This is a genomic window from Caballeronia sp. LjRoot31, from assembly GCF_964253885.1.
Classification (GTDB): domain Bacteria; phylum Pseudomonadota; class Gammaproteobacteria; order Burkholderiales; family Burkholderiaceae; genus Caballeronia.
The window spans coordinates 2,466,056-2,580,573 of the sequence record NZ_CAXURX020000001.1 but is presented as its reverse complement, the minus strand read 5'-3'; the positions used below and the strand labels follow the sequence as shown (position 1 = coordinate 2,580,573).

Below are 114,518 nucleotides of genomic sequence, written 5' to 3'. Positions count from 1 at the left end.
TCGTCAATGCGCCGAAAACCGGCGATGAAAACAGGGCGCGTACGGCCGCATTGCAGGAAAAATTTCAGGCATATCACGGCGCGCTGAGTGAACTGACCCAGTACCTCGATGCCAATAACCTGCAAGCGTTCCTTGACCAGCCCACCCAAGGCTTCCAGGACCGCTACCTCGCCGAGCAACAAAACTTCGCGCGCTTCGGCGACGCCGCGAGCCGGTCGTATCTTGATTCCATCGATGCCCGGCTTGATTGGTTCCGGGGAGTCGGATTAGCGATTTTCGTGGCGCTGGTCGCGGGCGTCGCGTTTGTGCATGTCGCGTTGCGTCGCGGTGTGGTCGCGCCGCTCGAGGAAGCGGGCCGTCACTTCGAACGGATTGCCGAGGGCAAGCTCGACGAGCACATTGCCGATCGCGGCACCAACGAAATTGGCCGCTTGTTCGCCGGTCTTGCGTCGATGCAGGCCAGCGTCGCCCACACGGTAAAGACGGTGCGCGAGTCGTCGGACTCGATCAATCTTGGCGCCGATGAAATCGCCACCGGTAACGCGGATCTGTCAGCGCGCACCGAGAACCAGGCGGCTTCGCTGGAAGAGACTGCATCGAGCATGGAGGAGCTGACCGCGACGGTGCGCCAGAATGCCGAGCATGCCCGCGATGCGAACAGTCTTGCCGGCGACGCGCTCACCGCGACATCGCGAGGCACGGGCGTGGTCGATCAGGTGGTCGAGAAGATGACCAGCATCGCGAAGAGTTCGGACAAGATCTCGGAGATCATCTCGGTGATCGACGGCATCGCTTTCCAGACCAACATCCTGGCGTTGAATGCGGCTGTCGAGGCGGCGCGGGCAGGCGAGCAGGGCCGCGGATTCGCGGTCGTGGCAAGCGAGGTGCGTGGGCTTGCGCAACGCAGCGCGCAATCGGCCAAGGAGATCAAGGAACTGATCGGCGAATCCGTCTCGCAAGTGAACGATGGTTCCGCGCTCGCGGGACGGGCGGGTGAAGCAATGCGCGAAGTATCGACGTCAATCTCGCGCCTTACGCAAATGATGGCGGAGATCAGCGCCTCATCGCTCGAGCAAAGCACGGGCATCGAGCAGGTCAATCAGGCTGTCGTGCAGATGGACGCGATGACGCAACAGAACGCGGCGCTGGTGGAGCAGGCTGCATCGGCGGCTGCATCGCTGCATGAGCAAACGCGTCACCTGAAGGCCGCAGTATCCGTGTTCAAGATCCCGGACGAGGGAAGGGTAACGCGGTTTTGAAGACCGAAGCAGGCACAAGGGCGTTTGGCCCTTGTTGCGTTCAAATCGGCGGCAGGTTTCGATTGGCCCAGAGTTTGCGAGCCGGGCAGAACACGATGACAGCCTCAGCGGTCATCGTGTCTCAGCGCTGTGCAATCGCGGTGTGCCCATCTTGAACCATGCTTTCGCTATTTTCCCGTTCTCGACTTCGTAGATGGCGATCACGTCAATCTCGCCGGGACCGTCCGGGAAGGTGCGAGTGACAAGCTCCTGGTCGACCACGAGGTTGCCAACCGATATACGCGTGATGAGCTTGCCGAAAAGATTGGCTTCGCTGAACCGGGCGATGTGCCGTTCGCGGATCTCGTTTGCGCCGCTAGCCAGCAAACGTGAAGGGAACTCGTAGTACTCACAGTCGTGTGCCCACCATTGCATAAACCCTTCTATATCCCGGGCGTTATAAGCCTCAAGTTGTTTTTGTACCGGGAATTCGACGTCACTCAATCCGCTTTCATTCATTTTGTTATTTTCCCTGTGAGTAGTAAACGATCCCGGCTGCGAGCGTCATCATGAGCGCGCACGCCGGGTTTTAGCGGGAAGTATTGCAGCGAAGTCTTGCAGCGGTCTATAGCTGGTGGTACGCACCTGCAGCGAGCATGAAGAGGATTCATGCCATTGCCTGCACGCGCTAATGGAAGGCGCGTGTAGAGCCTTCCTTAACAGGCGAAGGGAATAAGCCGCCGCCTTATTGTCCGGCGGTCTCGCTGGCGGGTCGATCGAAAGAGTCTTTGAAGGCTTTCCAGCCGAGATTAAAGCCCATTCGCGCAATCATGATGCCGATAACCGCAGCGGCCAGACGATCCGACATCGCCCAGCCGGCCATGCTACCCAGAATCCCAATTGCGGCTATCAGCGCCGAGATCGCGTCAGAGCGCGCATGCCAGGCGCTCGCAACGAGAATGGTGGAGCGGGTGCGTTTGGCCACGGACATGATGTACCGAAACAGCGCTTCCTTGGCGACGATCACGAACACCGCCACGACCAGCGCGCTTGCATGAACGTTGGAAGCATTCGCTGCATTGGCTACGTGTCCGAGACTGCTCCATAGGGTTTCCATTCCTGTCGCGATCAAGAGGAAGGAAATAAGTAGTGATCCTATGGTTTCGTATCGATCATATTGATCGTTGGCGCTCCGGTGCGCGGCCGTGGCGCTCAGGCGCAAGACCGCCAGCACCATTCCGTCCGCTGCCAGGTCAGCCAGCGTATGAACGCCGTCGGCGAGCAAACCGTCCGAGTAAGCCAGCCAGCCGATGACAATCTGCATGGTCATCAGGGCCGCGTTCAGCAGAACGCTTACCTGGGCTGCCTTGACGGCGGCGTCGTGCTTTTCGCGGCCGTGCTCGGACGTCGACGACATCGTGGAGAGGAATTATTAGTGTAGGTACAGCACCGTAACCGTCCTGCGTGGCGAACATATGACACGGATCGAGGTTGCGGGAAGATGGCGGGTTGGAGCGGTTGCGCGGGGGAGTGACCGGAATGTCGGCGGGAAGGCGAGCAACGCTCTGCCGGGCCGCAAACACCCGCCCGGATCGTCTTCAGGATGGCCATGTCCTCGGTACAGGGAGTTGCGGCAATGGCGGTTCTGGAAGCAGCGACCCATGCCGCGGCGAGCCGAAGGGCCGGTCTCGCTCAATAGCGCCGAGCGCTTGTGCTACGCAACCGAAGTCGCCCTTCCCGCGACCGCCCTCCTAATAAATCCTTCTGAGCAAGGCGCGCGAGTTGTATCGGAGCAGTCCAATCTATATCGATACGGCAAAGGTCTTCCCAATGGAAGCAGTTGCAATAGCTTCCCGCAGAATGAAGTCAGCCACGTCCGCCCGGGATATCCGTCCCAATGGTCCTATTTTCAGATCAGCTCCAAACCGATAGTCGCCGGTACGCTTGCCATTGGTCAGCGCCGGCGGTCGCACGAGCGTCCAGTCGAGGCCGCTCCTGCGGATTAGCGATTCCATCGTGTCCTTATCGCGCATCTTGTCCGCAATGACCGTGCGCACAAACTTGATGAACATGGATGCGTCTTTCGTTTCCGATGCGCCATAGGCGCTCAATGCGATGAAGCGACGCACGCCGGTAGCCTTCATGGCCTTCAGGATATTCCTGGCTCCATCCGCGCATACGGTGGACGGGCCACCTTTACGAGCTCCGAGCACACTGATGATCGCGTCTTGTTCCTTTACGACGCGCTCCAGTTCCGCTGGTCGATCGAGACCGGAGACAAAAATTTTAAGGCGAGGTGTTTCGCTCGTCAGCGTTCCTGCTGTTCTCACTACGGCGGTGACATCGTGTCCGGCTGCCAAAGCCTGTTCGATCAGATGGCGGCCCGTAGCGCCACTGGCGCCAAAAATTCCCAGCTTCATAGGTATCCTTCGAAATAGCGAGCAAACGCAGACGACGTTTGCAGGTCGGGGTGATTCATTTTCAAAATGGAGAGCGACGTAATGCCATGAAGGTTCGTCGAGGCATGCAAGCATGATAGGACCTACCCGTCATATTGGGTACTCGCAATCCAATGGCATACGAGTGGCAACAGAATCGCCTTCTGACGGTATTCGAAGAACAAAAACGGGCTGTTTCCGCGCTTCTCTTCGCACGCGGGCTCACATTTCAGATGCCAGGCGATCCGCTTACCGGTCCGCTACGTCGTCATTTTTGCCGGGGCGTCCGGCTCAGCGGAGCTGCCGGATCAGTTGGGCGCGGTTGTTCACGCTGAGCTTGTAGAACACGTGCTTAAGGTGGGTACGTACGGTCGAAAACGAAATATCCAGACGGCTCGCGATCTGCTTGTCTGTGAGACCCATTGCGACCATCCGCGAGATTTCGTGTTCTTTGCGCGTGAGCCCCAGTGCGAGTGCTTCGTCGGCACCCTGAGCGTCACCCGGTGCCCCCGTGGGGGTGTCTTTGCAGCGCCTCAGCGCCGCGCCAAAGGCGGGCGCGATGATTGCCAGCAACGCCAGATCCGTTGCGTCGAAGTTTCCCTTTTGCTGGCTCCGCCAGATTCGAATGTCGCCCGTGCTTTCGCCGTCGATTGGAACATGCACATTCATGCCCCAGTATAAAAAATCGCGTGCGAGGAAGTCATTGAAGAACTCCGTACGCACCAGTTCGGCCTGGGGCACGATTTCCGTTACGAGCGTGGGCTTGCTCCGTGCGCGCAGCCGGTGGGTGATTGGATCGTTGTACTGGAAGTAAGCCTCGTAATTGCGAAGGTTCGCATCCGACATGTCGATCGCCACGCGATCGTCAAAGCGTTTTCCAGCCGGATTCCATACGTAGGAGACAAACTGGTCCGCGTGCAGAAGGCGCGTCAGGAGGTTGCCCAGACGTAGGCGCAACGCGCAATCCGGTTGTGGTTCGGCGAGAACCTTGATGATTTGCGGTAACAGAATTGTCTGCTGAGTCGTAAGAAACATGGCCGAACTCCTTCGTCGCATGGGTTCGTAATAGTTCGCCACTGGTGCCTCCGGACTCGGGGGACATAGCCGGCGCTGTGGACCGTTTGTTGGTAATTGCTAATGCAATCCGTCGTCGACTTTTCAGCGATTGCTTTCTCAGCCGGTCGTCAGATGCATCTGATCTTCGCACAACGAAAATCCGTTTGCCCTTCGCGTTGACCCCAAGAGCGCTCAAAGAATCTAGCGGCAAAAAGGACCCCCGTCCCACGTTTGCTACGGCGTCCGACGTATCGCATCTCTTCCCGCGTATTTCTCCCAGCCATCGTCATTCCTGGGGATTCCATCGAATTTTCGGCCACTCAATCATGCGTCCATTGGAACGATCAGTCGGCAATGGAAATTAGAAAGGCAATGGCTAAGGAGATACGCTGATGAAGTTGAGTTCTTTTGTTTTGGCTGCCGCGTTTGGAGCGCTCGTTTCGGCGCATCAGGCGAATGCGCAGCCATCCGTGACCCTCTACGGCGAGATAGACACGGGTATTCAGTATTTAACTCACGCGGATGCAGCCGGCGATTCGCAGCTTTCGATGACAACCGGAAGCCGGCAGCCCACGTTCTTCGGCATCAGGGCGACGGAGGACCTTGGAGCCAGGACAAGTGCGGTGGTCAACCTCTCTCAGGTATTCAACTCCAACGACGGAAGCCAGTTCAATCCTGGCGTTGAATTCTCTAACGAGGCGTACGTGGGTCTTACCAACGAGACCTTCGGCACGTTGACGGCAGGCCGTCACTACAGCGTGCTTTTCGACAACACGATCATCTACGATGCGTCGTATTTTGCGAAGTATTCTGTCTTTTCGGACAATTTCATCCCGGCCCAGAATTTCTGGGTGGATAACTCGATCAAGTACAAGTCGCCGGAAATCGCAGGCTTAAGCACCGAGTTGCTCTACCGGTTTGGCGGGGTGGCGGGTGACAACAAGGCAGGGCGTGTTATCGAGGCATCGATCAAATACGCATCAGGAGGCTTCGCCGGCAGCGCTACCTATTCAGGGACCAATGGCAACGCCGGCATGTCGTCCGAGAAGGACATTCGAATAGCTGTGGCGGCGAAATACACCTTCAAATCGATCACCGTGTCCGCCGGCTATGAAAACATCTCGGGGTCTCTTCAGCTCTCGCCGGCTGGATGCACCTATTTCGGGAGCCTCGGTTACCAGGTCGCACCGGACTTGAATCTGAATGCGGAGATTTACCGGTACGACTTCAAGGGGTCCAGTTCATCCGTTACGGGATACGTCGGAACAGCCAGTTACAGCCTCTCGAAGCGCACAACGTTATATCTCCTCGCCGGCTTTGTGAACAACAAGGGCGCCGCAAATTTTGGCCTGAACCCATACACGACAACGGCGTTGGGACAGAGCCAGATGGGCGCGACCATCGGGATCATGCATCGCTTCTAGGGGATAGCGATCGTTGCTTCGGAACAGGCATCCATTCCCATTGCGGCAATAGGGCCGCGCTTTTAACTTCAGGCCGATATGAACTTGATCAATCTTTCCATCGTGGATGTCCGTCATGGTCTGCAAACGAAGCAGTTCTCGATCGCCGAGTATGTAAGCGCATTGCTCGAGGAAGCCGGCCGCCGTTCAGCATTGAACTGTTTCGTGAATCTGGATACCGCACGCCTGCTGCGAGAAGCCCGGCTTTTCGACGACCAACCGAAAGCGGGACCGCTCGCGGGTATTCCAATCGCCTTCAAGGACAACATCGACGTCCGCGGTGTCGCAACGACCGCAGGCACAAGGAAATTGCGCGCCAACTTCGCGGCGAAACATGCTCCGGTCGCCTCGAAACTGTTCGACGCCGGAGCGCTATTCTTCGGCAAGCTGAGCATGCACGAACTTGCCTTGGGAATTACCAGCAACAACGGTTGGCTAGGGCCTTGCCGCCATCCGTTCGATCTCGGGTTATCGCCGGGAGGCAGCAGCGGCGGGAACGGCGCAGCATTGGCCGCGGGACTGGTGCCGGGCGCGATCGGTACCGACACCGGAGGGTCCATTCGACTGCCGGCGGCGTTGTGCGGCGTGGTGGGTTTGAGACCGACGGCGGGCCGTTATCCGCAGGCCGGAATCGTGCCGATCTCGCATACCCGCGATACTGCCGGACCCATGGCGCGATGCGTCGAAGACGTCGCGCTTCTCGATGCGGTGGTCACGGGCGATCACGCCCACGAGGCAGTCGAATTGTCGGGCTTACGCTTGGGGCTACTGCGTCACGCTACGTGGGAAAGGCTGGAACGTGACGTTCAAAAGGTCTGCGAGGAAGCGCTCGACGTGCTTCGCAAGGCAGGTGTCATTCTGGTGGAAGTGACAGTCGAAAATCTGGAGCCCTTGAATGCGGCGATCGGTTTTCCGGTTGTGCTGTACGAGCTGATCAGGGATCTTCCGGCCTATTTACGTTCACGCGGAAGCGCTTTGACGATTCAGTCCGTCATCGATGAAATCAGGAGTCCGGACGTTGCACAGATCATGCGGCTTGCCATGGACAATCCCGTTCCGGAAACGGCCTATGCAGACGCCCTGACCGCCCGCCTCAAGCTGAAAGAGGCATACCGCCAATGCTTCCGCGCTCACCGCCTCGATGCGATTATTTTCCCCACTTCCCCAATGACGGCACGGCCGATCGGCGCTGACGAAACCGTGGAACTGGAAGGGGAGCAGGTGCCCACGTTCGCGACCTTCATCCGTCATACCGACTACGCCAGCAATGCAGGGCTTCCCGGCATCAGCCTGCCAGCGGGCCTTGTTGAAGCGGGACTACCCGTGGGTCTTGAGCTGGATGGACCGGAGGGCAGCGACCGCCGGCTGCTAGCCATAGCCGCGGCAATCGAACGGGTGATGCCTCCGGTTCGCCTCGCACCGTGACACGGTTCGCATGCGCTGCCGAAATTCCACATAGAAACGTTAGCGCGTGTGACGACCACCTTCACCTCCGGCTGATACCTTCACTTGATCCCGTCGCCTTCCAGGTATCCGAATGCAGCTCGCGAAATTCTGCGTCGAAGGCTTTCCATATCCGTATCCCCTCGTTCACTCGCCGCATCGCTCAGCGTTCGGGTGAGCGCCATCACATCCGATGCAGCGGCGGCAGGATCCTGACCATTCCTCTCGGCGGCGCCCGAGACGATTTGCGTAATCACGCCGTGGACCTCCCGGGCGATATGCCCGTCGCGCCCGGAAATAGACAGGCGGCTTTCCTCGTAGTCGAGCAGGCGGGCGAGTTGCGGCCGCGACAACTGATGCTCCGCGGCCACGCTTATCACGTGTTCCAGTGCACGTCGCCAATCGTCGCCGTGGTCGTACTCACTGATTGCGGAAAGAATCCGCTGATGTCCGCGCTCGATCAACGCCGCCGTGACGGCATCCTTGCTCGGGAAATACTGATATAGCGAGCCGATGCTGACCCCGGCCCGATCCGCAATATAGTTGGTGTTGTAGCCTTCAAGGCCTAAGCGGTCGAGGACGTCGGCCGCCGCGTCGAGGATCGTGTCGACTGTCTTTGCAGCCCGGCCCTGTGCGGGCAACTTTCTCGGGCTGAGGGGGTCGGATGGCTGGTCGTTTGACATGGGGATCCTCGTTGGCTCACGATGCGCAATTGATTTTATCGCACCTGTCGTGGGGAGGTTTGCAAGCGGCTGCCGGCTGCCATGGGGCGGCAAGCCGCGCGTCACACCGCGCGTCACACCGCGCGTCACACCGATGCGTCGCCGCCATTCGGCGTTGCGCTCATCCGTTGGGAAGCGTCGTCGGCGGCAGCACCGTCTCGACAGAACGGCCCAGCGACAGGAGTGCCCGGTCCTGTCCGGGGAGGGCAACAAGCTCGATGCCGACCGGAAGCGTTTGCGCAGACGAACTGCCTGCAGGCAGCACCAGTCCAGGAATCCCACCCGCCGCGCTCAACGCCGTGTTGCGGCCGAAAGCGTCGAAGAACGAAACCGTCTTGCCGTCGATTTCGACTTCGCTTTCTTGCCCGATGAACGGCGGCAATGCCGCGGTCGCTGGAAATGCCATAGCGACGATGCCATGTTGCTCGAAATGGCTGCGGATACTCGCCTTGATGCCTTCGCGTTGGCGCAGCATGTCAACGTAGGCGTCGTTCGTCGGCCGATTTGGCGGCAGGGCGACTTGCCTGATGAGGCTTTTAATCCCTTCGCCGACCTGCTCGAACAATTCATCGAACGTTAGCGAAATTTCGTTCGCGGTCAGGAGACGTTCGATGCCATGCGCGGTTTCGTAAAGCATGATGGTCGCTGCGATCTCGAACGCGCGGGTCATCATCGGAGGAATGTCTGACCGGACGATGATGACGCCAGCGTCGCTCAAGCGCGCCAGCGCATTGTAGTAGACACGCTCCACGTCTGGATCAAGGCCGCTTTCGTAGAACGAACATACGCCGATACGCGCGCCCGCAAGCGTCGTGGTGTTGATCGGCGTGTGGTCTCCCGTCAAGGCGGAATCGAACAACGCAAGGTCGTCGACGCAGCGGGCGAGTGCGCCGACCTGGTCCAGCTTCTGATCGGTTAGCGCGAATGCACCTTCATTCGGATAGCGTCCGAACGTCGGCCGTAGTCCCGCCAGCCCACAAAAGCTTGCGGGGACCCGTATGGATCCCAATGTATCCGCCGCGACCGCCAGCGGCGCTATTCTGGCCGCCACGGCCGCGGCAGAACCGCCGCTACTGCCACCGGGAACACGTCGAAGATCGTACGGGTTGCGCACGGCGCCGAAGGTTTCGTTATTACTGGTCCAGCCAAACGAGAGCTCCGTCAGGTTGGTCTTGCCCATCACAATCGCGCCCTCGTCCACCAGCCGTCGTACCAGTTCGGCGTCGGCCTCAGGCTGAAAGTCGCGTAGCGCACGGGTTCCATTCGTCGTCCTTAAGGTATGCGTATTGATGCTGTCCTTGACGGGTATCGGCAGTCCGTGGAGCAGGCCGAGCGCCTGGCCGCTCGCGCGCTTGAGATCCGCTGCACGTGCGGCCTGCATCACTTGAGCGGGAGGCAGGGTCACGAAGGCGTTGAGCGCGCTCTGTTCGCCTGCACGGTCCAATAGCGTGGTGGCATAGGCTTCCGCGGTAACGTCGCCTCGTTTCATCGCTGCTATGGCATCTGTCGCGCTCAAATTCACCAGGGCAGCGGATCGCTCGTCGACGGTTTTCACTTTTGAGTCTCCTCACATAAGAGTCCCGCGTATCTGGACCGGACTTCAAGCGTTCCGGGAATGCACATGCGTACCAACGCGGGTTTTATTCTTCCAGCTTGATCGACAACTCGACGTCCTCACGAATGCGCACGGAGCAATAGCGCGGGTCGTTGCGGATTTCGGCAAGGTAGTCAGGACTGCCTTCGGCGTTATCGGCAATGACCAGCCCTCCAACACGCAGTTGCGGTTCAAGGAGTGCGAAGACTTGTGGATAGAGCGGCTTGGCCCCGTCGAGAAAGAGCGCATCGATTGCAGGCGGCGCGTGCGATGACAGCGTCTCCAGCGCATCCCCTTCGAGGATGTCCGCCCATTGCGCCAAACCCGCGTTCGCGAGGTTCTCGCGTGCGCGGATTACCTTGGACGACTCCGCTTCGGTGCTGGTCACCTTGCCGCCGCCGTTGTCTTTCACGGCGGCGGCAAGGTGAATTGTCGATACGCCGAACGATGTCCCGAACTCCACGATCGTGCGGGCGTTCATCAGCCGGGCCAATACATACAGCAGTTTGCCGGTGCTGCGCGAAACCGCGAGATGTGCGTTCTTTGCATACGCATACAGTTCTCGGTGGCTGCTGTCGGCGACCAGCCTGTTTCTTTCGACGGCATTCAGATTCGAAAACTGGCGAGAAAATTCGGCCTTGGTGGTGTCCGACGCCACGAACAATTGGTCGAGTAACGTGGCTACTGCCGGATGATTGAGCGTGTTCACAGGATCTTCGACAGCACGTTAACCGATGCCTCGTGCAGCGCCGGCGCAGCGGCGAGAAAGTCGTCGCTTGCAAGATGCCACGGACGGCCGTGCGTATCGGTCACGGTGCCGCCGGCCTCGCTAACCAGCAACGCCCCGGCAACCAGGCCGGAACGTACCTGGCTGAACTGCCAGAAAACATCCATGCGTCCCGCGGCAACATGGATCAACTGCAGGGTGGCCGGAACCGAGACGCGTGCAACCAGTGCCGAGCTCAGCATCGCCGTGACGGATTCACCAATTCGACGGAAGGTGGCGGCGTCCTCGCCGGGTTTCGCCTGACCTGTCCCGACCAGCGCGGCGTTGAGTTCCTTTTTGCGCGACGGTTCGATCCGAACGCCGTCGAGGTAAGCGCCGCCGCCCCGCGTTGCGGTATAGGTGTTGCCGGTGAGAGGGAGATACACGACGGTCAGTTCGGGCTGGTTATCCTTCACCAGGGTTGCGGTCACGCACCAGTCGGTCATCCCGTGGATATGATTGATGTTGCCTTCCACAGGGTCGGTGACCCACCATTCCCCCGGCGGTAACTCGCCGCTTTCGAGCTCGTATTCAGACCAGCTCGCTTGCGGACGAGCAGTAAGCAGTGCTTCTTGCATGACGCCCAGAGATTCGGCGTCGTTTGCGTGGATTGCCTTGACCAGCTCTTGCAGGTCCGCAGGCCGGGCATCGGGAGAAAAAATGTCCTTCATGTGGTTGCCGGCGGCCTGGACCGCGTTAATCGTCGCGCGCATCAGCGCGTCGTTGCTGGCGATCGTGTCTTCATTCGATGATGTCAATTTACGCTCCATGCGTTGCGAGATAGCTGGCGTAATGGTAAGAGTCGCACCGTCCCCGGACAACTCGCTTTCGTTCTTGTGAGCGGCATCGCATTGCGCCTTGGTGGACGGGAGAAGCAGGGCCGCGGGAGTATCCGGGCGCGATGCGGTTGTGGGCAAAAGCTCACTTTGCGGCGCCTATATCGTCTTACGATTGGCTGCCGGCTAGCTGCTTCAGCGCTTTCAGTTCGACCACGCCGTCCTCGGACAATGGGGGAAGCGGGCTGCGAGGTGCCCCCGCCTCGAAGCCTTGCAACCGCAGCTCCGCATTGACCGGTGTCGGTAAGGTGCTATTGAGCAGCGGGAGTTGCTTATAGAAGAATTGCCGCACCGTATCGGCGTCTTGAGATATCGATGCGTTGTACAGATCGATATTCAATTAGGGAATCAGATCAACGGAGGGCGATTCGTGGCATTCGGTTGGTAATACGAAGTCCCCGGCACTACGGAAGTGCTCGGTTAGTGCGAGTACTCAAGGAACAGGGAGCGCGCCTTGTCCAGCGAAGCCGACAATTCTGCAGTGAGCCACTCGACGAATCGGTGAATCGGCGAACCGGGCGGTGGCACGATCGCGGCGAGGACGAAGTAGGACGAAGCTTCCAGTGCAGGCTGGTCATTCGCGAACACCAGTCGCCGCTCTCGCAGCAACCTGTCGACCAGTAAGGAGCGGCCGATTGCAACACCGCGGCTTTCGATCGCTGCCTGGTAGGCAAGCCACGCGAGATTGAAGTGCAGGTCGGTCGTCCGCCGGGAACTGACAGCGCCCCGCGCGTCGGTCCAATGCATCCATTCGACGTTAGGGGCCGCGTCGACACCCGGCGCCACGTCATGCAGAAGAACTACCGCCGCCGAAGAGGGTAGCGTCCCGTTCAGGTCGCCGTAGATATCTGGCGAGCAGACGGGCCTCACGAGTTCCGGTAGCGAGACCAGCAGTTGCCGGCCTTGAATCCCGGGGTCTCCGTATCCGACTGCTACATCGATTGCATCTCGTTCGAACTGCACGCGGTCCGTGTACGTCCAGTCTGCAAAGATCGAAACGGAGACGTCGGGGTGTTGACGCATGAAGTCGTGAAGCCGCGGCGTCAGCCACTCAAGCGCGAGCGATGGCGCGCACCGCACCTTCAGTACGGTCGTCGTCTGGTCGCGCGGCAGCCGGTCAAGCCCGGTTTGCAGACCGGCAAACCCTTCCCGTACCGCGCCGAGCAGCATCAGTCCACTCGCTGTGAGCTTCACTTCCCGTCCCGCCCGTTCAAACAGCTTCGTATCAAGCCGGTCTTCGAGCGCACGGACGCGCTGGCTCACGGCGCTTTGCGTGACGCACAGTTCCTCTGCCGCCCTCGCGAAGGTGCCCGATTCGGCCGCGACCTTGAAGAACCACAGGCCGGGCACGAGCGCGGTATCCAACTTTCGATTACCCATTGCCCACTACCCATTAGCCAGGCTAATTAGTCGATGTAGAAATGATGGATTGTGTCACGAAAATAGGCGTACAAAAATCTCGCCATGCGTTCGGGTACAGGTTGCCCTAGAAGGAGACCCGGGGGCGGGTCCGCATCCAGTTCAGTCTTTTGACGGGGTGGGATGACCATCCGGCTCGGCAATCTACCGATTAATGCAGGTTAAGAATAGGTGCAGGATTTGGCCAGATGCCACGCAAGGTGGCCAGCCAGAACTCGAATCGAGACAGCAAAAATCAGCTACATGGAGTTTTCGATGAATACCTGGAAGTTCAAGCCGTTGTTCTTTGCTTCGTTCGCATTCGTTTCATTGGTGGCCCTGAATGCGCCGCTGAGTCAGGCAGCGCAGTCTCCAGCAGGACTCCTTATCTATTGCTCGGAAGCTAGCCCCGCCGGTTTCGACCCGGGGCAATACACCTCGACCGTCGATAACGCTGCAGGCGCCTATCCCATTTACAACCGTCTTGTTGAGTTCGTTCGCGGCACCACGCAGGTGACACCGGCACTGGCAACGAGCTGGGACGTCTCGCCTGATGGCTTGCAGTACACGTTCCATCTCAGGCATGGAGTCAAGTTCCAGACGACCGACTGGTTCAAGCCCTCCCGGGACTTCAACGCCGACGACGTGCTTTTCACGTTCAACCGGATGCGGGATTCGAACCTGGCATTCGGCCGAGCCTATCCGGTCGAGTTCCCGTACTTCACTGACATGGCGCTGGACAAGACCATCGACCGAGTCGAAGCGCTTGACCCTTACACCGTGCGATTTACGCTGCACACCGCGTCTGCGCCGTTCGTCCAGAATATCGCCATGCCGTTCGCGTCTATCCTCTCGGCGCAATACGCTGAACAACTCCTCAAGGAGGGGAAGGCGGCCCAAATCAATCAGTTGCCGGTCGGAACTGGACCATTCGCGCTTCAGAGTTATACGAAGGATGCGACGATCCGGTACAAGGCCAACCTCGATTACTGGAATCCAGGCGTCGTCAAGCTCTCAAAGCTCGTCTTTTCCATCGTGACGGACCCGGCGGTGCGCTCGCAGAAACTCAAGGCCGGCGAGTGCCAGATTACGAGTTATCCACGACCGAGCGAGGTGCCGTCCCTTAAGGCAGACCCGAAGCTGGTTGTGCAGGAGGCGGCCGGCTTCAACGTGGGATACCTCTCCTACAACGTGACTCACAAGCCGCTGGACAACGCCGACGTGCGTCGGGCGCTGGACATGGCCATCAACAAGCCGGCCATCATCAAGTCGGTGTATCAGGGGGCAGGGCAACTGGCAGACAATGCGATGCCGCCTACGCAATGGCCGTTTGATAAATCGCTCAAGGGTGCAGCCTACGATCCGGACCAGGCTCGCGCGCTTCTGAAGAAAGCTGGCGTTCCCAACGGTTTTGAAATCTCGCTGTGGTCGATGCCGGTACAACGCCCGTACAACCCCGATTCGCGGCTGATGGCAGAAATGATTCAGGCCGACTGGGCCAAAATCGGCGTCAAGGCGAAGATTGTTACGTACGAATGGGGTGAGTACCTCAAGCGCGCGCATGCTGGCGAAGACGACAGCTTGCTCATCGGCAGCAATGGCGATAACGGGGACCCGGATAACTGGCTTGGCACATTGCTCGGTTGCGATTCGGTCAACGGGGGCAATTTTTCGAAATGGTGCTACGCGCCCTTCAACAAGTTGATTGAAGAAGGGCGAACGACCGCCGACCATCAGAAGCGCATCGACATCTACACAGCCGCACAGCGAATCTTTGCCGATCAACTGCCGTTCAGTCCTATCGGTAGCTCGACCATTTTTCAGCCGATGAGCAAGTCGGTCGTGGACTTCAAGATCAACCCGTTCGGACCACCTGATTTCACCGGTGTCAGCGTGAAACAGTAGTCATTCGCTGCAATTTCCCGATTCGCAGTATTGCTTACGCCGCGAATCGGGCTGAATGAATGGCTGCCGTCTATCGTGTCACGATGATAAGGATATCGAATGAATTCAAGCATCAGCTTCAGTCAGGATCCAGACCATGAGTAGCGTTCTGTTTCGAAACGGATGCCTGCTGGTGCCGGGTGAAACAGAGCTTGTCGGCGAGCGTGATGTGCTTGTCGAGGACGGCCTCATCAAGGAGGTATCCGACCGGCCGATCAAAGCCTCGTCCGCGCGTGAAATCGACGTGCGCGGAAAGACGCTGATGCCCGGTCTGATTGACCTGCACGTCCATGTCTTTGGACTGGGTCTGAACATCGATACGCTGGCACGCACGCCCAACGTCCTTGTCACGCTCCGAGCCGTGCCAGGCATCGCCGCCATGTTGCGCCGAGGATTCACGACGGTGCGCGACGCAGGAGGAGCCAATTTCGCCATCCGGGAGGCTATCGAGTCCGGCTTGATAACCGGGCCACGGATGTTCGTGTCCGGCCGCTCGATTAGCCAGACGGGCGGCCATGGTGACAAACGCAGTCGCTCAGACTTCCTGCTGCCGGACTTCCCCGAGTGTGGCTGTGTGCGCGTGGGTGGGCTTAACCGGGTCGCCGATGGGCTGGATGGCGTCCAGAAGGCCGTACGTGAGGAATTCCAGATGGGCGCGGACCAGATAAAGATCATGGCCTCCGGCGGTGTGTCCTCGCCGACCGATCCTATCGGGGCGCTGGGTTATTCCGAGGAAGAGACCCGCGCGATTGTCGCCGAGGCGCACAGTCGCCACACCTATGTGATGGCGCACGCATACACGGCGGAAGCCATCGGCCGGGCAGTGAGATGTGGCGTTCGAAGCATTGAGCATGGCAACCTGATAGACCTCGCGACAGCGGAGCTGATGAGTATGGCTGGCGCCTATGCTGTTCCCACGCTTGTCACGTATCGCGCGCTCGCATCGGAAGGGCAGTCGCACGGCCTGCCTCCCGAAAGCATGGGGAAGATATCGGAAGTCAAGGACGCGTCGATGCGCTCGCTGGAACTCTTCCGGCAGGCCGGCGTGAAGATGGGATTCGGCACGGATCTGCTGGGAGCCTCCCAGAGGCTGCAAAGCGAAGAGTTCAGGATTCGATGTGAAGTCCTGCCGCCCTCCGAGGTCATCCGAAATGCCACCACGATTGGCGCGGAAATCCTGAACATGCAGGGCAAGCTCGGAGAACTTGTTCCGAACGCGTTTGCCGATCTGCTGGTCGTGGACGGCAACCCTTTGCGCGACATCAACTGCCTGACCGGACAGGGTGAAAGCATTCCCCTCGTCATGAAGGGCGGAAAAATATGTTTTGACGAGCTGACGGCCTGACCGGGAGGCATAGCCTCTTGACTATGGGCCGGCAGAAATGAAGCGAACGACTGAACACCTTGAACATGAAAAACGCAAACGTCACGCGACCTAAGATTGGCATCATCACGGGCTCCGGTCCTGAGGCCGGTATGGATCTCTGGAAAAAAATACTCGATGCGCGCCGTGCGATCGAGGACGTACCGTACGGTGGAGACCTGGATGCGCCGAACGTGACTATCTTCTCCGAGCCCGCACTTGGACTCTCGATGGAGCTCGAAAAAAACGATTGTGTTGTTTGGGATAACCTTCGCCGTTCAGCCCAGTACATTGCCGGGCACGTGGACTATTACGCTATTGCGTGCAATACACTGAACTACTATCAGGGACACCTGGACGCGCTGAATCTGCCGGCGCGGCTCATCTCCTTCTCGGATACCGTACTGGCTTACCTGCGCGAGCATCGGGTCGAGCAAATCGCCTTGCTCGGTGCGCGCCCGGTGACCGACCTTGGGCCCTGGTCACATTACCGGCAACTGGTCGGGCATGTTGATATTGAACTACCCAATCCGGACGCCGCGCTTCGACTTCATCAGCTTATATACGACATCAAGGCTATCGGGCCGGATGCACCCTCAATTCGCGAGGGATTCCGCGCGGTCCTCGATGAACTGGAAGCCGAAACGGTGCTGCTTGCCTGCACGGAACTCCCTCTGATTCAGCTCGACCCACAGACCCTGGCGGAAACGGGTAAAGCGCTAGTCGATGTGACTGACCTGGTTGCAACCCGGCTTGCGCAACTGGCTTGCCAGTCGACCGTTGCCGATATCGCGTTGCCACGGGTTTCGCGCGTCACCGTGACGTAAAAACCGTAACGGATGTTAAAACGGCAAGTCGAGATCATGGCAATAAATTTAGGAATACAAATCATATTCATAAACGACCGCGCTGGAAATAGTCAGGTTGAGGAGCAAGAACGGGCGTCTCCAGAGCGTGAAATGTTATCGGTCATGGATCACAGGTGATGTTAATTCAGTTGTTTTATTCAGTGAGAAACTGGGGGTAAAAATGAACAAATCCATTCTGGTTGTCAGTGTGTTGGGTGCTTGCTGTAGCGTGGCGCATGCCCAAAGCAGTGTCACGCTGTTTGGTCTCATCGACGAAGGTTTGAACTACACGTCGAACGTTGGCGGCAAGTCGCTCTGGTCGATGTCAAGCGGTGACGTGCAGGGGAGTCGCTGGGGTTTGAAGGGTTCGGAGGATCTGGGCGGGGGGCTGAGTGCGGTCTTCAAGCTGGAGAATGGATTTAACATCAACAGTGGCAAGCTCGCGCAGGATGGGCAGGAGTTCGGCCGGCAAGCGTGGGTCGGTGTGTCCAGCACGAAGTTCGGGACGCTGACGCTCGGTCGCCAATATGACTCGCTCGTCGATTACCTTGGCCCGCTGACGGCCAACGGCAACTGGGGCGGCGGGATGTTTACGCACCCGTATGACAACGACAACACGGACGATACGTTCCGGCTGAACAACTCCGTCAAGTTCGCCAGTGTCAACTACTCGGGTCTCACGTTCGGCGGCGCGTACGCGTTCAGCAACTCGACGGGCTTCGCTACCAATCGCGCAGAAAGCCTTGGGGCGCAATACCTCAACGGCCCATTGACCGTCGGCGCTGCCTTCCTGAACGTTGATGAGCCCAACAATGGCAGTGCAGGCGCGGTCGCGAACCTGGGTTCCAGTGGTACGGACGGGAGCTGGACGGCCGCCCGGCAGCGGGTTTTTGGCGCGGGTATCAATTACGCGATCGGGGCGGCCACCCTTGGCTTTGTGTACACGAACGCGAACCTCTCGCAGCCGACGGGGACGGAGTACGCCAATTTCGCGGCCAGCCCCTCTCTCGGCGCGGCGTCGTCGATCAAGTTCAACAACTTCGAGGTGAATGCCCTCTACCAGTTCACCCCGGCGCTCTATGTTGGCGGCATGTACACCTACACCCAGGCCACGTACGACGGCACGTCCGGTGGAAGCGCGAAGGCCAAATATCACCAGCTTGGTCTGATGGCCGACTACAACATCTCGAAGCGTACTGACCTGTATGCACAGGCCGTATACGTGAAGGTAGTGAGCGATTCCGGTATTCAGGGCACCGGACTGGAGTTCGCCGCGAACCCGGATGCCGCAGCCCCCTCATCGAATGACCGGCAGGTTATTGCCCGGATCGCAATCCGTCACAAGTTCTAATGGTGTCGCGACGGAAAGATGCTCTTGGCTGAGAGCTCTCTTCGTCAAAGGTCATGATGGACGTCGGGGCGTATCGAGGATCGAAGCCGCCGCAATGTTTCTTGATTCGGTTTGGCATATCCGGGCCGGGGGGTTCCCGAAACGGGTATACGCAAGAACGCCGGATGTTATGGGAACGCCTCGGATCGACTAAAACAAAAAACCCCGCAGGCACAAGGCGTTACGGGGTTTTCTTTTACTACGCTGACTGCCTTGCTAACTACTTGTTGGTGCCCAAGAGAGGACTCGAACCTCCACACCTTGCGGCGCATGGACCTGAACCATGTGCGTCTACCAATTCCGCCACCTGGGCCAACCGATACAGCGAAGGATGCTATTTTAGCGAACGATTCGACGCTGTCAATGGTCGCGTAAGAAATGGATCGAAAGGAGAGACAAAACAGCGGAGGGGAGAAGCGGTTGCGGGCCGGCAGTCGATCGTAATGTTCCTCGACCCGGTCCGGGCGCGAGTATCGAGTAGCGACCTCTTCACTAAGTTTTCGATTAAAAATTCAGCGAGCCCGGTCCACTCAGCGACGATCAAGCCGCGTGATAGTGATGCCGCATGAAAAACCGGTCGAGTTCACGGTCCTCCGGCCGATGCCCCGTAAAGACCTCGACGTACTCCGCAATACGCATCATGCGGACAGATAGCGCCTCTTCGCTTTTCATCGAAATGTAGCCCATCTGCGTCAGGTAGATAGCTCTCGCGCGCACATCGGCGGAAATGGGTTCGTATTGGTAACGCTCGAACAATTGAGTGAGCGCGGCAATCCGAAGTTGATCCGCGACCTGGATCTCGGCAGCAATCTCAGGCGACTGCAGTGCCCAGCTCCGGATAGCGGCTTCAAACCGCGAGTCGAAGATCTGGTCATCGAGCCAGCAATCAAACACGTTCAGAACCGCCTCGCAGATTGTTTCGGCGTAGGCCTCGGTCTGCTTGATCCAGTTGCCCGTGTTTTTGGCGCGCCAGCGCTCCAGTAACGCGGCCAACAGCTCCTCGCGATCCTTGAAAAACCAGTAGAAACTGGTTCTCGACAGATTCAGCTTCTTCGCCAGCGGAAGGATGCGCACGGAATCGACACCGGCATCGCGCAGGCTTTCGTAAGCTACCTCGAGCCACGCTTCGGGCGACCCTCGTCCCGCGTCCGCAGTCGGTTGATCCATAGGTAAAAATTCCTTAAAGCAGCGGCGATCGCCAGTCCGCAGAGCGACGGTTCATCACGAAAGCGACGATATTCTGGCGTCTGGACTGGCATCGGTCAAAGCGCTTTCGCCCTGTATTCCGTCCTTTACCCCGCAACCTAACCCCGCAACCTAACCCCGCTCTGACGATCAACTCGGCATCTTAATGTTCATTGTAGTCGAGATACTTGACACAGGTGTACACAATGAATAATCTTCATTGCGTCCCCCAACAAAAATCGTCAAAGGCCACGCCATGTCGTCAAGCGACCCGCTCCTTCAGCCTTACACCATCAAACATCTGACGTTCCGCAACCGCATCATGACCACGTCGCACGAGCCGGCGTATGCGGAGGACGGCATGCCCAAGGAGCAGTACCGCGCGTATCACGTCGAGCGCGCGAAGGCGGGCATCGCGCTCACGATGACGGCGGGGTCGGCGGCGGTATCGAAGGACAGTCCGCCGGTGTTCAACAACGTTCTCGCTTACAAGGACGAGGTCGTGCACTGGATGAAGGATCTGGCGGACGAATGCCACGAGCACGGCGCAGCGGTCATGATCCAGTTGACACACCTTGGACGGCGTACGCGCTGGGACAAGGGCGATTGGCTTCCGGCGGTGTCCCCCTCGCACAATCGGGAGCCTGCGCACCGCTCCTTTCCGAAGAAGCTCGAGGATTGGGATATCGAGCGCATCATCAAGGACTATGCGGACGCAGCAGAGCGAATGAAGGCGGCCGGTCTTGATGGGCTCGAGCTCGAAGCCTACGGACACTTGATGGACCAGTTCTGGTCGCCACTCACGAACACACTGGATGCGCCCTACGGCGGCTCGCTGGACAACCGGATGAAGTTCACGTTCGATGTCCTGACGGCCATGCGCAAACGCGTCGGTCCGGACTTCCTGCTCGGTATCCGATACACCGCCGACGAGATTATTGAAGGCGGCCTCACGAAAGAGGACGGGCTGTATATATCGATGAAGCTGAAAGAAAGTGGTCTCGTCGATTTTCTCAACGTGATCCGCGGCCACCTGGAAACCGATGCCGGATTGACCGACATCATCCCGATCCAGGGCATGAAAAGCGCGCCTCATCTGGACTTCGCCGGGGAAATTAAGAAGGCGACCGAGTTTCCGACCTTTCACGCAGCGCGAATCCAGGACGTGCCGACAGCGCGGCATGCGATCGAGTCAGGCAAGATCGACATGGTCGGCATGACGCGCGCGCACATGACGGACCCGCACATTGTTCGCAAGATCATCGAGCGCCGGGAAGACGATATCCGACCCTGCGTTGGCGCGAACTATTGCCTCGATCGCATCTATCAGGGCGGTGCGGCGTACTGTATTCACAACGCCGCCACGGGCCGCGAAACCACCATGCCGCACGAGATTGCGCGTGCGGAAACCCGGCGCAAAGTGGTGATCGTCGGGGCAGGCCCGGCGGGACTGGAGGCAGCTCGCGTTGCCGGTGAACGGGGACATGAGGTCGTGGTCCTCGAAGCCACGAACCATCCCGGCGGCCAGATCCGCCTGACTGCGCAGAACGTGCGGCGCAAGGAGATGATCGGCATCATCGATTGGCGGATGTCTCAATGCGAGCGGCTTGGTGTGACGTTCAAGTTCAATACGTGGGCCGAGTCGGCGACAGTGCAAGCCGAAAACCCGGACGTGGTGATCGTGGCGACAGGCGGAATGCCCCGCACCGACGTTTTGCGCGAAGGAAACGAGCTGGTTGTATCGACCTGGGACATCATCTCCGGTGACGTGAAGCCGGGTTCGAACGTTCTGATCTTCGACGACGCAGGTGACCATGCCGCATTGCAGGCAGCCGAGGTCATTGCGCAAGCCGGCGGGAAGGTCGAGATCATGACGCCGGACCGCTCGTTCTCGCCCGAAGTGATGAGCATGAACCTCGTGCCCTATATGCGTTCGCTGCAGAAGCTGGACGTGAAGTTCACCGTGACCTATCGGCTCGTTTCGGTGCATCGTGATGAAAACGGGCTTGTTGCGGTGGTGGGCAGCGACTACGGCGGCATCCGCAACGAGCAGCGTCACGATCAGGTCGTGGTGAATCACGGAACCATTCCGATGGACGATCTGTATTTCGAACTGAAGCCATTGTCGAGCAACCTTGGCGCGCTTGACTACAACGATCTTATCGATGGGACGAAACAGTCACGCAAGTCCAACCCGGAAGGCGCGTTCCAGCTTTTCCGCATAGGCGATGCGGTGTCCGCGCGCAACACGCATGCGGCAATCTACGATGCGCTTCGTCTGGTCAAGGATCTGTAGGGACGGGGCCAGTAATAAATCACGAGCGTCGATCCTGCGAGCAAAGCCTGAATGGGATTTTTTAGTAGTTTGGATAGCTAATTATTACGTCCATTGTAGAAACCTACGGGCATGTCACACTTTATTATGTGAATGCTTCAGAATTCGGCCATCAACTTCGTGCGAAATTGACGTTTTTGATATCTTGACAGATGGTTCCACGTGGGACTAATCTGAAATCGACGGTAGCCAGACAGCAGGTCGCAAGGGGTTGTGGTCTCTTTGCGGGTCTCGAACCGTTCGACGAATTCATACAAGCCGCGGACCTTCGAAAATGGACGGACGTAATCATGGATCGTGACGCGCGCGTTTCCGGCTTGACCCTGCAACGTCCTCGTGACGGCCGCGAGTATCGAGAGGATCTGGCGGTCAAGGGGCACCAGATTGCGCCTGTCGACGGGGCGTTGATTCGCCAATACGAGAGCATCGACCGGCGCTCCTTGCGCGCTTATCGTCTCGAGAGAATTCGCGCGCAACTGCGTTCGCATGATTACGGTGGAATCCTGCTGGCGGATCCGCTGAATATTCGCTATGCCACTGACACGAACAATCTCGGGCTCTGGGTCATGCATTCGCCGAGTCGTTATGTCTATATCGCTACAGACGGGCCGGTCGTCCTGTTTGACTTTGTCAGTAGTCGACACAACAGCGAAGGCATTGAGACCATCGACGAAATACGTCCGGCCATTCCGTGGCTGTATTTTCTCGCCGGCCCGAGAGTCGAAGAAAAAGCCACGTTGTGGGCCAGCGAAGTTGCCGACCTGGTTTCCACCTACGGCGCGGGTAACCGCAGGCTTGCGGTTGATCGCTGCGACCCGTGGGGCGCAGAGCGTTTGAAGGCGCATGGCATCGAATTGTTCGACGCGCAGCCACTCACCGAGCAAGCGCGGCTGATCAAGTCGCCGGAGGAAATCGCGCAGCACGAGGTGTCCATGGCGGTGTGCGATCTGGGCATCTCGCGCATGGTTGAGTCGCTTCGTCCCGGCGTGACCGAGAACCAGTTATGGAGCATCCTGCACGAGACAAACATCGCGCATGGAGGGGAATGGGCCGAAAGCCGATTGCTGAATTCAGGTCCGCGGACCAACCCGTGGTTCCAGGACGCGACGAACCGGGTGATCGAGGCGGGAGACATGGTTTGCTTCGACACGGATATGGTCGGGCCGGGCGGCTACCTGTCCGATATCTCCCGAAGTTTTGTTTGTCCGGGCCGAGGCATGTCAGCAAGCCAGGGAAATCTCCTCGGCTATGCGCAAGACCAGATCATGCACAACGTAGGTCTGCTTCGCGCGGGACTTTCGTTTCGCGAATTCGCTGAACAATGCTGGCCGGTGCCAGAGCGTTACGTCCATAACCGGTACATGATGATGCTTCACGGTGTCGGACTGGTGGATGAATATCCGAGCGTCGCCTATGCCGTCGACTTCGACGCCTGGGGGTACGACGGAACCTTCCAGGAAAACATGGTCGTGTCGGTGGAGAGCTACATCGGCGAGCAGGGCGGTAAAGAGGGTGTCAAGCTTGAAGAGCAGGTGCTGATTACCGCGAACGGTTCGATCGTCCTTTCGGAAAGTCCGCTTATAGGCCGCCGATACTGATCATGACCGAAGCCCTTCCTCGCGTGATTGATTCCGACTCGGTGCTGGCTCGGGTTTCCCCTATTGCACTGATCGATGCAATGGAAAATAAACATCTGGAGGAATACGAAACGATTGGCCGGCTTCATACGCCGATCTCCAGGGACGACCGGCCCAGCGCCGAGTTGCTCATCTGGGCGGGCGCGCGGGCCGACGGATCAATGGGCGCAAAAATTGTTTCGATCTCTCCCGACAACGGCGAATTGAGCACGCCTTCACCGACGGTTCATTCCGCGTTTGCATTGGTCGACCGGGTGGATGGGCGCTTCAGGTCTTTTATAGTCGGAGAAAGTTTTACCCGATGCAAGACGGCGGCTGATTCTGCGCTGGCGGCGCGCTATCTCGCCCCGGTCAACCCGACCAAACTGGTCGTGCTCGGCGCCGGTGCTCAGGCCAGGACTCATCTGACCTACCTGCATGCCGTTTGCCCGACCATCGAACGGATTGACGTGTGGAACCGGAATCGAAGTCGCGCGGAGCAGTTGATAGAAGAGCGTTTTCTGCCCGTCAATTTTCAGGTGTCGAACGATCTGGAGGCGAGTGTCGCGGGCGCTGACATCGTGGTGTGCCTGACGTCGTCGCCCACGCCGGTGCTCGACGGGAGGTGGTTGAAGCTTGGGTGTCATGTCGATCTTGTCGGCGGCTTCACTCCGGACATGCGCGAGACAAACGACGCCGCCATCCTTCGATCGAGTGTTTTCGTAGACCATCTGGGACTCACGGCGGAGCATTGCGGCGACATCGTCCAACCGCTGAAGAACGGAACCCTCACCCTGTCGGACATCCGGGGAGATCTCTTTGACCTGTGCAGAAAGGAGGTTCCCGGGCGACGCGACCCGCAGGAAATTACCCTGTTCAAGAACGGTGGTGGCGGGCATCTGGATCTGATGATGGCGGAATGGTTGTCCGAGTCCTTTCGTTGAGGCAAGGGAGAGTGCGGTCTGCCGTCTGTCTATGACTTTTCCTGGTTGCTGCATTTAAGGACAAACAGATATGGTTAGTACAGTAGAGGATATTCAGGAAGCGGAACTGAAGGCGTCCGACAGCACCGTTAGTGCACAAGACGTCTTCGCTGCGGTCGTCACGAACGGACCGATCAGCGACGCATGGCGCTTCACGCTCTGGTCGAACTACTACACCGAGCCGTGCTTTTCAGCGATGAGTCGTGACTTCGATGTTGGCCGTGACGAGTTTAACGTGCTGAGCTGCCTGAGTTCCTATGGTCCGATGGCTGCCAAGACAATTTGCGATGTGACTGGCCGTCCGAAAAACAGCATCAGCCGTGCGGTAACGCGACTAAGCGAAAGGAAGATGATTCGGCGCAAGATCAACCCGCTTGATCGGCGTGAGAGCTCGCTCATCTTGAACGAAAGCGGGCGCAAGCTCTATGAACGTGTGGTGCCCGTTGCTATCGAGCGGCAATCGACCATGCTGAGTGGGCTGAGTTCATCGGAGCGCGCGTTGCTCGATCAGGTATTGAACAAGTTAATGCAGTTTCGTCATGAATGGTGAAGACGCTGATCGAAGGGGCGGCAAAGGGCGCTGCAAAGGGCCTACGAATGCAAGTCACGAATAGTTGATTCAACTTTTGCACTACATGGTGCGAAAGCATCACTTGAGGTCTGCTTTTTGGCTTAGTCCAATCAACCAGGCGAGTGGTGCTTGTGGTGCTATGAGGCGGCCATGGCATGCAGTGGTGGTCGCCCAATCGACCGAGACCGGCTTTGCACGAAGTTCACGGAGTGAGTTCCATGAATAGTATCGCTTCTCCTTTTCTAAAGTCCGAGCCGGTCACTTCACCGCGCACGGGGGCAACGGACGAGCCGATACTTTGCGTTGAATCGGTGAGCAAGACATACGGCACGCACAGGGTACTCGAGAACATTACCTTTCAGATGCGTGCCGGGGAGGTGATCGCGATCATTGGTCCCAGCGGTTCCGGAAAAAGCACGTTGCTTCGGTGTGTCAATCAACTCGAGCCGCCGAACGAAGGCAAGGTGACAATCGGAGGCGTAACAATCGACGCCGGACGCCCGCCCTCCCGGCGGGACCTCGTCGCGTTGCGCCGGAAGATCGGCATGGTGTTCCAGTCCTTCAACCTGTTTCCCCACCTCTCGGTGTTGCGCAACGTCAGTCTTGCGCAGGAGCGCACCATGGGGCGCTCCAGAAAGGAGGCGGACGTAAGATCGATGGATCTTCTTGCGCGCGTTGGCCTGGCGGACAAAGCGAGCCAGTATCCCGGGCGGTGTTCTGGCGGTCAGCAGCAACGGATCGCGATCGCCCGTGCATTGGCTCTCGAACCGGAGATCATGTTGTTCGATGAGCCGACTTCCGCGCTGGATCCGGAGTTGGGTTTGGAAGTGTTGGCGGTCATGAAGGAACTTGCGTTATCGGGCATGACGATGATCGTCGTCACCCATGAGATGCATTTTGCAGAGAACGTTTCGGACCGCGTGATCCTGATGGCGGAAGGTCACATACTCGAGGAAGGACCCAGCGCCGAGATCATGCGCGCACCGAAGACCGAACGCGCAGCCAAGTTCCTGAGCGCCGTGAGGGACCGCTAATGATCATGGATCTCACGGCGATCTTGAAAGGCGTTCCCTGGACAATCGCGCTCACCTTGGCGTCGTTCATTCTGGGCGCGGCGCTGGGGTTGCCGCTTTGTGCGATGCGCCTTTCGACCATCGGTGCGTTGCGATTTATGTCGACGGCGATCGTCGTGTCCTACCGGTCGATTCCACCGATCGTCTGGCTTTTCTTCGTGTTTTTTGGCATTGGTAACGGCCTCATAGCCATGAGCCCTTTTACCGCGGCCGTAGTGGGCCTCGGCCTGGTGACCGCCGCCAATATGTCCGAAATCTATCGAGGGGCGCTGACCGCTATTCACCCGGGTCAGTTCGAAGCGGCGAAGGTGTTGAACTTGACGAGGAGTCAGCAGTTCCGTGACGTCGTGCTCCCGCAGTTGACGAGGATCGCATTGCCGTCGGGCGCGACGTATCTTATTGGCTTGCTTAAGGACTCCGCTGTTGCATCGACGATTGGCGTGACTGATCTGGCCTATCAGTCGTATCACGTTTCTCAACAGACGTTTCGCGGGCTGAGCGTCTACGCGGCTGCGGCGCTTCTCTACATACTCCTGAGTTTGCCGATCGCGTGGCTGTCGCGCTGGACCGACGTTCAATTGCGTTCGAGGGTATCGAGATGATGGAGCTCCTGAATCTCTGGAAGGGCTGGCTTCCGGATCTTATCGACGGCTATGGCCTCTCGCTCGAGGTCACGGCGCTGAGCCTCGCGATAGGCATTCCGCTCGGGCTTGTGCTTGCGCTTGCGGTGCCGGCCAAGTCGAAGGCGATCAGGTTCACCGCGTTGGCGTTCGTTGAAATCGGACGAGGGGCGCCGGTTCTTATCCTGCTCCAGTTTGTTTATTTCGGCTTGCCGACGGCCGGTCTCACGTTGTCATCGTTTGCGTCCGCGGTGGTTGCGCTGGCGTGCTGCACCGGCGCCTATACGAGCGAGATCATCCGGGCCGGATTCGAGGCCGTCCCGTACGGACAAAAGGAAGCGGCGTTAGTGATCGGACTCAACGGCCTTGACGCACTGCGCTTTGTGATCGTTCCTCAAGGCCTGAGGGTTGCGCTGCCCGCGCTTCTCGGATTTTCGATAATGATGCTTCAGGCAACGTCTCTCTGCTTCACGATCGCGCTTCCTGAGCTGGTCAGCCGGGCATCGAATATTGGGTCCACGACCTTTGAATATATGCCAGTACTGATCCTTGCCGGCTTGATGTTCGCTGTCGTTTGCATTCCCGCAACGCTGTTTGTCTCCGTCCTGGAACGACGATTGGGACGCCATGCCGTTCGATAGATCCGCTCCCTCTTTACCGCTTAGCTGCCTGTGAATGTCCCTCCACTGAAGCCACGATAGGAAAACGACATGAAAACGTCCGCGACATTTTTGAGGAGGCTGTGCGCCGGCCTCCTTTTATCCTGCGTCACCTATTCTGCCTTCGCGGATCAGTGCAAGCCCGCTCACACGTTTCCGACCATTACGTCCGGCACTTTATCGGTTGCAGCATGGGTATTTCCTCCGTATTCGATACCGGCGAGCGGCACCGATATTGGCGGCGTTGATGGAGATATCGTCAAGCTCATCGCGGCGAAGGAATGCCTGAAGCTCTCCATCAGCACGGTGGATCCGGCGGCAGTCATCCAGTCGGTGGTGTCGGGGAAAGCGGACATCGGAATGGGTGACTGGTACAGGACCGCTGACCGCGCGAAGGTCCTGGGGCTTAGCGGCCCGATGTACCTTGATCAGATGGGCGTCATCTCCAAGGAGGGTATCGACACGATCGCTGGCTTACAGGGAAAACGCGTCGGATCGGTTCAGGGTTATCTCTGGACGGGCGACCTCCAGAAGGTACTCGGCAGTTCGCTGACGCTCTATCCCAATCCGGTGGCCATGGCTCAGGATCTGGCGGCTGGCCGGATTGACGTGGGAACTGACAGCTACGCCGTCGCGCAATACGACCAGAAAAAGGGCGGTTATTCGTCGATCAAGATCATGGCAGTGAAGCCGGACGCGAGGGTTCCGGCATCGGTTCAGCCGGGCCAGACCGCATTTCCGTACACGAAGTCGAATCAGGCCCTCGGCGATGCCTTGAGTGCCGACATTGCGGATCTGCACAAGTCCGGCGATATCGCGCGGATCCTGAAGGCGCACGGTCTGGAGCCTTCAGCCGCCGACGTTGGCCAACCGCGGCTGATTCAGTAACCCATGTCGGTCTCGCATCGAGGAGAAGAGAATGATCAGCTCAGCCACGGGAGTCGCGTTGGGTCCTGATGTGAAGGGCTCGCATTTTCTCGATGCGACAGCGCTTCAATGGCAGCCAACCGACACCCCGGGATTCGATCTAGTGACGTTGTTTGAGAACCCTTTTACCGGCGAGTCCACCGCCTTGATGAGAGTCGAGCCCGGTGCAAGGACGGGTTCGCACAGTCATGACTTATTCGAGGAGATCTATGTTCTCGATGGTGAATTCTCGGATGAAGAGCGTACTTACCTGCGTGGGCAGTACTGTGTGCGTTCGCCGGGAACGCTTCATACAGCGGCGTCCGAACAGGGATGCGTAGTTATGCTGATCTACCGGAATACAGCAGCGGCGTTGGCTTAGTCATGCAGATATCGAATGCATCCATGACCACTCTCGGCGTAATCGGAACGGGACAGTTCGCTTCATATTTTATTGCGGCGCTCCGTCGGGGAGGCTATGACGGCAAGGTCTTGCTCTCGCCACGCAACGCCGACACCGCCCGCACGCTGGCGCGAAATCACGACTGTGTGGTGGCTGCGTCTGCTGAAGAGGTGTTGGCTGAAGCCGAGGTAGTCCTCCTGAGCGTGAGGCCGGAGAATGCCGAAGCCGCGTTGGCGAATCTCCGTTGGGAGCGTCGCCACACCGTCCTTTCCGCGATGGCGGGTATTCGCCTCGACGTCCTTCGCGCGTTGCTGCCTGAAGTAGGGGGCGTCCATCTCATCATGCCGGGGAGCTACATCGAAATCGCGCCGGGGCCCATACCGCTTTATCCGCCCGCGCCGGGGCTCATGCCGTTGCTCTCTTGCGCCGGGGATGTCGTGGCATTGCCGAACGAGGCTGCGTTTAACGTGGCGATGGTCTCCCTCTGCGCGTCGACGTGGATATACGACCTTGCCCATGCGCTTGCGGCCGAGCTTGAGCGGCATGGTCTTGAACCGGACGCTGCCCGTGCGCTGACGCTTGGCAATATTGCGGGTCCGGCCAGCTTCGCCTTGAGCGTGCCGGCGACGAGCCTCCTTGATATCTCTGCAGGCATTGCGACCGAGCGGACATTTACCAAGGCGGGACTCGATCATTTGAAGGCGCGTCACTTCGATGCCCCATGGAGAGAGGCCATTGCACGGCTTGCGGAAATGCTAAAGCTATCCGCATGACGACTCTGGTGCTACGGTATCAATCTGCAGCAGGCGTGTTGGGATGCGAAGGCGGCTTAGAGAGAATATGCAAAGGAAACGTGCTCGCGAACGCGAGTCGTCGGGTTACATGTCGGGTTACAACCATTTGGAGTGAGTCGTGAGTTCTAAGGTCGTTATAGTTGGCGGCGGGGTCATTGGTAGTTCCATCGCCTATTTTCTGCGTGCGTCGGATCCGACGGTCGATGTGACCGTTATTGAGCGCGACCCGAGCTACGCGAAGTCATCGTCGGCACTTTCGGCCGCATCGATCCGGCAGCAGTTCTCTACACCGCTTTCCATTCAAATGTCGTTGTACGGTATCGAGTTTCTTCGCGGTATTGGGGACATTCTTGAAGTAGAGGGGTTCAAGCCGGCCATCGATCTTCACGAAGGCGGTTATCTTTTCCTCGCCACTCAGGCAGGGGACGCAACGCTTCGTGAAAACCACGCGCTGCAACGGACGCTTGGAGCGGACATCACGCTCATGGGGCAGGACGCGCTGCGCACGAAGTTCCCGTGGTTGAATGTCGAGGACCTCGTATCCGGCGCGTTCGGCGAGAGCGGAGAAGGGTGGTTCGACGGCTACGGTCTCGTGCAGGCGCTTCGCAAGAAGGCCCAGTCGCTGGGTGCGCGCTACATTGCGGCGGATGTGACGGGACTGGTGCGGGACGGGCGACGCGTCACGCATGTCGTCGCGAGCAATGGCGAGCGCTATGCATGCGACACCGTGGTCAATGCCTCGGGCGCCTGGGCGCGCAAGACAGCGGAAATGATGGGTATCGACATCCCTGTTTTCGCGCGGCGCCGGAGCATCTTCAACGTCTCATCTCCTGCGATATTGCAACACTGCCCTTTGCTGATCGATCCGACCGGGGTCTATTTTCGCCCTGAGGGGAAGACGTATATTTGCGGTACGTCGCCGAGCGCGGACAATGACCCGGATGACCTGCCGCTGGACGAAGTCGACCACGCCATCTTCGACGAAGTCATCTGGCCGACGCTTGCTCACCGTGTTCCGGAATTCGAGGCCCTGCGCGTTGAAAACTGCTGGTCCGGTTACTACGAGTACAACGTGCTCGACCAGAATGCAATTATCGGTTATCACCCGGACGTCGAGAATTGCGTGTTCGCAAATGGCTTCAGCGGTCATGGGCTGCAGCAAGGGCCGGCTACCGGACGCGGCGTGAGCGAGTTGATTCTCTCCGGGAAGTACACCTCACTCGACCTGTCGTCACTGAGCTGGGAGCGGGTGCTCGAGCGCCGTCCGATTGTGGAAAAGAACGTTGTCTAGCGCAATGCGGGCTCGCGATGCGGGCTTTTGATATTAAGGGATTGCTGCGATTCGACGGACCGCGCCACGGCTCACGCTTCATTGAGGACACACGCGCTGTACGACACGATGTTCGCCGATGAGCGACTCGGGAGACGATCGCCCGATACGCTCGCGAGGCTCGTCTCCTTGATAGCCGTTATCAACTCCGGACATAGAGGTTAATATTCGACAGGCAGGCGGCCCTTGGCTGCATCTACTCGACCCAATCAATTTCGGAAAATATGGAAACGGTAATGCCTGGTTTGAAGGAACTACTGGCGCAGCGCGAAGCGCTTCAACAGGAATTGGAGCAGGCACGTCAGCAGGAAGCAGATCGCGCGCTGCGCGAGATTGTCGCGAAAATGAGGGAATATAAAATCTCCCTGCAGGAGCTGATAGGCACCCGTGCTCATGCCCGTATGGTCCCGCCGGTCCCGAACGCGAAGTACCGCGACCCGGCCACCGGGGCGACGTGGAGCGGGCGGGGGCGGGCGCCACAGTGGATTGCAGACAAGAATCGCGACGATTTCCTGATTCAGCCGTCTTTGTTTCGCAATCAGTGACGCTTTTCAGGGAAAGGCCGGTCGTCCGGGAGGACGCCGGCCTTCGGCGTGCCCAGGGCGTTTTCTGTAGGCGCTCCGATCAAACCATATTAGTTGGCGAGGCTCCGTCATGCTGGCGCTGATAGGCCCGCTCTCCATCGGCACGAGCGTCCGCTGCTGAACGGAACACTTCCTCACTATACGCGACCACTTTCTTGCCCGTGCCATGCACTCGGTCGATCGTAAGCCCCCAGTGCCAGCCACCATCCTGTTCGAAGACGTGAAGCGTCAAATTGGGTAAACAGCGCGGACTCGTCATGTATGCCTCCCGTATAGGGAACCGGACTGGCACGAAGGCCATGCTCCTGCTCGAATCAGCATAGACGGTAAATGTTGCAAAGCAGCATTATATTTTATCGAGCGTGTTTGTGCGTTGCGGGGATACGCGTTGTAGATGGTCACACAACAATCACGCAAGCGCCGTACTTTGCAAAGTTCGTAAAGGAGACGGCCATGGCGAACAAGCTTGAAAAAATCGACCATATTGTGTATTTGATGCTGGAAAACCGGTCCTTCGACCAGATGCTCGGTCTCCTCTACCGCGACACCGGAAACCGTTCTCCGCTCGGCCACGCGTTCGACGGCCTCACCGGCAAGGAATCGAATCCCGACGACACGGGCCACGAGATCGAGGTCTACAGCATCCAGGCGAGCGATCCGCATCCGTACCTCATGCCGGGCGCCGATCCCGGCGAAGGTTTCTACAACACGAACTACCAGTTGTTCTCAACCGACGATCCCGCCCCGGGCGCCGTCCCGGACAACCGCGGTTTTGTGCTGAACTTCAAGTCGGCGATCGCCTCGGATCTCGCGAAGCACTACAAGGACTCGCTGTCCGGTACCGAGCCATCACAGATCATGGGCATGTACACGCCTGAACTGCTGCCGGTGCTCTCGGGGCTCGCGCGCGGTTACGCCGTGTGCGATGCATGGTTCGCGTCGGTGCCCACGATGACCATGCCGAACCGCGCGTTCGCGCTCGCGGGCACGTCGCAAGGCCATCTAGACGATCACGTCAAGATATTCACGTGCCCGAGCATCTTCGGCCGCCTGTCGGACCTCGACGACGCGAAGGTCGACTGGGCGATCTTCGGCTACAACCGGGATCCGCTCACGCGTCATGATTTCCCCGATGTGCAGCACGCCGACGAGTCGCACTTCGGCCACTTCCGCGATTTCCAGGCGCTCGCCGCGAGTGGAAAGCTGCCCGCGTTCACGTTTCTCGAGCCAAGCTGGGACGCGACCGGCAACAGCCAGCATCCGAACTATGACGTTGCGGCAGGCGAACAGCTTATCCACGACACCTATTACGCCCTGCGCAACGGTCGCGGCTGGCACTCGACGCTGCTCGTCATCACCTACGACGAGCACGGCGGCAACTATGATCATGTCGCGCCGCCGTCGAACGCGACGCCGCCCGGCGACGGCACGGTCGGCGAATACAGCTTCGACTTCACGCGCTTCGGCCTGCGCGTGCCAGCCGTGCTCGTCTCGCCGCTGATCGAGGCGGGCACTGTGTTCCGCGCACCGAAGGGACAAACGATCGATCACACGTCGGTGCTGAAGACGCTTCACGAGCGTTGGGGCACGAAACCACTGACGAAACGCGATGCGGCTGCGCCGTCGCTTGGTGACGTACTCAAGCTCGACAAGCCACGCGATGACGATCCGCTCGCGAACGTCGCCGTGCCTGTGTCGAGCCTGCATCACCAGGACGCCTCGACACCTTCGCGGCTCGACCGCCTGCAGGCGGCCCGCGTCGCCGCGCTGCCGGTCCGCAACGAGAAAGGCCATTACGAGGTGGAGCCGGACCCGCTGCCATCTTCGACCGCCGAACTCACGAACTTCATTCGCGACCGCTCGGCCGCGTGGAGTCAGCATATCCAGCGCCAGCGCAGCCGGCGCGGCGGCAAGCACTGAACGGAACGACATATTTTAAACATAAGCAAAACTAATTATATAGATCCTCGTTAATGCCGCGATCCTTCCCGCGACAAGACCATCACGCTCCCGGCGAGAATTTTTATGTATAAGTAAGCATTGCATATTATATTACCGTTGCTAAACCCAACATCCTTACTACGACAGAACCTTGTCCGCCCGACCCTGACTGAGGGCCGGTGTGCTTCCGTCGACAAAGCCGCATAGGCACCGATATCACGCCCAGTTATTTGTAGGGCTCTAGTAATAGCGCGAGGGCGCTTGCGCGGCCGGCCGGGCTTCGGCAAGCAGCCTCGCAAAGATCCCATTAGACTGACCACTCGCGCAACGACCGGACGCCGCCGTTCTCCTTCGAGGGGCCCGCGTCGCGCGATTTCGCATGGGAGTCATTCGATGAAAGTGTATCGCTTCGATCAAGCCGGCAGTCTCGACCATCTGACGCTTCATGAGGAACCCACGCCCGAGCCTCAGCGTGGCGAAGTGCTGATCCGGGTGCGCGCGTCGTCGCTCAATTATCGCGACATCGCAATGGTCCACGGCAGCTACCTGCGCGCGCAGCAGGCCGGCCTGATTCCGCTCAGCGACGCCGCCGGCGAGATCGTCGCCGTGGGTACGAACGTGATCGACTTCAAGGTCGGCGACCGGGTCATCAATACATTTCATCCGCGCTGGTACGGCGGCAATCCGCCGCCTACACTCGGCACGGAGAGCTACGGCTCGCATCGCGATGGCTGGCTGACCGAATACAAGGTCGTCAGCCAGGAAGCGGTCGTGGCGGCTCCGCCGGGCCTGTCGTTCGAAGAAGCGGCAACGCTGCCTTGCGCGGCGCTGACCGCATGGACATCGCTATCCGGATTGCGGCCGCTGCGCCCCGGACAAACGGTCTTGACGCAGGGCAGCGGCGGCGTTTCCGTATTCGCGGTCCAGCTTGCCAAACTGCTCGGCGCGCGCGTGATTGCTACGACTTCTTCCGCCCACAAGGCGGCGCGGCTCAAGGCGCTCGGCGCCGATGAAGTCATCAATTACATCGAGACGCCCGCATGGGGCGACCGGGTCCGCGAGCTCACCGATGGACGTGGCGTCGATCGGGTGCTTGAGGTGGGGGGCGAGGGCACGCTCCAACAGTCGATCAAGGCCGTGGCCAGCCGCGGCGAAGTCGCGCTGATCGGCTTTCTTGCCTCTGGCCATTCCGGCGTCGATTTCAACGACCTGTTTCGCAGTGGCGGCGTTTTCTACCGGATCTCGGTCGGCGACCGCTCGGGGCTGCTGGACCTGGTGCGTGCCGTTACGTCGTCCGGCCTGAAGCCGGTCATCGACAGCTTGTTCCCGTTCGAGCGTGCCCTTGATGCGTGGCGCCACTTCGATGACCGTGCCTTCTTCGGCAAGGTCGTCATCTCTCACTGACGACAGGAACCAGATACATGTCACATTCCGCTGTAGCGAGCATTGCGGTGCTCGACGACTATCAGCAGACGGCCCGCCCTCTCGCTGACTGGGCCAGTCTCGCGCCTCGGGCGCAGCCCGTTTTCTTTCATGACCATGTCGCCGATCCGGATTCGCTCGCCGCGCGCCTCGCGCCATTCGACGCAGTCGTGCTAATGCGCGAGCGCACCCGCCTGGACGCCGCACTGCTCGCGCGTCTCCCACGGCTCAAGCTGATCGTCACCGTCGGCATGTGGAACGCGGCGATCGACCTGCACGCCGCGCGCAGGCAGCAGATTGTCGTATCGGGTACTACCGGCGGCGACGCTGCGGCCACCCCGGCGCTTACGTGGGCGTTGATCCTTGCCATCACGCGCAACGTGCATGCAGAAGCCGCCTCGGTGCGCGCTGGCGGCTGGCAGGTTGGCCTCGGCGTGGACGTGAACGGCAAGACGCTCGGTTTGCTGGGACTTGGCCGTATCGGGCAGGCGGTGGCGCGCCTGGGTCAGGCATTCGGGATGCGCACAATTGCCTGGAGCCAGAACCTGACGGCCGAGCGGGCCGCCGAACATGGCGTTGAACGTGTCGACAAAGATCAGTTATTTCGCGACGCGGATGTGCTCTCCGTTCACCTGAAACTCGGCGAGCGCACCTGCGGGTTGGTCGGCGAGCGCGAACTGGCGTTGATGAAGGCGAGCGCGTATCTGGTCAACACTTCGCGTGGGCCGATCGTCTCCGAAGCGGCGCTGATTGAAGCATTGCAGGCACGGCGCATTGCCGGCGCGGCACTCGACGTGTTCGACGAAGAACCGCTGGCGCCTGGACATCCGTACCGGTTTCTGCCCAACGTGCTGGCGACGCCGCATATTGGGTACGTCACCGAAAACACTTACCGCACCGCCTATCCGCAGATTGTGGAAGCGATCCGGGCGTGGCTTGACGGTGCGCCGGTCCGTGAATTGCCGCTCTGAATCTTATGGATGTGATGTGGCCCCGCACCGAGCCGCGTGCAGGGCCGCATAGCCATCGAGCATGATGGTTTTCGGTGGTTGCCCGCGATGCATGATCGCCTTCTTGAAGGATGTTTTTTCTGCTGCGACGGTATGCGCAGGGAACGGCCCGGGCCATCCGGCAGGAAGGTAAGGCTTCGGCCCTGTTTTGGCGTTGCGAACGCCAATTCCGACTTCGGTTCGACGTATCCGGCATGACTTTGCCCATGAAACGGGTATACGCAAAAACGCTGGATATAACAGGAACATCTCGGACCGCAAAAGACAAAAAAACCCCGTAATCACAAGGATTTACGGGGTTTTCCGGACTTCTTCGGATTGCTCCGAACTTGAATCCTGGTGTCCAAGAGAGGACTCGAAATACGTCATTAACTGTTGAATGGCAGTTCGCACGGTAACGCCCTCCATGAACGAGGGGGTACAAACGTCGAGGCTTTGGTTCCCGCGTAGATTTCCTGGTTCGCCTCGTTGAAGTACCTTGCTTGGGTTTGAGCGCGCTCGCCGCAGGTACGGGTGAGCTCGAATGTGTCGACCGTGAGGCCTTCATCCTGACTTGCCAGGGCCTGCCCACACTACCCTCGGGAAATAAGGCGTGCCCAGCCGACGCAATGATGGCGATGCAAAGGAAGGAAAGTGTGAAAGAGCACCAACCGCCAGCGCGAGCAGCGCAATCGCTTCGCCCACCAGGCCTCGTTGACGTACGCGGCACGGTTCAGTCGGATCCATATTTCGATAATACTTGAAATATGGAATAGATCGATCTATGCTACGGCCATGGACTCGAACCTCGTCGTACGCGCCTTGAGCGCTCTTGCACACGAATCGCGACTCGCGATTTTCCGAACGCTCGTAGTCGCCGGCCCCGACGGGATACCGGCAGGCGAGATTGCGCAACAACTCAGCCTCGCGCCTTCAAGTCTGTCCTTTCATCTCAAGGATCTGTCACACGCAGACCTCGTGAAAGCTCGGCAGGAAGGGCGCTTTATCTACTATTCGGCCAATTTCGACGCAATGAACGGCCTCGTGGGTTTTCTCACCGAGAACTGCTGTGCCGGCGCGGCATGCGCAGCGAGCAGTCCTCCCGCTTGCTGCGGAGATGAATCATGAAACGGATGCACATCCACGTGTCTGTTCAAAGCCTTAGTGAGAGCATCCGCTTCTATAGCGCGATGTTTGGCAACGTTGAGCCGAGCGTACTCAAAGACGACTATTGCAAATGGGAGCTGAAGGACCCAGCGGTCAACTTCGCCATTTCGCAGCGCGGCGCAAAACCCGGTGTCGACCATGTCGGAATCCAGGTCGAGACCGATGAGGAACTGGCAGAGATGAACGCTCGCTTCGCCGCCGCGGACCTGCCCGTGCAAGAGCAGACGGGCGCGACCTGCTGCTACGCGAAGTCGAACAAGGCTTGGACCGTCGACCCACAAGGGGTGGCATGGGAAACCTTCAGGACACTCGCAGCCGCGCCCACCTACGGCGAGTCAAGAAATGAACCCCATCATTCGTCGGATGCCTGTTGCACCCCGACTGCGTCCACCATCGAATTCCGGAATCGCGGATGACCGACAGACAGTACTCAATTCTCGTCCTGTGCACAGGTAACAGCTCGCGCAGCATTATGGCTGAAGCTCTTTTCAACACACTGGGCAAGGGGCGTTTCCGGGCGTATAGCGCAGGGAGCGATCCCAGTGGAACGGTTAACCCTTTTGCCATAGAGCGCTGCGAGTCGCTCGGCTACGACGTGGCACAACTTCGCAGCAAGAGCTGGGACGAATTTGCCACGCCTGACGCGCCGCATATGGATTTCGTCATTACCGTGTGCGATCAGGCCGCCGGCGAAATCTGCCCAATCTGGCCAGGCAGACCGATGACCGCGCATTGGGGTTTTGAGGACCCGGCTGCGTTCGAGGGCACAGATGAAGAAAAGCGCCAGGTGTTCAGCAAGGTCTACCGGCAAATAGCTGGCCGGGTGAGCCAGTTCGTGAACTTGCCCCTGCACGTATTGGACAGCAACGCCATTCAGCGCGAGTTGCGCGCGATCGGTGAACGGCCCGCCGAGGGACCCAATGAGCAGCACTGAACATACCGGTGCTGCATTGAGACCCGCTATCGGATTTTTCGAGCGCTACCTGACGGTGTGGGTGGCGTTGTGTATCGTCAGCGGCATTGTGCTCGGCCAACTATTGCCGGGCGCGTTTCAAGCCATCGGCCGCATGGAGGTTGCCCACGTTAACCTGCCGGTGGCGGTGCTGATCTGGATCATGATTATCCCCATGCTCGTGAAAATCGACTTTGCGGCCATGACTCAGGTGAAAAGCCAATGGCGTGGCATCGGGGTGACGTTATTCGTCAACTGGTTCGTCAAACCGTTTTCGATGGCCCTTCTCGGTTGGATCTTCATCCGCCACGTGTTCGCGCCGTGGCTGCCGGCGAACCAGCTCGACAGTTATATCGCTGGCCTGATCCTGCTGGCAGCCGCGCCTTGTACCGCGATGGTGTTTGTCTGGTCGCAACTGTGCAAGGGCGACCCGTATTTCACGCTGTCACAAGTGGCCCTGAACGACTCCATCATGATCGTGGCTTTTGCACCGCTCGTCGCGCTTCTGCTGGGGCTATCGGCCATTACAGTGCCGTGGGATACGCTCATTGCCTCAGTCGGCCTCTATATCATCGTGCCGGTCATTCTCGCGCAGATGATCCGACGTTCGTTGCTTGCGAAGGGCTCGGCTCATTTCGGGCGTGTCGTGGCAAAGCTCGGTCCCTATTCAATTTCCGCACTGCTCGCCACGCTGGTGCTCCTGTTCGCTTTTCAGGGAGAGGCCATTGTTCACGAGCCACTGGTCATCGCCATGCTGGCCGTGCCTATCCTGATCCAGGTCTTCTTTAATTCGAGCTTGGCGTACCTGCTCAATCGCAGGCTGGGTGTCGCTCACTGCGTAGCCGGACCGTCAAGCCTGATTGGCGCAAGCAATTTCTTCGAGCTGGCCGTGGCCACCGCGATCAGCCTCTTCGGATTCCACTCGGGCGCGGCGCTGGCTACCGTGGTCGGCGTGCTCATCGAGGTGCCGGTCATGTTGCTGGTGGTCGGCGTCGTCAATCGCTCGCAACGCTGGTATGAAGGCAAGACAGCCTGATCAAGCGCTTCGCGAGCAAGAGGCATGACTGGGAGGTAGATCATGGCAAATGCCGAGAGCAATACCTGTTCGCTGTTGTCTGGTTCGGGCGAATTGCACCGCAACTCGATGCGAGCCTTCATTGCGCTGCGGTTGGGCGCCCCCCGGGTCTCCGACGACATGAGAAATCTGGACATCAGTGGACCGAATGCGCCGAGTCGTTTGCCAGCGTCCAGTGCCTCCGCCTCGACGTTGGCTGATGCGCTCTCTCGAGCGCTTGGCCGAGAGTCCGGGCAGCAAGCGGAATCTATGGTTTTGACTGCTACTCGGAGGGAACATCAGAGCATGATGCGCTTCGTCCTTGGCGGCACGACGGCCGCCGCAGTGTTGCTGCTGGACGTGCCAGTGCTATTTCGGATTCCGCGTTGCGACTGGGAAACACCGCTCCTACGAACCCGCAATCGCTTCTCTGACGACGGCATCAAGCTCTATGCAGTGTTGATGAACGACAGCAGTGAACGCAGTTTTTCAGGTGCATTGCGCCGCGTGCGCCATCTCTATCAGGGAAAACAGTTCACCCGGTTTTGTGACATGAACGGCATCGGGCTTCTAACCAATGACGAGACGCCGGACGCTCGAACGGTTGGCAAGACTCAAGATGGCTTGGCCTCGTCAATAGCGTCGGCGTTAATGTCCGCACGTCACTTCTGCTGCGGAGCTTTCCGCATCGGCCAAGCAGACTCCGCGACGGATATCCATCGCGCTCTATCCCTTTGAGGTCGCATGTCGAGCCTACCCGCTGACCACCGAAGCGAAAACGCAGACCCCGGCGGTCACCGCGCGACTTGGGCGCTCGCCATCGCGCAGCTCGTGTCATGGGGATCGGTCTATTACGCGTTTTCCCTCTTCGTGGTCCCAATGGAGCGGGCGATGGGATGGAGCCGCACGGACACCAATGCGGCCTTATCGCTCGGCCTCCTTGTCTCCGGATTCGCGGCTTATCCGATCGGCATATGGATCGACCACGGCCACGGCAGGAAAATCATGATGGCGGGTTCCATCCTGTCGACAGCCATGCTGCTGTTGTGGTCGCAAGCTCATGCGCTGCCTACGCTGTTTGTTGTTTGGGTCGGCCTGGGTGTGTCGATGGCGGCCACGCTGTACGATCCGGTGTTCGCCGTAGTGACGCGCGATTACCCCGGTAGCTTCCGTACAAAAATAACGCTCATCACGCTGGTCGCCGGGTTCGCCAGCACGGTCTTTATCCCACTGACGCAAGGCTTCGTAGACTGGTTCGGATGGCGAGCCGCACTGATTTTCCTCGCTGCGGTGAACATCGCGATCAGTCTGCCCATTCACGCGACCGCGATCAAACGGAACGACGCGACCGGTGTAACGGCCGGCCACAGGGCACGGTTGAAGACTGCGAACATGACTTCGACGCAACGCGCGCTGCGCACGCCGACGTTTTGGGCGTTGGCCGTGTGCTTCACTGCGTACTACGCCACGTTCGCGGCGCTGACGTTCCACCTGGTGCCGCTCATGGTCGCGCGCAAGGTCCCAGCGGGTTGGCTGTTGACCACCATGGCAATCATCGGTCCCGCTCAGGTGGCCGCGCGTGCGCTTTGGTTTTCTACCGGTCGCAACGTGCGGCCAGCGCTGATCGGCCTGATCGTCACAGCAGCGTTTCCGGTTTCCGTTCTCGTGCTGTTGTACGCGGGAACCTCACCTTACTTGTTGATGCTGTTCGGTCTCGTGTACGGAGGGGCGAATGGAATGATGACAATCCTGCGTGGAACGATTGTGCAGGATGTGATGTGGACCGAGGGCTATGGGGCCATCAGCGGTTTGCTCTCCGCTCCGTCGAACATCGCCAAAGGCATTGCGCCCATTTCGGCTGCCGCGCTTTGGACCATTCAGCGAGACTATGCGTTAGTCGAGTGGGTAATTCTAGGAGTTTCGCTTGTATCGACCGCCGCGTTTCTAGTCGCGATGCGATTCGCCCCCCGTCAGTGCGCCCTCGACCACCGTGCCGCGGCCGGCGTAATGCGGAAGTGACGTTTCAGAAGAATGACCAGCGACGATGACCTTCCGCGACCGTCACGAGAGCATGCGTCCGATGGATGTCTGCCACCCGGGTTTGTCACGAACTGCGTCGGTATTTTTGCACTCGGCTGGCGCAGATTTCACTTTCTTTGGTGTCCGATATCCATATTGTCGGCAATCACCGAAGGTAATAGCGCAGCGCCGCGACGAGTGACTGGCTTACCTCGAATATGTCTCAATGGCCAAGCCAGTACGATGCACAAGACCGGTAAGAGCGGGTGATTCGGCGAATGAAAGTTGTGCCTGAGCTTTCAATGCCTCGATGGATCATCTCGCCATCCGCCGAGCACGGCATCGGCGCTACTGACCTTGGACGTTCCCGCCGTAAACGCCGGCGTCCGGCTCAAACGTGGCGCCGGCGCCGGTTGCAGCCTATCGCCGTGGACGCTATAGGTTCGACGCGCGACCATGTGCTCGTGCATTGCGGCTTCGTGCAAGCCGAGCACCGGGCTCACGCACGCATCGGAATCCCGGAAATGCGCGGCCCACACGTCGCGAGTGCGGCTCGCGAAGCGCTCTGCGAGCGCAGTGCGAATCGCGGGCCAGCCCGCTTTGTCGGCGCGTGGCGGCAGACTGTCGGGTGCGACATCGAGCCCCACGAGCAACGCTTGCCAGAACGGCTCTTCGAGCGCGCCGACTGCGACGTAACGATCATCCATTGTCCGGTACGTGCTGTACCACGGGGCGCCGCCGTCGAGTGAATTGGTGCCGCGCGCGTCATTCCATTCGCCTTGCGCGTGCAGGCGGCAGAAGAGGGACATCAGCATGGCGGTACCGTCGACCATCGCCGAGTCGATGATCTGGCCCTGGCCGCTGTCGCGCGCTTCCCACAGCGCGCAGAGCGCGCCAAACGCGAGGAACATCGCGCCCCCGCCGTAATCGCCGATGAGGTTCAGCGGCGGCACCGGTGCGCCGTTCGTGGGGCCGATCGCATTGAGCGCGCCGGTGAGTGCGATGTAGTTGATGTCGTGCCCTGCTGTGCCCGAGAGCGGCCCCGTCTGGCCCCAGCCGGTCATGCGGCCGTACACCAGGCGCGGATTGTGCGCGAGGCAGACGTCCGGGCCGAGCCCGATCTTTTCCATGACGCCGGGACGACTGCCTTCCAGCACCATGTCCGCGTGTGCCACGAGTTCTAGCGCGGTGTCGCGATCGCCCGGATCTTTGAGGTCGAGCGGTACGACCCGGCGCCCGCGTTGCATGAAATTGCTGGGATCGACGTGGGCGCGCGCACGTGCGACTTGCACGACGTCGGCACCCATGTCGGCTAGCAGCATGGTGCAGAACGGCACGGGGCCAAGCGCGCTGAACTCGATGACACGCACGCCTGATAGTGGACCTTGTTTCATCGCGACTCCTGTCTCACGCATGAGCGGCCATACGCCGGCCCGCGAAGAATACGCAAACAGACGATATGACAAAGAAGGCCGCCACCACGATCATGCCCGCGGCAAGGCTGTGCGCCTGCTGCTGCACACGGCCTACCATCATCGGCACGAGCCAGCCGCCAAAGATCGCGCCGCAAGAACTGATGATCGCGATCACCGCGGGTTTGGCCTTCGCAGGAAGATAGGTTTGGGGAATCGACCAGAAGATCGCCAGCGACGCATATACGCCGATGTTGGCAAGCATGAAGCCCACGAGCGCGACGGCAAGCGTTGTCGATAATGCGACGATCGTATAGCCGGCCGCTGCGATCAGCATGCAGGCGACCGTGTGCAGCACCCGTTCCTTGCGGCGATCCGAGCGCCGCGACAGGAACGTCATGCCGACGATGCCCGCGAGCGGAGGCAACGCGGTAACGAAGCCGATGACGCCGAGCGGCACGCCAGTGTGATGCAGGATCTGAGGCAGCCACGCGCCGACTGTCGCGTTACCCGAAAAGATGCCGACATACCCGAGCGTCAGCACCCACATCTCGGGGCGGCGCAGCAGCGTCATGACGCCCGATGGCATGCCGTGGGCAGACGACGCGTCGCCGCTTTCGAGCTGTTCGGCGAGCCACTTCTTTTCATCGTTCGAGAGCCACTTTGCCTGATGCGGCCGGTCGGTCAGGTAGAAAGCGCCGAAAATCCCGAGCGCCACGGCGGGTAGACCTTCGAGCACAAACAGCCACTTCCAGCCCGGCACGCCCCATACGCCATCGAGCTGCATGATCGCGCCGGACACGAGCGACGAGACCACGTACGCGGCCGGAATCGAGTAGGAGAACATTGCGTTGTAGCGCGCGCGGTGTTGCTGCGGAATCCAGTAGCTCAGGAAGAGGAACACACCAGGAGTCAATCCCGCTTCGGCGATGCCGAGCAGCGCGCGCACCGTATAAAAGCTGCCGGGGCCAGTGACGAACGCCATCGACATCGTCACGATGCCGAACAGCATCGCGATCCGCGTAAGCGTGATGCGCGCGCCGTACCTGGCGAGCGCGAGATTGCTGGGTACTTCGAATATCGAGTAGCCGAGAAACAGAATGCCCACACCGATGCCGTACATCTGCGGCGTAAGTCCCAGTTCCTTGTTCATTGAGAACGACGCGAAGCTGAGGTTGCCGCGGTCCAGTACCGATACAACATAAAGCGCAATCAGATACCACATCAACCGTCGCCCGACGCGCGACACCACCTGGGTGCCGTCGACTTCGGCGTCCGCCACGGCAGCTGGCCTCGGCGCGGAGGCCACGGCGGGGGACTGGGACGACACGCTCATACTGATCTCCTTTTGTTATTTGCCAAATTTGGAGGGACCAATTTGGTGGGCTCAATATAGAACCGTCTCGCACAATGTCAAAGCCCGGGAAATCCCTTAAAGAGTGTCCGGCCGGAGGGAGATTCGGTCTCGGTCGCTGAGATTAGATCAAAGAAAAGTACATAAAAACAAACAATTAAGGCTTGATACAAGGCTTGGTAAAAATTTTTTCGTCCGCCGCGTATCCGTTTGGTTATCTGCCGGTAACGTGAAATAATCAGTTGACCGCTCCAGGATTCTTTATATAATTGGTCCCACCAATTTTGCAATCAACGGAGACGGCCATGCTTTCACATGAAGACAATGAGACCTTGGTGCGCGTCGGCGCCGGAACACCGGCTGGCCAGTACATGCGCCTCAACTGGCTGCCGTTCCTGCCCTCGTCGGATCTGACGCTCGACGGCCAGCCGCAGCGCGTACGTCTGCTAGGCGAAGACTTGATCGCGTTCCGCGACAGCGAAGGCCGCGTCGGCCTCGTCGATCATGTGTGCCCACATCGCGGTGCGCCGCTGATTTTCGGCCGTAACGAGAACTGCGGGTTGCGCTGCGTCTATCACGGCTGGCAATTCGGCGTGGACGGCCACGTGATCGATACGCCGGCCGAACCCGCCGAGAGCCGGCTCAAGGAGAAGGTGCGCATCAAGAGTTATCCGTGCCGCGAGCGCAACGGCATCGTCTGGACATACATGGGCGAGGCCGGTGCGGACGTTTTGCCGCCGCTGCCGAATCTGGAATGGAATCTGGTGCCGTTGGAAAACGTGCACTTCAGCTTTCGCGTGCAGGAATGCAATTGGCTGCAGGCGGTGGAAGGCGAGATCGACTCCGCGCATGCGCCGATCCTGCACGGCCGCATCGATTCGCAAGGCTCGATCAACGACTGGACTGCCAAGCGCGATCTGCGTCCGGTGTTCGAATGCCAGCGGCGCGATTTCGGCATCAGCATCGCGTCGCGCCGCGTGCTCGACGACACCCATCACTACTGGCGCGTCAACCAGTTCCTGTTTCCGTTCTATACGCTGGTGCCGCCGCAATCGAAGTATCCGGAACTGAGCGGCCATGCATGGGTGCCAATAGACGACGAGAACACGCTGTGCCTGATGTTCTCGTACACGCCGGCCGCGCCGCTCTACGAGAAGACGCGACAACTATTCGAAGACGGCCATGCGGGACGCGAAACAGGCCACGCGAGTGCGCATGCGTTCGCGCCCCGGCCTGTCACGCAGCCATATGCGAAGTACTGGACCAAGTACAACCTCGAATCAGCGTTCATGTTCAATTACGACGCACAGACCAAGACGTGGTTCTCGGGCCTGCCAGGATTGTGGGTGCAGGACGCTGCTTGCCAGTCGGGCGTTGCGCCAATCTACGACCGCCGCCGCGAAAACCTTGGCATCAGCGATACCGGCGTGGCGATGACGCGGCGCCTGTTGCTCGAAAACGTACGCAAGCTCGCGTCGGAAGGCGTGTCGCCGCTGCGTCTCGACGATCCGGACCTGTGGATGGTGCGCGCGGTGTCGCTGACGCTGCCCGCGGGTGCGCAGTGGCAGACCGACGGTGCCGAACACATGCGCGCACGCCTGGGCGCCGACTTCGGCTATACGCCCTGACCCACACCGACAGCTAGCGAAATATAAAACCTTCATGTCCCAACACAACGCTGAGCGCATCGACGTCCGTCTCACGCAGATCCGTCTTGAAGCGGACGACGTAGCGTCCTATGAATTCCAGCCCATCGACACACCGGTCCTGCCGCCGTTCGAAGCCGGCGCACACATCGACCTGTATCTGCCCGAGAGCCGGGTGCGCAGCTATTCGCTCGTCAACGATCCGCATGAGCGGCATCGTTATGTGATCGCTGTGCAGCACGAGGTCGCGGGTCGCGGCGGGTCCACGTGGATGCATCGCTCGCCCCGGGTTGGCGACCGTTTCACCATCAGCATGCCGATGAATGATTTTCCGCTGTCCGAAGACGCGCGCGAATCGGTGTTCATCTGCGGCGGTATCGGCATCACGCCAGTCGTATCGATGATCCGGCGCCTCGAACGTACCGGCGGGCCGTGGCAACTGCACTATGCCGCTCGCGAGCGTTCGCGTGCAGCCTATGCCCGCGATCTCGCGCAGATCGGCGCCGCGGACTCGCGCATCACGATGCATCTGCAAAGCGAAGGCGGGCGGCTCGACGTGCGCCGCGTGGTCGAACGTGCGGCCGCCGATGCGCATCTGTATTGCTGCGGGCCGCGCGGCATGGTCGATGAATTCATCGCAGCGTGCGCGTCGCGGCCGCACGAGAAAGTGCACTTCGAACGCTTTGCGGCGGCCAGTGAATCGGCGACGGGCGGGGGCTTCGATGTGGTGCTCAAGAGCGACGGCAGGCGCATTCAGGTGGCGCCCGGCAAGACGATTCTTGACACGCTGCTCGATCACGGAGTCGACGTGCAGTACGCATGCTCGGCAGGAGTGTGCGGCACCTGCCGCACTGGTGTGATTGACGGCGTGCCGGACCATCGCGACGACTTCCTGACAGACGAGGAGAAGGCCGCGAACCGCGCGGTAATGGTGTGCTGCTCGGGATCGCTGTCGCCGACGCTGGTGCTCGATCTCTGATCTTTCGATCGAACGCAAACCACTGATTTACGTGCGCCTCGTGCGCATCGACCAAGGAAACGCCATGCTGTCGAAACTGATCAACGATTTTCCCGAGCACGAACCGCGTCCGGCCAATGCACCCCAGGCGCTCGCCGGCATCCGCGTGGTCGACTTCACGCACTTCATCGCCGGACCGTTTGCGACGATGATGCTCGCCGACATGGGCGCCGAGGTCATCAAGGTCGAAGCGCCCGGCCGCGGTGACGAATTCCGCTATTACCCGCCGGCGCATCCGCAGGACGCCAGCATCGGCGGCCCGTATCTCTGGGCGAACCGCAACAAACGCAGCATTGCGCTTGATCTGAAGTCCGAAGAAGGGCGGCGCATTGCGCTCGAACTAGTCGCGACGGCGGACATCGTCGCGGAGAATTTTTCGACCGGTGTCATGGAGCGCCTCGGCCTAGGCTACGAAGCTTGCCGCGAACTGAATCCGGAACTCATTTACTGCTCGGTGTCTGCGTATGGCCGCGAAGGCGCGTTCGCGGACCGGCTCGGTTTCGACCCGATCGCGCAGGCCGAGAGCGGCTTCGTCTCGATGAACGGTTATCCGGACCGGCTCGGCGTGCGCGCGCTGTCGCCCGTGATGGATATCAGCACGGCGATGATGGCAAGCAACGCAATCCTTGGTGCGCTGGTCGCACGTGAACGCACGGGCAAGGGCCAGGCGGTCGAGGTCTCGCTGTTTGATAACGCGGTGCTGATGACCGGCTACGCGACGGTGCAGCATCTGTTCACCGGCGAGGAGCCCCGTCGCCACGGCAACACCAGTCCCGACACATGTCCGTCGGGCGTGTTCAAGGCGTCGGATACAGCGTTCTACATCAATTGCGGCAACAACAAGATCTTCCATCGTCTCGCCGTCCAGGTGCTGGAGATGCCGGAACTGGCTGCCGATCCGGTGCTCGCGGATCGCAACGGCCGCATCGCGCGGCGCGACGAACTGTTTCGCATCCTCGACGAGGCGTTCATTCTCCATCCGTGGGCATACTGGCAGCAGCGCATGCGCGCTGCGTCAATTCCGTGCGGCGAAGTGCGCACGGTCGGCGAGGCGCTGCGCTCGCCAGAAGCGCGTGAACGCAAGCTCGTGAGCCGTCTCGAGCATCCGGATCTCGGTTGGCTGCCGAACATCAACTTGCCGTTCCGCTTCAGCGAGACGCCGATCGCCGATCCGTCGCCTGCGCCGCGCGTCGGTGAGCACAGCCGTGCGATTCTTACCGGTGTGCTTGGGTATCCTGACGATCGCGTGAATGCGTTGCTGCAAAGCGGCGCCGTCTACAGCAGCCAGCAGCCGCTGGCTGCTGCCGAGGGGCATACAGAGGCGTCCTCGTTATGAGCGAACGGACGCTGCGCGGCACGGTCGCGGTGGTCGGCGTCGGCGAGAGCGAGTACTACCGCGTCGGCCGCGCGCCGGACCCGGAGTTCAAGCTGCTGCTCAAGGCGATCCTGGCGGCGTGCAGGGATGCCGGCATTGATCCGGCAGACATCGACGGCTTCGCGTCGTTCGCCGACGATCGTAACGACGCGGTGCGCGTGGCCACCGCGCTCGGGGTGAAGCGCTTGCGCTCGGCAACGATGCAATGGGGCGGCGGAGGCGGTGGATGCGCCGCCGCAGTCGCCAACGGTGCGGCCGCTATCGCGAGCGGCATGGCGCAGTGTGTGCTCGTCTATCGCGGGCTCGCACAGGGGCAGTTCGGCCGCTTCGGCCAAGCTGCGCCTCGCACGACGATCTCCGGCGATATGGCGTATCAGATGCCGTACGGCGTACTCGCGCCGCCGCAGAAATTCGCAATGAAAGTGCAGCGCTTCATGCACGAGCATGGCGTGGGCCGGGAGGCGTTGCGTGCGATCGCGCTCGCGTCTTACCAGCATGCACAGGCCAACCCGCGCGCGGTGATGGCCGGCAAGCCGCTCTCCGCGGACGCATACGATGCATCGCGCTGGATCGTCGAGCCGTTTCGTTTGTTCGATTGCTGTATGGAGAATGACGGCGCGGGCGCTGTGCTACTGGTGGCCGCCGAACGTGCGAAAGATTTTCCACATCGGCCAGTGTATCTGCTCGGCGCAGCGAGCGGCGCCGACTGGCGGGCAGCGGCCTCGCCGCACAATGCGCCCCACTATGCAAGCGCCAACTACAGCGGCGTCGCGAGCGACCTGTACCGGATGGCGCGCGTGAGCCCGGCAGACGTCGGCGTGGTGCAGAGTTATGAGAATTTCACCGGAGGCGTGGCGATGGCGCTAAGCGAGCATGGTTTCTTCCGTCCCGATGAAGCCAACGATTTCCTGACGCCGGAGAATCTCGTCGCGCCGTCGGGCAAGCTGCCGCTCAACACGAGTGGCGGCAATCTCGGCGAGTGTTATGTGCACGGCTTCGAGCTGGTGATCGAGGCGGCGCGCCAGGTGCGCGGCGAGTCGACCAGCCAGGCTGCGCGACACGACGTGGCGCTGGTGGTCGGTGGCCCGATGGTGGCGCCGGCAAGCAGTCTTCTGTTCGGATCGGAGGCCGTGTTATGAACTCGTTGTCGCCATCGCCGGGGTATCTGCCCGCCGGACTGCCTGCGCCGGAGCCTGAATCGGACGGCCTGTCTGCGCCTTATTGGGAAGGGCTGCGCGAAGAGAAGCTGCGCGTACAGCGTTGTACGCGCTGCGATACGTGGCAATTCGGCCCGGAGTGGCTGTGCCATGCATGTCACGCCTTTGATCCCGCGTGGCATGACGTAGCGCCGTACGGGCGCATATTCAGTTGGGAGCGCGTCTGGCATCCATCGCATCCGGCGCTCGCGCAGGCGGTGCCCTACCTGGTGATACTGGTTGAGCTGGAACATGCCGGTAACGTGCGGATGCTCGGCAATCTGCTTGGCGACCCGCATCAGCGCGTCGAAATTGGCGCGGCGGTGACCGGGGTGTTCGAACATCATGCCGATGCGACGACGCCTTACAGCCTGCTGCAATGGCGGCTTTCGGCATGAAAACTTCGGGGCTGACGGAAGGAGGCTGTCTGTATAATCTTTCGCTACCGTCATTGCGACTTTATCCTTTTTGGTGACATGGAACTAACGCCTCCCGTTGCACGCGAATCGACCTCACGTTCGGAGCTCGTCGGCAAGATGCTGGCGTTTTTCAAGGAGCGTGGCTACGAGAGCGGCGAGCGTCTGCCGTCCGAGCGCGCGCTTGCGGAGCGCTTCGGCGTGGGTCGCAACGCGTTGCGCGAAGCGCTTTCGACGCTAAGCGCCCTGCGGGTCGTCGAATCACGCCCGAATTCCGGCATCTACTTGCGCCGCATGTCCACCGACAGCAGCTTCGAAACCATTGTGCTGCTGACCGAGATGGGCTCCGAGCCGTCGATGAAAGAGGTCAAGGAGACGCTTGAAGTACGCTGGGCGCTCGAGATGCGCGCAGTGCAACTGGCGTGCGAGCGCCGCACTCCGCCGGATCTGGACATCCTCGCATCCGTGATAGACGCGACGCAGGCAGTACTGTCGAACAAGGGCAACATTTCGGTGCAGGACACGGCCTTCCACATGGCGCTTGCACGTTGTACGCACAACGAAGTGCTGGTGCACTTGCTCAGTTCGTTCTACCGTATTTCGGAAAGTCGCCGCTTTGCGCTGTTTGCCGATCCGGAGCGAGGTGCGATCTCGGCGATGCAGCATGTGAAGATTTACGAAGCGGTGAAGAAGCGCGACGTAAAAAAAGCCACCGTGCTGATGGAAACGCATTTCACGCGTGCTGTCGAATCGTGGAACGAGATTCTCGGTGACGAGCAGCCCGTCGAAGTCAAACGGGCACGCAAAACGAAGTAAGACATGCACGCAATACCGCTCGCATAACAGAAGAAAAGGTCGGCTTGAAACGAGCCGACCTTTTTTTCGTGCTTGCTAGGTCTGCGAATCAGAACGTATGCACGATGCCCAGACGCACGAGCAACTGATGGTCGTTTGAAGAGGGAGTCAGTTGCGTGATCGACGCGACGGCGCTCTGACCAAGCGAATCCGTCCCGCTCGCCTTCTGATAGATCGCGAGCGCGTACAACTCCGTACGCTTTGACAGGAAGTACGCACTCGACAACGTGCCCTGATGGTAGGTCGCACCACCATATGCGCCCACGCTCGCCTTGCGCGTATAGCTATACGCGGCGTTCACGCTGAAAGCCGGCGTGAACGCATAGGTCGCGTTGATTTCACCGTTGTTGAGGACGGCGCTGCCTGCATAGTGCAGCGAGTTGGGTCCTGCGCTGGTGTCGCCGAGGCCGTCGAAACCCGCATGAGAGTAGGTCGCACCGATACTCGCGGCGCCGAAGTGATACTTCGCGCCCGCGACCAGCAGTTGCAGGGTGGCGGCCGATGCAAAGCCTGCGTAGATCGGGTTCGACTGGGCAGCGGTGGCTGAACCGGAGGAGCCGAGGTTGTCGGTGGTGTTGTTGCCCGAATTGCCGTTCGTGCCGAAGTACGACAGGTTCGGGTCGCGCGCATTCAGGTAGCCCGCGGCCGCGGCGAATGGTCCCTGCGCGTACGAAGCGGCGAGTGCCCAAACCTGGTTGCGGCCCGTCGCACCCGCTACACCACCCACCGCATACATGCCGCCGAGCGTCACGCCGGCATACGGCGTACTCTTGAATTTGATCGCGTTGTTGATGCGTATCGAGTGACCGAGATCGTCGAAATCGTCGGGGTTTGCGCCCATGTGGCCGGGTATTTCGCCCGCTTCGGAGACCGGTGCGAGCATGTCGCTGACAATGCTGTATTGCCGGCCGACGGTCACTTGTCCAAAGGGATTCGCGAGGCCAACAAATGCCTGCCTGCCGAACTCGAGTCCTCCTTGAGCAAGCCCCCCGGTGTCGATGTTGAAGCCATTTTCCAACGTGAAGATCGCCCGCAGTCCGCTGCCCAGATCCTCGCTCCCGCGCAGTCCCCAGCGGCTGCCGCCAATCCCGGTCGCCCCGTCCGACATCGCATATTGCTGCTTGCCTGCAAGCTGACCGCCGGTGCGGCCCGTCTGAACGTTGCTGACGTAGTTGAACCCTTGGTCGATCAGGCCATACAGCGTGACAGAACTCTGCGCGTGCGCCGCCGAAGCGGCTGTGCCGGCGATCGCCATCGCCACCAGCATAGGTTTCTTCATTGTGTCTCCATATCTCCGAACCGAATTTGTATTTAGGCGTGGTACCCAATCGATGGCACGAAATTGAAATTGGTTCCATCAAATTGGACCACCATAATTGGTGGGACCAATCGTAGCGATGCACGATTCATGCTGTCAATCCTGAGGACAACCCCTACGACAAACCGGATGCGTTTTTCAACGATGTGCTGTAGCGCATCAATGTGCGCGATGTCGAACTCGCGTCATAGCCGTCAAATGACATGGCGTCCGCGTATGACTTACGAATAAGCAACGTCAATCTTTTCAACGGCTTGCCTGACGCGAACCGAACCGTTCGTTCCGCTGCGCTAATACCCACATCACCGTTCTAATAGGTCAACCAACGAACCTGCTCCTAGAATCGGTGCATTCACAAGGGGGGCGGGAATCTTCTCCAGTTCTTGTCCCGTATTACTGGACCAAGGAACATCTATTCATGAACAAGACAGACATTGGCGATCTCTTACGTGTAGGACCTGGAACCCCCATGGGGACATTCATGCGTCAATACTGGCTCCCGGCGGCGCTATCGACCGAGGTCAAGGCAGATGGCGATCCGGTCAGGCTGATGATCCTCGGCGAGAAGCTGATCGCCTTCCGGGATAGTTCAGGACGGGTCGGTGTATTGGATCATCGGTGTCCTCACCGTTGTGCGTCGTTATTCGTCGGTCGTAACGAAGAAAATGGAATTCGCTGTGTCTATCACGGATGGAAGTTCGACGTAGACGGCAATTGTGTCGACATGCCAAGCGTGCCGGATCGGCTCGATTTCAAGGAGAAGGTTCATGCTCGTGCCTACAAAGCCACTGAGCGAAATGGACTGGTTTGGGTTTATATGGGTGAAGATCAGAAGAACCCACCGCGTCTCCCGGAGATCGAGGCGAACCTGATTCCCGACAGCAAGATCTGGTGCCTGCAACGGCAATGCAACTGGTTGCAGGCACTCGAAGGAGACATCGATACCAGTCATGTAGGATTCCTGCATGTCGGTGCGTTGCAACCCGAAGATCTTCCGGAGGATTCGCCTTTGCGCCCCACCGTTCTCAACAGAGCGCCGGAATATCGCGTGCAAACCGCGGAGTGGGGCGCGATGTACGGCGCTTATCGTCCGGCTGAGGACGGCCGCATGTCATGGCGCGCAGCCCATTTCATGTTCCCTTTCTGGACGATGACGCCGAACGTCCTGTTTTCAACCCGCGCGATCGCACGGGCATGGGTGCCGATGGACGACACGCATGTCATGCTTTTCGACATAACCGGCGGTGTTGACGAGGGCAATCCATTCTTCACGACCAAACTGAAGAATGGAGAAGCGATGTACGAGAAGATCAGGCGCAAGCCGAATGGGACCGGCTGGTACGACCGCTGGCTACCTGTCGATGGATATCACAACGATTGGGGTATTGATCGCGAAGCTCAGCGCAACATGATCCATTTTACGGGCATCGACAATCCGTCAATGCAGGACCAGGCGATTACCGAAAGCATGGGTCCTATTACCGACCACTCTTTTGAGCATTTGGCTCCAACGGATCAGATGATCGCCTTTGTCCGGCGAAGTCTGACAAAGGCACTACACAATTTCCGTGAAAATCAGGCCGCGGCACCCGGCGTCTCATCACCGGACGTGTACTTCGGCGCTCGTTCGGGGGCCTTCTGGGCGGATGCTGCTACCGGGTTTGCGGACGCTTACAAAGCCGAACTCGAAAAAGCACATCGCTGGCCTTCCAGTAACGTGGAACTGACTGACTGATTTGCCAGGCATTACGTCTTTTCATTGAGAACGAAGCGCGATGTCGGAGCGATTCCACCTCGCGCTTCCATCCGATCTCAAGCACCAGGCTCAGGCGTGAAGTTTCGGGTGCTTTCAAGGCAACAAAAATTCCAGAGGCAAATAGCATGATCAAGCTTGAACATGACAGATCCGGTATTTCTTTTAACGGCCGGGTTGCACTGGTAACAGGCGCCGGGCGCGGAATTGGAGCAGCGATCGCGCGCGAACTCCACGATGGGGGCGCGATGATTGCCGTAACCGATCTGGATCCCGGCAATGCCCAAGCTGTGGCGAAAGAGCTTGATCCAAGCGGTGAAACGGCCATGGCGTTCAAGCTGGATGTCCGTGAAAAGCAGGACTTCGAGCATGCACTCGCTTTGGTGATCGAGCGTTGGAGCAAGCTGGATATTGTAGTGAACAATGCTGGCTATGCTAAACGGACGCCCGTCGAAGAGATAACGCCTGAGGAGTTCGATGAGATCGTAGCTATCAATATGCGTAGCGTGTTTCTCAGTTGCCAGATCTTCTCGAAGTATATGAAATCCCGGAATTACGGGCGAATCGTGAACATAACGTCGCTCGCCTCGCACAATGGCGGGACGGTCGCGTCGCCGCACTATGCAGCCGCCAAAGGCGGAGCGACAACATTGACACGGTACTTTGCGCGTCAACTCGCCGGGACGGGCGTAACCGTCAATGCCGTATCGCCGGGGCCCGTCGCCAGTGCAAAGGAGCGCCTGGCTCATTTGATCGATGAGATCAGCAAGCAGGTTCCGGTCGGGCGATTCGCGGAGCCATCAGAGATCGCGGCGGCAGTTTCGCTACTCGCTTCTGAGCGCGGCGGGTTCATTGTGGGGGCCACGATCGATGTCAACGGCGGTCTCCATATGCGCTGAGCAAAATCAGCGCCCGTGATTGCCAATCCGTTCGACCTTAACTTGCGTCATCTGCGCGCGCTCGTCACCGTGCAGGAGTGCGGCAGCATCAGTGCGGCAGCGCGTATTGCGTGCCTATCGCAGTCGGCCCTTACACAGGGTATCGCCAAGATCGAGCGTCAGCTCGAATGCGTGTTATTCGAACGCCAAAGTGATGGGGTAGATGTCACGCCAGAGGGTAAATTGGCGCTGCAGCGCATAGGCGCTGCGTTACGACATCTCGATGACGCGGTCAGCAAATCACAACGTAGCATCGAGCATCCCGCGCGGGCGGTCACGATGACGCATATTCGTGCGCTAATGGCGCTGGCGGAAACAGGAACTTTCGCTACGGCGGCTGAGGCGGCCAAACTCTCCCCGAGTTCGGTGCACCGCTCGGTCGGTGACCTTGAAAGAAAATTGGACAAGCATCTCCTTGATCGACGCGGCCGAGGGACGCTATTGAGTTTTTCCGGCAACCGGCTGGTTCGGGGCTTTCGCCTCGCAGCAGGTGAACTGCGTGCGATGGTGGGTGAAATGCGCGATGACGAACATCTCGCGACAATTTCTTTCGGGGCCCTCCCGGTCGCGCGCCCAACCATCGTACCGAGAGCTATCACGCGGATGATTGGAGAAAATCCACGGGCACGCTTCGTCGTCGCCGAAGGCGATTGGCAGGATCTTGTCGATCAGCTTCAGGATGGCCTGATCGATCTGATCATCGGTGAAATCCGGAATGACGATCTGGACGATCTGAAGCAGGAGGCATTGTCCGATGATCAAGTCGTCATTCTGTGTGGCAGCCATCATCCGCTTGCGATGGATCCTGCGCCGTCGCTCGATGTTCTGGCTGCTTATCCCTGGATTGTGGCGCCACCGCTGTCACCGCTGCGCCTCCATTGGGAGAATCTGTTCGCTCATAGAGCGCGCCCGGACTCTCCCGTGGAATGCGGATCAATCATGGTCATGATCAATCTGCTTGCACAGAGCGATTTCCTCACGCTCGCTTCGCCGAGGCAGGTCGAATTACCTCTGCAAACAAAGCGGCTTGCACAGATAGGTGGATTTATAAGGGACTCTACGCGCTCAATTGGCATCACTACTCGCAAAACCTGGCGGCCGATACCGATGGAACGTCGATTCATGCGCATGCTTGCTGAAGCAGCGGAGTGCTCCGGTGCTTCACCGATTGCATCGGCATAGGCGGCATTGACCGGATAAAAGTTAAAAAAAATCAATCAAGGAGACACCATGTCACAGACGAAGCATGTTGCCAGTCTTATCGATGAGCGCCCAATCGGTACCTTTCAGATCGTGATCGCCGCAATGGGCGCGTTAGCCCTTCTTTGCGAAGGTTTTGATCTACAAATCATCTCGTACCTGATGCCGCAGATCGTGAAGGAGTGGCACATCGATCCCGCGCGGCAAGGCGCTATATTGTCCGCGGGATATAGCGGCATGTTGATTGGCTTTCTTGCACTCGCACCCGTGGCGTCGAAAATAGGAGCCAAGCGCCTGGTGGTCGTGTGTTTGCTGGCAATGGGTGCACTGAATCTTGCAACGATTCTGGCTAAAGACGCGACGACTCTGTTGATCTTTCGAATCGCCGTCGGCCTCACTCTTGGAGGCGTGGTCCCGCCGGCGTTGGCGCTGGTTTCCGAATTCTTTCCGGCTCGTCGTCGTTCGACTCTGATTGCGATGATGTATCTCGGGACGACTAGCGGCTTTATGGTAGCGGGTGCGACCGCGTGGACTATCTTATCCAGTTACGGTTGGCGTGGCGGCATGATCATTGGAGGCATCGTGCCGGTCATCGTCGCTTTAGGGATATTGCTGGTGTGGCCAGAAGCGCCTATTTTCCTTCTTGGACGTGGCGGCAATGGGCCCGCGCGCGTTCAACACATTCTGTCGCGGTTATATCCGCACACCGCGTTGAAAGAGGTCGTGATCACAGGGGATCATGACGCGGTCAAGGCAGGCGGCGTCATGGATATTTTCCTCGACCGGCGTCTTTTGGGAACGTTAATACTCTGGGCGGCATTAAGCTTCAACGCCATCGTCTATTTCTTCGTATTAAGTTGGATGCCGCTTATATTGGTGAAAGTAGGTGCTTCACAGCAGGATGCCATTCTTGCCTCCACGCTCGGGAATCTGGGCGGGATCGCCGCGATTGCTACCGGAATCCTGATGGACCGTTTCGGAAACGCGCGCGTTGTCACGATCTACTTTGTAGCCGGGGCAGCGTTCGTTCTTCTCGTCGGTGCTCTGCTGTCACCGACCGTCGTGGTGATTGCGCCGGCTGCCTTCTGCTTGGGCTATTGCGTGAGCGGGCTCCAGAAAGGGGTATCTGCATTGACAATCGCATTCTATCCGCCCGCCTTGCGATCGACGGGACTTGGGTGGGTACTGGGAATTGGGCGCAGCGGAGCGATTCTTGGACCCATATTGCCGGGGCTGTTAATGCAGAATGGCTGGCAGCCACCGTATATCTTCTACTTTATGGCTATGCCGCTACTTTTCGGGGGCGGCGGCATTGCCATTATGCAAGCCTACTATCGACAGCGTCTGCCTTCGAACGTGGAAGGTACGTCGCCGGCCAGTCGGAAAACTCAGCACAGAACCTCGGGCGTAGGGTAGTGCTTCGTTTTTCCTGGAGTCAATGTGATCGTTGGCGCGAATTACCTTGTGCAAGATGTCATTGGCCTTGGCAGCCCGCACGAATTGGTTTGGAATCCTTCTTATACACGGCGACGTCCCGCTTGAGCGCGGGGACGAGTTGGGGAACTAACTGAACACGCCACGGCGCCGACGTTGGGCAGTGGTGTCGGGAGAGAAGCGCTCCACCATGTTCAGCCATGATGCGGAGGTCAGCATGAAATGGACGGTGCACCGGGCATGTTTCGCGAGCCACTCCCTGACGCTTCGAGTGTTTGCCTGTGGCTTAGTTGTCGCAGATCAAATGCAGCGCTTGCTGACAGCGGGTGAGGCAGCCAATCAGACCCAGTCGGCGACGAGCCGACCTCTGTGGGATGGGTTCCCATCTGCGTGATGCGACACGTCCTGCAGCAGGTCCATGAAGCGCTGCTGGACGCCGGTCGGCCGCCAACTGCGCCGCGCGGTGATACCGATCGTCGACGTGGCATGCGGCAGCGGCGCGCCGATCTGCGCGAGCAGGCCGCTGCGAATCTGCAATGCAGCCTGATCAGGGCTCAGCAACGTGAGGAAATTGCCATTCGTGAGCAGCCGGCCGATGATCATTACTGAGCCGCACTCGATCGGGCACGCTGGCGGCGTGCGGCCGTCGAAGAGTTCTTCCCACGCGCCGCGCAACGGTGAGCTCGGCAGGCCAACGATCCACGAATAGGCCGCGAGCATATCGAGCGTAATGGCGGCGCGGCCTGCTAGCGGGTGATGACTGCCGCCTACGACGATCAGCCGGTCTTCGTAGAGCGGCCGTTGCGCAAGATCGGAGATTTCGTAGCTGCGGACTTCGCCGATGATCAGATCGACCACGCCGTCGCGCAGCGGCTCGACGAGCTCGGCCCAACTGCCCTCGAAGACGCGGAATGTGGCGGGCGCCGCTTCGCCGATCATGCGTGCCATTGCTTCGGGAGCGACGAAGGCGCGCGCGACTGGCGTGACGCCGATGCCGATTAGCGTACCTTCCGGACGCAGGCCGAGTTCAACGAGCAGCGCGGCGAGTTCGGCGGCGGCGAGGCGCGTGCCGCGAGCAAGACGCCGACCGGCGGGATTGAGGCTCACGCCGCGCCCACGTCGCTCGACTAGCGCTTCACCTACGGCTTCTTCGAGATCACCGATGGCGCGATGCGCGGCCGTGCGCGACATGCCAGCCGCAGTAGCGGCGGCAACGAAGCTGCCCACGTCGGCGAGCGCAAGAAACGCCCGCAACTGGGTCATCGTCATGCGGCGTTCGGGCCGCACGTTGCCGCGCGTAAGTCCCTGCGCGCCGGCGGCCAAGTGAGCGAGCGCGCCATTCACACGCTCCGCAACCTGCTCGCCGACCGGCGTGGCGAGCATGCCGTCAGCACGCCGCTCGAAGAGCGGGTAGCCGAACTGCTGCTCAAGTTTCATCACGGCTTGCGTAAGCGCCGGTTGCGACAGCCCGACCCGGTGTGCTGCTGCGCTGACGCTGCCATGCTCGCGAACCGCCAGCATCGCCTGGAGGTGCCGTAGATTCAGATTGAAGGGATCGTTAAGCATTCGCGATTATAGGCAGCAACGCTTTCGCGCGATTGCTCTGCGCGCGAAAGCGTTGCTGATGGCCGTTGCGGCGGGAAGCGGCCTAAAATTATTCGCGTAGTGTATTGCGGCGCAGGATCTGGGAGAAAAGCGATGGTCGCACTGATCGCCCAAAACGGGGGCAATACAAGACAGGGTCGGTGCGGGAAATCGAAGATTTGTACGATACCGTATGCAAAGCGGCATCGCCAGACCGCCAGAACCCTGAGCATACGCCCGGTACGGTCGATGGCCACTATTCCATCACGCCCGTGCTGCTGATCGGTACGTCGTTTGACTACACGAAAGCACCCGACGCCAAGTATGAGCAAATCGATCTCGGCTAGCGGCTTGTCATTCAGACACAATACTCAAAGCAGCGGGTGAGCGTATCAGCGAGTGGCCTGTGCGAGCGTACTCTGGTTAGGTTGATCAACCGTCGGCATGCCGCCCGTTCAAGTAGCGCTTGCCGGGGAAGTGGAACGATGTGGTCATGCCGCATCTTCATGCGTTCACCGGGAATATGCCATTCGGCCGCGTCAAGATCAATTTCGCTCCGAGGGGCCGATGCGATGACGCCGGGTCGCAACCCGGTCAGCATCGCGAGCTTCAGCGCAGCGCCAGTGGTGATCCATCTTCGCGCAGGTCATTGTGGATGTCGTAACTGACGATACCGCCAATGTACTGACGCGCCTTCGATGCAAGGTCGGGCGCTTTCGCCGCGATCGTCTCGAGAATGGGTTTGACCTGCACGGTGGACAACGTCGAGATCGACTTGTTACGTAGCGTCGGCGTCAGATACTCGCGCAGGACAAATTCGGCCTTGCGGTAGGTTTCATCTGCCCACTCTTTGCGCTTGAATTCAAGCCATGCCTTGGCGACGAGATGGAAGGCCCCGTCGGCGGCGCGCTTTCGCGCGGAAACATCGGCACGTCGTTGGTCGACCGGATCGGTGCCCTCGCGCACGAGATCGCGAGCAGTGGCGGCGCGACGCCACGCTTCGATCAAACTAATGTCGGGGTAGGGGCCAAGGCACAGGAAGTTTTCTTTCCCAGTGCCAGGAGGGCGATATCGGAGTAACCAGGTCTTTGCGCCGTTGGGACGTATGCGCAGGGAAAGGCCCGGGCCATCCGGCAGGAAGGCAGGGCTTCGGCCCTGTTTTGGCATTGCGAACGCCAATTCCGACTTCGGTTCGACGTATCCGGGCATGACTTTGCCCATGAAACGGGTATACGCAAAAACGCTGGATATAACAGGAAAATCTCGGACCGCAAAAGACAAAAAACCCCGTAATCACAAGGATTTACGGGGTTTTCCGGACTTCTTCGGATTGCTCCGAACTTGAATCTTGGTGCCCAAGAGAGGACTCGAACCTCCACGCCTTGCGGCGCATGGACCTGAACCATGTGCGTCTACCAATTCCGCCACCTGGGCAGGGTGCGTGTGCAGCAAAGAACGCAATTATAGCCGGGCGTATCGCGCTGTCAAGCATTTTGAGACCGAAACTGAAACGCGGCTCCGAGCCATTGCCCATATGGCTTTTGCGCCGATGTGGCCCGGTTGGCGGGTGTTAGAATGGTTCGCAAACTATTCGTGAACGAACCGGAACAACGTTAAGTGCAACGTCCCGGCAACGCGCCGATCCAGTCCCGGGCGGGGCTGGAAAGTAAAGCTGGGATGGGATTGCCGACGGGTAATCCCCCATTAACCGCGACATTCAGTTAGACGAGAAGAGATCATCGATAAGCCCTTGAACAAATATCCGTATCCGATTCCGAGCCGCGAAGAAATTCTCGGCGTGTTGCGCACGAGCGAGGCTCCGCTCGCCGCGAACGACATCGCTGAAGCTCTGTCGATCAAGCGCCAGGAGCGCGAGGGATTTTTCAAGCGATTGGGAGCCATGGAGCGTGACGGCCAGGTCCGTCTCGACAAACGCGGCTATTACCAACTCACGCATCCCTCGAACTTCGTCGCCGGCCGCGTTCAAGGCCATCGCGACGGCTTCGGCTTCCTGATTCGCGACGATGGCCAAGACGACCTGTTCCTGCCCAACGGCGAAATGCAAAAGGTCATGCACAACGACCGCGTGCTCGCGCGGATCGTTGGTTATGACCGTCGCGGGCGGCCTGAAGGCCATATCGTGGAAGTCACGGACCGTGCGAACAAACGGATCATCGGCCGGCTGATCAGCGAGAACGGCGCGCTGATCCTCGTGCCCGAAGACAAGCGCATCGGCCACGACATCCTGATCACGCAGAATCCGAAGAAAGCGAAAGTGGGGCAGGTGGTGTCGGTGGATCTCACCGACTTCCCGAGCCGCCATTCGCAGCCGCTCGGACGCGTGGCGGAAGTGATCGGCGACATTGACGATCCGGGCATGGAGATCGAGATCGCGGTGCGCAAATACGGCGTGCCGCACGAGTTCAGCGACCGCGCGCTCGAGCAGGCCTCGAAGCTGCCGGACGAAGTGCGCCCCGTCGATATCCGGCATCGCGTGGATTTGCGCGATGTGCCGCTGGTCACCATCGACGGCGAAGATGCCCGCGACTTCGACGACGCCGTGTATTGCGAGCCCATGACGGTCGGCCGCGGCACGGGCTTTCGTTTATTGGTCGCGATTGCCGACGTCTCGCATTACGTGCGCCCGAACGAGGCGCTGGATGTCGATGCGCTGGATCGCAGCACGTCGGTGTATTTTCCGCGCCGCGTGATTCCAATGTTGCCCGAGAAGTTATCGAACGGGTTGTGTTCGCTGAATCCGCAAGTGGATCGTTGCGTGCTCGTCTGCGACATGGTGATCACCGCGCGCGGCGAGATCAAGGCGTACCAGTTCTATCCGGCGGTGATGCATTCGGCCGCCCGGCTGACATATACGGAAGTCGCGTCGGTCCTGACCAACACGAAGGGACCGGAAGCCGCGAAGCGCGCCGACCTGTTGCCGCAATTGCAGAACCTGTACGGCGTCTACAAGTCGCTGCACGCTGCGCGCCAGAAGCGTGGCGCGATCGATTTCGATACGACCGAGACGTACATTGTCTGCAATGCGCAGGGCAAGATCGAGCAGATCGTGCCGCGGCATCGCAATGACGCGCATCGGTTGATCGAGGAATGCATGCTGGCCGCGAACGTGTGCGCCGCCGACTTCCTCAAGCGCCACAAACATCCGGGGCTGTATCGCGTGCATGCCGGGCCGACGCCCGAAAAGCTCGAAAACCTGCGGGCATTTTTGCGTGGCGTGGGTCTGTCGCTGGGTGGCGGCGAGAAGCCGCACGCCAGCGATTACGCCGCGCTCATGGCAATGGTTCGCGACCGGCCGGACGCGCAGATGCTGCAGAGCATGGTGCTGCGCTCCATGCAGCAAGCTGTCTATAGTCCGGACAACATCGGTCACTTCGGGCTCGCGTATGAGGCGTACGCGCACTTCACCAGCCCGATTCGCCGATACCCCGACTTGCTCACGCATCGCGCCATCTACGCCATCTTGCAGGGCAAGAAGTATCAGCCCGAGGTCGGTCATGACGTCACGCTCAGTACGGGCCTGACGAAGGCCGCGCGGGCCATGCAGAAATCCGACGACGAATCGCGCAGCCGTCAGCGCAACAACGTCGCGATCTGGGAAGAGCTCGGACTGCATTGTTCGTCGAATGAACGCCGCGCCGACGAAGCGTCGCGCGACGTGGAAGCCTGGCTCAAGTGCTATTTCATGCGCGACAAGCTCGGCGAGGAATACGGCGGCATGGTGAACGGCGTGACAACGTTCGGCATTTTCGTGCAACTGGATTCGCTGTTTATCGAAGGGCTGGTGCATATCACCGAACTGGGCGCCGACTACTTCCAGTACGACGAGATCAAGAACGAACTGCGCGGTGAACGCACAGGCATTCGTTACCGGATGTCGGACCGGGTGCGCGTGCAGGTCAGCCGTGTCGATCTGGATTCACGCAAGATCGACTTCCGGCTGGTCCGCGATACACCCGTCAAGCCGCCAGGACGGACCACCGCGCCTGCCGTCGAGCACTCGGCCTTAAATGGTGCGAGTGCGGGCGCTGGACCGCGTGTGCGGCCGTTCCCGTCGGACGAAGGCAGCAGCGTGAATAGCCGGCGGCGCGATCGCGGCGGCAAGAAGGCGGCGTCCCAGGCTGCCGGCAAGGCAGCCGCGGCGGCTGCACTGCCGCCGACTATCGCCAAGGACGTAGCGGTGGCGAAGAAACGCGGCGCGGTCCCGAAGGCGGCGGCCAAGAGTCACCCGCCACGCAAGAAGCGCTGAGGCGCGCGGTAGCGACGAAGGCGACGCGCCTCAGTTTGAAATGCGCGGCCCGATGCATCATGCACCGGGCCGCGTTTCCATTTTGTTTTGTTTGAATACGGTCTGGTCCAGTCATGTCACGTCTCAAAGTTTTGTATGGTTTTCACGCGGTGACCGCACGGGTTCGCGCCGACGCATCGACGATCGAAGAAATTCTCTACGATCCGACCCGCAAGGACCGGCGCATGACGGATTTCCTGCGCACAGCCAAGGAAGCGGGCATCCGCCTGATCGCCGCCGACGAAGCGCGCCTGTGGGGCCTGTCGGGCAACGTCGGCCATCAAGGCGTGGTGGCGCGCGCGACCGACATGCCGCTCGCGCAGAACCTGGCGGAACTGCTCGATGGCGTCAGCGGTACGCCGTTGCTGCTGGTGCTGGATGGCGTGACTGATCCGCATAACCTCGGCGCGTGTTTGCGTGTGGCCGATGCCGCCGGCGCGCATGCGGTGATCGCCCCGCGCGATCGTTCGGCCGGGCTGAACGCAACTGCCGCGAAGGTCGCGAGCGGCGCCGCTGAAACCGTGCCGTACATCACGGTCACGAATCTGGCGCGTGCTTTGCGCGAGTTGAAAGATGCGGGCGTGTGGGTGATCGGCACATCGGGTGATGCCACGGCGAGCGTCTACGAGACGAAGCTCGATGGTCCGGTGGCGATTGTTGTCGGCGCGGAAGGCGAGGGCATGCGGCGCCTCACCGGCGAGACCTGCGACGAGATCATGAAGATCCCGATGGCGGGCAGCGTCGAGAGTCTGAATGTGTCGGTGGCGAGCGGGATTTGTCTGTTCGAAGCGGTGCGGCAACGGTCGGTGAAGAAGTAAGTACACGCCATGCGATTCAGCTCCGCCGTCATTTGCGGTGTGTGTTGCGCGCTGCTCGCAGCGTGCTCCAGCACCGAGATCAATCGCGGCGCGTATATTGCCGACACGCGTTATCACGCGCCCGGTGTCGACTCGCGTGTGCGCTTTCTCGTCATGCATTACACGCGAGGCGACGAAGCGCGATCGCTCGCAGTCCTGACGGGTGATGACGTCAGCGTTCACTACGTCGTGCCCGATAATCCACCGGTCAAGAACGGTGAGCCTGTGGTCTATCAGCTCGTACCGGAATCAGAGCGGGCATGGCATGCAGGCCAAAGTGAATGGCAGGGAACGACGGAGCTGAACGCCGCGTCGATAGGCATTGAAAACGTCAACGTGGGTCCTGTTGATACGCCGCAAGGACGCACCTGGCAGCCGTATCCGCCGGCGCAGGTCGATGCGCTCGTGAAGCTCGCGAAGGACATTGTCACGCGCTACAAGATTCCGCCCACGCGCGTGGTGGGCCATAGTGACATTGCGCCGCAACGCAAGACAGATCCGGGTCCCGCATTCCCCTGGCGCACGCTTTACGACAACGGCGTTGGGGCGTGGCCGGATGACGCGACGGTGGCACAACATCTCGCTGGACGCGATCCCAAGTCGCTGGTCGATGTAACTGCCCTGGAACAAAAACTCCAGCGATACGGCTATGACGTCGCCACCGACGGCGTGCTCGACGACAAGTCGCGCCGCGTGATCGCAGCATTCCAGATGCACTTTCGTCCCGCTGATTACGCGGGTAACCCCGATGCGCAAACCGATGCAATCGCGGCCGCGTTGCTCGATAAATACCTCCCTTAAAGGCCCTTCGCGCCCATGTCCGATCTTTTCCTGCCGCTGCGCTCCGTGCATATGACCTGCGCGGCGCTCAGCATTCTGGGTTTTGTCATTCGCTACATCTGGATGCTGCGTGAATCGCCGCTGCTGCAAAAACGCGCGGTGAAGATCGTGCCGCATATCGTGGATACGTTGCTGCTGTTGAGCGCAATCGGGCTGGTGGGAATCATTGGTTTTGGGCCGAACGCAGCGTGGCTGTCGGCGAAGATTGCCGGGCTGATCGTGTATATCGTGCTGGGTACGCTCGCGCTCAAACGCGGTCGCACGAAGGGCGCGCGAGCGGTGTTCGGTCTGCTGGCAATCATCGTGTTCGCGTTTATTGCATCGGTAGCGCGCACGCATAATCCGCTCGGGTTTTTCATGCACGTCTGAACGGGCGGCGACGGCGCTGCAGCGAAAACGCTGCATGGCTCCGCTCAGCTAGAATTGAGGTTTTCCCTTTACGCTGTCACCCTCGCCATGACCCAAGACGAACTGAAGCAACTGGTCGCCGCCGAAGCGGCCGCCTATGTCCACGCCAACGTACCCGAAGGCGCGGTGATCGGCGTCGGCACGGGCTCGACGGCTAATTGTTTTATCGATGCCATTGCCAGTACGAAGTCGCGGTATCGCGGGGCGGTATCGAGCTCGCTTGCCACGACCGCGCGGCTCGAAGCGCATGGTTTCAAGGTGCTGGAGTTGAACGAGATCGAATCGTTGCCTGTGTATGTGGACGGCGCCGACGAAATCGACCCGCACGGTGCGATGATCAAGGGCGGCGGCGGGGCGCTTACCCGCGAGAAGATCGTGGCGTCGGTGGCGGACGTGTTTGTCTGTATCGCGGACGCAAGCAAGCGCGTCGAGGTGCTTGGGACGTTCCCGTTGCCCATTGAAGTCGTGCCGATGGCGCGCACGGCGATCGGCCGGCGCATCACGGCATTGGGCGGTGTTCCGGTGCTGCGGGTGACGCAGGACGGCTCGCCGTTTATTACCGACAACGGCAACGAGATCATCGACGTGAAGACGCTGAAGATCACCGATCCGCTCGCGCTTGAGGCACAACTCAATGCATGGCCGGGCGTGGTGACGGTGGGCTTGTTCGCGGCGCGCGGGGCGAATGTATGTTTGCTCGGAACCCCCGGTGGTGTGGAGCGGATCGATTACACGCAGCGCTAAGGCCTGCGATAAGTTCTGAAAAAACGCGGAGGGCTGTCAGGCCTGCCGCGTTTTTTTTGATGCGTCGGGGAAGCCCGCCTGATTGCGGCTTCACACGCAGATCCCCTGAACAGATCATTTCTATATTGTATGTATTTAGTAAGATATCTCCGATCGAGAAGAACCGGCAGTCAGTCAAAATAAGCCAGTCCCCAGAGCAACGGGCTCTAAGCCTACCTGATTGCGCGACCGCGAACATTTTGTCTGCGTTAGAAAGCGTAATAGCTTGTATAGCCGCTGATGCGTGGGCACGACGTCAAAGGTCTTAACAATTAAGGGAGTTCGGTGATGCAAATCAATCTTCGCAAGACGCTCGACGCGTCTTACTCGCGGCTCAAGCACGTAGAGCCATCACCCACGGCGTTCGCAGGCAACTACGCGTTGTGCCTTGGCATGATCATGGGTGGACAGACCTGCAAGGGGATGTCGGTCCAGGAAGCTGAAAGTGAACGCGCTTACCTGGCGATGCTTGCCGCCCTGTACGAGATCCAACTCGCCATGCCGCGCAATCTAAGCAAGCGTTGAAGCAGTCAGGCAAGCAGTTATCGAAAAGCCGGGCATTTCATGTACCGGGATTTTTCAATCTTTAACCGTTTGGTTCAATTTTCCTTTGCGTGTGTTTCGGTCTTTGCTTTAGCATTGGCATTTGAGTTAGCGATGCTTCGCGAGGTTCACATCGGCATCGGCTTCGGCCTTAGGCACCGGTGCTGCAATGTCGAAAAGCGCACGCGTCATCTGGCGTAGATATCGTTCGATAGAGAAGTACTCGCCTGCATCGGCACGACCCTGGGCAGCAAGACGCACCGCCAGCTCGGGTTCGCGCTGCAACGTGCTGATTGCATCCGCGAGCTCGGGTGCATTGGCCGGTTCGACGATCAACCCGTTTTCGCGATCCCTCAATATTTCGGGCACCGCGCCTCCGTTAGAGGCGATCACGGGTTTGCCTGCGGCCATTGCTTCAATGATCACAAGGCCGAACGGTTCCGGTTGCGTGGACGCATGCACGACCACGTTCATCACGTTCATCCATGACGCTACATCGTGTTGAAAACCCGCGAAGTGCACACGCTCTTCAATGCCAAGCGCTTTCGCTTGCGCTCTCAGACCCTGTGCATAGTCGGTCTCGCCGAAGAGTGCATCGCCGACAAGAACAAGATGAGCCTGTGGCACGCGTGCAATCGCATCAAGTGCTACGTGCTGACCCTTCCATGCGGTGAAGCGACCGAACAAGCCGACGAGAAAGGCGTCGACGGGAAGGCCGAGTGACGCGCGGCGCTGGTCCATTGGCGCCGCCGGTTGTGCTGTGTTGCCACGAAAACGCGCCATGTCCACGCCGTTGTGCACGACAGGTACCGCGCTGGGCGGCAGGCCGGTGAGTTCGATGAGCGCATCGGCGGAGGCACGCGAATTAGCGATCAGATGATCGACGCCGATCTTCACGGCCCACTTGATCAGCAGCAGATGCAGGCGACCGAAGTGGTCGCGCGAGACGATATCGTGCACATGCCAGACCGTAGGCTTGCGATGCAGTACGCGGCCAAATGCGCCCAGAATCAAGGCCTTTTGCGTGTTGAGGAACACGATATCGAAGGACTTTGCGCGGGCCGCAATGGAGCGCACCTGGCGCACGATACCCGGCAATGCGGCCAGTGCGGCGAACCGCATGCGGTCCTTCTTGATGTTCGAGATACGTGCGTCCGTGTCTACCGATACCCGCACGCCTTCAGCCTGGAGCCGTTCGCGAAACGGTCCGTCCGATAGCAACAGGACTTCGCTGCGTTGGGTACATTGAATGGCAAGTGGCAGCAGGCAGATTTCGGCGCCGCCGAGCTGCCCGCTCTGGTCGATGAAGAGGATACGAGGCTCTTTCTTCGATAACGACGCAGTGGTGGTATCCGCGCGTTGCGGGGCGGATTCGCGTGTGTTGGTGGCCGTTGCCGGGCCTTTATCACGCAGCAGCGTGGTGGATGGAATTGATAAGCTGGCTGCGGATTTTGTTGGCATCGGTGACAGGGCGTTGCGAATAGTCGAATGAACGATGGGCAAACCCTGAGCGGATGAAGGTACCGACCGTGGGCAAGCGGACACAGCGCTCATTATTCGCAATGCGATGGGCGAAGTGTGTGGGCATGCGCACGAAAGCGTGCAGTGACTATCTTTAAACTCGCTTCATCGCAGCAAAGGCTGCAGCAGACGGGTTTCATCATGAAAGTGGCTATTGTTCACGACTGGCTGGTGGTGTCTGGCGGCGCGGAGAAGGTGCTGGAGCAGATGATTGCGTGCTTTCCGCAGGCAGATATCTTCAGTCTGGTGGACTTCCTCGAAGACCGCTCCATTGTTCACAACAAGCCAGTGAAGACGTCCTTCATTCAGGGGCTTCCCTACGCGAAGAAAAAGTATCGGGGGTATTTGCCGCTGATGCCGCTTGCTATCGAACAGTTCGACTTGTCCGGCTATGACCTTGTGCTCTCGAGTTCGCATGCGGTAGCGAAGGGCGTGCTGGTCGGGCCTGACCAGACCCATGTGAGTTATGTGCATTCACCCATTCGATACGCGTGGGACTTGCAACATCAGTATTTGCGTGAGGCGCGTCTTGAGCATGGACCGCGGTCATGGGCTGCGCGCATGTTGCTGCATTACCTGCGCAACTGGGACGCGCGCTCGGCTAACGGTGTGGACCGCATGATTGCGAATTCGCAGTTCGTGGCTCGCCGGATCATGAAGAGCTATAGGCGTGAAGCGGCGGTCATTGCACCGCCGGTTGATGTCCAGGCATTCGAGGTGGGTGACAAGAAGGGCGACTTCTATTTGACCGCTTCGCGGATGGTGCCTTACAAGCGTATCGATATGATTGTGGAAGCGTTTGCTTCCATGCCTGATCGCAAGCTGGTGGTGATTGGCGATGGTCCGCAGATGGATCTGGTGAGGTCGAAGGCCACGCCTAATGTGAGTATTTTGGGGTATCAGTCGTTCGAGGTCTTGAAGGATCATATGCAACGCGCCAAGGCGTTTGTGTATGCCGCGGAAGAGGATTTCGGCATTGCCATAGTGGAGGCTCAGGCATGTGGCACACCGGTGATTGCTTATGGCAAGGGTGGGGCGCTGGAGTCGGTGGTGCCGCTTGGATCGCCAGGGGCGACGGGGTTGCATTTCATGACCCAGACATCGGCGGCGTTGTGTGATGCCGTGGAGCGGTTCGAGGATTGTTCGCATGCCTTTACGGTTGCTGCGTGCCGCAGGAATGCTGAGCGGTTTGGTGCTGCTGATTTCCGTCGACGGTTTATTGTCGAGGTGTTGAACGCGATGGCCAAGGCCGGTCCTAGCCGGGAGAGCGAGCTGACGAGTGTTATGCCGCCGGCGTATGTTAAGGCCGCTTAGGGCGGTGGTTTTTCGTTCGCGCCGGTGGACGGGTTTGGGTTTTGGCGGTTTCGGGCGTAGGGGTCGGGGTTGGTGCTGGATTGGTCGGTTCTGAGGTTAGCGGTCGGGGTCTATGCCGGGTTGCTGCTTTCAGTGTTAGTGGTCTGCGAGAGTCGGATTTTCTCTTTATCACTATTAGCCACTGTGCGTGGCGGCACGTCGTTTCTTTGTCCAAAGCGACAAAGAAACGAAGCAAAGAAAGCGCTTTTAAACCACGCTACCCTAAGTGTCCACAGCGTGCAGTTTCTATTCATAGGTGCCCCAAAAGCACGGTGCTCGCCAGAGCGGAGGATGTGTGAAACCCTCCTTCTCCGAACACGGATACCCACACGCTTCGCCACCAGTGATTGAACCTGTCCAAGGGGCACCCCGCGCTGCGCGCGTACCACGCCCGAACAAAATAATTCGAATCGCATAGTCACCACCTCCATGCATTTCATGTCCCCGCATCTCATACATCCCCATGAATACCCAAAATTCCTAGCAGATAAGATTGATCTCATAGTTTTTATTTTTTGAAAAAAATAGGAAAGCTAACAAATATCTGAGAGGATGCACGCGCACCTTAGGTGCGGATCGGGCCGTGGTTGACGCATTAGAAATGAAGCAACAGATGCGCGTCAGGCGGAACTGATCCATGGGCGCTCGTGCTTGCCCGAGAGCACTGGTGGCGAAGCGTGTTCATGTCAGGATTCGCGAGAAGGAGGGGTTCACACATCCGTGGCTCTGGCGAGCACCGTGCTTTTGGGGCACCTATGAATCAAAACTGCACGCTGTGGACACTTAGGGTAGCGTGGTTTAAAAGCGTTTTCTTTGCTTCGTTTCTTTGTCGCTTTGGACAAAGAAATGACGTGCCGCCACGCACAGTGGCTAATAGTGATAAAGAGAAAATCCGACTCTCGCAGACCACCACGGCCGAAAGCACCAACCCGGCATAGACCCCGACCGCTAACCCTGGAACCTAGCACCCCGACATCAACCCCGACCACTATCCACAAACTCCCCAACACCTACCCCGTCCACCGGCGCGAGCGAATAACCCAGTGCGAATAAAAAATAACGCCCGCTTGCGCGGGCGTCAAAAACACTGGCAGCCTTACTGGCTATCTCATCTCACAGAACCAAAACATCTCCCCCGAACAACCTTCAATGCTTGACGTCGGCAGCGAGCGGATCGCTGGTATACGTATAAGCGTAAGCATAATCATAAGTGCCCTTGCGACCACCACTCTTGGCCGGCATGGCATTCAACACCCCCCCCACAACCCTGGCATGCGCCCGTTTAAGTTTCTTCAGCGAATCCGCGATATTCTTTTCCGAGTGAGCACCCGAACGCATAACCAGTACGGTAGACCCAGCCAAACTGGCAATAACAGCCGCATCCGGCACCGCAAGCAACGGCGGTGTATCAACAATGACCAGGTCAAACTGCTTCTCAAAAGCCTGCAACAGCGAAGCAAACCGTGCTGACGTCAGAATCTCCGACGGGTTAGGCGGATGAGCACCCGAACCAATGAAGTGCAACCCCTGCACGCCTGTCTCGCGAGCAGCCATCTCGAAGTCCGTCTGCCCGGTGAGCAACTCAGTAAGCCCACCATGTGAAGACCGCCCGAGATACTGAGCCAGTCGTCCACGACGCAGATCCGCATCGATAAGCAGCACCCGCTTGCCGGACTCCGCGAGCAGCGCGGCAAGATTGGCAGACAGGAAACTCTTGCCATCGGACGGCGCCGGACTCGTAATGGCAATCACCCGGTTAGGCGCATCGACAAGCGCAAATTGCAGCGTCGCCCTAAGCCCGCGAAGCCCTTCAATCGATGTATCGAACGGATGCGTCGTGGAAAGCAAAGGCTGCGTGGCACTGCGTGAAGCCGGCAAAACGGTCGCGTTCTGAAGCGCCATTGCCACCGGCGCTTTCGCAGAAAGACCAAGCGTCGAACCAAGTCCATCGCCCACCGACTGCGTACCCAGCCGCTTCACCCCACTCGCCGTCCCTTTCGTCGAAGGCAGCGCAACCGGACGATCAAGCCGCGCACGATCAAGCCGGGCTTGCTCGGCACTGAACGGAATGGCGCCGAAGATCGGCAAGTTAAAGCGGCGTTCAACCAGATCCGGATCGTCCACACCCGCAAAAAATGCACGTCGTACAAAGGCAAACACAACCCCCGCGATCACCCCAAGCAAACCACCCGCGGCAATGATTAACGCAGCCTTGGGCTTGACGGGCTGCGAGGGTACAAGCGCCATATCGATGATATGTACATTGCCGACCGTCCCCGCACGGCTGATCGACAACTCCTGGGTCTTGTTCAGCAGGGCAACATAGATTTCGGAGTTGACCTTCGCTTCACGTTGCAGCGAAACAGCCTGACGCTCCGACCCCGGCAACGTCTTGAACTGGTTCTCGAAGCGCGACTTCTCTACATTGAGCGCGGCGAGTTGCGCATCGATTGCATGGACTTCGTCAGCCCCATCGGTAAAGCGCTGCAGTAGCTGCACACGCTGCATCCGCAATGCGGCAATCTGGCGTTCATAGTCAAGTCCGCCGGAGAGATACGTCTGCGCTTCCTGAGTGGGCTGGAATGATCCGGCGGCGGTTTGATATTGCGCCAACGCGGTTTCGCTGGCGCGCAATTCATCACGTACTCGCGGCAGTTCGTTGTTCAGGAAGGTCAGCATGCGGTTCGCTTCTTCCTGCGCACGCTCTGTACGCTGCTTCAGATAGGACGCAGCCACTGCATTCGCAACTTCCGTAATGAAGATCGGCTGCGCGCCGCTATACGAAATCTGCACAATGCCCGTGTCCTTGCCTTTCTCTCCGACCTGCATGCCGGCACCAAAGGCCTGCACGGCTTCAAGCTGCGAGGCACGCGTGACGAAGAACTCGGTGCCGGGACGCGCAACCAGTTGACTCACCATCAGCGTGACGCCATTGCCTGTCGCGAGGGTACCGGCTTCGCCTTTGAGCAGTTCGTGATTCTCTGCATCGAGCAGCTCGAAGCGGCCTTCTCCAAGCGCACGTAACGTAAGGCGCTGATCCTGCAAGATGCTCGGCACGTCCACCGAGTCCACCTTGAACTCTTCACCGCCCCAGGCGTATGAATCGAAGCCGAACAGGGCGGGAAGGGGACGACCGTTATGCGCGAACAACGACGTCACCCGGCCAATCACCGGCATGACGTTCGAGGACGTGCCGAAGTTCAGCTTGAACTGTTCGACCACCGGGTCGATCACCGCGCGGCTCTTGATGATCTCGATCTCAGCGTCGGCATGCAGCGAACCCGCACTCGGCATCAGCGCCGCGGCAAGCGATGCCTGGGCGCTGTTGGGTGAGTTGGGGCTGGGTGTTTCCACCTGCACCAGCGCATCTGCCGAATAGACGGGCGTTGACATCTTCGCGTACAGGACGGCGGCCAGCAGGATGCTGAACGCAATGCCCAGCACCCACCAGATCTGGTCCACAATCATCCGCACCAGATCACGCAGGACAAACTCCTCGTCCTTGGCCGGCGTGGGCGAATGTTCCAGCATTTCATAAGTACTCATGTCGCACTCCAGGCGTAACAAGTGACACTCGTGTCAGCGGGTGGTTTGTATGGTGTAGAACAGGGTCTGGATGGTCGGCGAGATCTGCTCGAGCACGCGGTTGAAACGAGCAGCGCTGGCAACCTGCACATAGACCACGTCGCGCGGATGCAAGTCGAATTGCGTCATCAGCATCAGCGCATCCACCTGCGTCATGTCCAGTTTGTACACACTAAGATCGAGCGGCCGCGCAGCTGGCGCCATGCTTCCATCGGCGGAGGTAATGGCCGACGTCTTGAGCATGCCGCCTTTCGCGAACTGCTGGTCCGAACCGCGGATCACATAGATCATGCGCGGATCGGCAGAGTGCGGGTCGATGCTGTTGGCATTGGCGAGCGCGTCGGCCAGTGTGAGATGACCACGGTTCATCGGTATGGTCTGCGGCTTCGCCAGTTCACCAAGCACGAACACCCGGCTCTTGGTGCGATCCGGTACGTCGATGATGTCGTCATCCTGCAGCAACACATTCTGCTGGATATCGCCGCGATCGAGCAGGGCGGCTACATCGACTGCATAACGATGACCGTCGCGCGTGATGCCGACATTCTGCAGGTCGGCATCGGGATTCGCTCCACCCGAGCGGTTGATGGCATCGATGACGGACAGCGGCACGTCGGTGATCGGCTGCGACGAAGGTTGCTTCAGGTCGCCGGTGACCTGGACCTGCTTGCTATAGAAGCCGGTTATGCGAACGTCGAGCTGCGGATTGCGAATGGTCTTCGAAAGACCTTTGGTCAGGGCCTCTTGCAGTTCCTCAGCGGTCTTGCCAACTGCTTGTACACGGCCTACGCGCGGAAAGAAAATGGTGCCGTCATTGGCCACGCGCACGGTCACGCCGCCGGCTTCGGGGGCGCTCGTGCCGCCAGTGCCGCCGGCCGCGCCAATAGGCGCGCCGCCGCTCGCTGCCGTGCCGCCGGGTGACGCCGAGGGCAGCGGCGGTAAGCCCGCCGCCCCCGTGCTCGCCGAGATGCCGGCTGAGCTGAATTCAGGGTGATCCCATACCGTGACGCTGATCTGGTCGTTCACACCAACGTGATACGCGTACAGCTTGCGCGTGTCCCTGGTGAGACAGGTCAGCGGACATACGCTCGCAAGCGTTGCATCGCCCATGCGCGGATGGGTCTCGAAGTAGGTGACGTCAATAGGCTGGACGTGATACTTCACGTTCGCCTGGGCGACGCTTTCCGGTGACGGCGTCTGGTCCAGCCGGTCGGTGTCGAGATACGGTCCGGGCGCAATCGCGCAACCGGTAAGCGATGCTGTGAAGGTCGCGCCAGCCAGCAGTGATACGAGTAGTTTGATGTTCATATTAGTAGTCCTCGCGTTACGGATACGCTGAATCTCCTCAGCGCAAAGTCTCCTGCCTGTCACCGCGCAGTGCGCGTAGGGGGTGCTTCCCGTGCATGACATGAGCGCCTTCGCAGCTCTGGTCCCGGTGTTACTCGCGACTGGGTTTCTTCCCCGGTCCACCCATCGCGGCAACCACTCGTGACAACAGCTAACGCTCCCCGTCTGACTATCGGACGGGTGTTCACACAGGAAGAACCACAGGTTGAAAGGCGCGCGGCAGGAGATCCACGTACCTTCGAAAAAAATCTGTATTGACTATGTTGCTCTACAGCCTCGCTTCATTTCTTCTCACCGCTTATATCGTCCGGGTTGCTCGCACTTGCCGGCCATGAAGGTCAAGGCGGAGGCGCGCATCTGGCCGTTCGATATGACATCGTGGCGTTATCGGCAGGGTCGGTAAGTGCGCTTGCGCACGTCCGGGTCTTACTTCACACAAATACTTTTTGCGTGAGACCGCGTGCTGGATGTACTTGACGCGGGACTCCTGAACATCTCGCTTACTACGTGAAGCAGAAACTCGTGAAGCAGAAACTTTATCGTGGCGCGTCGCGAGATCAATCATGCGCGCAGCTCTTCGATTCAAATGCTGTTCAGATAATCGGCAATTCAGCATGCGCGACTCGAGAGACGAAATGATGAAAGCGCCTTCAACGAATGCGAGCGTGCCGGTGCGGGTCGATGCAAAGTCGAACGCAGCAGGCCGGGTTGTCTGGAGAACGTCATCGGCGCCCACGCCAACATCAGGCGCACGATCACGATTGCAGGAAGGGGAGAGCACGGGGTCGGCCGGAACGACGATGAACTGCTGCGGGGGAAGTCCGTTTCGCGTGCTTCTGCAATACGGGAAATTCCACCGAACCTGCGGTCCATCCGAACGATCCAGACACGCCGAACAACGAGGCCGATTCGCCAATAGCGCCCAAGGGTCGCGTCGAGACACAAGCGCCGAACACTTGAGGCCATGGCCTGGCTCCTTCACTCCTGCACCATGTCCCGTGTTCAGTGAACCGCTTCAGCCTGATGCAGACGCGGCAGCAACCGGTCGAATTCACGCTTGACGATGCCGTAGCATTCGCATGCACGCGACTCGAGGCCTTCGCGATCCAGGACCTTGATGCAACCACGGCTGTGATGGATCAGGCCGGCGTCATGGAGCTTGCCTGCGGCTTCTGTCACGCCTTCACGACGCACGCCCAGCATGTCGGCAATCAACTGCTGCGTGACTTGCAATTGATTCGACGTGGTGCGATCGATTTCGATGAGAAGCCAGCGGCACAGTTGCTTGCTGAGCGAGTGGTGGCGATTGCATGCCGCCGTTTGCGCAACTTGCGTGAGGAGGGCTTGCATGTACAGCAGCATCAGGCGGCGCAGGAAGTCAGAGCGGCCAAACTGTTCACGCAGTGCGGATGCGCTCATGCGATAAGCGAAGCCCGGGCATTGCACCTGGACACGCGTCGGCATGGTTTCGCCGCCAGTCAGTACCGGCACGCCGGTCATGCCTTCACGGCCGACTGCTGCGATCTCTACCGAACCGCCGTCTTCCATCGTATGCAGAAGGGAGATGATGGCGGTGGTGGGGAAATACACGTGATGAATACGTTGTCCCGAATCGCACAGCAATTGGTCGGTGCGAAGTTGAACCAGTTCAAGATGCGGCGTGAGGGCTTGCCATTCGTGTGCGGGAAGCGCACCCAACAAATGATTGCCGTGCAGGTCGGACTGAAGGGTCAGCATGATGTTCTTCTCTCGTAACTTTGCGCATTGCGCCTTACTTGTTATTTACCGGTCAGCGATTCGTTTCGTGGATGCATCTGACGGCATCCATCGAAACGTGTCGCGACCAGCCCCGTAAGCAACCCGGCATCGTCATTTAGTTGAATTCGTTTTTCGACGGTGCCGGTGCTGCGAGACTCATTTAGCGAGGACCGTGCCAGCAATGCGCTATCTCAATGCCATCATGGCGTCGTGCTTCAAGCGCGGTGAGCGCGAATCCGCAGATGGATATTTTTGTTTCACTCTTGAACATGGCGTCAGTAGACAGGCGCTATTGATGCGATTGATGCAGCGCACGCTTTTGTCTGCGCAATGCCTTGCTGGTGGCCCGTTAGAGTTTTTTTCCGGACGTGCAACGCGACCCCGGGGGCTTGTGCGTTGAGGGGGCGAGGCACCATTCGTCGGTTGTTTTAAAATTGATTCAGAACTGTTCCATCGACTTGGTGCGCTAGCGAACGCATTTGCTTCGCAGCGCCGCTTGACACGCTTGCACGGCGTGATGGAACGCATGCCGCCTTGCTCAGCATGGCCTTCTAATTTCGCTGGTACCCAATTGAAAACGTTGCGTTGAGTGCACGAACCTCACCTTCTGGCGGATGAGAAGTGTTGCGCTGGCGACCAACCAGCGCGATCCGGCGTTCGCGGCCGGGTGCCAGATGGAACCAGTCGAGCGTCGCGCGATAGTGTGGATCGACGATATGAACCCAGCGTGCCAAACGTTTGGCGCTCACTACCAGCTCCCAGTTCTCATTGCTGGTTTGTTCCACGCGAACCTCGAGTCCGAGTTCGTGGCGCTGCGTGCAGGCGCGCTCGGGGAAGTGGAATGCTTCTGACAACACGGTGCCGCTAACCTTGTCTCGCAAGGTAATCACGGTGGCATCGTGGGCACGAGGACCGAATCTGTACGCGTAGGTGAAATCGAAGAACTGGCCGAGCAGGTCAGAGGCCTGAACGCGCGCTGTACTGCGCGCCGCGAGCGTTACGTCTCTCGACGCGCTCGCCACTTTCGTTGCGCCGTCACGAAGACACGCGAGTTCGAGGCGGGCGTCGATGGGCACGGCAGTTTCATTGATCAAATGCACATCGAGGCCATCAAGGCCCTCATCGGTGATGAGGGCTGCCACGGGGCGCAAAACCTGCGCGAGGCCGTGCCAGGCGCTTTTGGGCGCTCCCAGGGCGTCGATTACACCCCAGCCCGCGCCCGGCCTCAGGTCCTGCAACTGCCAGACGATCCCGCCGGCGCACGACGAGCCATGGCGGCGCCATTCCGAGAAGACTTCGGTCATGACCTCGGCCACAACCGCGCGCGACAGGTCGAGATATCGCTCGGGGTCTTCGTATCGAAGGCGGGCGGGGTCGACCTGGTAGAGCGTGCGCAGGTAGTACTCGCGCACGTCGTCGAAGTCCCAGCCTGCGCCGGGGTCTCGCGGCACGGCGGCTTTCCAGCGGGGCTCATGCGGCTTCGATGCGAGCGGCACGGTGTTGAGCGCGACATCGTCGGGGACGTTGGCGAACGCCAGGCATTCGCTGGCGAAGCGGACGTTCGCGCGGCGGGCGTCTTCGAGCGGCCGCTGGTAAGCGCCCACGCCGTAGTAATGCGTGACGCCGGCGCGCGTGGCGAAGGGCCACGCGGTGACCCCGGCGTCTCCAGTGTCTCCAGCGTTTCCAGTGGGTATGCTCGGCGAGTTCATCACGTAAGGCACATCGGGCCGCAGCGCCGCCACGATCGACGGTAACTGCTGCGTGAACAACGTTTGCGTGCGCAGTTCGGGCGGCAGGCCAAGCATGGCGCCTTGCTGATCGGCTTCACTGCCGCCGCAGAGCACGGCAAGCGAAACGAAGCGCCTTGTGCGCGACAGGAATTGTTCGGCTTCGTGCTGGACACTGGCCGTGAAGGCGGCATCCGTCGGATAGTCGAAATTCGCAAATGCAAAATCTTGCCAGATCAAAAGTCCGTATTCATCCGCCAATCCATAGAGGGCATCGGACTCATAGAGCATCGTGCCGCCCACGCGCAAGAGGTTCATGCCGGCGTCGCGGGCGAGCTGGAAAAACGTTTGCGCCTGTTCACGCGAACCGCTGAGCGACACGAGATCCGCGTGCGTCCAGCATGCGCCGCGCGCAAAAACAGGCACGCCGTTCACCACTAGCTGAAAGCCATCGCCCAACGGGCCGCGGTCTACGCGCAGTTCCCTGAAGCCGATGCGCCCAAGCTCGATCACTTCACTGTCAGCAAACTCGAGCGCCACGCGATGCAAGGCAGGTTCGCCATGCGTATGTGGCCACCAGCGCGGCACATCGGGAACGCGCAAGGTTCCCGCAAGCGTTTGCGTATCGCGCCATTGCAGCGTTATTGATGCATCGTTGCAAACAAGTCGTGCGATCTGTTCAGGTTGCGGATGGACAAACCGGAGCGTCAGGTGAATCAGGCCGTCGTTGCCGTCGAGGCTTGAATGCAGGTCCACACGATCGATCGACGTGGCTGACTCACCAAGTAATTCCACCGGCCGCCATGGGCCCACCGCTTGTATCGGCGGGCACCAGCCGGGCATGTGGCCGAGCAGGGTTGTGCGAACGTTGCGCAGCGTGGCCGGTTGAGCGAGCCTTGGCCGCCAGCGTGCGCGGGTGCGTTTGGCTGCGAGCGCGGCACTCAGCGAACGAAAGCAGAGATAGAGCGTGGCATTGCCATCCAGATGCAGGTCGAGATCGTGGGCGACGAACATCGAATCGGAATCGAGCAGTTTTGTATTGTCGAGCCAGACTTCCGAAAGTGTTGCAAGTCCGTGCATGCGCAGGCGGCGCTGCCCTTTTTCGCATAGGACCAGTCGATACCAGTGGTCATCAAAAGCGAATGTCGGGGGGGACTCGAGATCGAGCTTGCCGGCGTCTCGCCACGCCGATGCAACCGTGCCGGGCACGGGTGCGGCGAGCCATTCGTCAGTGCTCAATGCAGCGGGCGTGGCGTAAGCGCCGGCGCGCGTGGTGAGGCACTCCCAGCCTTCGGACAACAGGCGTGGAAAAAAAGCGGACGGCGAAGCACTGGTACCGGGCGACGGGACGCTCATGGCGGTTTCCTCGAATGGTGTGGTGGGTTTCGTTCGCACTCGGGGTTGGGGGGCAGGGTGGTTGTTGGTCGGGTGGTTGTTGGTGCTTTCGGCGCTTGTGGTCAGGGGTCAATTCCGGGTTGCTAGGTTCTGAGGTTAGTGGTCGGGGGTCTATGCCGGGTTGGTGCTTTCGGCCGTGGTGGTCTGCATGAGTCGGATTTTCTCTTTATCACTGTTAGCCACTGTGCGTGGCGGCACGTCATTTCTTTGTCCAAAGCGACAAAGAAACGAAGCAAAGAAAGCGCTTTCAACCACGCTACCCTAAGTGTCCACAGCGTGCAGTTTCTATTCATAGGTGCCCCAAAAGCACGGTGCTCGCCAGAGCCACGGATGTGTGAACCCCTCTTTCTCCGAACACCGATACCCACACGCTTCGCCACCAGTGATTGAACCTGCCCAAGGGGCACCCCGCGCTATCCGCGGACGACCGACCACCAATTTGTACGCGTGACGGACCACGTAGCCAACCCGCCTGGAAACAAAGCCCCAAAATGCGTAAGGCCGTATCCAACGAAAATAACTGTCTAGGCCGTGCAGCAAACTCACCAAAACTGAAGTAGTAAATCCGCATCAGGCTGTGACCCACGAATATGGCCGCGTAGACCGGGGAGTTAACCCCAAAAAAGCCGCGACCGTAAATACGTGTGAGGCCATTTGGATTACTTAGCAATGGTTCTTGCCCGAGAGCGTACGGGGCGAAGCGTGTTCGTGTCAGGATTCGCGAGAAGGAGGGTTTCAAACATCCTTCGCTCTGGCGAGCACCGTGCTTTTGGGGCACCCATGAATGAAAACTGCACGCTGTGGACACTTAGGATAGCGTGGTTGAAAGCGTTTTCTTTGCTTCGTTTCTTTGTCGCTTTGGACAAAGAAATGACGTGCCGCCACGCACAGTGGCTAATAGTGATAAAGAGAATATCCGACTCAGGCAGACCACTAAGGCTGAAAGCAGCAACCCGGCATTGACCCCGGCCACTAACCCCAAACCGACCAACCCGGCATAGACCCCTGACCACTAACGCCGAAAGCACCAACCAACCAAACAACCACCCGTCCGCCGGCCCCCAACCCCGAGTGCGAACGAAACCCAGCCCTTAACGTATCAACGCCGCAAGCGGTTCCACAATTTTCTCGTAGGACTCTTCCAGCACATCGAAACACTCATGACAGGGGTCCCGCCGGCCACGAGCAATCGCCCGCACCAGCCGGAACTGCATCACCATCGACTCGGTCGCAATACGTTGCGCTGCAATCGGCATGGCCTCGGGAATCGCGAAACCACGCTCGCGCACCCAGACAAGGTATCTCGACATGAACTCGAAGTTCGAGCCGAGTTGCCGCATGACGTTGAAGGTGTACAGGTGGAAATGCTCCGGGCCACGCTCGAACAGCATCTCGAGATGCTCGGGAAAAGCCGCCCGCCATTGCGTGATCGGATTGCGCGCCGGACGCCGCTGCAAATGCGCAACCAGCAGATCCGCAGAGGCTTCCGCCAGCGCCGTGCCGCTCAGCGCAGGCCGTGCACGCTTGCAGAACTCCACGTACGGAAACAGCAACTCGGGACGGCCATCAAGTTCCGGCAGCCGGCGAAACACACCTTCATAGTCCTCGCCCTCCAGCACGAAGTAACCCGTGTTGTGGAAATAACCAAGCCGGCGCGAGCGCGGATCGATGTAATCCACGCCGATGGTCGTCTTCGTGTGATCGTGCCGGTATGACGTGGCGCGCGTATCGGGCAGGTAAAACGCATCGACTTCAGCCAGCACGGTATGGCCGCGCTGGGTCTGCGTACGCACGCGGTCTTCCAGTGAATCGTAGATGGCCAGCTCCTGGACCTGCAAACCATAGAGCTTGTCGAGGTCCTCCAGCGGAAACTTGAAGAACGTGAACTGGTCGCCCTCGAAGTCCTGAGTGACCGTAAACGCCAGCGCCGCGCGCGGATCGAGTCCATAGCCGTGCAACAACTCGATCCACAAATCCACGTAGCAATTTGTTTCCGCCCAGACCCGTTCGCCCTGATGCAGCGAGTGCGACTGGTGCTTGCGCACGCGCATGTGGGGTGGGCGCAATTGCACGACCCGGGCGCGCTCGCGGCTGGAATCCGTTATGCCGCTGCTATGGACGGCAGTCATGACAGCGCCTCGAGTCCGGCGCTGATACGCGACTGCGTGTCGCCCCAAAGGAACTCACGCACGTCGGCCGGCCACGCTTTGACATCGAGGCCGTGATGCCGGAAAAGGGCAAGCGTCGTGCGTTCCATGCCGAAACCGACGCACGCGGTATGCGCCAGTTCACCGTCCGCTTGGGCGATCTTCCAGATCTCGCCGAAGTGTTCCATGTGATAGTTGAACGACAGGCAGGCGGTCGGCCGGTCAGGCGTGGCAACCGGAATCAGCAGTTCGAATTTCAATTGCTGAGCGCGCTGGCTGTCGGCCACGATCTTGCCGCCACGGCCGAAAAACGGGTCGTTGGCGAGATCGATTTCGAACGGCAGGCCGAGCATTTTCACGAGCAGCGAACCCCGCTCGATCCATTTTTCCCGGAAATCCATGACCTGCTGCGGACTGCCGAGACGCACGTATTCGCGCATCCGGAACATCTGCATGCGGCCCGGATCAATGGAGGGTTCATGGCGGAAGCAATACGCAAACACGTCGACAGTTGCACCGTCTTCGGCCAGTGCGCCGCGTTTCGCAATGGTCGGGTAGATCGGATAGCAGGCCGCTGGCGTCAGGACCAGGCGGGTCGGCTTTTGCTGGTCCATCCATTCGTCGGTGCGTTCTTCCTCGCCTACGGATACGGTCTTTTCGAGGGCTTCCAGAAGCCGATGGTGACCGCGGTCATTGCCCTGGAACGAGTGGATTGTGCCGGCGAGATCAGGGAAGCTCTTCAGGTATTCGCTGTCCTCGAAGTCGTGGCGGCGCATGGCGGGAGGAAAGCGCAGCACTTCAGCTTCCTGGTCGGCGCCCAACAGGGTGATCGCGTTGTTCAGACGGTCGATCACGTCTTCGAATACCTGGCTGCGGCCATACAAGCCGTCTTCGCCGGTATCGATCAGGATTCCTGCTTCAATCAAACGATCCCGCAACGTGATGTCCGAAGCGCTGTAGGTGGATGCGTGTTGGGCATCGGCGGCTGCGATGGCCGCGTGTTCCGTTACCGTGTTCATGTCCTAGATTCTCCCTGTAGCCGGCGTGCGCTGCGCAAGCAGCAGGTTCGCCGTGTTCAATTGGATGCGGTCGTTGCTGATCATCAGCGGTGCTGAGAAAAGATCGCGCAGATGACGCCCAACGCTGTAATCAGTGTTGTTCTTGTAGCCCGCCATGCCGCAGATCATCAGCGTCTCCTGCACGACCTGCAGCGCAGTCGACGAGATGCTGAGCTTCAGCGTGTTCATGTCGGAGGCGAGACTCAGTGAGGCGCCCAGCGGTGTATCGAAATCGCAGGCTTCCTGTGCGTCGCGCGCAATGCGTTCCGACGAGGCGTCGCTTGCGGCATCGAGTGCAACCTTGAGGCGTGCCTGCATCATGCGCAACTGAGCGACTGCGTCCGCGAGCCGTCCCGCCGAAGGGGGCAATGCACCCGGCTTGCCGCGCGCCTGGGCACGGAAGAACTGGTGCGCGCGATTCACGGCGTCGGCGGTAATGCCGATCCACACTGACGCCCAGAGCGTGTGCGAAACCGGCAACATGCTCTGGTCGGCAATCTGCGCGAACGGCACGGGCAGGATCTGCTCGGCGCGGCCCTTGGCGATGAGCCGGAAGCTTTCGCTGCAGGTGCCACGCATGCCGAGCGAGTCCCAGCCGCCGCGCTTTTCCAGCACGAGCGAGTCGCGCGGCGCCACGATCAGCACCTGGTCCGACGCACTGGCCTCTGGACTGCGGCGCGCGGTGACCAGGATGCAGTCGGCATGCTCGCCGTACGAGATGGTCGGTGCGAGCTTCTCGATCCTGAACGCGCCATCGACCAGTTCGACCGCACAGGCGCTGGTGCGCATGTTGCCGCCGATGGTTTCTTCGGACGTGGCCGAGGCGAGCAGCCATTGCTCGTCCACCAGGCGCGCGATCATCTCGCGTTGCCACGGGATTGCATGGCCCTGATCGACGATGCAGGCCACCTGGCTTTGATGCATCGCATAGACCATTGCAGTCGATGAACACGCACGCGCCAGTGTTTCGCAAATGCGCGCCACTTCGGCAAGCGTCAGGCCGGCCCCGCCAAGCGCGGCAGGGATCATCGCGGACAACAGGCGTTCGCGGCGCATTGCCTCGAAGGCTTCCACCGGGAAACGCGCATCGCGATCGACTGCGGCGGCATGAAGTGCTGCGACTTGGGCCACGCGGCGAGTGGCGGCGAGCCACGCGGGCTCGGCCGACGCGTGCCGCACGTCTTCCACAATCCGTGCTGCCACGACCGCGGCTTCTTCGGTCTTCACTGCAAGGACGGCGACATCCGTCGAGGCGTTCATGCTGCGGCCTGCGCCAGTTGCAGCTCGGTCACCGCGGCGGCGAGCGAGTCGATCGACGAAAACAGGCGGCGCGTCAGCATGCGGTCGGGGATCTCGATACCGAACTCGTCTTCAACGGCGAGCATCAGATGAACCGTCGCGAGCGATGACAAACCGGCGGCGTAGAGGTCGGCGTCGTCGGCGAGCGAGTCTGCGGGAACGTCGAGCCGGGCGGATTCGGTAAGGATGCGGCGCAGTGCGGATTTCATGTAATAGCCCCCCAAAGAAATGTCACTAAAGGTGTTTCACCTAAGACCGGCCGCAGCCGCTTGATATCGGCTTGGTCGCGTGACCGGAACCGGACTGGTCTTGCAATCGGCAACCTGGCGCACGTTTGTTTTGAAGCCTGGAGGCTCATCCCGTGTTGGCGGACTCCAGACTTTTTCTCGCGGCAGTTCGTCATTCGCCGATTGCGGTTCGGTTGACCGTATTTAACGGATTGGCAAGGGGTTGCGTCGGTGCGATGCCGCACGGAAGTTATGCGGTCGGAGACTTAAGGTATGAACATCGAACAGGCCGGTGCTGCCGGCTTTATCTGGAGCAGGACCGGCACATGAACTGGAAAGCACTCGACTTCGAGCAAATCACCGCACGGGAGCTGTATTTGATCCTGCGGGCGCGAAGCGCTGTGTTCGTTGTCGAACAGTCCCATGTGCATCTGGACCCGGACGGGCGCGATGAAACGTCGCTCCATGTGTTTGCAGTCGATGACATCTCGCGGCCGATGCCCGTCATGGCCTATGCGCGCTTGCACGAGGGCAGCATGGGGCCGGCTGAGGCAGGGGTGGTCGTGGTGGACAAGATCCTTACCAGCCCGCTGCGTCGAGGCGACGGCACGGCTGCGGCGCTGATTGCGCGTGTTATCGCGGCAGCGGGCGAACGGTGGCCCGGGCGGGGTGTGCGCTTACTGGCGCCGGTGGGCTTGCGCGGCTTTTACGAAGCATTCGGATTTCGCAAGGATGAGGGGCCGTTCGTCGAGCGCGGCGTTCGCTTGATTGGACTGATACGCAAGAGCCGTTATAACGGCCGCACGAACCAGCATGCCGGCGAGGCGGATTGCGTCGATACGGTAGAGGAAGTTTGAAGGTTTTGAAAACGCAGCAGCTCGTGAAGTGCGAGTGAAGTCCCTGAAATGCGTATCTGCAAGTGCCTGACGTCGGCATTGGACGTTTCCAAATGACACAGAGGACGCGAGTGACGTGCATTGCACGAACACGACGCCGACCTCTCCTTCACAGGATTTAACGATGTCGAGTGTTTCGATCACGAATGGGCGAGACAAGTCGCCGGACGGGGCTGTCGGGTCGTGGAAGACGCCATGGATGGCGCAGCGCGAGAAGATGGCGTCCGCGCCTGCGCCGTCGCCGGCCGCAAAGGCAGCTCGCGCGGCGAAGCTCGCGGCCGAAGACGTGGAGCTGAAGCAGCGCGCGGAGCTGAGCCGGCGGCGCCGGATGATGATCGCGCCTTTGGCGTTTGCCGCGCTCACGGCCTTATTGCTCGTGCTGCATCAGAGCCGTGTGCTGGAATTCTTTTATCCGGCGGGTGCCGTCGCGGTCGCCGCGATTCTCTACAAACGCTCGCCCGCGCACTATCTCTCGTTCGTCGTGTGGCTGTTCTTCCTCACACCGGAAGTGCGGCGCCTGTCCGACTACTTCACCGGCACGTTCAGTGACCGCAGCCTCATCATGCTCGCGCCGGTGATAGCGGCCGCGCTGTGCGGCATGAACCTGCTGACCCATTTTCGCGTGCTGATGCAGCGGCGTGCGATCCCGCTCACGCTGATCGTGCTCGGCATCTTCTATGGCTATGTGATCGGCATGGTGGGCGCTGGAATTGCAGCCGCGTCCTATACGCTGATCTCGTGGTTGTTCCCCGTCCTGATCGCTTTCCACATTCTCGTTACATGGCGGCAGTACCCCGAATATCACCGCACGATGCTCAAGACATTCGTGTTCGGCGGCTTTGTGATTGCGGCGTACGGCGTGTTCCAGTACGTCAGCCCACCGCCCTGGGACGCGTTCTGGCTACTGCAGTCGGGGATGATCTCCGAGGGCGTGCCGCTGCCGTTCGGCATGCGGGTCTCCAGCACGATGAATTCCTCAGGCCCCTTTGCCATAGCGATGATGGCTTGCCTGCTGATGACGCTCGCCGCGCGCAACAAGACGGCCTTTCTCGCGGGCGGCCTGGCCGTGCCGGCGCTGATCGGCACGATGTCGCGCAGCGTGGTCGGCGGCCTCGCCATCGGGCTGGTGTACCTGTTCGTCATGCTCGACGGCCGCAGCCGCTTGCGGCTGGTCGGCGGTGTCGCGGTGATCGTGCTGCTGTGCTCGCCGGTCGCCATGATCGATGAAATCTCGGACAAGGCGATGGCGCGCTTCTCCACGGTGACCCAGCTCGATAACGACTACAGCTATCAGGTCCGCACCGAGATCTACAACCACTTCCTCTCCGAGATGACCACCAATATCGCGGGGCAGGGTCTTGGCATGACCGGTCTCGGCTCGAAGCTTTCGGGCGATGGGTCGTCGAATAATGTCGACTTCGACAGCGGCCTGATGGAAGTGCCGTACGTGCTTGGATGGCCCGGCACGCTGCTCTACGCGGCAGGATTGCTGATGCTGATACTGCGCGCGTTTGTTGCCAGCTTCGCCAGGAAAAGCGATCGCTTTGCCGTGGCCGGCACGGCCGCGGCGTTCGGCGTGCTGGCCATGATGGTGTTCGTCAATACGCTGGTTGGCTCGGGCGGCATGTTCTTTTTCATCGGCGTGATGTTGCCCGTTACCGGCTGGCGTTATGCGCGCGAGATTCAACAGTCGGCGCGCGTCGCCGCCGTTCGTTTAGACGCTGTGGTCTCGCCGGGGCGCGCAGCCACGGGGACCGTGGCGCAGCGGAACATCGCGCAGCCGTCTACGCTGACTTTGCGCATATGAGCGCCGTTGCCGATCAGTCCGATCAGTCCGTTCAGTCCGTTCAGTCCAGTCAGTCTGTGGGACCCAGCCAGGTACCGGACAGCACAACAGCACACTCAGTATCCAACGAGGACCGTATGAATCTGCTTATCGTCACCCATACCGTCGGCCGCAACGACGGGCAAGGGCGCGTCAACTACGAGGTCGTCCAGGCAGCGCTTGCCGCGGGCCATTCGGTCACGCTGCTCAGCACCAAGGTCGACGAAACGTTGAGCCAGCATCCGCGCATCACTGTTGTTCGCATGCCCGTGAGCCGGGTGCCGACACGCTTGCTGCAGTACCAGATGTTCGCGTTGCGTGTTGCTGCGTGGATTCGCGCGCACCGTCATGAATTCGACGTGGTGCAGGTCAATGGTTTTATCGCCTGGACAGATTCCGATGTGAACGCCATCCACTTCGTCCACACTGGTTGGTATAAAAGCGGCTATTACCCGTTTCGCCTGACCGGCGGTGTCTATGCCGCATATCAACTGTTGTTCACGCGGCTCAACGCATGGTGCGAACGCTGGGCGTTCAGGCATGCACGCGTGCTGGTGCCGGTGTCGGAGAAAGTGAGTTCGGAGCTGGTATCGCTTGGCATGTCGCGCGACAAAATCCGCGTGATCCATAACGGCGTGGATAACGTCGAGTTCTCGCCGGGCTTGTCGCAGACATCGCAGCGCGAGCGTTTCAAGTTGCCCGAAGACCCATTCATGCTGCTGTTCGCCGGCGACCTGCGTACCGCGCGCAAGAACCTTGATACCGTGCTGCGCGCGCTCGTGAAGTGTCCGCCCAACGTACATCTCGCGGTGGCCGGGGGCGTGGAGAACAGTCCGTATCCGGCCATGGCGGCCGCGCTCGGTGTGGCGGATCGCGTGCATTTCGTCGGCATGATCCGCGATATGCCCACGCTGATGCGTTGCGCCGATGCGTTCGTATTCCCGTCGCGTTATGAAGCCATGAGCCTCGTGCTGCTCGAAGCGCTGGCTTCCGCGTTGCCGGTGATTACCGTGCACACGACCGGCGGCGCGGAAGTGGTCACGCAGGAGTGCGGCATCGTGCTGGACGATCCCGACAATGAAACTCCGCTTGCCGAAGCTATTTCGCTGATTGCATCCGACCCGCTGCGGGCCCGCGAAATGGGGCAGGCGGCTCAAGCGCTGGCCGCGACGTTGTCCTGGCAGACCATGGCAGCCCGCTATCTCGCGCTGTTCGAAGACATTGCGAAAACCCGCAAGGCTGTTCGCCGCAACGCGCGAGCTGGCCGAGGGATCGTATCGGTGAAGACATGAATACCGCCATCAAATCAATGACGACGCATGCAAGCACGACCACCCCCATCGCGGACCGCGCGCCCAAGGCCAACGGTGCGAAGAAACCTTTGAAGCAGTCGCCGGGCAACCCTTCGAAGGACGCGTCGAAGCCGCCGTTAAAACCGCGGATCATCGACTCGCTGCAGATCGGCATGAACTGGTTCGATGAGCGTCCCGGTGGCCTCGATCGCGTGGTCAGCGCGCTGATCCAGTCGCTGCCCGCTCAGGGCGTGACCGTGCGAGGCCTCGTAGCAGGAAGCGAAAACGTGCGGACATCGACACAAGGCGTGGTGACGCCGTTCGCCGCGCCCGATGCGCCTTTGGTCAAGCGCGTAATCGGCTTGCGGCGTGCCGCTGTCGAACTGCGTAACGCCCGTATGCCCGACGTGGTCGCCGCGCATTTCGCGTTGTACGCAGCGCCCGTGCTCGGCAAGTTTTCGCGCGTACCGAAGGTGATCCATTTCCACGGACCCTGGGGCGATGAATCGGCGCACGGCGCGCGCGGCCATGCGAATGTGATGCTGCGGCGTGTAGTTGAACGGCACGTGTATCAGCGCGGCAATCTGCACATCGTGTTGTCTCAGGCTTTCGGCGATGTATTGCAGAAGCAGTATGGCGTGAACGCGCGCACCATCCGCATCGTGCCGGGTTGTGTCGATGTCGATCATTTCAGCTCCGATGTTGACCGGCGTGCGGCACGTACAGCGCTTGGACTCCCGCAAGACCGGCCCATGCTTTTTTGCGTGCGCCGCCTCGTCTCGCGCATGGGCCTGGAAGACCTGATCGACGCCATGTTCGTCGTGCGTCAGCAAGTGCCCGACGTGTTGCTGACTATCGCCGGCAAGGGGCCGTTGATGGAGGCGTTGCAGGCGCGTATCGACTATCGGGGTTTGTCGCAGCATGTGCGTCTCGCGGGGTTTGTCGCCGACGAAGCGCTGCCGCTCTGGTATCGCTCGGCTGACGTGTCGGTCGTGCCGACAACGGCGCTGGAAGGCTTCGGCCTGACCACCATTGAATCCCTCGCAAGCGGCACGCCGGTGATCGTGACGCCCGTGGGCGGTTTGCCCGAAGCGGTCGCGCCACTGAGTCAGGAACTGGTGCTGGAATCGGGCGGCTTCCAGGCGCTGGGGGCAGGGCTCGCCGGTGCGTTGCTTGGCAAGCGGGTGCTTCCCAGCGAAGCGGAGTGCCGTGCGTATGCGCGTTCGTACTTCGATTTGCCAGTGATCGCGGCGCAGACCGCCGCGGTGTATCGCGAAGCTATCGACTCGTATTGAATGAGAGAGAAGTAGTCAGCAGTCGCTAGCAGTCTCTAGCAGTCACCAGCAAGAAGAAAGAAGGGCCCCGGCGCCCCAGGCGCCGCTCAACCTCGAACCAGACCTAGTCATGAAAATCGTTCACCTGGCCACGCATGCGCAATGCAACGGCAACGGCACCGTCAACGCGATGGTCGATCTGGCGTGCATGCAGGCACGCGCCGGACACGACGTCGCGGTCGCGTCATCGGGCGGCGCCTACGAGTCGTTGCTGCGGCGCCATGGCGTCACGCATTCGCTGCTGCAACAGTCGCGCCAGCCCTGGCGCGTGCCGGCCATGATCGCGGGGTTCGGCCGGTTGATCGAACGGTTTAACCCCGATGTCGTGCACGCGCACATGATGACCGGCGCGTTGATCTCGCGCTTCGGCAGCATGCGCCGCCGCTTCGCGCTGGTGACCACCGTCCATCACGATATTCAGAAAAGCGCTTCGCTGATGCGTTTTGGTGACCGTGTGATCGTGGTGAGCCACGCGGTGGGTGACGCAATGCTCGAACGAGGCGTGCCGGCGGACACCCTGAGCGTAGTGACGAGCGGCACGATGGGTTCACCGCGTTTTTCCGCACGGCAGATGCCGCGGGAATTGCACTTGCAGCATCCGAACGTGGTGTGCGTGGCAGCGATGTTCGAGCGCAACGGCATTGCCGACCTTCTGCACGCGTTTTCGCATGTGCGGCAGACGCAAGATGTACAGCTCTATCTGGTGGGCGACGGACCTGATCGCGGGCTGATGGAAAGCCTTGCCGAACAACTTTGCATTGCGAATCATGTTCGATTTACAGGGTTCGTCGCGGATCCCCGCGCGTATCTGGCCGAAGCCGATGTCTTCGTGTTCGCTGCACATCAGGCACCCGGGCCGCTGGTGATCAGCGAAGCGCGGGAGGCGGGTTGTGCGATCGTCGCGACGAAGGTGGGTGGCATTCCTGAGATGCTGGAAAACGGCAGTGCAGGGGTCCTCGTTGCGCCGCAGGAGCCGATGCAACTGGCGGCCAAGATGGGATGGCTGCTGATGGATTCGCCGGTACGCGCGCAATATGCCGCGCGTGCGAAGCGAGATCTGGAGCGTTTTTCGGTGCAGCGCGTGTGCACGGAACATCTCACGGTCTATGAGCAAGCGATTTCCCAGTGCGAGCACCGGCAGAACCGTCCGTCGACACGACGTGCGCCAGCGGCGTGACGAAGTTACCCGGCGGCCGCAGGTTCTGGGCCGCTTGATTGCGCATTAGCCGCTTGTGTTGCGGTAGATAAAAAGGCGATCAGGTTATCCTGATCGCCTTTTTTAAATGAACGCTGCTTACGACTGCGCGTTTCAATCATCCCGCGAATTCGCGTTCCACGCTTTTCAGCCGCCGCTGTGCATGATCGCGCTTGGCCAGCGCCGCGCCGCTGCGCGCTGCGCGCCAGCGCTGCAACGCGCTCGCCTCGCGATGGATGAAGCGAGCACGCGCGAGATTGACCCAGCCCAGACATGCGCCGTGTCCGACGACAGTGAGCCACAGCAAGGCCATGCCTCGGCGTGTACCGCGATACTCGTCACGCACGATCAAATGCAGGTTATACGACTCGTTTTCGATCGCGGCCCAGCTCCGGCTGCCACGCATGGCGCGCGTATCTTCGTCGAAGCGTTGCGCCGGATAGTGATCCACTTCCACCGCTGGATCGTAGACAAGGCGCCAACCCGCACGCCGCACCGCTGACGCGAACGCCATGTCGTTGTTGACCTGCGCGCCGGTGCCGCGCAGACGCGTATCGAAGCGAATGGCATTGCCGCTGATCGCGCTCACGCGATAGCTCATGTTCGCGCCCTTGAGGAAGTCCACGTCGCGCGCGGCCCCCACGCCCAGATGATGATTGCCGATCGCGCGGCCTGGGAACTGCCAGCGGCCTACGTCCGGTTCGGCAGCATCGAGTGTCGTGCCATGTTCATGCACCCAGTCGCGCCCGCCGACGCCGCCCACGTCAGGCGAGTTCGCGAAATGGCATTCGATACGTTCGAGCCACGTCGGGCGGGGCGCCGCGTCGTCGTCGGTGATCGCCACGATGTCGCCGGTGACTGCGTCGAGACCCGCGTTCAATGCGGCAACCTGGCCGCCCTGGGCGACTTCAACCTTGACGAGCGGCAGGCGCGCGCGCGACTTCTCGATCACGAGCCATGCTTGCGTTTCTTCGTCGGCGCCGCGGCACACCACCAGTACTTCGTCCGGTGCGCGCCGTTGCCGCGAGAGCGCATCAAGGCAGCGAGCGAGATCCGAGGTTCGACGATAGGTGGGTACGAGTACGGTGATCTTCATGTTGTATGGCGAGTCCTTCCGGGGTGTATCGGCGAATGTAGGCGATTGCGCGTGAAACCGTGCGCGCGCTGCGTGCAAGACCTTTGGGTCCGTGTGCGCGCAGGTTGTGCACCAGGTTGTGAGCCACGGCAAGCGTCAGGAACAGCGCGGCTTTCGGGCGGTTGCGCTCGAACCACCGATAGCGCTTATGCGTCACGTAGATGCGCGAGGCTTCAACGAACGCGGCGTAGTAGTCGCGATTCACCGTCGACGGAAAATGCGAATTGAACACATCCGGCAGAAGCCGGACCGCGCATTTTCCCTGCAGCGTGGCGCGCATGACGATATCCACTTCGTCATAACCGTAGACCAGATGCTCGTCGAAGCGAATCAGCTTGAAGAGCCACGCAGGGAAGACGGTGCTGTTAATGACAACAGTGTCGTGGTGATCGCCGGGGCGGTAGGGCCGTGACTGGAAACCGAGAAACGTGGTTGCGTTTGCATAAACGCGCTCACCGTAGTTTAGTTCGTATCCCGTAACAATCAACTTTTCCGGATGTTGCCCACCATGCTGAAGCGACTCGGCCATTTGACTCAGGAAGTCTGTGCTGAGGGTAGCGTCATCGTCGATGAATGCCACGTGCGTGCCGGTCACCGCGTCAAGCGCGCAGTTGCGGTTCGCACCAAGGCCGCGGCGGGGTCCTTCCAGAAAGACGACGCGTGCAAAGTCAGCGGCAATCATTTCACGCGTGAGCGTATCGGTGCTGTCGTCCGACACCACGATCTGGTGCGCCGGATACGTGGATGCTTCGACCGAACGCAACGCCCGGGCAAGGTCCCCAGGACGATTACGCGTGCAGATACATACCGAGAAGCGCGGCGCATCGGACGGACTGGGTTGTTGAACAGCGGTGACCATGTGTTTTCCCCGGCATTTTCGTGTTCTGTGCCGCGCATGCAGGACACGGCGTGATGCCCTATTTGACTCGGCCATGAAAAAGCCGTCTGTTGGACATCGAACATCAGGGGAATAACGGTGGCGGAAAAGTGCTCGCGGTGGCGGAAATATCAGCCTGCGCTTGTGCAGTGTGTGCGGACGCACTGAATCATTGGCGTAGTGAAAGTGTAATGCGCAGACAACTTAATAACGACGCTCTTTCGGGACGCAACTTCGAGATGACGCCAATAATTTTTGACCATTGCTTTGGCTGGTTGCACGAGGGTGGGCCTGCCGCGACGCGCGGCGTAGTGCTCTGCCAGCCGTTCGGCCGCGAGGCCATGTGGGTCCACAAGGGCTGGCGCGTGTTCGCCGAAGCCCTCGCGGACTCAGGCGCGCCGACGCTTCGCTTCGACTACGCCGGCACAGGCGACTCGGCGGGCGAGTCGGAAGACGGCGAGCAGATCGAGCGGTGGTTGCGAAGCATTCGGTCGGCGATCGCTTATTTGAAAGAATCGATGGGGGTCACTCAAGTGGTCCTGTGCGGCTTGCGTCTGGGCGCGACGCTCGCCGCGCTGGTGGCGGCCGACGAAGAAGTCGATCAACTGGTGTTGCTCGCCCCCGTGTTGTCGGGCAGGCAATACTTGCGTGAGCTGCGTCTGCTGCAGCAGAACTGGCTTGAAACAGGTGGTATTCACGTCGCGCCCCCGCCGGCCGATGCCGACTATGCGGAGGCGGTAGGGCATCGCTTGATCGCATCGAGCGTCGCGATGCTGAGCAAGTTCGACTTGCTGCGGGACGCACGGTTGGCTGAACGAGCGCCGCGGCGCTTGCTTGTACTCGATTCTTACGATCCCTCACGCTCGAAGAAACTCGTCGAAGCTTGCAGCGCGGCAGGAGCGGATGCGCAGTTCGAGCCATTCGACGAATGCGCCGCGTTCATGCAGGAATCCGGCGTGACCGAGACGCCACGACAGGCGATTGCACGCATTGTCGAATGGTTGGGCGTCACTGAGCAGGCTGAACCGGCGGTGGCCGCATCGATTGCCAAGCCGCCCGAATCCCCTGTCCTCATTGCCGACGGGGTCCGCGAAACGCCCGTGATCTTCGACAATGGCCGTCTGTTCGGCATTCTGTGTGAGCCGGAAGAGCGCGCGCAGTCGCGCCGCTCGGTCGTGTTCGTCAACCCGGGCGCGACCCATCGGATAGGCGACGCGCGCATCTCGGTCACGCTCGCTCGCCGACTTGCGCGCCAGGGCTTTGCGTCGTTGCGATTCGATATCGGCACGCTCGGCGACAGCGCTGCCGTTGTCGACAAACGTCCGCTGTCGCTGCTGTTTTCCCGCTCGGGTTGCGACGACGTAGTGAGCGCTGCCGCGTTCCTGGCCGAGCGTGGTTTCGACGATGTCTCGTGTTTCGCGGTCTGCTCGGGCGCTTACGTTTGCCTGCACGCGGCGCCGGTGAGTCCCTATATTCGTTCTCTCGTGCTTGTGAACGCGCCCAAGTTCGGTTTCCCGGAAGATCCCATGTCGTTCGCCGCGAACGACAACCGGCCGAAGACGGCAACCAGTACCTTCATGCGCTCCTTCAAGACGGCGAGCAAATGGAAGCGCGTGTTGCGCGGCCAACGGCGCCTGACGCCAATCGTGAAGGAGCTGACGCGGCGCTTAGGCACACGCCTGAAGGCCAGCGCGGCGTATTTCGCCGAGCGCACGATCGGCGTGGATTCGTCCGGTTCGCGGGTGCGCGCGATGGTTCGCCAGTTGGGTGAGCGCGACGTGAAGGTTCGCTTTGTCTATGGCGCCGGAGATCCTGGCATGGACGAGTTCGCCGTGTTTTTTGGTGCGGGCGGACGACGGATGCGCAAGTGGCGCAATGTCGAAACCGTTCATCACGACACCCTCGATCACGCGTGCTTTTCGTATTCGGCGCGCGAGGAAATGATGGCGTCGTTCGTTCAGTTCGTGCAGGGCGAGCCGCCGCAAGCGGCGCGTGGCGGCCTTGGCTGGGCGCGCCTGGGTGCATTGCTGCCGCGCTTCACGGCCCGTGCCACAGCCCGTGCCATAGCCCATGCTAACCGGCCCGACGAGATGCCCACCGACATGCATGCCAAGGCGCTCGAATCGCGATGAATCGAAAGAATGCAAAGAATTGCAAGAGATCGAAGGCCGCCGCGCAATGCGTTCGTCTGCGTACAGACCCTGATGCGGCACCCCCTTACTCTGGCATCTAATTCGTCTGACCTTCGGGCGGGCACCCGCTGCGTGCACTTGAATGTGCATTACCTGTGCGCTGCAACGTGCCTGCATTCACCGCAAAGCTGTGACGCGGTGCCTTGATTTATCCTGTGTGAGTTTGTTGTAATCGGCCCGTTGCTCAATGGAAAAAAGTCTTCTCAGGAACATAGCGATCAATTTCGCCGGGCTCATCCTGCCCGTGTTCGTCTCACTCGCGACGGTACCCGCCTACATCCACGGCATGGGGATTGAACGCTACGGCGTCATCAACCTGGTGTGGGCGTTGATCGGTTATTTCAGCGTGCTCGATCTCGGTATTTCGATGGCGACCGAAAACCATATCGCCAAGGCGCGCCAGTCCAACGACGGCACCATCGAGCGCATCTTCTGGAGCGCATTTTTTCTCAATCTGGCCACAGGTTTTGTCGGTGCCGTGCTGATCTGGTTCGGCGCGTACGTGTATGTCGTTCATATAGCGACCATCGAACCGGTGTTCCAGCGGGAAGTGCTGCATGCGCTGCCGTGGATTGCGGTGGCCGTGCCCATCGCCAACATTTCGTGGGTGTTCAGCGGCGCGATCGGCGGCATGGAAAAGTTCGCGCTGTTCAATACCAACCAGACCATCGGCACGTTCCTGTTCCAGTTGCTGCCGCTGGCCGCGCTGTACCTGATCTCGCCGTCGCTGGCGGTGGTTGTGCCGGCAGCCGTCATTGCGCGGTTTCTGGCGGCCCTGCTGCTTGGCTACGGCACGTTCCGTGCAATAGGCATCAAGCGCATCTCGAAGCCGGAATGGCCGCTGATTCGCGAACTCTTTAATTATGGCCGCTGGCTGCTGTTGTTCTCTGGCGCAAACATGATCGCAACGACACTCGACCGGGTGGTGATCGGTTCCATGCTCGGTGCCAGGTACGTGGCGTATTACGCCACGCCGCAAAACCTCGTCACGCGCATGAACCTGCTGCCGAGCGCCATGCTGCGCACGCTGTTCCCGCGCTTTTCGGCCTCCGCAAGCGATCACGCCGATGAACTCTCGCACCAGGCGCTCGCATTTCTGAACTGCGCGTTCACACCATGCGTGGTGGTTGCGTTGTTCGCGCTGGCGCCGTTCCTGAACATCTGGCTCGGCCATGAGATGGCCGTTCAGTCCGCACCTGTCGGACGCATCCTTGTCATTGGCGTATGGCTGGCGGGGCAGTCGAGCATTATCGGAGTGCTGATTCAGGCCAAGGCCAATCCGGCGCAGGTCGCGCGGGTCGGCTGGATCGGCTTGCCGGTTTTCGCGCTCGTGCTGTGGCTGAGCATCCGCTGGTATGGCCTGCTGGGCGCAGGCGTGGCGGTGGTTGCGAAGGCGTTCTTCGACTATGCGGCGTTCCTTTATTTCTCGAAGCTCAAGCCACGGCCGATCGTGCGAAACATGGCCGGACATCTGGTTTTCCTGGTGGTTGCGACCGTGTGCGCCGACTCCATGGACTCGCTCAGCGGGATGGCCGCCATTGCCTTCGCACTGATTGCCGGCAATCTCGCATGGTCGTTCTGCGAATCGAGCGAACTGCGCGAGGTCGTCTCGCGTCTCCGGCAAAGATTGCTGCCCAACGCCGGTTGAGGACGAATAAGGTGCCTTGAACGGCAGGTCGACCGAATAGCGTGCGGGCGTTCGCACGCGCACACAACAAAATAGATTTGCCTGCTTAAATAGCGCATCAATCGATGCGTGTTTTTCACGCGTCCGCACCTGTAAGACGCGTTCGGCCCTCAATCAGCTTCAACGCTTCAGGAGTCACCGTGGACGTGTCCCGCCATCCGCTTACAGGCCCCGCCAAGACGGGCGCCGCGAGTGTTCGCGTGCAGCCGGTCATTCTCGCCGGCGGGTCCGGCACGCGTTTGTGGCCGTTATCGCGGCAGCAGTTCCCCAAGCAGCTCATCGAGCTCATGGGCGCGCAATCGCTGCTCGAAGCCACGCTGCGCCGTCTTGACGGTCTCGACGGACTTGATGTGGCAACGCATGGCCACGACGCAATGCGCTTCGCGAGCGCCGATGAGTTGATTGTGGTCTGCGGCACGGAACACAAGTTGCTGACCGCCCAGCAGATCGAGCGTAATGGCCGTCGAGCGCGCATTGTGCTTGAGCCCTGCGCCCGTAATACTGCACCGGCACTGACGCTCGCTGCGCTGGCGGCAGTGGCTGCCGGATCCGGCGACGACCCGGTGCTGGTGGCCATGCCCGCTGATCACGCCGTGGCCGATCTTGATGCGTTCCGTCGCACGATCGCCAAGGCGATCGGACACGCCGCAAGCGGCGCGCTCGTTACGCTTGGCATCGTGCCGGACAAGATCGAAACGGGCTACGGTTATATCAAGGCCGGCGCGGCCCTGGGAACTGCAGATGATGGCGCCCCTCAAGCGCGAGTGCTCGAACGGTTCGTCGAAAAGCCGCGGCGGGAAATTGCCGAACAGTATCTGGCGTCTGGCGAATACTGGTGGAACAGCGGCATTTTCGTGTGCCGGGCCTCGGTCTGGCTTGCCGCCATCGAGCACTTCCAGCCCGCTATTCACGCCGCGTGCGTGATTGCGTTTGAACGTGGCCTGCATCAGGACGGCTTCACGCAACTCGATGTCGACGCGTTCGAAGCATGCCCGTCCGATTCAATCGATTTCGCCGTCATGGAACGGATTGCATACGAGCCGGCGTTTCCGGGCGTTGTGGTGCCCCTCGTAGCCGGGTGGTCCGATGTCGGCGCGTGGGACGCCGTATGGGACATGTCGAACAAGGACGACGACGGCAACGTTGCTCGAGGCCGCGTGATCTTCGAAGGGTCAGCAGACAGTTTCGCGCATTCCGACGGCCGGCTGGTGGCGTGCGTCGGAGTGACGGGTGTAGTGGTCGTGGAAACCGCGGACGCAATCCTGGTGGCGTCGAAGGATCGTGTGCAGGAAGTGAAAGCGATGGTCGGGCGTCTGAAAGCCGCCAAAGGCGCTGAGGCGCAGGATCATCGCAAGGTTCAGCGGCCTTGGGGATTCTATGATTCCATCGATCATGGCGAGCGTTTTCAGGTAAAGCGTATTGTAGTGAAGCCGGGCGAACGGCTCTCGCTGCAGATGCACCACCATCGCGCGGAACACTGGATTGTCGTGCGCGGCACGGCGCTCGTCACCCGCGGAGAAGAGACTTTCCTGGTGAGCGAAAACCAGTCCACGTTCATTCCCCTCGGTACGACACACAGGCTTGAAAACCCCGGTAAAACGCCGCTCGAGATGATCGAGGTGCAATCGGGGACGTATCTGGGCGAGGACGATATCGTGCGTTTCGACGATCAGTACGGACGCGTGACCGAGAAGAAAACAGGGGGCTGAACACCTTTCGAAGGCAGGGCGATTTGTCGGGCAATGAGCATGAAGACCGGGCGTTGGAGAGAACTTAAACGAAGCACTTGAACCAAAGATATCAAGAAGTACTTAATACAGCGATTGCCGAAGCAGTATCGCGAAACGTAAAGACGCAAAGGCAAAGGGATAACCCTTGAGAGGGACATTCCGACTGGCGCTAGCGGTACTGAACACGCAATTTATCGTGCACGGCGCGGGGCCGCTGATTCATCTGATCGATCTGATTGATCAGATGAATAGGCGGCACTCACCGGGCCTTTCGGCGAGCTTGGGGAAGCACGCCGGATGCGCAGGGACACAATGTAGGGCGCAAGGGGAGAGGGGTGATGGACGAAAACAAAGAGCGATCACTGGTGGCTAAGGTGATGGACGGGCTCGTATCGGGCATCGTTGAACAGAAGTACGGCGCGATCCTGCCTCCGCAGGACGTCTTGTCGAAGGAGTTCGACGTGAGTCGGACCGTGATGCGCGAGGCTTTGAGCATGTTGCTCGCGCGTCACATGCTGGATGTGCGCCCCAAGACGGGTACGCGGATTCGGCCGATGAGCGACTGGCGGCTGATCGATGAGGACGTGGTGAGCTGGCGCTTCCGGGCGACGCCGGATCAAGCGTTCCTGCGTGACGTGATCGAGTTTCGAATGTTGATCGAGCCGCGTGCGGCAGCATTGGCGGCGGCCCGTGCAACGCCGGACGAAGTAAGCGGGATTCGCGATGCATTCGACGCGCTTGCGTCGCTCAACGGCAGCGAGCCCGAGTACCAGGCCGCCGATGTCGCGCTGCATACGCGGATTGTGGCTGCGAGCGGTAACCAGTTCTTCCAGCAGATGACGGCTATCGTGCGGGGTGCGCTGGTGACGGTCTATCCGATCGTGGCGGGCATTGCGACCATGCGCGACGCGACGCTCGAAGCGCAGCGCCGCGTGGTGGAGGCGATCGAGGCACACGATGCCGGTGTGGCCGAGCGCGCGATGAGCACGCTGATCGATGTCACCGCGGAGGAAGTCGGGCGGGCTTTTTCGCTTGAACGCCGCGAGGACAGTTCGTCCCCACCGGTCGGTGAATCCGAATCGGCCGGCGCCTGACACCTGCCTTAAGCTTCGCGTCCGGGACGGTTCCGGCGTGGCGAAGCTGGCCCGAGGTTTCTGGTCACGTTCACCGTGGCCGGGCGCGAGCAGCGCCTATTCGGGTTTTTACCTACGCAAACGTTTCACGTCACCTCCCTGCCTGACATCGACGCGTGATGGCCTGTGCGTCGAACGACAATCTCCCGACGTATTCCCTTGAGCTTTGTGATCGGAACGTCATGCGTTGCGCATGCATCGTCCAGGCTTCACGCAGACCGCTTGCGTAGGGGACAATGTGCGCATCGCCGGCCTTGGCCGACTATTCACCACGCATGCAGGGAGTGGGACAGATGAACGCACAGAGCACGATCCGTTGGGGCATCGTTGGCGCGGGAAACATTGCGCACAGGTTCGCTGGGGGGCTGGCCTTTGTGCCGGGCACAACGCTTGGTGGCGTCTGGTCGCGAAGGCCCGAGTCGGCAACTGCGTTTGCCGGGCAGTTTCATACCAGGGCGTATGAGAGTTTCGATGCGCTGCTCGACAACATCGATGCGTTGTACATTGCGACCATGCAGGACAGCCATCCTCAGTACGCGCTGCGTGCTTTCCAGGCGGGACGCGCTGTGCTTTGCGAGAAACCGGCGGCTGTCAACGCGCGGGCGTTGCAGGAGATGATCGACGTGGCGCGGTCATCGAAGCTGCTGTTCATGGAAGCGATGAAACCGCCGTTCTATCCGCTCTACCGGCAATTGCGTGACCATCTCGCGGCTGATCCTATTGGTGAAATCGGTCTGGTTCGGGCCGGTTGTTCGATCGCGAACGTGCCGCTTTCGCACCCTTCGTACTCGATGGAAATGGGTGGCGGCGCGTTGCTCGATATTGGTATCTACGAAGCGTTTCTCGCGGTGGACTGGCTGGGTGAACCGCTCGAGGTGCAGACTTTCGGGCGCATCGGGCAGACCGGCGTGGACACTTTCGCGAGCTTGAATGTGCGGCATGAACGGGGTGTTGCGCAGTTGTTCTGCGGGTTGGATCTGCAAGGCAAGGGCGATGCGCTGCTTGCTGCGACCGGCGGTACGGTGAGCATCCACGAGAACTGGTGGAACCCTGCGCGCGCGACGGTTCGCTATGTGGACGGCCGCACCGTTGAGCTTGATGTGCCCTTTGAGGGTGGTGGCTTGAACTACGAGACTGCGCACTTTTGCGAGTTGCTGCGCGGCGGCGAGACAGAGAGCCCGATCATGCGGCATGCCATATCCATGCAGATGATTTCCATCACCGATGCTGCTCGTCGCGACCTTGGCGTGCGGTTTCCTTTCGAAACCGAATAAGCGCGGGCTGATCAGTCGATTTAATTTAAGCGTCATTTCAGGTTTGAACGTTATGCTGCGTCGTCCTTAACCGCCGGTATTTCCCACCATGCGACTGTTTCCCCGACTCTGGCGTGAAAATCGGAACTTGATTGCGTTTCTGGTGTTGATGACGCTGTTTCGCAGCGCCATTGCCGATTGGAATGTAGTGCCGAGCGGTTCCATGCTTCCCACGATTCGCGAGGGTGACCGGATTGTCGTCGACAAGATGGCGTACGACCTGCGTATTCCGTTCACGCACATTGTGATTGCGCGCCTGCATGATCCGCAGCGCGGGGACATTGTGACGGTGGATTCATCGGCGGCGCATGAGTTGATCGTCAAGCGGCTGATCGGGGTGCCTGGCGATGTGGTTGCCATGCGCGACAACGTGCTTTATATCGATGGCAAGCGGGCGGGTTATCAGCCGGTCGATATCACGGGGGTGGAGGGCGATGCGTCTTCGCCTGGCGAGTATCTCGATGAGAAGCTGGGGCATGTTACGCATGTAGTGAGGTTGTCGGTGCTGGCGCCGAGTCCGCGGCGTTCGTTTGGGCCTGTGACGGTGCCTAAGGGTGAGTATCTGATGCTAGGGGACAACCGCGACGACAGCGCGGACTCACGGTATTTTGGTTTTTTTCCGCGCAGCGAATTGATGGGACGGGCTCGGCGGGTGGCGTATTCGCTTGATCCGGATCGGCATCATTTGCCGCGGATGGACAGGTTTGGGGCCAGGCTGGACGAGGATGCGACGCTCGCGGCGGTGGACAGGTCTTGAGGGGGCTAGGTTCTGAGGTTGGCGGTCGGGGTCAGTGCTGGGTTGGTGCTTTCGGCGGTAGTGGTCTGCGAGAGTCGGATTTTCTCTTTATCACTGTTAGCCACTGTGCGTGGCGGCACGTCATTTCTTTGTCCAAAGCGACAAAGAAACGAAGCAAAGAAAGCGCTTTTAAACCACGCTACCCTAAGTGTCCACAGCGTGCAGTTTTCATTCATAGGTGCCCCAAAAGCACGGTGCTCGCCAGAGCGGAGGATGTGTGAACCCCTCCTTCTCCGAACACGGATACCCACACGCTTCGCCACCAGTGATTGAACCTGCCCAAGGGGCACCCCGCGCTATCCGCGGACGACCGAGCTCCAATTTGTACGCGTGACGGACCACGTAGCCAACCCGTCTGGAAACGAAGCCCCAAAATACGTAAGGCGGTATCCAACGAAAATAACTGTCTAGGCCGTGCAGCAAACTCACCAAAAACTGAAGTAGTAAATCCGCATCGGGCTGTGACGCACGAATATGGCCGCGCAGACTGGGGAGCCAACCCAGCAAAAAAGCGAAGCCGTAAATACGTGTGAGGCCATTTGGATTCCTTAGCAATGGTGCTTGCCCGAGAGCGTACGGGGCGAAGCGTGTTCATGTCAGGATTCGCGAGAAGGAGGGGTTCACACATCCTTCGCTCTGGCGAGCACCGTGCTTTTGGGGCACCCATGAATGAAAACCGCACGCTGTGGACACTTAGGGTAGCGTGGTTTAAAAGCGTTTTCTTTGCTTCGTTTCTTTGTCGCTTTGGACAAAGAAATGACGTGCCGCCACGCACAGTGGCTAATAGTGATAAAGAGAAAATCCGACTCAGGCAGACCGCTAACGCTGAAAGCACCAACCCGGCAATGAACCCGACCGACCAACCCCTAATGCCTCCCCGGCAACGCCAACCTGCGCTCAAACATCCGCTGCACGAACTCCAACACGCTACAAAGCACCCAATACACCACAGCGGCAGCAAGATACAACGGCAAAGGCTGATAAGTAGCGGCAATAACTTCCTGCGCACTGCGTAGCAATTCAGTAACCGTAATCACGGACACCAGCGACGTATCCTTGATCAGGCTAATGAGACTATTCGAAAGACTGGGCACAGCAATCCGCAGCGCCTGCGGACCAATCACATACCGCAGCGTCTGCATCCTCGACAAACCCAAGCTATAAGCCGCCAGCCACTGCCCACTCTGAATCCCGAGAATAGCGCCGCGCATGCTTTCGGAAAGATAAGCCGCCACATTCGCCGACAACGCGATCACCCCCGCTGGCGTCGGATCGAGCGAAATACCCAGACTCGGCAACCCGTAATAGATCACGAAGATCTGCACCAGCAGGGGCGTACCGCGCATCACACTCACATAAGCGCGCCCCAGGCCGACCAGCGTGCGGCTTCGGCTGATGCCCATCATCGCGAGTATCGTGCCCGCGATCAGGCCAAAGAACATCGAATAGACCGCGAACTTGATCGTCAGAACGGCGCCTTGTGCGAGGGCCGGCATGGATTGAACGAGCAGGGATGTCGTGGACATGAATGAGTAGAGTAGGCGTAACGTCGGAGGCGGGCATCAAATGCAAAGGGCGAAATGCAAAGGGCGGCATCTCCCTGGAAGCCGCCCCGATGCCGAACGCTTGAGGGTCCGGGAATGACTGTGCCGGCTCCGGCTTACTTCGCCGGCTTCGTCACGTCGATACCGAACCACTTGTCCGAGATCTTCGTGAACGTACCATCGGCTTCAAGCTGGGTCATCGCGTCATCAATGGCTTTCTCGAACTTCGGATTGCCCTTCTTGAACGGAATACCCGACGGATTGCCCGGGCCCACATTCGCACCCGTGCGCAGCGGCAACTGCGAATTCTTCATCAGGTACGCAAGCATCAGGCGGTCGTTCAACGCAGCATCCAGACGGTTCGAAGCGAGATCGCGCAGGTACTCAGGCGCGCCCGGATACGTCTTCACATCGATACCCGGCACAGCCTTCGCCATGTCCATGTAGTTCGTGCCCAGACCCACGCCAAGCTTCTTGCCCTTCAGGTCCTCAAGCGTCTTGAAGTCCCGCGTGTCGTCCTTGCGCTGAATCAGTTGCGCATTCGAATACGTGTACGCAGGCGAGAAATCAAGCGTCTGCTTGCGGGCATCGGTAATGCCGACCTGATTCACGATCACATCGAACTTGTCAGCCTGCAAGCCCGCAATGATCCCGCTCCATTCTGTGGTCACGAACACCGGCTTCACGCCGAGTTTCGCAGCAACCGCCTTCGCGATATCCACGTCGAAGCCAACCAGTTCACCTTGCGGCGTCTTCGAGTTGAACGGCGGGAAAGTACCTTCCAGGCCAATGCGCAACGTACCGCGTTGCTTGACCGAATCCAGCAGGTCTTCCGCGTGCGCGACCGCCGAGAGTGATGCGCTGATCAAACCTGCTACGAGCACTTTCTTGAAGAGAGACAGTTTCATGAGTTGCGTTACCTTTGTCCGGGTTTTTGTGAGTAATCTGAAGTGCGGCGATGATAGCTAAAACGCAATGCCGTCTTCAGATCGTTTGCTCATGTGGGGTTGAGCCCAAGCGTAGCGAAAGGGGAGACCCAATCATGCAGCGGCACTCGTGCGGGCCAGTGCTTCGACGCATTCCGTCACAAGCGCCGGGCCGCGATAGATCAGCCCGGTGTAGATCTGCACGAGCGATGCGCCCGCTGCGAGTTTCTCGCGCGCGTCGTCGCCCGACATGATGCCGCCCACGCCGATGATCGGCACCTCGCTGCCCAGCTCCGCGCGCAGCTTGCGGATCACCGCATTCGATGCTTCGAAAACCGGCTTGCCCGACAAACCGCCGGCTTCATCGCCGTGTTTCATGCCCGTCACAGCGGTGCGCGACAACGTGGTGTTGGTCGCGATCACGCCATCAATCTTGTGGCGCAGCAAGGTCGCGGCAATCTCCTTGATCTGCTCGTCGTCGAGATCGGGGGCGATCTTAAGTGCGAGGGGCACAAGTTTGCCGTGCATGTCGGACAGACGTTGCTGTTTATCCTTCAGCGCGCCGAGCAGCGCGTCGAGTTCGCCCGCGCCTTGCAACTGGCGCAGGTTTTTCGTATTCGGCGACGAGATGTTGATCGTCACGTAGCTCGCGAACGGGTAGACACGCTCGAGGCAATACAAATAATCTTCGGCGGCGCGTTCTATGGGGGTATCGGCATTCTTGCCAATATTCAGCCCCAGCACGCCGCGATACCGCGCGGCCTGGACGTTCTCGACGAACTGATCGACGCCGCGGTTGTTGAAACCAAGCCGGTTGATCAGCGCCTGCGCGTCGGGCAGTCGAAACATGCGCGGGCGCGGGTTACCGGGCTGCGCGCGCGGCGTGACCGTTCCCACTTCGATGAATCCAAACCCGAGCGAGGCCAGTCCATCGATACACGCACCGTCTTTGTCCAGCCCTGCCGCGAGCCCGACCGGATTGCGAAAGCTCAGGCCCATGACGGTACGCGGCGAATCGGCGGCGCGCTCGGCAAACATGCCGGCCAGGCCGGTGCGGCCGGCGGCGCCCAGCATACGCAGCGTCAGATGATGGGCGTCTTCCGCATCCATGCGAAAAAGTTGCGCGCGGGCGAGCGGGTAGAGGGAGCTGAACACGAGGAAAGGCCGGAGCGGCGTAAATTGAGACGCGCCATTTTAACGGCTTTGAGGAGGCACGCCGAAAAGCGATGACACACCGATGAAAAGCGGATGAAAAGGGCCTCAGGCAAGACCACCAAAAAGGCTATTGCAGGAGCCTGCCGTACGGGTCAGCGCCGCGGTTTGTCCGTGGGCATCTTGCCGGGCATGGGCGGCGTTCCGGCGGAGTGCATGGTAACGGGATCGAGTAACCCCCAGTGGCCGTCGATCAAGCCCTCCAGCGGCCGGAAATTCGCCTTGTACGCCATTTTGTCGCTCTCACGGATCCAGTAACCAAGATAGACGTGAGGCAAATCCAGACTGCGCGCCTGTTCGATCTGCCACAGGATGTTGTAAGTGCCGAAGCTGGTGTGGGGCAGGCCGGGCTCGAAAAATGTATAAACCGACGAAAGTCCGTCGCCGAGAATATCGATCATGCTGATCATGCGCAGCGTGCCGCGCTCGGGCGGATCGTCGACGAGACTGACGGGCAGGCTTGCGTCGGAATTACCGGGATCTGCGGGGTTTGCGGGATTGCCGGCGGGAAGGGGCTCGCGGAATTCCACCAGGCGCGAGTTGATCCGGCTTTGCAGCAAAAATTGCTCGTACTGGTCGCGGCTGTCGCGATCCATGCCGCCGCCCGCGTGCCGCGCCGACTGATAGCGCATATAGAGCGCGTAATGCTCTTCGTCGTAGTGAAGCGGTGCGACGCTCGCTACCAGTCCGCCATGCTGCTTCCAGACTCGACGCTGGGTGCGGTTCGGCTGGAAGTGGTCGATGGCCACGCGCACCGGCACGCAAGCGCGGCAGCCGTCGCAATACGGACGATACGTGAAGACTCCCGACCGCCGGAAGCCCGCCTTGACGAGTTCGGTGTAGACGTCGGAGTTGATCAGGTGACTGGGCGTTGCCACCTGGGAGCGCGCAATGCGTCCATCCAGATAGCTGCAGGGGTACGGCGCCGTTGCATAGAATTGCAACGCCGAAAGCGGAGAAAGCGGCAGCTCATTGGGGTGAGTCACGTTGGCAGCTCTCGTTCTAAGCGTCTATCTTGCTTACCGTCCCAACCGTGCCGCAGCGGTTCGATGCAGGGCGGAAAACCTCGGTTGTGTTGCTATCTTGCCTGCTGACCATCACATTCGATGGTTGTCGATTCGTTCGCGAATATCAAAGCATGCATCGGCTGGCGTCCGGAGCCCGTTCAAACCAGCCGCGTTTAAACCCGCCTCGTTCATTCCGCCGTCGATACGGGTGGCCGAAGCGTTTCGAGCAGCGCGTATTTGTCGAACTGCCAGGGGACCGGCGGCTCGCTGACCGCCCCGCGCAGATGTCTCACAAATGCCTTGCGGGAGATCTCCCGCCCGCCCAGCGACGCCAGATGCGACGTATTCTGCTGGCAGTCTATCATCTCTATTTTATGGCGACGCAAGTGTCCGATGAGCGCCGCGAGCGCGATTTTCGAGGCATCGGTGCGATGCGCGAACATCGATTCGCCGAAAAACATGCGCCCGAACGACACGCCATAAAGACCGCCCACGCGCTTGCCCTCGAACCACGTTTCAATGCTGTGCGCCCGTCCTTCGCGATGCAGCGAGGAATACGCTTCCACGATATCCCCCGTGATCCAGGTGCCGCGCTGGCCTTCGCGCGGCGTCTGGGCGCAGGCACGCATCACACCGGCAAAATCTTCGTCCACGCGAATTTCCCACGATGCCTCGCGCAACACGCGCCGCAGCGTTTTACGCAGCGAATCGGAGACTTTGAATTCGTCGGGAATCAGCACCATGCGAGGATCGGGACTCCACCAGAGCACCGGCTGGCCATCGGAATACCACGGAAAAATACCGCGCTGATACGCATCCACGAGACGGCTGCTCTGCAATTCAGCGCTGGCCGCGAGTAATCCGGGCGCGCCGCTCGCCTCGCCGAGCGCGCGCTCGACGGGGGGGAACGGATCGTCGGAGGCGAGCCAGGGAACCATGATTCTCGGGGCGCTCAGCCTTCGCGCAGCGAGCGGAAGATGTCGCCGGTATGCAGCGCGTAGTTGCCGGCGGCGCGGTCGGCGAAAAAGAAGCGCAGCGTCTGCCCGACCGTTGGGAAGGCGATTTCGTCCCAAGGGATTTCGCTCTCGTCGAAGAGCTTCACTTCGAGACTTTCCTCGCCTGCGTCGATGTCCAGATCCAGCAGCCGTGCCAGATAGAAGAGATGCACCTGATGTACGTGCGGCACGTTCAGCAGCGTGAAGAGGCTCTGGATTTCGACGCGCGCGCCGGCTTCTTCGAGCGTTTCGCGCGCGGCGCCTTCGCTGGTGGTTTCGTCCATCTCCATGAAACCCGCCGGCAAGGTCCAGTAGCCGTAGCGCGGTTCGATCGCGCGCCGGCACAGCAGCACCTTGTCGTCCCAGACCGGCACGGTCCCGACCACGTTGCGCGGATTCTGATAATGCACCGTGCCGCAATTGCCGCAGACGTAGCGCTGGCGATTGTCGCCAGGCGGAATGCTCAGGCCGACCTCGTGGCCGCAGACGGAACAGAATTTCATAGGGGAGAAGTCTGAAAGTGTCGTGCGAGTGTATCACCGAGCCCGCGTCGAGCGGCGGCGCGGGCGCCGGGCAAAAAAGCGCCGCGTAGCCGGGGGGCGACGGTGTGCGCCATTGTCCTGCACTTGTCCGGATGGCCGATGAGCCCGCATCGGGCGCAACCGGGCGGACGCTTGGTGCTGGCTTCTCGCTACAATAAGTGCTTCGGATGCCGCGCTTTTTAGCGCTGCCCATTTCACCATTCCGCCATTTCACGGCCAATACAAATCTCCCGACGATGTCCACCACGCCCGCCGCTCCACGCCCGCCAATGCTGTCCACCGCCGACGCACTCGCTACCTTGCTGGCGGCCGCGCGCCGGGTGGACGGCGCGCAAACCGTCGATACCTTCGAAGCGCTCGGGCGCGTGCTGGCCACAGCGGTCGTGTCGCCGCTCGACGTCCCGCCCATGCGCACCAGTTCCATGGACGGCTACGCGGTGCGGGCCGCGGATCTCGCCGGCGCGTCTGATGCGAGCGCTGTGACGCTGCCCGTGTCGCAGCGTGTGCCGGCTGGCCAGGCGGCCGAGCCGCTGGCGGCCGGCACGGTCGCGCGCATCTTCACCGGCGCCACCGTGCCGCCGGGTGCGGACGCCATCGTGATGCAGGAAATGGTTCGCGCCGACAACGCTGGCGCAACGTTCTCGCAGGTGCCGCCGGAGGGCGAATGGATCACCCAGCAAGGTGCCGATATCCGTCGCGGCTCGGTGATTCTCCCCGCCGGCACGCGGCTTACGCCGCAGGCGCTGGGGCTCGCGGCATCGGTGGGTAGCGCTGCGCTCGACGTGGTGCGCAAAGTGCACGTGGCGGTGTTTTTTACCGGCGACGAACTCACCATGCCCGGCGAGCCGTTACGCCCCGGCGCGATCTACAACTCGAATCGTTTCACGCTGCGTGCGTTGCTTGGTGAACTGGGTTGCGACGTGACCGACCTCGGTATCGTGCCTGACCGTCTGGACGCAACCCGCGAAACCCTGCGGCGCGCGGCACGTGATCACGACATGATCCTCACGTGCGGAGGCGTGTCGGTTGGCGAGGAAGATCATGTGAAACCGGCTGTGGAAGCCGAAGGGCGCATTTCCATGTGGCAGATCGCGATGAAACCCGGCAAGCCGCTCGCGTTCGGCGCGGTGCGGCGCGGGCCGGTGGATCAACCTGCCGATAAAAACGGCGGCGAGGCGTTTTTTATCGGCTTGCCGGGGAATCCGGTCTCCAGTTTCTGCACGTTCCTGCTGTTCGTACGCCCATTTATCCTGCGGCTGGCGGGCGTCGAGGCGGTTGAACCGCGCGTGTATGCCATGCGCGCCGATTTCTCGCAGAAAAAGGGCGACCGGCGCAACGAATTCCTGCGTGCCCGGGTGAACGAAGCGGGCGGGCTGGAGATCTTCGGGAATCAAAGTTCGGCCGTAATGACATCCACGGTCTGGGGCGACGGTCTGATCGATAACCCACCGAATCATGCTATCCAGGCCGGCGAGACCGTGCGGTTTATCCCGTTTTCAGAACTGATGCGTTGATTTGCGTCGAAGGCAATCATGAAAGTCGAATTACGGTTTTTTGCCAGCGTGCGCGAAGCGCTCGGCGTGGCGAACGAGAGCGTGGATGTGCCGGACAGCGTGTCCAGCGTCGGCGACGTGCGCGCCTGGCTGCGCATGCGCGGCGGTGAATGGGCGGAAACGCTCGCCGAGGGCCGCTCGTTGCGCATGGCGTGCAACCACGAAATGACGGACCCGTCGCGACGTATCACGGAAGGCTGCGAAGTCGCGTTTTTCCCGCCAGTCACGGGAGGCTGAGATGACCCGGGTACGCGTGCAGGAAGCCGATTTCGATCTGAGCACGGAAGTTGCCGCGCTGCGCGCGGACAATCCCAAGGTAGGCGCGGTGGCGTGTTTTGTAGGCACGGTGCGGGATTTGAACGAGGGCCAAACCGTTCAGGCAATGGAGCTGGAACACTATCCAGGCATGACCGAAAAGGCACTGGAGGCAATCGCTGCGCAGGCTCGGGAACGCTGGCCGGGTTCGGATGTGCTGATCGTCCATCGCGTGGGAAAACTCTTGCCGCTCGACCAGATCGTGCTGGTTGTGACAACCGCCATGCACCGGGCGCAAGCGTTCGAATCGTGTGCGTTCGTGATGGATTATCTGAAAACGCAGGCGCCGTTCTGGAAGAAGGAAAAGACGGAACACGGTGAGAAATGGGTCGATGCCCGTGAATCCGACGACGCCGCGCTGACACGATGGAATCTGGAGTCGCCAAAAGGGGCGGGGGCGTAAGCAACTGGCAGCAAGTGGCCGCGACCGCGCTCCGTTCGGCTGTTTGCCTGTTGTGTGGCAGGTGGATCGGGAGTTCGCGCTTATGCGTCGCTTGACCGGTCGCGTAATTCGATGTTTTCAACACCCGACAGCCTGACTGGAAAGGGTTCGCCGTGGCTGCGCTCGGGCAATTCCGTCGACGACTCGTTCTCGCTGCGGCCTGTTCGCAGGCGCTTGAGTGACGCCATCAATGCAAGCTGCGCGTCCGGAATGGCATAGTCCCAGCCGAATTTGCTCAGTTGCAGGCTTTGCGCAATGCGCAGCGCCGGTTCCATGAACTGCATGGCTGCGGCGGGCTCGTAGCGGGTGTCGACGGTATCGAGGAAAAGCGTGAGCCAGCGGGCGAAGTGCTGGGGTTCAATATCGCCAAGAGGCCGGTGCGCATCTTGAACGTTGCCCCTATATCCCTTCGTTCCCAGCACGAGGCTCGACCAGAACGTCGTCATCTTCGCCAGATGCGCGTCCCAGCGCCCAGCGAGTTCGCGGGCGAAGATCGGGCCAAGCAGCAGGTCATCGTCCACACGCCGGTAGAACGCGTCGACCAGTTCGCGGATATTGGTTTCGTCGGGTTCCGCGATGCGCACGAATGGCGCCGGTGGTATGTCTGCCTTGCTGGAGGGCTCAATCAGGGGCTTGCTCATAAGATTCGATGACAGGATTCAGTGGGGATTTAGTCTGGCTGACGAGGTTGACAATGGCTCTCGAATCCGCGCATGTAATTCCGACCCACCGGATATTAATAAGATGCCACGCGCCGTGGAAATTTGACTCGGGCGGGATAAAGTACGAATCTATCGCCGAATGCGCTTACGAATGGGCTTATAAGTGGGCTTACGAGCGGCAAGTGACCCTATAAAGCAGGCTCATGAACCCAACACGGTTATATGAGCCATCCGTAAATGGGGCCAGAGAGTTCTGGCCGATAAGCCAAGCCCATCAGTGATGGCCGATCAGTTCGACCGGTACGCGCGGCAAATGAGCAAAATGACGTTTGATTGACATCCGGCTGACTGCGTCCATGATAATCGACGTTTAATCGTGATGCAGTGGGTGGCGCAAGCGGCGGCTGGCCGCAGCGGCCGTGGCCATATTGCCGGCGTTGCGCGGCGAGGATGAGCGGATTGGGCTGCGCGCGCACGGCCTGGTGCAGATCGAGCGCATCCCTGACTATCCGTGCCGCCTGCCGCCACACCCTGTATCCGAGCGATTGAAGCTTTTACTCCGCTGCGGACCGACGTGACCCAAGCGATCGGCTCATGCGACTGATTACGCGAACTACGCGAACACCCATGCGACTGACCGATTACACCGACTATTCGTTGCGCGTCATGCTCTATCTGGCCGTCCGGTCCGAGGGGCTGTCGACCATCCAGGAGATCTCCGACGCCTACGGGATCTCCAAGAACCATCTCATGAAGGTGGTGCAGCGGCTCGGGGAACTGGGCTGGGTGGAAACCGTGCGCGGCCGTAACGGCGGCCTGAGGCTCGATCCTCGCACACCGTTGCTGAGCATCGGCGAGGTCGTGCGCAAGACGGAGAACGATTTTTCGATAGTCGGCTGTTTCGCCGATGAAAGCGAAGCTCACCGGCACTGCGTGATCCAGTCCCATTGCCGCCTGCGCGGGGTGTTCGCCGCCGCGCGCGATGCGTTCCTCGCGGAACTCGATCAGCATACGGTCGGCGATCTGGCGTCGCCCGCTGATGAGCTGGCGAGCGTGCTCGGCATCGTGCGTTTAATGCCGGCAGCGGCGGGCATCGGTCGTATCGCCGGAGATAGCTGACTGAGCTGCCTTATGTAATTGAAGCGACTGGTAATTGAAGTGACTGATGTGCCTGACTGACCTTCCTGACGCACGCGTATTCCAGGCGCAGCCCGTGCTGGTTCTTCGATCTGGATCAGTCCACCGCCATCGCGATCCGATCACAATGGTCCCAGACGCCCACGCTCGACGGACGCCAACGACGTTGTTCCCCCGACTCGACGTTTTTGCGCATTACGAGCGCTACCAACCGCTCGGCACCATCAATCGCGTCAATCGGCATTTTGCAGAAAAGTGCGATTTTTGGGCAGTGGAGCGCTTGAAAGTGCCGGATCACGCCTCATTTTGAACACATCCCGATTTGGAGGTCTCAATATGAGAATCGACAAGCTAACCACGAAGTTCCAGGAAGCACTGGCCGACGCGCAGAGTCTCGCCGTCGGCAATGACAATCAATATATCGAACCGGTTCACTTGCTTGCCGCGCTGATTGCGCAGCAGGACGGTTCGGCGCGCTCACTGCTGTCGCAGGCGGGCGTGCAGGTCCAGGCGCTGCAAACCGCGCTCAAGGACGCCATGACGCGCCTGCCGCAAGTCCAGGGCACGGACGGCAACGTCCAGGTCAGCCGCGATCTCGCCGGCTTGCTGAACAGCGCCGACAAAGAGGCGCAAAAGCTCAACGACACGTTCATCGCAAGCGAGATGTACCTGCTCGCCATCGCCGATGACAAGGGCGAAGCCGGCCGTATCGCCAAGCAGCACGGCCTCACGCGCAAGGCGCTCGAAGCGGCGATCAATTCGGTTCGCGGCGGCGGCCAGGTGAATAGCCAGGACGCCGAAAGCCAGCGCGGCGCGCTGAAGAAATACACGGTTGATCTGACCGAACGCGCTCGCGCGGGCAAGCTCGATCCGGTGATCGGCCGGGACGATGAAATTCGTCGTTCAATCCAGATCCTGCAACGCCGGACGAAGAACAACCCGGTGCTGATTGGTGAGCCGGGCGTGGGCAAGACCGCCATTGTGGAAGGTCTCGCGCAGCGGATCGTGAACGGCGAGGTGCCGGAATCGCTCAAGAGCAAGCGCGTGTTGTCGCTCGATATGGCCGCGCTGTTGGCCGGCGCCAAGTATCGCGGGGAATTCGAAGAGCGGCTGAAATCCGTGCTCAGCGATATTGCCAAGGACGAAGGCCAGACCATCGTTTTCATCGACGAAATCCATACCATGGTCGGCGCCGGTAAAGCCGAAGGCGCCATGGATGCGGGCAACATGCTGAAGCCGGCGCTCTCGCGCGGCGAGCTGCATTGCATCGGCGCGACCACGCTGGACGAGTATCGCAAGTACATCGAAAAGGACGCAGCGCTCGAGCGCCGGTTCCAGAAGGTGCTGGTCGATGAACCGTCGGTGGAAGCGACCATCGCGATCCTGCGCGGCTTGAAGGAACGGTATGAACTGCATCACGGCGTGGAAATCACCGATCCGGCTATTGTCGCGGCGGCGGAATTGTCACATCGCTATATCACGGACCGTTTTCTCCCCGATAAAGCCATCGACCTGATCGACGAAGCTGCGTCCAGGGTCAAGATGGAAATCGATTCGAAGCCCGAAGAGATGGATCGGCTCGATCGTCGTTTGATCCAGTTGAAGATCGAGCGCGAAGCCGTCAAGAAGGAAAAGGACGAGGCATCGCAGAAGCGCTTGCAGTTGATCGAGGAAGAAATCGAGCGTCTGGGTCGCGAGTATTCCGACCTCGAGGAAATCTGGATGGCGGAGAAAGCCGCCGTGCAGGGCAGCGCGACGCTGAAGGAAGAGATCGAGAAAGTGCGGGCGGACATCGTGCGTTTGCAGCGTGAAGGCAAGCTCGAGAAGGTTGCCGAATTGCAGTACGGCAAGTTGCCTGGACTCGAAACGCAACTGAAGCAGGTCACGCAGTCCGAGACCGCGGAGCAAAGCAACCCGACGCGGCCGCGCTTGTTGCGCACGCAAGTGGGCGCCGAGGAAATCGCGGAAGTAGTGTCGCGTTCCACCGGCATTCCCGTGTCGCGGATGATGCAGGGCGAGCGCGAGAAACTGCTGCAGATCGAAGGCAAGCTGCATGACCGCGTGGTGGGTCAGGATGAAGCGATCGGCGCGGTGGCCGATGCTATCCGGCGGTCACGCGCGGGGTTGTCGGATCCGAATCGTCCGTATGGTTCGTTCCTGTTCCTTGGGCCGACGGGCGTGGGCAAGACCGAGTTGTGCAAGGCGCTCGCCTCGTTCCTGTTCGATTCTGAAGATCACATGATCCGTATCGACATGAGCGAGTTCATGGAGAAGCACAGTGTCGCGCGCTTGATTGGCGCGCCGCCGGGTTATGTCGGTTATGAGGAAGGCGGTTACCTGACCGAGCTGGTGCGGCGCAAGCCCTACAGCGTGATCCTGCTCGATGAAATCGAGAAGGCGCATCCGGACGTGTTCAACGTGCTGCTGCAAGTGCTCGACGACGGCCGCATGACCGACGGGCAAGGGCGCACCGTGGACTTCAAGAACACGGTGATCGTCATGACGTCGAATCTCGGCTCGCACGTGATCCAGGCGATGGTCGGCGAGCCGCACGAAGCGGTGAAGGAAGCGGTCTGGGAGGAGGTCAAGCTGCACTTCCGGCCGGAATTCCTGAACCGGATTGACGACGTCGTGGTGTTCCATTCGCTCGACCGCGAGAACATCCAGATGATCGCGAAGATCCAGTTGCAGCGGCTGCATGAGCGGCTCGCGAAGCTGGAGATGCAACTCGACGTGTCTGACGCCGCGCTGGAACACATCGGCAAGGTGGGTTACGACCCGGTGTTTGGCGCACGGCCGTTGAAGCGCGCGATCCAGCAGCAGATCGAGAACCCGGTCGCGAAGCTGATCCTCGCCGGCAAGTTTGGACCGAAGGACGTGATCCCCGTCGATATGCGGGATGGCGAGCTGGTATTCGATCGCGTCGTGCATTAAGACGCGGGTTGAAGGCGCCGGGCGAAGTCGGCCGGGCGTCATTCGTTCCAACAAAAAGGGGCAACGGAGTGATCCGTTGCCCCTTTTTT

At 60.1% G+C, this 114,518-nt stretch carries 99 protein-coding genes, 2 tRNA genes and 2 pseudogenes (1 of these 103 cut by a window edge); 62 read left to right on the top strand and 41 right to left on the bottom strand.

What is annotated here, in order from left to right:
- On the top strand, positions 1-1,259 hold the 3' portion of the coding sequence (locus ACSQ8V_RS11380) for a methyl-accepting chemotaxis protein (RefSeq protein ID WP_213761625.1). 307 nt of this gene lie to the left of the window's left edge; the window shows 1,259 of its 1,566 coding nt (coding positions 308-1,566); its start codon lies beyond the left edge, outside the window; the stop codon is at positions 1,257-1,259.
- A 111-nt stretch (positions 1,260-1,370) separates the two neighbouring features.
- Here ACSQ8V_RS11380 and ACSQ8V_RS11375 read toward each other — a convergent pair whose 3' ends face one another.
- The 4 genes from ACSQ8V_RS11375 to ACSQ8V_RS11360 form a co-directional block, all read right to left on the bottom strand.
- On the bottom strand, positions 1,371-1,757 hold the full coding sequence (locus ACSQ8V_RS11375; protein WP_436181981.1) for a nuclear transport factor 2 family protein: 387 nt from the start codon (positions 1,755-1,757) through the stop codon (positions 1,371-1,373).
- Positions 1,758-1,983: 226 nt separating this feature from the next.
- Positions 1,984-2,655, bottom strand: a complete 672-nt coding sequence (locus tag ACSQ8V_RS11370) for a cation diffusion facilitator family transporter (protein WP_436205784.1) — start codon at positions 2,653-2,655, stop codon at positions 1,984-1,986.
- A 385-nt stretch (positions 2,656-3,040) separates the two neighbouring features.
- Positions 3,041-3,658 carry an NAD(P)-dependent oxidoreductase gene (locus ACSQ8V_RS11365; RefSeq protein ID WP_436181979.1) on the bottom strand — a complete coding sequence of 206 codons (618 nt, stop codon included), beginning with the start codon at positions 3,656-3,658 and terminating at the stop codon, positions 3,041-3,043.
- A 309-nt stretch (positions 3,659-3,967) separates the two neighbouring features.
- Positions 3,968-4,711 carry a helix-turn-helix domain-containing protein gene (locus ACSQ8V_RS11360; protein WP_436205783.1) on the bottom strand — a complete coding sequence of 248 codons (744 nt, stop codon included), beginning with the start codon at positions 4,709-4,711 and terminating at the stop codon, positions 3,968-3,970.
- Positions 4,712-5,124: 413 nt separating this feature from the next.
- Here ACSQ8V_RS11360 and ACSQ8V_RS11355 point away from each other — a divergent pair, with 413 nt between their 5' ends.
- Both ACSQ8V_RS11355 and iaaH read left to right on the top strand, forming a co-directional pair.
- Positions 5,125-6,156, top strand: a complete 1,032-nt coding sequence (locus ACSQ8V_RS11355; protein WP_436205782.1) for a porin — start codon at positions 5,125-5,127, stop codon at positions 6,154-6,156.
- A gap of 78 nt (positions 6,157-6,234) precedes the next feature.
- A complete protein-coding gene (gene iaaH / locus ACSQ8V_RS11350) occupies positions 6,235-7,620 on the top strand; it encodes an indoleacetamide hydrolase (RefSeq protein ID WP_436205781.1) in 1,386 nt (461 codons plus the stop codon).
- Positions 7,621-7,700: 80 nt separating this feature from the next.
- Here the strand turns inward: iaaH and ACSQ8V_RS11345 are convergent, their stop codons facing one another.
- The 6 genes from ACSQ8V_RS11345 to ACSQ8V_RS11320 form a co-directional block, all read right to left on the bottom strand.
- The gene (locus tag ACSQ8V_RS11345) at positions 7,701-8,321 is read right to left on the bottom strand and encodes a TetR/AcrR family transcriptional regulator (protein WP_213761618.1); all 621 of its coding nucleotides are present in this window, start codon (positions 8,319-8,321) and stop codon (positions 7,701-7,703) included.
- Positions 8,322-8,481: 160 nt separating this feature from the next.
- On the bottom strand, positions 8,482-9,915 hold the full coding sequence (locus ACSQ8V_RS11340) for an amidase family protein (protein ID WP_436205780.1): 1,434 nt from the start codon (positions 9,913-9,915) through the stop codon (positions 8,482-8,484).
- Positions 9,916-10,000: 85 nt separating this feature from the next.
- Positions 10,001-10,663, bottom strand: a complete 663-nt coding sequence (locus tag ACSQ8V_RS11335) for an O-methyltransferase (RefSeq protein ID WP_436205779.1) — start codon at positions 10,661-10,663, stop codon at positions 10,001-10,003.
- Positions 10,660-11,478 carry an inositol monophosphatase family protein gene (locus ACSQ8V_RS11330; protein WP_436205778.1) on the bottom strand — a complete coding sequence of 273 codons (819 nt, stop codon included), beginning with the start codon at positions 11,476-11,478 and terminating at the stop codon, positions 10,660-10,662. Before ACSQ8V_RS11330 ends, ACSQ8V_RS11335 begins: the two co-directional genes overlap by 4 nt.
- A 187-nt stretch (positions 11,479-11,665) precedes the next feature.
- A complete protein-coding gene (locus tag ACSQ8V_RS11325) occupies positions 11,666-11,896 on the bottom strand; it encodes a hypothetical protein (protein WP_436205777.1) in 231 nt (76 codons plus the stop codon).
- Positions 11,897-11,976: 80 nt separating this feature from the next.
- A complete protein-coding gene (locus ACSQ8V_RS11320; protein ID WP_436181972.1) occupies positions 11,977-12,936 on the bottom strand; it encodes a LysR family transcriptional regulator in 960 nt (319 codons plus the stop codon).
- Between the two features lie 294 nt (positions 12,937-13,230).
- Here ACSQ8V_RS11320 and ACSQ8V_RS11315 point away from each other — a divergent pair, with 294 nt between their 5' ends.
- The 4 genes from ACSQ8V_RS11315 to ACSQ8V_RS11300 all read left to right on the top strand — a co-directional run bounded on the left by ACSQ8V_RS11315 (position 13,231) and on the right by ACSQ8V_RS11300 (position 18,460).
- Positions 13,231-14,859 carry an ABC transporter substrate-binding protein gene (locus ACSQ8V_RS11315; protein WP_436205776.1) on the top strand — a complete coding sequence of 543 codons (1,629 nt, stop codon included), beginning with the start codon at positions 13,231-13,233 and terminating at the stop codon, positions 14,857-14,859.
- 136 nt (positions 14,860-14,995) lie between these two features.
- Entirely contained in the window at positions 14,996-16,243 is a 1,248-nt protein-coding gene (locus tag ACSQ8V_RS11310) for an amidohydrolase family protein (RefSeq protein ID WP_436205775.1), read from the top strand.
- A gap of 65 nt (positions 16,244-16,308) precedes the next feature.
- The gene (locus ACSQ8V_RS11305) at positions 16,309-17,088 is read left to right on the top strand and encodes an aspartate/glutamate racemase family protein (protein WP_436205774.1); all 780 of its coding nucleotides are present in this window, start codon (positions 16,309-16,311) and stop codon (positions 17,086-17,088) included.
- A 202-nt stretch (positions 17,089-17,290) separates the two neighbouring features.
- A complete protein-coding gene (locus tag ACSQ8V_RS11300; protein ID WP_436205773.1) occupies positions 17,291-18,460 on the top strand; it encodes a porin in 1,170 nt (389 codons plus the stop codon).
- Positions 18,461-18,727: 267 nt separating this feature from the next.
- Here the strand turns inward: ACSQ8V_RS11300 and ACSQ8V_RS11295 are convergent.
- Positions 18,728-18,812: transfer RNA gene (locus ACSQ8V_RS11295), tRNA-Leu, on the bottom strand.
- Between the two features lie 227 nt (positions 18,813-19,039).
- Complete coding sequence (locus ACSQ8V_RS11290) at positions 19,040-19,666, bottom strand: TetR/AcrR family transcriptional regulator (RefSeq protein WP_436205772.1); 627 nt, start codon at positions 19,664-19,666, stop codon at positions 19,040-19,042.
- A 274-nt stretch (positions 19,667-19,940) separates the two neighbouring features.
- Here ACSQ8V_RS11290 and ACSQ8V_RS11285 point away from each other — a divergent pair, with 274 nt between their 5' ends.
- The 12 genes from ACSQ8V_RS11285 to ACSQ8V_RS11230 all read left to right on the top strand — a co-directional run bounded on the left by ACSQ8V_RS11285 (position 19,941) and on the right by ACSQ8V_RS11230 (position 31,519).
- Positions 19,941-21,980: an FAD-dependent oxidoreductase gene (locus tag ACSQ8V_RS11285; protein ID WP_436205771.1), complete on the top strand. Its 2,040-nt coding sequence runs from the start codon at positions 19,941-19,943 to the stop codon at positions 21,978-21,980.
- A 329-nt stretch (positions 21,981-22,309) separates the two neighbouring features.
- Positions 22,310-23,617, top strand: a complete 1,308-nt coding sequence (locus ACSQ8V_RS11280; protein WP_436205770.1) for a M24 family metallopeptidase — start codon at positions 22,310-22,312, stop codon at positions 23,615-23,617.
- A gap of 2 nt (positions 23,618-23,619) precedes the next feature.
- Positions 23,620-24,579: an ornithine cyclodeaminase family protein gene (locus tag ACSQ8V_RS11275; RefSeq protein ID WP_436205769.1), complete on the top strand. Its 960-nt coding sequence runs from the start codon at positions 23,620-23,622 to the stop codon at positions 24,577-24,579.
- A 70-nt stretch (positions 24,580-24,649) separates the two neighbouring features.
- Complete coding sequence (locus tag ACSQ8V_RS11270; protein WP_213761606.1) at positions 24,650-25,168, top strand: MarR family winged helix-turn-helix transcriptional regulator; 519 nt, start codon at positions 24,650-24,652, stop codon at positions 25,166-25,168.
- 239 nt (positions 25,169-25,407) lie between these two features.
- Positions 25,408-26,223, top strand: coding sequence for an amino acid ABC transporter ATP-binding protein (locus tag ACSQ8V_RS11265; protein ID WP_436205768.1), 816 nt, complete (start codon positions 25,408-25,410; stop codon positions 26,221-26,223).
- Positions 26,223-26,864 (top strand): amino acid ABC transporter permease, encoded by a 642-nt coding sequence (locus ACSQ8V_RS11260; protein ID WP_436205767.1) that lies wholly within the window; start codon positions 26,223-26,225, stop codon positions 26,862-26,864. The genes ACSQ8V_RS11265 and ACSQ8V_RS11260 overlap by 1 nt, the downstream gene beginning before the upstream one ends.
- A complete protein-coding gene (locus tag ACSQ8V_RS11255) occupies positions 26,861-27,523 on the top strand; it encodes an amino acid ABC transporter permease (RefSeq protein WP_213761604.1) in 663 nt (220 codons plus the stop codon). The genes ACSQ8V_RS11260 and ACSQ8V_RS11255 overlap by 4 nt, the downstream gene beginning before the upstream one ends.
- Before the next feature lie 69 nt (positions 27,524-27,592).
- Positions 27,593-28,429, top strand: a complete 837-nt coding sequence (locus tag ACSQ8V_RS11250) for a substrate-binding periplasmic protein (RefSeq protein WP_436181960.1) — start codon at positions 27,593-27,595, stop codon at positions 28,427-28,429.
- Positions 28,430-28,460: 31 nt separating this feature from the next.
- Positions 28,461-28,829 carry a cupin domain-containing protein gene (locus ACSQ8V_RS11245; protein WP_436205766.1) on the top strand — a complete coding sequence of 123 codons (369 nt, stop codon included), beginning with the start codon at positions 28,461-28,463 and terminating at the stop codon, positions 28,827-28,829.
- Between the two features lie 23 nt (positions 28,830-28,852).
- Positions 28,853-29,623 carry an NAD(P)-binding domain-containing protein gene (locus ACSQ8V_RS11240; RefSeq protein WP_436205765.1) on the top strand — a complete coding sequence of 257 codons (771 nt, stop codon included), beginning with the start codon at positions 28,853-28,855 and terminating at the stop codon, positions 29,621-29,623.
- A 139-nt stretch (positions 29,624-29,762) separates the two neighbouring features.
- Positions 29,763-30,935: an NAD(P)/FAD-dependent oxidoreductase gene (locus ACSQ8V_RS11235; RefSeq protein ID WP_436205764.1), complete on the top strand. Its 1,173-nt coding sequence runs from the start codon at positions 29,763-29,765 to the stop codon at positions 30,933-30,935.
- A 275-nt stretch (positions 30,936-31,210) separates the two neighbouring features.
- Positions 31,211-31,519 carry an H-NS histone family protein gene (locus tag ACSQ8V_RS11230; RefSeq protein ID WP_213761884.1) on the top strand — a complete coding sequence of 103 codons (309 nt, stop codon included), beginning with the start codon at positions 31,211-31,213 and terminating at the stop codon, positions 31,517-31,519.
- Between the two features lie 79 nt (positions 31,520-31,598).
- On the opposite strand, the gene ACSQ8V_RS11225 is transcribed toward ACSQ8V_RS11230, so the two are convergent.
- Complete coding sequence (locus tag ACSQ8V_RS11225; protein WP_436205763.1) at positions 31,599-31,817, bottom strand: hypothetical protein; 219 nt, start codon at positions 31,815-31,817, stop codon at positions 31,599-31,601.
- Positions 31,818-32,011: 194 nt separating this feature from the next.
- Between ACSQ8V_RS11225 and ACSQ8V_RS11220 the strand changes: the two genes are divergently transcribed.
- The 3 genes from ACSQ8V_RS11220 (at position 32,012) to ACSQ8V_RS11210 (ending at position 35,892) form a co-directional block, all read left to right on the top strand.
- A complete protein-coding gene (locus ACSQ8V_RS11220; protein WP_436205762.1) occupies positions 32,012-33,478 on the top strand; it encodes an alkaline phosphatase family protein in 1,467 nt (488 codons plus the stop codon).
- Positions 33,479-33,892: 414 nt separating this feature from the next.
- Entirely contained in the window at positions 33,893-34,903 is a 1,011-nt protein-coding gene (locus tag ACSQ8V_RS11215; RefSeq protein WP_436205761.1) for a zinc-dependent alcohol dehydrogenase family protein, read from the top strand.
- A 17-nt stretch (positions 34,904-34,920) separates the two neighbouring features.
- Positions 34,921-35,892 carry a D-2-hydroxyacid dehydrogenase family protein gene (locus tag ACSQ8V_RS11210; protein ID WP_436205760.1) on the top strand — a complete coding sequence of 324 codons (972 nt, stop codon included), beginning with the start codon at positions 34,921-34,923 and terminating at the stop codon, positions 35,890-35,892.
- A 30-nt stretch (positions 35,893-35,922) separates the two neighbouring features.
- On the opposite strand, the pseudogene ACSQ8V_RS11205 reads toward ACSQ8V_RS11210, so the two are convergent.
- A pseudogene (locus tag ACSQ8V_RS11205) lies at positions 35,923-36,021 on the bottom strand (IS6 family transposase); the annotation flags it as partial.
- 684 nt (positions 36,022-36,705) lie between these two features.
- Between ACSQ8V_RS11205 and ACSQ8V_RS11200 the strand changes: the two are divergent.
- From ACSQ8V_RS11200 to ACSQ8V_RS11175, 6 genes are read left to right on the top strand one after another with little or no spacing between them, the layout of a single operon-like run.
- Entirely contained in the window at positions 36,706-37,038 is a 333-nt protein-coding gene (locus tag ACSQ8V_RS11200; protein ID WP_213761596.1) for an ArsR/SmtB family transcription factor, read from the top strand.
- Complete coding sequence (locus ACSQ8V_RS11195) at positions 37,035-37,493, top strand: ArsI/CadI family heavy metal resistance metalloenzyme (RefSeq protein WP_213761595.1); 459 nt, start codon at positions 37,035-37,037, stop codon at positions 37,491-37,493. Before ACSQ8V_RS11200 ends, ACSQ8V_RS11195 begins: the two co-directional genes overlap by 4 nt.
- Positions 37,490-38,011, top strand: coding sequence for an arsenate reductase ArsC (locus ACSQ8V_RS11190; protein ID WP_436205759.1), 522 nt, complete (start codon positions 37,490-37,492; stop codon positions 38,009-38,011). Before ACSQ8V_RS11195 ends, ACSQ8V_RS11190 begins: the two co-directional genes overlap by 4 nt.
- Positions 37,998-39,065, top strand: a complete 1,068-nt coding sequence (gene arsB / locus ACSQ8V_RS11185; protein ID WP_436205758.1) for an ACR3 family arsenite efflux transporter — start codon at positions 37,998-38,000, stop codon at positions 39,063-39,065. Before ACSQ8V_RS11190 ends, arsB begins: the two co-directional genes overlap by 14 nt.
- A gap of 42 nt (positions 39,066-39,107) precedes the next feature.
- Entirely contained in the window at positions 39,108-39,821 is a 714-nt protein-coding gene (locus ACSQ8V_RS11180; protein ID WP_436205757.1) for a hypothetical protein, read from the top strand.
- Between the two features lie 6 nt (positions 39,822-39,827).
- Positions 39,828-41,102, top strand: coding sequence for an MFS transporter (locus tag ACSQ8V_RS11175; protein ID WP_436205756.1), 1,275 nt, complete (start codon positions 39,828-39,830; stop codon positions 41,100-41,102).
- Positions 41,103-41,401: 299 nt separating this feature from the next.
- Here the strand turns inward: ACSQ8V_RS11175 and ACSQ8V_RS11170 are convergent, their stop codons facing one another.
- Both ACSQ8V_RS11170 and ACSQ8V_RS11165 read right to left on the bottom strand, forming a co-directional pair.
- Positions 41,402-42,496 (bottom strand): CaiB/BaiF CoA transferase family protein, encoded by a 1,095-nt coding sequence (locus ACSQ8V_RS11170; protein WP_436205755.1) that lies wholly within the window; start codon positions 42,494-42,496, stop codon positions 41,402-41,404.
- A gap of 13 nt (positions 42,497-42,509) precedes the next feature.
- Positions 42,510-43,850 carry an MFS transporter gene (locus tag ACSQ8V_RS11165; RefSeq protein ID WP_213761589.1) on the bottom strand — a complete coding sequence of 447 codons (1,341 nt, stop codon included), beginning with the start codon at positions 43,848-43,850 and terminating at the stop codon, positions 42,510-42,512.
- 323 nt (positions 43,851-44,173) lie between these two features.
- On the opposite strand from ACSQ8V_RS11165, the gene ACSQ8V_RS11160 reads away from it, so the two are divergent.
- The 6 genes from ACSQ8V_RS11160 to ACSQ8V_RS11135 all read left to right on the top strand — a co-directional run bounded on the left by ACSQ8V_RS11160 (position 44,174) and on the right by ACSQ8V_RS11135 (position 50,335).
- Complete coding sequence (locus tag ACSQ8V_RS11160; RefSeq protein WP_436205754.1) at positions 44,174-45,496, top strand: Rieske 2Fe-2S domain-containing protein; 1,323 nt, start codon at positions 44,174-44,176, stop codon at positions 45,494-45,496.
- A gap of 34 nt (positions 45,497-45,530) precedes the next feature.
- Complete coding sequence (locus ACSQ8V_RS11155) at positions 45,531-46,493, top strand: PDR/VanB family oxidoreductase (RefSeq protein ID WP_436205753.1); 963 nt, start codon at positions 45,531-45,533, stop codon at positions 46,491-46,493.
- 64 nt (positions 46,494-46,557) lie between these two features.
- On the top strand, positions 46,558-47,868 hold the full coding sequence (locus ACSQ8V_RS11150) for a CaiB/BaiF CoA transferase family protein (RefSeq protein WP_436205752.1): 1,311 nt from the start codon (positions 46,558-46,560) through the stop codon (positions 47,866-47,868).
- Complete coding sequence (locus ACSQ8V_RS11145) at positions 47,865-49,046, top strand: thiolase C-terminal domain-containing protein (RefSeq protein ID WP_436205751.1); 1,182 nt, start codon at positions 47,865-47,867, stop codon at positions 49,044-49,046. The genes ACSQ8V_RS11150 and ACSQ8V_RS11145 overlap by 4 nt, the downstream gene beginning before the upstream one ends.
- Positions 49,043-49,501, top strand: coding sequence for a Zn-ribbon domain-containing OB-fold protein (locus ACSQ8V_RS11140; RefSeq protein ID WP_436181944.1), 459 nt, complete (start codon positions 49,043-49,045; stop codon positions 49,499-49,501). The genes ACSQ8V_RS11145 and ACSQ8V_RS11140 overlap by 4 nt, the downstream gene beginning before the upstream one ends.
- Before the next feature lie 78 nt (positions 49,502-49,579).
- A complete protein-coding gene (locus ACSQ8V_RS11135; RefSeq protein ID WP_436205750.1) occupies positions 49,580-50,335 on the top strand; it encodes a FadR/GntR family transcriptional regulator in 756 nt (251 codons plus the stop codon).
- An 88-nt stretch (positions 50,336-50,423) separates the two neighbouring features.
- Here ACSQ8V_RS11135 and ACSQ8V_RS11130 read toward each other — a convergent pair whose 3' ends face one another.
- The gene (locus ACSQ8V_RS11130; protein WP_436205749.1) at positions 50,424-51,653 is read right to left on the bottom strand and encodes a porin; all 1,230 of its coding nucleotides are present in this window, start codon (positions 51,651-51,653) and stop codon (positions 50,424-50,426) included.
- A gap of 457 nt (positions 51,654-52,110) precedes the next feature.
- Here ACSQ8V_RS11130 and ACSQ8V_RS11125 point away from each other — a divergent pair, with 457 nt between their 5' ends.
- From ACSQ8V_RS11125 to ACSQ8V_RS11110, 4 genes are all read left to right on the top strand, one after another.
- Entirely contained in the window at positions 52,111-53,427 is a 1,317-nt protein-coding gene (locus ACSQ8V_RS11125) for a Rieske 2Fe-2S domain-containing protein (protein ID WP_436205748.1), read from the top strand.
- A gap of 146 nt (positions 53,428-53,573) precedes the next feature.
- Entirely contained in the window at positions 53,574-54,344 is a 771-nt protein-coding gene (locus tag ACSQ8V_RS11120; protein WP_213761580.1) for an SDR family NAD(P)-dependent oxidoreductase, read from the top strand.
- Positions 54,345-54,359: 15 nt separating this feature from the next.
- Positions 54,360-55,565, top strand: a complete 1,206-nt coding sequence (locus ACSQ8V_RS11115) for a LysR family transcriptional regulator (RefSeq protein ID WP_436205747.1) — start codon at positions 54,360-54,362, stop codon at positions 55,563-55,565.
- 48 nt (positions 55,566-55,613) lie between these two features.
- On the top strand, positions 55,614-56,999 hold the full coding sequence (locus tag ACSQ8V_RS11110) for an MFS transporter (RefSeq protein ID WP_436181939.1): 1,386 nt from the start codon (positions 55,614-55,616) through the stop codon (positions 56,997-56,999).
- A 168-nt stretch (positions 57,000-57,167) separates the two neighbouring features.
- Here the strand turns inward: ACSQ8V_RS11110 and ACSQ8V_RS11105 are convergent.
- Both ACSQ8V_RS11105 and ACSQ8V_RS11100 read right to left on the bottom strand, forming a co-directional pair.
- Positions 57,168-57,327, bottom strand: a pseudogene (locus ACSQ8V_RS11105) (IS630 family transposase); the annotation flags it as partial.
- Positions 57,328-57,356: 29 nt separating this feature from the next.
- Positions 57,357-58,583: a LysR family transcriptional regulator gene (locus ACSQ8V_RS11100; RefSeq protein WP_436205746.1), complete on the bottom strand. Its 1,227-nt coding sequence runs from the start codon at positions 58,581-58,583 to the stop codon at positions 57,357-57,359.
- A gap of 197 nt (positions 58,584-58,780) precedes the next feature.
- Between ACSQ8V_RS11100 and ACSQ8V_RS11095 the strand changes: the two genes are divergently transcribed.
- On the top strand, positions 58,781-58,948 hold the full coding sequence (locus ACSQ8V_RS11095) for a hypothetical protein (RefSeq protein WP_436205745.1): 168 nt from the start codon (positions 58,781-58,783) through the stop codon (positions 58,946-58,948).
- Positions 58,949-58,959: 11 nt separating this feature from the next.
- Here ACSQ8V_RS11095 and ACSQ8V_RS11090 read toward each other — a convergent pair whose 3' ends face one another.
- The 3 genes from ACSQ8V_RS11090 to ACSQ8V_RS11080 form a co-directional block, all read right to left on the bottom strand.
- On the bottom strand, positions 58,960-59,202 hold the full coding sequence (locus tag ACSQ8V_RS11090; RefSeq protein WP_436205744.1) for a hypothetical protein: 243 nt from the start codon (positions 59,200-59,202) through the stop codon (positions 58,960-58,962).
- Positions 59,203-59,210: 8 nt separating this feature from the next.
- Positions 59,211-59,810, bottom strand: coding sequence for an Arm DNA-binding domain-containing protein (locus ACSQ8V_RS11085; protein WP_436205743.1), 600 nt, complete (start codon positions 59,808-59,810; stop codon positions 59,211-59,213).
- A 140-nt stretch (positions 59,811-59,950) separates the two neighbouring features.
- Positions 59,951-60,035, bottom strand: a tRNA-Leu gene (locus tag ACSQ8V_RS11080).
- 316 nt (positions 60,036-60,351) lie between these two features.
- Between ACSQ8V_RS11080 and rnr the strand changes: the two genes are divergently transcribed.
- The 6 genes from rnr (at position 60,352) to ACSQ8V_RS11050 (ending at position 66,320) form a co-directional block, all read left to right on the top strand.
- Positions 60,352-62,868, top strand: coding sequence for a ribonuclease R (gene rnr, locus ACSQ8V_RS11075; protein WP_436181935.1), 2,517 nt, complete (start codon positions 60,352-60,354; stop codon positions 62,866-62,868).
- Positions 62,869-62,981: 113 nt separating this feature from the next.
- The gene (rlmB, locus tag ACSQ8V_RS11070) at positions 62,982-63,725 is read left to right on the top strand and encodes a 23S rRNA (guanosine(2251)-2'-O)-methyltransferase RlmB (RefSeq protein WP_089159656.1); all 744 of its coding nucleotides are present in this window, start codon (positions 62,982-62,984) and stop codon (positions 63,723-63,725) included.
- Between the two features lie 9 nt (positions 63,726-63,734).
- On the top strand, positions 63,735-64,565 hold the full coding sequence (locus tag ACSQ8V_RS11065; protein WP_436205742.1) for an N-acetylmuramoyl-L-alanine amidase: 831 nt from the start codon (positions 63,735-63,737) through the stop codon (positions 64,563-64,565).
- Positions 64,566-64,580: 15 nt separating this feature from the next.
- Complete coding sequence (locus ACSQ8V_RS11060) at positions 64,581-64,973, top strand: SirB2 family protein (protein ID WP_436205741.1); 393 nt, start codon at positions 64,581-64,583, stop codon at positions 64,971-64,973.
- A gap of 87 nt (positions 64,974-65,060) precedes the next feature.
- Positions 65,061-65,756, top strand: coding sequence for a ribose-5-phosphate isomerase RpiA (gene rpiA / locus ACSQ8V_RS11055; protein ID WP_213761573.1), 696 nt, complete (start codon positions 65,061-65,063; stop codon positions 65,754-65,756).
- A gap of 327 nt (positions 65,757-66,083) precedes the next feature.
- Positions 66,084-66,320, top strand: coding sequence for a hypothetical protein (locus ACSQ8V_RS11050; protein WP_213761572.1), 237 nt, complete (start codon positions 66,084-66,086; stop codon positions 66,318-66,320).
- A gap of 126 nt (positions 66,321-66,446) precedes the next feature.
- Here ACSQ8V_RS11050 and ACSQ8V_RS11045 read toward each other — a convergent pair whose 3' ends face one another.
- Positions 66,447-67,799: a glycosyltransferase family 4 protein gene (locus tag ACSQ8V_RS11045; protein ID WP_436205740.1), complete on the bottom strand. Its 1,353-nt coding sequence runs from the start codon at positions 67,797-67,799 to the stop codon at positions 66,447-66,449.
- A gap of 201 nt (positions 67,800-68,000) precedes the next feature.
- On the opposite strand from ACSQ8V_RS11045, the gene ACSQ8V_RS11040 reads away from it, so the two are divergent.
- A complete protein-coding gene (locus ACSQ8V_RS11040; RefSeq protein WP_436183156.1) occupies positions 68,001-69,173 on the top strand; it encodes a glycosyltransferase family 4 protein in 1,173 nt (390 codons plus the stop codon).
- Positions 69,174-70,358: 1,185 nt separating this feature from the next.
- Here ACSQ8V_RS11040 and ACSQ8V_RS11035 read toward each other — a convergent pair.
- The 8 genes from ACSQ8V_RS11035 to ACSQ8V_RS11000 all read right to left on the bottom strand — a co-directional run bounded on the left by ACSQ8V_RS11035 (position 70,359) and on the right by ACSQ8V_RS11000 (position 83,737).
- Positions 70,359-72,758 carry a polysaccharide biosynthesis tyrosine autokinase gene (locus ACSQ8V_RS11035; protein WP_436205739.1) on the bottom strand — a complete coding sequence of 800 codons (2,400 nt, stop codon included), beginning with the start codon at positions 72,756-72,758 and terminating at the stop codon, positions 70,359-70,361.
- 33 nt (positions 72,759-72,791) lie between these two features.
- Positions 72,792-74,105, bottom strand: coding sequence for a polysaccharide biosynthesis/export family protein (locus tag ACSQ8V_RS11030; RefSeq protein ID WP_436181928.1), 1,314 nt, complete (start codon positions 74,103-74,105; stop codon positions 72,792-72,794).
- A 1,041-nt stretch (positions 74,106-75,146) separates the two neighbouring features.
- Positions 75,147-75,881 (bottom strand): Crp/Fnr family transcriptional regulator, encoded by a 735-nt coding sequence (locus ACSQ8V_RS11025; RefSeq protein WP_213761568.1) that lies wholly within the window; start codon positions 75,879-75,881, stop codon positions 75,147-75,149.
- 572 nt (positions 75,882-76,453) lie between these two features.
- Positions 76,454-78,985, bottom strand: a complete 2,532-nt coding sequence (locus ACSQ8V_RS11020) for a glycosyl hydrolase 2 galactose-binding domain-containing protein (protein ID WP_436205738.1) — start codon at positions 78,983-78,985, stop codon at positions 76,454-76,456.
- Positions 78,986-80,115: 1,130 nt separating this feature from the next.
- Complete coding sequence (locus ACSQ8V_RS11015; protein WP_255631123.1) at positions 80,116-81,075, bottom strand: DUF1839 family protein; 960 nt, start codon at positions 81,073-81,075, stop codon at positions 80,116-80,118.
- Between the two features lie 74 nt (positions 81,076-81,149).
- Complete coding sequence (locus ACSQ8V_RS11010) at positions 81,150-82,190, bottom strand: amino acid--[acyl-carrier-protein] ligase (protein ID WP_436205737.1); 1,041 nt, start codon at positions 82,188-82,190, stop codon at positions 81,150-81,152.
- A 3-nt stretch (positions 82,191-82,193) separates the two neighbouring features.
- Positions 82,194-83,489 (bottom strand): acyl-CoA dehydrogenase family protein, encoded by a 1,296-nt coding sequence (locus ACSQ8V_RS11005; protein WP_436205736.1) that lies wholly within the window; start codon positions 83,487-83,489, stop codon positions 82,194-82,196.
- Positions 83,486-83,737: an acyl carrier protein gene (locus tag ACSQ8V_RS11000; RefSeq protein WP_213761563.1), complete on the bottom strand. Its 252-nt coding sequence runs from the start codon at positions 83,735-83,737 to the stop codon at positions 83,486-83,488. Before ACSQ8V_RS11000 ends, ACSQ8V_RS11005 begins: the two co-directional genes overlap by 4 nt.
- 344 nt (positions 83,738-84,081) lie before the next feature.
- Between ACSQ8V_RS11000 and ACSQ8V_RS10995 the strand changes: the two genes are divergently transcribed.
- The 5 genes from ACSQ8V_RS10995 (at position 84,082) to ACSQ8V_RS10975 (ending at position 90,279) form a co-directional block, all read left to right on the top strand.
- Positions 84,082-84,612 carry a GNAT family N-acetyltransferase gene (locus ACSQ8V_RS10995; RefSeq protein ID WP_436205735.1) on the top strand — a complete coding sequence of 177 codons (531 nt, stop codon included), beginning with the start codon at positions 84,082-84,084 and terminating at the stop codon, positions 84,610-84,612.
- 163 nt (positions 84,613-84,775) lie between these two features.
- Entirely contained in the window at positions 84,776-86,458 is a 1,683-nt protein-coding gene (locus tag ACSQ8V_RS10990; RefSeq protein ID WP_436205734.1) for an O-antigen ligase family protein, read from the top strand.
- Positions 86,459-86,574: 116 nt separating this feature from the next.
- Positions 86,575-87,768, top strand: a complete 1,194-nt coding sequence (locus ACSQ8V_RS10985) for a glycosyltransferase family 4 protein (protein ID WP_436205733.1) — start codon at positions 86,575-86,577, stop codon at positions 87,766-87,768.
- Between the two features lie 173 nt (positions 87,769-87,941).
- A complete protein-coding gene (locus ACSQ8V_RS10980) occupies positions 87,942-89,063 on the top strand; it encodes a glycosyltransferase family 4 protein (protein ID WP_436206639.1) in 1,122 nt (373 codons plus the stop codon).
- A gap of 109 nt (positions 89,064-89,172) precedes the next feature.
- Positions 89,173-90,279: a glycosyltransferase family 4 protein gene (locus tag ACSQ8V_RS10975; protein ID WP_436205732.1), complete on the top strand. Its 1,107-nt coding sequence runs from the start codon at positions 89,173-89,175 to the stop codon at positions 90,277-90,279.
- Between the two features lie 5 nt (positions 90,280-90,284).
- Here the strand turns inward: ACSQ8V_RS10975 and ACSQ8V_RS10970 are convergent, their stop codons facing one another.
- Genes ACSQ8V_RS10970 through ACSQ8V_RS10960 form a run of 3 tightly spaced genes read right to left on the bottom strand, consistent with a single transcriptional unit; the run spans position 90,285 to position 92,291 of the window.
- On the bottom strand, positions 90,285-90,419 hold the full coding sequence (locus ACSQ8V_RS10970) for a hypothetical protein (RefSeq protein WP_436205731.1): 135 nt from the start codon (positions 90,417-90,419) through the stop codon (positions 90,285-90,287).
- Positions 90,416-91,393 (bottom strand): glycosyltransferase family 2 protein, encoded by a 978-nt coding sequence (locus ACSQ8V_RS10965; RefSeq protein ID WP_436205730.1) that lies wholly within the window; start codon positions 91,391-91,393, stop codon positions 90,416-90,418. Before ACSQ8V_RS10965 ends, ACSQ8V_RS10970 begins: the two co-directional genes overlap by 4 nt.
- Entirely contained in the window at positions 91,332-92,291 is a 960-nt protein-coding gene (locus ACSQ8V_RS10960) for a glycosyltransferase family 2 protein (protein ID WP_436205729.1), read from the bottom strand. The genes ACSQ8V_RS10965 and ACSQ8V_RS10960 overlap by 62 nt, the downstream gene beginning before the upstream one ends.
- A gap of 209 nt (positions 92,292-92,500) precedes the next feature.
- Here ACSQ8V_RS10960 and ACSQ8V_RS10955 point away from each other — a divergent pair, with 209 nt between their 5' ends.
- From ACSQ8V_RS10955 to lepB, 6 genes are all read left to right on the top strand, one after another.
- Entirely contained in the window at positions 92,501-94,441 is a 1,941-nt protein-coding gene (locus ACSQ8V_RS10955) for an alpha/beta fold hydrolase (protein WP_436205728.1), read from the top strand.
- Positions 94,442-94,688: 247 nt separating this feature from the next.
- A complete protein-coding gene (locus tag ACSQ8V_RS10950) occupies positions 94,689-96,149 on the top strand; it encodes a flippase (RefSeq protein ID WP_436205727.1) in 1,461 nt (486 codons plus the stop codon).
- A 104-nt stretch (positions 96,150-96,253) separates the two neighbouring features.
- Entirely contained in the window at positions 96,254-97,897 is a 1,644-nt protein-coding gene (locus ACSQ8V_RS10945; RefSeq protein ID WP_436205726.1) for a mannose-1-phosphate guanylyltransferase/mannose-6-phosphate isomerase, read from the top strand.
- A 359-nt stretch (positions 97,898-98,256) separates the two neighbouring features.
- A complete protein-coding gene (locus tag ACSQ8V_RS10940; protein ID WP_213761554.1) occupies positions 98,257-99,012 on the top strand; it encodes a FadR/GntR family transcriptional regulator in 756 nt (251 codons plus the stop codon).
- Between the two features lie 332 nt (positions 99,013-99,344).
- On the top strand, positions 99,345-100,325 hold the full coding sequence (locus ACSQ8V_RS10935; protein WP_436181915.1) for a Gfo/Idh/MocA family protein: 981 nt from the start codon (positions 99,345-99,347) through the stop codon (positions 100,323-100,325).
- A gap of 88 nt (positions 100,326-100,413) precedes the next feature.
- Positions 100,414-101,121, top strand: a complete 708-nt coding sequence (gene lepB / locus ACSQ8V_RS10930; RefSeq protein ID WP_436205725.1) for a signal peptidase I — start codon at positions 100,414-100,416, stop codon at positions 101,119-101,121.
- A 905-nt stretch (positions 101,122-102,026) separates the two neighbouring features.
- On the opposite strand, the gene ACSQ8V_RS10925 is transcribed toward lepB, so the two are convergent.
- From ACSQ8V_RS10925 to ACSQ8V_RS10900, 6 genes are all read right to left on the bottom strand, one after another.
- Positions 102,027-102,686 carry an amino acid ABC transporter permease gene (locus tag ACSQ8V_RS10925; RefSeq protein ID WP_213761552.1) on the bottom strand — a complete coding sequence of 220 codons (660 nt, stop codon included), beginning with the start codon at positions 102,684-102,686 and terminating at the stop codon, positions 102,027-102,029.
- A 134-nt stretch (positions 102,687-102,820) separates the two neighbouring features.
- Positions 102,821-103,612, bottom strand: a complete 792-nt coding sequence (locus ACSQ8V_RS10920) for a cystine ABC transporter substrate-binding protein (protein ID WP_436205724.1) — start codon at positions 103,610-103,612, stop codon at positions 102,821-102,823.
- A gap of 132 nt (positions 103,613-103,744) precedes the next feature.
- Positions 103,745-104,785, bottom strand: coding sequence for a quinone-dependent dihydroorotate dehydrogenase (locus ACSQ8V_RS10915; RefSeq protein ID WP_213761550.1), 1,041 nt, complete (start codon positions 104,783-104,785; stop codon positions 103,745-103,747).
- Positions 104,786-104,937: 152 nt separating this feature from the next.
- The gene (locus tag ACSQ8V_RS10910; protein WP_436181913.1) at positions 104,938-105,828 is read right to left on the bottom strand and encodes an arginyltransferase; all 891 of its coding nucleotides are present in this window, start codon (positions 105,826-105,828) and stop codon (positions 104,938-104,940) included.
- A 209-nt stretch (positions 105,829-106,037) separates the two neighbouring features.
- Positions 106,038-106,787 (bottom strand): leucyl/phenylalanyl-tRNA--protein transferase, encoded by a 750-nt coding sequence (gene aat / locus ACSQ8V_RS10905; protein ID WP_436205723.1) that lies wholly within the window; start codon positions 106,785-106,787, stop codon positions 106,038-106,040.
- Between the two features lie 14 nt (positions 106,788-106,801).
- A complete protein-coding gene (locus ACSQ8V_RS10900; protein ID WP_213761547.1) occupies positions 106,802-107,347 on the bottom strand; it encodes an NUDIX hydrolase in 546 nt (181 codons plus the stop codon).
- 308 nt (positions 107,348-107,655) lie between these two features.
- On the opposite strand from ACSQ8V_RS10900, the gene ACSQ8V_RS10895 reads away from it, so the two are divergent.
- The 3 genes from ACSQ8V_RS10895 to moaE are packed head-to-tail and all read left to right on the top strand — an operon-like array spanning position 107,656 to position 109,657.
- On the top strand, positions 107,656-108,900 hold the full coding sequence (locus tag ACSQ8V_RS10895; protein ID WP_213761880.1) for a molybdopterin molybdotransferase MoeA: 1,245 nt from the start codon (positions 107,656-107,658) through the stop codon (positions 108,898-108,900).
- Positions 108,901-108,918: 18 nt separating this feature from the next.
- The gene (gene moaD / locus ACSQ8V_RS10890; RefSeq protein WP_213761546.1) at positions 108,919-109,176 is read left to right on the top strand and encodes a molybdopterin converting factor subunit 1; all 258 of its coding nucleotides are present in this window, start codon (positions 108,919-108,921) and stop codon (positions 109,174-109,176) included.
- A 1-nt stretch (position 109,177) separates the two neighbouring features.
- Positions 109,178-109,657, top strand: a complete 480-nt coding sequence (moaE, locus tag ACSQ8V_RS10885; RefSeq protein WP_436205722.1) for a molybdopterin synthase catalytic subunit MoaE — start codon at positions 109,178-109,180, stop codon at positions 109,655-109,657.
- An 80-nt stretch (positions 109,658-109,737) separates the two neighbouring features.
- On the opposite strand, the gene ACSQ8V_RS10880 is transcribed toward moaE, so the two are convergent.
- Complete coding sequence (locus tag ACSQ8V_RS10880) at positions 109,738-110,337, bottom strand: group III truncated hemoglobin (RefSeq protein WP_436205721.1); 600 nt, start codon at positions 110,335-110,337, stop codon at positions 109,738-109,740.
- A 648-nt stretch (positions 110,338-110,985) separates the two neighbouring features.
- On the opposite strand from ACSQ8V_RS10880, the gene ACSQ8V_RS10875 reads away from it, so the two are divergent.
- Both ACSQ8V_RS10875 and clpB read left to right on the top strand, forming a co-directional pair.
- Positions 110,986-111,477 (top strand): Rrf2 family transcriptional regulator, encoded by a 492-nt coding sequence (locus ACSQ8V_RS10875; protein ID WP_213761543.1) that lies wholly within the window; start codon positions 110,986-110,988, stop codon positions 111,475-111,477.
- A 354-nt stretch (positions 111,478-111,831) separates the two neighbouring features.
- Positions 111,832-114,429, top strand: a complete 2,598-nt coding sequence (gene clpB, locus ACSQ8V_RS10870; RefSeq protein WP_213761542.1) for an ATP-dependent chaperone ClpB — start codon at positions 111,832-111,834, stop codon at positions 114,427-114,429.
- The last annotated feature ends 89 nt before the right edge of the window (positions 114,430-114,518 follow it).

What these genes read in the sequence shown, in the direction of transcription:
- ACSQ8V_RS11375 (WP_436181981.1), bottom strand. Translation starts at nt 1,757, where the DNA reads ATGAATGAAAGCGGATTGAGTGACGTCGAATTCCCGGTACAAAAACAA.
- ACSQ8V_RS11370 (WP_436205784.1), bottom strand. Translation starts at nt 2,655, where the DNA reads ATGTCGTCGACGTCCGAGCACGGCCGCGAAAAGCACGACGCCGCCGTC.
- ACSQ8V_RS11365 (WP_436181979.1), bottom strand. Translation starts at nt 3,658, where the DNA reads ATGAAGCTGGGAATTTTTGGCGCCAGTGGCGCTACGGGCCGCCATCTG.
- ACSQ8V_RS11360 (WP_436205783.1), bottom strand. Translation starts at nt 4,711, where the DNA reads ATGTTTCTTACGACTCAGCAGACAATTCTGTTACCGCAAATCATCAAG.
- ACSQ8V_RS11355 (WP_436205782.1), top strand. Translation starts at nt 5,125, where the DNA reads ATGAAGTTGAGTTCTTTTGTTTTGGCTGCCGCGTTTGGAGCGCTCGTT.
- iaaH (WP_436205781.1), top strand. Translation starts at nt 6,235, where the DNA reads ATGAACTTGATCAATCTTTCCATCGTGGATGTCCGTCATGGTCTGCAA.
- ACSQ8V_RS11345 (WP_213761618.1), bottom strand. Translation starts at nt 8,321, where the DNA reads ATGTCAAACGACCAGCCATCCGACCCCCTCAGCCCGAGAAAGTTGCCC.
- ACSQ8V_RS11320 (WP_436181972.1), bottom strand. Translation starts at nt 12,936, where the DNA reads ATGGGTAATCGAAAGTTGGATACCGCGCTCGTGCCCGGCCTGTGGTTC.
- ACSQ8V_RS11315 (WP_436205776.1), top strand. Translation starts at nt 13,231, where the DNA reads ATGAATACCTGGAAGTTCAAGCCGTTGTTCTTTGCTTCGTTCGCATTC.
- ACSQ8V_RS11310 (WP_436205775.1), top strand. Translation starts at nt 14,996, where the DNA reads ATGAGTAGCGTTCTGTTTCGAAACGGATGCCTGCTGGTGCCGGGTGAA.
- ACSQ8V_RS11305 (WP_436205774.1), top strand. Translation starts at nt 16,309, where the DNA reads ATGAAAAACGCAAACGTCACGCGACCTAAGATTGGCATCATCACGGGC.
- ACSQ8V_RS11300 (WP_436205773.1), top strand. Translation starts at nt 17,291, where the DNA reads ATGAACAAATCCATTCTGGTTGTCAGTGTGTTGGGTGCTTGCTGTAGC.
- ACSQ8V_RS11290 (WP_436205772.1), bottom strand. Translation starts at nt 19,666, where the DNA reads ATGGATCAACCGACTGCGGACGCGGGACGAGGGTCGCCCGAAGCGTGG.
- ACSQ8V_RS11285 (WP_436205771.1), top strand. Translation starts at nt 19,941, where the DNA reads ATGTCGTCAAGCGACCCGCTCCTTCAGCCTTACACCATCAAACATCTG.
- ACSQ8V_RS11280 (WP_436205770.1), top strand. Translation starts at nt 22,310, where the DNA reads ATGGATCGTGACGCGCGCGTTTCCGGCTTGACCCTGCAACGTCCTCGT.
- ACSQ8V_RS11275 (WP_436205769.1), top strand. Translation starts at nt 23,620, where the DNA reads ATGACCGAAGCCCTTCCTCGCGTGATTGATTCCGACTCGGTGCTGGCT.
- ACSQ8V_RS11270 (WP_213761606.1), top strand. Translation starts at nt 24,650, where the DNA reads ATGGTTAGTACAGTAGAGGATATTCAGGAAGCGGAACTGAAGGCGTCC.
- ACSQ8V_RS11265 (WP_436205768.1), top strand. Translation starts at nt 25,408, where the DNA reads ATGAATAGTATCGCTTCTCCTTTTCTAAAGTCCGAGCCGGTCACTTCA.
- ACSQ8V_RS11260 (WP_436205767.1), top strand. Translation starts at nt 26,223, where the DNA reads ATGATCATGGATCTCACGGCGATCTTGAAAGGCGTTCCCTGGACAATC.
- ACSQ8V_RS11255 (WP_213761604.1), top strand. Translation starts at nt 26,861, where the DNA reads ATGATGGAGCTCCTGAATCTCTGGAAGGGCTGGCTTCCGGATCTTATC.
- ACSQ8V_RS11250 (WP_436181960.1), top strand. Translation starts at nt 27,593, where the DNA reads ATGAAAACGTCCGCGACATTTTTGAGGAGGCTGTGCGCCGGCCTCCTT.
- ACSQ8V_RS11245 (WP_436205766.1), top strand. Translation starts at nt 28,461, where the DNA reads ATGATCAGCTCAGCCACGGGAGTCGCGTTGGGTCCTGATGTGAAGGGC.
- ACSQ8V_RS11240 (WP_436205765.1), top strand. Translation starts at nt 28,853, where the DNA reads ATGACCACTCTCGGCGTAATCGGAACGGGACAGTTCGCTTCATATTTT.
- ACSQ8V_RS11230 (WP_213761884.1), top strand. Translation starts at nt 31,211, where the DNA reads ATGCCTGGTTTGAAGGAACTACTGGCGCAGCGCGAAGCGCTTCAACAG.
- ACSQ8V_RS11225 (WP_436205763.1), bottom strand. Translation starts at nt 31,817, where the DNA reads ATGACGAGTCCGCGCTGTTTACCCAATTTGACGCTTCACGTCTTCGAA.
- ACSQ8V_RS11220 (WP_436205762.1), top strand. Translation starts at nt 32,012, where the DNA reads ATGGCGAACAAGCTTGAAAAAATCGACCATATTGTGTATTTGATGCTG.
- ACSQ8V_RS11215 (WP_436205761.1), top strand. Translation starts at nt 33,893, where the DNA reads ATGAAAGTGTATCGCTTCGATCAAGCCGGCAGTCTCGACCATCTGACG.
- ACSQ8V_RS11210 (WP_436205760.1), top strand. Translation starts at nt 34,921, where the DNA reads ATGTCACATTCCGCTGTAGCGAGCATTGCGGTGCTCGACGACTATCAG.
- ACSQ8V_RS11200 (WP_213761596.1), top strand. Translation starts at nt 36,706, where the DNA reads ATGGACTCGAACCTCGTCGTACGCGCCTTGAGCGCTCTTGCACACGAA.
- ACSQ8V_RS11195 (WP_213761595.1), top strand. Translation starts at nt 37,035, where the DNA reads ATGAAACGGATGCACATCCACGTGTCTGTTCAAAGCCTTAGTGAGAGC.
- ACSQ8V_RS11190 (WP_436205759.1), top strand. Translation starts at nt 37,490, where the DNA reads ATGACCGACAGACAGTACTCAATTCTCGTCCTGTGCACAGGTAACAGC.
- arsB (WP_436205758.1), top strand. Translation starts at nt 37,998, where the DNA reads ATGAGCAGCACTGAACATACCGGTGCTGCATTGAGACCCGCTATCGGA.
- ACSQ8V_RS11180 (WP_436205757.1), top strand. Translation starts at nt 39,108, where the DNA reads ATGGCAAATGCCGAGAGCAATACCTGTTCGCTGTTGTCTGGTTCGGGC.
- ACSQ8V_RS11175 (WP_436205756.1), top strand. Translation starts at nt 39,828, where the DNA reads ATGTCGAGCCTACCCGCTGACCACCGAAGCGAAAACGCAGACCCCGGC.
- ACSQ8V_RS11170 (WP_436205755.1), bottom strand. Translation starts at nt 42,496, where the DNA reads ATGAAACAAGGTCCACTATCAGGCGTGCGTGTCATCGAGTTCAGCGCG.
- ACSQ8V_RS11165 (WP_213761589.1), bottom strand. Translation starts at nt 43,850, where the DNA reads ATGAGCGTGTCGTCCCAGTCCCCCGCCGTGGCCTCCGCGCCGAGGCCA.
- ACSQ8V_RS11160 (WP_436205754.1), top strand. Translation starts at nt 44,174, where the DNA reads ATGCTTTCACATGAAGACAATGAGACCTTGGTGCGCGTCGGCGCCGGA.
- ACSQ8V_RS11155 (WP_436205753.1), top strand. Translation starts at nt 45,531, where the DNA reads ATGTCCCAACACAACGCTGAGCGCATCGACGTCCGTCTCACGCAGATC.
- ACSQ8V_RS11150 (WP_436205752.1), top strand. Translation starts at nt 46,558, where the DNA reads ATGCTGTCGAAACTGATCAACGATTTTCCCGAGCACGAACCGCGTCCG.
- ACSQ8V_RS11145 (WP_436205751.1), top strand. Translation starts at nt 47,865, where the DNA reads ATGAGCGAACGGACGCTGCGCGGCACGGTCGCGGTGGTCGGCGTCGGC.
- ACSQ8V_RS11140 (WP_436181944.1), top strand. Translation starts at nt 49,043, where the DNA reads ATGAACTCGTTGTCGCCATCGCCGGGGTATCTGCCCGCCGGACTGCCT.
- ACSQ8V_RS11135 (WP_436205750.1), top strand. Translation starts at nt 49,580, where the DNA reads ATGGAACTAACGCCTCCCGTTGCACGCGAATCGACCTCACGTTCGGAG.
- ACSQ8V_RS11130 (WP_436205749.1), bottom strand. Translation starts at nt 51,653, where the DNA reads ATGAAGAAACCTATGCTGGTGGCGATGGCGATCGCCGGCACAGCCGCT.
- ACSQ8V_RS11125 (WP_436205748.1), top strand. Translation starts at nt 52,111, where the DNA reads ATGAACAAGACAGACATTGGCGATCTCTTACGTGTAGGACCTGGAACC.
- ACSQ8V_RS11120 (WP_213761580.1), top strand. Translation starts at nt 53,574, where the DNA reads ATGATCAAGCTTGAACATGACAGATCCGGTATTTCTTTTAACGGCCGG.
- ACSQ8V_RS11110 (WP_436181939.1), top strand. Translation starts at nt 55,614, where the DNA reads ATGTCACAGACGAAGCATGTTGCCAGTCTTATCGATGAGCGCCCAATC.
- ACSQ8V_RS11100 (WP_436205746.1), bottom strand. Translation starts at nt 58,583, where the DNA reads ATGCTTAACGATCCCTTCAATCTGAATCTACGGCACCTCCAGGCGATG.
- ACSQ8V_RS11090 (WP_436205744.1), bottom strand. Translation starts at nt 59,202, where the DNA reads ATGCTGACCGGGTTGCGACCCGGCGTCATCGCATCGGCCCCTCGGAGC.
- ACSQ8V_RS11085 (WP_436205743.1), bottom strand. Translation starts at nt 59,810, where the DNA reads ATGCCCGGATACGTCGAACCGAAGTCGGAATTGGCGTTCGCAATGCCA.
- rlmB (WP_089159656.1), top strand. Translation starts at nt 62,982, where the DNA reads ATGTCACGTCTCAAAGTTTTGTATGGTTTTCACGCGGTGACCGCACGG.
- ACSQ8V_RS11065 (WP_436205742.1), top strand. Translation starts at nt 63,735, where the DNA reads ATGCGATTCAGCTCCGCCGTCATTTGCGGTGTGTGTTGCGCGCTGCTC.
- ACSQ8V_RS11060 (WP_436205741.1), top strand. Translation starts at nt 64,581, where the DNA reads ATGTCCGATCTTTTCCTGCCGCTGCGCTCCGTGCATATGACCTGCGCG.
- rpiA (WP_213761573.1), top strand. Translation starts at nt 65,061, where the DNA reads ATGACCCAAGACGAACTGAAGCAACTGGTCGCCGCCGAAGCGGCCGCC.
- ACSQ8V_RS11050 (WP_213761572.1), top strand. Translation starts at nt 66,084, where the DNA reads ATGCAAATCAATCTTCGCAAGACGCTCGACGCGTCTTACTCGCGGCTC.
- ACSQ8V_RS11045 (WP_436205740.1), bottom strand. Translation starts at nt 67,799, where the DNA reads ATGCCAACAAAATCCGCAGCCAGCTTATCAATTCCATCCACCACGCTG.
- ACSQ8V_RS11040 (WP_436183156.1), top strand. Translation starts at nt 68,001, where the DNA reads ATGAAAGTGGCTATTGTTCACGACTGGCTGGTGGTGTCTGGCGGCGCG.
- ACSQ8V_RS11035 (WP_436205739.1), bottom strand. Translation starts at nt 72,758, where the DNA reads ATGAGTACTTATGAAATGCTGGAACATTCGCCCACGCCGGCCAAGGAC.
- ACSQ8V_RS11030 (WP_436181928.1), bottom strand. Translation starts at nt 74,105, where the DNA reads ATGAACATCAAACTACTCGTATCACTGCTGGCTGGCGCGACCTTCACA.
- ACSQ8V_RS11025 (WP_213761568.1), bottom strand. Translation starts at nt 75,881, where the DNA reads ATGCTGACCCTTCAGTCCGACCTGCACGGCAATCATTTGTTGGGTGCG.
- ACSQ8V_RS11020 (WP_436205738.1), bottom strand. Translation starts at nt 78,985, where the DNA reads ATGAGCGTCCCGTCGCCCGGTACCAGTGCTTCGCCGTCCGCTTTTTTT.
- ACSQ8V_RS11015 (WP_255631123.1), bottom strand. Translation starts at nt 81,075, where the DNA reads ATGCGCGTGCGCAAGCACCAGTCGCACTCGCTGCATCAGGGCGAACGG.
- ACSQ8V_RS11010 (WP_436205737.1), bottom strand. Translation starts at nt 82,190, where the DNA reads ATGAACACGGTAACGGAACACGCGGCCATCGCAGCCGCCGATGCCCAA.
- ACSQ8V_RS11005 (WP_436205736.1), bottom strand. Translation starts at nt 83,489, where the DNA reads ATGAACGCCTCGACGGATGTCGCCGTCCTTGCAGTGAAGACCGAAGAA.
- ACSQ8V_RS11000 (WP_213761563.1), bottom strand. Translation starts at nt 83,737, where the DNA reads ATGAAATCCGCACTGCGCCGCATCCTTACCGAATCCGCCCGGCTCGAC.
- ACSQ8V_RS10995 (WP_436205735.1), top strand. Translation starts at nt 84,082, where the DNA reads ATGAACTGGAAAGCACTCGACTTCGAGCAAATCACCGCACGGGAGCTG.
- ACSQ8V_RS10990 (WP_436205734.1), top strand. Translation starts at nt 84,776, where the DNA reads ATGTCGAGTGTTTCGATCACGAATGGGCGAGACAAGTCGCCGGACGGG.
- ACSQ8V_RS10985 (WP_436205733.1), top strand. Translation starts at nt 86,575, where the DNA reads ATGAATCTGCTTATCGTCACCCATACCGTCGGCCGCAACGACGGGCAA.
- ACSQ8V_RS10980 (WP_436206639.1), top strand. Translation starts at nt 87,942, where the DNA reads ATGAACTGGTTCGATGAGCGTCCCGGTGGCCTCGATCGCGTGGTCAGC.
- ACSQ8V_RS10975 (WP_436205732.1), top strand. Translation starts at nt 89,173, where the DNA reads ATGAAAATCGTTCACCTGGCCACGCATGCGCAATGCAACGGCAACGGC.
- ACSQ8V_RS10970 (WP_436205731.1), bottom strand. Translation starts at nt 90,419, where the DNA reads ATGATTGAAACGCGCAGTCGTAAGCAGCGTTCATTTAAAAAAGGCGAT.
- ACSQ8V_RS10965 (WP_436205730.1), bottom strand. Translation starts at nt 91,393, where the DNA reads ATGAAGATCACCGTACTCGTACCCACCTATCGTCGAACCTCGGATCTC.
- ACSQ8V_RS10960 (WP_436205729.1), bottom strand. Translation starts at nt 92,291, where the DNA reads ATGGTCACCGCTGTTCAACAACCCAGTCCGTCCGATGCGCCGCGCTTC.
- ACSQ8V_RS10955 (WP_436205728.1), top strand. Translation starts at nt 92,501, where the DNA reads ATGCGCAGACAACTTAATAACGACGCTCTTTCGGGACGCAACTTCGAG.
- ACSQ8V_RS10950 (WP_436205727.1), top strand. Translation starts at nt 94,689, where the DNA reads ATGGAAAAAAGTCTTCTCAGGAACATAGCGATCAATTTCGCCGGGCTC.
- ACSQ8V_RS10945 (WP_436205726.1), top strand. Translation starts at nt 96,254, where the DNA reads ATGCGTGTTTTTCACGCGTCCGCACCTGTAAGACGCGTTCGGCCCTCA.
- ACSQ8V_RS10940 (WP_213761554.1), top strand. Translation starts at nt 98,257, where the DNA reads ATGGACGAAAACAAAGAGCGATCACTGGTGGCTAAGGTGATGGACGGG.
- ACSQ8V_RS10935 (WP_436181915.1), top strand. Translation starts at nt 99,345, where the DNA reads ATGAACGCACAGAGCACGATCCGTTGGGGCATCGTTGGCGCGGGAAAC.
- lepB (WP_436205725.1), top strand. Translation starts at nt 100,414, where the DNA reads ATGCGACTGTTTCCCCGACTCTGGCGTGAAAATCGGAACTTGATTGCG.
- ACSQ8V_RS10925 (WP_213761552.1), bottom strand. Translation starts at nt 102,686, where the DNA reads ATGTCCACGACATCCCTGCTCGTTCAATCCATGCCGGCCCTCGCACAA.
- ACSQ8V_RS10920 (WP_436205724.1), bottom strand. Translation starts at nt 103,612, where the DNA reads ATGAAACTGTCTCTCTTCAAGAAAGTGCTCGTAGCAGGTTTGATCAGC.
- aat (WP_436205723.1), bottom strand. Translation starts at nt 106,787, where the DNA reads ATGGTTCCCTGGCTCGCCTCCGACGATCCGTTCCCCCCCGTCGAGCGC.
- ACSQ8V_RS10900 (WP_213761547.1), bottom strand. Translation starts at nt 107,347, where the DNA reads ATGAAATTCTGTTCCGTCTGCGGCCACGAGGTCGGCCTGAGCATTCCG.
- ACSQ8V_RS10895 (WP_213761880.1), top strand. Translation starts at nt 107,656, where the DNA reads ATGCTGTCCACCGCCGACGCACTCGCTACCTTGCTGGCGGCCGCGCGC.
- moaD (WP_213761546.1), top strand. Translation starts at nt 108,919, where the DNA reads ATGAAAGTCGAATTACGGTTTTTTGCCAGCGTGCGCGAAGCGCTCGGC.
- moaE (WP_436205722.1), top strand. Translation starts at nt 109,178, where the DNA reads ATGACCCGGGTACGCGTGCAGGAAGCCGATTTCGATCTGAGCACGGAA.
- ACSQ8V_RS10880 (WP_436205721.1), bottom strand. Translation starts at nt 110,337, where the DNA reads ATGAGCAAGCCCCTGATTGAGCCCTCCAGCAAGGCAGACATACCACCG.
- ACSQ8V_RS10875 (WP_213761543.1), top strand. Translation starts at nt 110,986, where the DNA reads ATGCGACTGACCGATTACACCGACTATTCGTTGCGCGTCATGCTCTAT.
- clpB (WP_213761542.1), top strand. Translation starts at nt 111,832, where the DNA reads ATGAGAATCGACAAGCTAACCACGAAGTTCCAGGAAGCACTGGCCGAC.